Source organism: Mesorhizobium sp. SARCC-RB16n, from assembly GCF_008520305.1.
Taxonomy (GTDB): Bacteria; Pseudomonadota; Alphaproteobacteria; order Rhizobiales; family Rhizobiaceae; genus Mesorhizobium.
Map to the genome: position 1 here is coordinate 316652 of NZ_ML703264.1, position 115343 is coordinate 431994.

The 115343-nt window shown below is 63.5% G+C and carries 106 protein-coding genes, 1 tRNA gene, 1 other RNA gene and 1 pseudogene (1 of these 109 cut by a window edge); 51 read left to right on the forward strand and 58 right to left on the reverse strand.

Features of this window, described 5'->3' with window-relative positions:
* The first annotated feature begins 58 nt into the window (after positions 1–58).
* The 3 genes from C7I87_RS12225 to C7I87_RS12235 all read left to right on the forward strand — a co-directional run bounded on the left by C7I87_RS12225 (position 59) and on the right by C7I87_RS12235 (position 1866).
* Positions 59–481, forward strand: a complete 423-nt coding sequence (locus tag C7I87_RS12225) for a pilus assembly protein N-terminal domain-containing protein (protein ID WP_149904441.1) — start codon at positions 59–61, stop codon at positions 479–481.
* A 139-nt stretch (positions 482–620) separates the two neighbouring features.
* Positions 621–1202, forward strand: a complete 582-nt coding sequence (locus tag C7I87_RS12230; protein ID WP_149904442.1) for a TadE/TadG family type IV pilus assembly protein — start codon at positions 621–623, stop codon at positions 1200–1202.
* Positions 1203–1242: 40 nt separating this feature from the next.
* On the forward strand, positions 1243–1866 hold the full coding sequence (locus C7I87_RS12235) for a TadE/TadG family type IV pilus assembly protein (RefSeq protein ID WP_149904596.1): 624 nt from the start codon (positions 1243–1245) through the stop codon (positions 1864–1866).
* A 5-nt stretch (positions 1867–1871) separates the two neighbouring features.
* On the opposite strand, the gene C7I87_RS12240 is transcribed toward C7I87_RS12235, so the two are convergent.
* Positions 1872–2795: a phosphate/phosphite/phosphonate ABC transporter substrate-binding protein gene (locus tag C7I87_RS12240; protein ID WP_149904443.1), complete on the reverse strand. Its 924-nt coding sequence runs from the start codon at positions 2793–2795 to the stop codon at positions 1872–1874.
* Between the two features lie 271 nt (positions 2796–3066).
* Here C7I87_RS12240 and C7I87_RS12245 point away from each other — a divergent pair, with 271 nt between their 5' ends.
* The 9 genes from C7I87_RS12245 to C7I87_RS12285 all read left to right on the forward strand — a co-directional run bounded on the left by C7I87_RS12245 (position 3067) and on the right by C7I87_RS12285 (position 12637).
* Positions 3067–4308, forward strand: coding sequence for a phosphopentomutase (locus tag C7I87_RS12245; protein WP_149904444.1), 1242 nt, complete (start codon positions 3067–3069; stop codon positions 4306–4308).
* Complete coding sequence (gene mutM, locus C7I87_RS12250; RefSeq protein ID WP_149904445.1) at positions 4301–5191, forward strand: bifunctional DNA-formamidopyrimidine glycosylase/DNA-(apurinic or apyrimidinic site) lyase; 891 nt, start codon at positions 4301–4303, stop codon at positions 5189–5191. Before C7I87_RS12245 ends, mutM begins: the two co-directional genes overlap by 8 nt.
* Positions 5192–5224: 33 nt before the next feature.
* A complete protein-coding gene (locus C7I87_RS12255; RefSeq protein WP_149904446.1) occupies positions 5225–5998 on the forward strand; it encodes an enoyl-CoA hydratase in 774 nt (257 codons plus the stop codon).
* A gap of 179 nt (positions 5999–6177) precedes the next feature.
* A complete protein-coding gene (gene rpsT / locus C7I87_RS12260; protein ID WP_056569958.1) occupies positions 6178–6444 on the forward strand; it encodes a 30S ribosomal protein S20 in 267 nt (88 codons plus the stop codon).
* 852 nt (positions 6445–7296) lie between these two features.
* Positions 7297–8841, forward strand: coding sequence for a chromosomal replication initiator protein DnaA (dnaA, locus tag C7I87_RS12265; RefSeq protein WP_149904447.1), 1545 nt, complete (start codon positions 7297–7299; stop codon positions 8839–8841).
* Between the two features lie 199 nt (positions 8842–9040).
* The gene (gene dnaN / locus C7I87_RS12270) at positions 9041–10159 is read left to right on the forward strand and encodes a DNA polymerase III subunit beta (protein WP_127276856.1); all 1119 of its coding nucleotides are present in this window, start codon (positions 9041–9043) and stop codon (positions 10157–10159) included.
* A 62-nt stretch (positions 10160–10221) separates the two neighbouring features.
* Positions 10222–11361 (forward strand): DNA replication/repair protein RecF, encoded by a 1140-nt coding sequence (gene recF, locus C7I87_RS12275; protein ID WP_149904448.1) that lies wholly within the window; start codon positions 10222–10224, stop codon positions 11359–11361.
* Positions 11362–11393: 32 nt separating this feature from the next.
* On the forward strand, positions 11394–12149 hold the full coding sequence (locus C7I87_RS12280) for a molybdopterin-synthase adenylyltransferase MoeB (protein ID WP_149904449.1): 756 nt from the start codon (positions 11394–11396) through the stop codon (positions 12147–12149).
* Positions 12150–12151: 2 nt separating this feature from the next.
* A complete protein-coding gene (locus C7I87_RS12285; protein ID WP_149904450.1) occupies positions 12152–12637 on the forward strand; it encodes a GNAT family N-acetyltransferase in 486 nt (161 codons plus the stop codon).
* A 41-nt stretch (positions 12638–12678) separates the two neighbouring features.
* On the opposite strand, the gene C7I87_RS12290 is transcribed toward C7I87_RS12285, so the two are convergent.
* Entirely contained in the window at positions 12679–13680 is a 1002-nt protein-coding gene (locus tag C7I87_RS12290; RefSeq protein WP_140757869.1) for a 2-hydroxyacid dehydrogenase, read from the reverse strand.
* A 148-nt stretch (positions 13681–13828) separates the two neighbouring features.
* Between C7I87_RS12290 and C7I87_RS12295 the strand changes: the two genes are divergently transcribed.
* Positions 13829–14389: an SH3 domain-containing protein gene (locus C7I87_RS12295; RefSeq protein ID WP_149904451.1), complete on the forward strand. Its 561-nt coding sequence runs from the start codon at positions 13829–13831 to the stop codon at positions 14387–14389.
* Here C7I87_RS12295 and C7I87_RS12300 read toward each other — a convergent pair.
* Positions 14379–14760 (reverse strand): annotated as a pseudogene (locus tag C7I87_RS12300) (DUF4260 domain-containing protein). The gene C7I87_RS12295 and the pseudogene C7I87_RS12300 overlap by 11 nt on opposite strands.
* Before the next feature lie 85 nt (positions 14761–14845).
* On the reverse strand, positions 14846–15277 hold the full coding sequence (gene irrA / locus C7I87_RS12305) for an iron response transcriptional regulator IrrA (RefSeq protein ID WP_149904452.1): 432 nt from the start codon (positions 15275–15277) through the stop codon (positions 14846–14848).
* Between the two features lie 242 nt (positions 15278–15519).
* Here irrA and fabA point away from each other — a divergent pair, with 242 nt between their 5' ends.
* The 4 genes from fabA (at position 15520) to C7I87_RS12325 (ending at position 19827) form a co-directional block, all read left to right on the forward strand.
* Positions 15520–16038 carry a 3-hydroxyacyl-[acyl-carrier-protein] dehydratase FabA gene (fabA, locus tag C7I87_RS12310; RefSeq protein ID WP_149904453.1) on the forward strand — a complete coding sequence of 173 codons (519 nt, stop codon included), beginning with the start codon at positions 15520–15522 and terminating at the stop codon, positions 16036–16038.
* Between the two features lie 49 nt (positions 16039–16087).
* Complete coding sequence (gene fabB, locus C7I87_RS12315) at positions 16088–17308, forward strand: beta-ketoacyl-ACP synthase I (RefSeq protein ID WP_149904454.1); 1221 nt, start codon at positions 16088–16090, stop codon at positions 17306–17308.
* 31 nt (positions 17309–17339) lie between these two features.
* Positions 17340–18152: an enoyl-ACP reductase FabI gene (gene fabI, locus C7I87_RS12320; protein ID WP_149904455.1), complete on the forward strand. Its 813-nt coding sequence runs from the start codon at positions 17340–17342 to the stop codon at positions 18150–18152.
* Positions 18153–18282: 130 nt separating this feature from the next.
* Positions 18283–19827, forward strand: coding sequence for a putative bifunctional diguanylate cyclase/phosphodiesterase (locus tag C7I87_RS12325; RefSeq protein WP_149904456.1), 1545 nt, complete (start codon positions 18283–18285; stop codon positions 19825–19827).
* Between the two features lie 17 nt (positions 19828–19844).
* Here C7I87_RS12325 and C7I87_RS12330 read toward each other — a convergent pair whose 3' ends face one another.
* The 28 genes from C7I87_RS12330 to C7I87_RS12465 all read right to left on the reverse strand — a co-directional run bounded on the left by C7I87_RS12330 (position 19845) and on the right by C7I87_RS12465 (position 49639).
* A complete protein-coding gene (locus C7I87_RS12330; RefSeq protein ID WP_149904457.1) occupies positions 19845–20852 on the reverse strand; it encodes a class I SAM-dependent methyltransferase in 1008 nt (335 codons plus the stop codon).
* Between the two features lie 68 nt (positions 20853–20920).
* Positions 20921–23068, reverse strand: coding sequence for a polyribonucleotide nucleotidyltransferase (gene pnp, locus C7I87_RS12335; RefSeq protein ID WP_149904458.1), 2148 nt, complete (start codon positions 23066–23068; stop codon positions 20921–20923).
* Between the two features lie 279 nt (positions 23069–23347).
* The gene (gene rpsO / locus C7I87_RS12340; protein WP_281040214.1) at positions 23348–23689 is read right to left on the reverse strand and encodes a 30S ribosomal protein S15; all 342 of its coding nucleotides are present in this window, start codon (positions 23687–23689) and stop codon (positions 23348–23350) included.
* A gap of 109 nt (positions 23690–23798) precedes the next feature.
* Complete coding sequence (gene corA, locus C7I87_RS12345; protein ID WP_149904459.1) at positions 23799–24893, reverse strand: magnesium/cobalt transporter CorA; 1095 nt, start codon at positions 24891–24893, stop codon at positions 23799–23801.
* 44 nt (positions 24894–24937) lie between these two features.
* Entirely contained in the window at positions 24938–25918 is a 981-nt protein-coding gene (gene truB / locus C7I87_RS12350; protein WP_149904460.1) for a tRNA pseudouridine(55) synthase TruB, read from the reverse strand.
* Positions 25918–26328, reverse strand: a complete 411-nt coding sequence (gene rbfA / locus C7I87_RS12355) for a 30S ribosome-binding factor RbfA (protein WP_027142034.1) — start codon at positions 26326–26328, stop codon at positions 25918–25920. The genes truB and rbfA overlap by 1 nt, the downstream gene beginning before the upstream one ends.
* A 125-nt stretch (positions 26329–26453) precedes the next feature.
* Positions 26454–29030, reverse strand: coding sequence for a translation initiation factor IF-2 (gene infB, locus C7I87_RS12360; RefSeq protein ID WP_149904461.1), 2577 nt, complete (start codon positions 29028–29030; stop codon positions 26454–26456).
* On the reverse strand, positions 29027–29677 hold the full coding sequence (locus C7I87_RS12365; protein WP_149904462.1) for an RNA-binding protein: 651 nt from the start codon (positions 29675–29677) through the stop codon (positions 29027–29029). The genes infB and C7I87_RS12365 overlap by 4 nt, the downstream gene beginning before the upstream one ends.
* A gap of 38 nt (positions 29678–29715) precedes the next feature.
* The gene (nusA, locus tag C7I87_RS12370) at positions 29716–31311 is read right to left on the reverse strand and encodes a transcription termination factor NusA (protein ID WP_149904463.1); all 1596 of its coding nucleotides are present in this window, start codon (positions 31309–31311) and stop codon (positions 29716–29718) included.
* Between the two features lie 49 nt (positions 31312–31360).
* Positions 31361–32008, reverse strand: coding sequence for a ribosome maturation factor RimP (gene rimP, locus C7I87_RS12375; RefSeq protein ID WP_149904464.1), 648 nt, complete (start codon positions 32006–32008; stop codon positions 31361–31363).
* Positions 32009–32365: 357 nt separating this feature from the next.
* A complete protein-coding gene (locus C7I87_RS12380; RefSeq protein WP_149904465.1) occupies positions 32366–33067 on the reverse strand; it encodes a tRNA (guanine(46)-N(7))-methyltransferase TrmB in 702 nt (233 codons plus the stop codon).
* 27 nt (positions 33068–33094) lie between these two features.
* Complete coding sequence (metK, locus tag C7I87_RS12385) at positions 33095–34360, reverse strand: methionine adenosyltransferase (RefSeq protein ID WP_149904466.1); 1266 nt, start codon at positions 34358–34360, stop codon at positions 33095–33097.
* Between the two features lie 167 nt (positions 34361–34527).
* Positions 34528–34947 (reverse strand): helix-turn-helix domain-containing protein, encoded by a 420-nt coding sequence (locus C7I87_RS12390; protein WP_149904467.1) that lies wholly within the window; start codon positions 34945–34947, stop codon positions 34528–34530.
* A gap of 138 nt (positions 34948–35085) precedes the next feature.
* Positions 35086–36678: an apolipoprotein N-acyltransferase gene (gene lnt, locus C7I87_RS12395; RefSeq protein WP_149904468.1), complete on the reverse strand. Its 1593-nt coding sequence runs from the start codon at positions 36676–36678 to the stop codon at positions 35086–35088.
* Positions 36679–36767: 89 nt separating this feature from the next.
* Positions 36768–37238 (reverse strand): VOC family protein, encoded by a 471-nt coding sequence (locus tag C7I87_RS12400; protein WP_149904469.1) that lies wholly within the window; start codon positions 37236–37238, stop codon positions 36768–36770.
* A gap of 14 nt (positions 37239–37252) precedes the next feature.
* Positions 37253–38347 (reverse strand): hemolysin family protein, encoded by a 1095-nt coding sequence (locus C7I87_RS12405; RefSeq protein WP_149904470.1) that lies wholly within the window; start codon positions 38345–38347, stop codon positions 37253–37255.
* Positions 38348–38374: 27 nt separating this feature from the next.
* Positions 38375–38881 carry an rRNA maturation RNase YbeY gene (ybeY, locus tag C7I87_RS12410; protein WP_149904471.1) on the reverse strand — a complete coding sequence of 169 codons (507 nt, stop codon included), beginning with the start codon at positions 38879–38881 and terminating at the stop codon, positions 38375–38377.
* A gap of 17 nt (positions 38882–38898) precedes the next feature.
* The gene (locus C7I87_RS12415; RefSeq protein ID WP_224536181.1) at positions 38899–39891 is read right to left on the reverse strand and encodes a PhoH family protein; all 993 of its coding nucleotides are present in this window, start codon (positions 39889–39891) and stop codon (positions 38899–38901) included.
* An 83-nt stretch (positions 39892–39974) separates the two neighbouring features.
* Positions 39975–41384, reverse strand: a complete 1410-nt coding sequence (gene miaB, locus C7I87_RS12420; protein WP_149904472.1) for a tRNA (N6-isopentenyl adenosine(37)-C2)-methylthiotransferase MiaB — start codon at positions 41382–41384, stop codon at positions 39975–39977.
* A 75-nt stretch (positions 41385–41459) separates the two neighbouring features.
* On the reverse strand, positions 41460–42260 hold the full coding sequence (locus C7I87_RS12425; RefSeq protein WP_149904473.1) for a lyso-ornithine lipid O-acyltransferase: 801 nt from the start codon (positions 42258–42260) through the stop codon (positions 41460–41462).
* A 27-nt stretch (positions 42261–42287) separates the two neighbouring features.
* Positions 42288–42782, reverse strand: a complete 495-nt coding sequence (gene rimI / locus C7I87_RS12430; RefSeq protein WP_149904474.1) for a ribosomal protein S18-alanine N-acetyltransferase — start codon at positions 42780–42782, stop codon at positions 42288–42290.
* Positions 42783–42885: 103 nt separating this feature from the next.
* Positions 42886–43563, reverse strand: a complete 678-nt coding sequence (gene tsaB, locus C7I87_RS12435; protein ID WP_149904475.1) for a tRNA (adenosine(37)-N6)-threonylcarbamoyltransferase complex dimerization subunit type 1 TsaB — start codon at positions 43561–43563, stop codon at positions 42886–42888.
* Positions 43564–43670: 107 nt separating this feature from the next.
* Positions 43671–44777, reverse strand: a complete 1107-nt coding sequence (locus C7I87_RS12440) for a DUF1513 domain-containing protein (RefSeq protein WP_149904476.1) — start codon at positions 44775–44777, stop codon at positions 43671–43673.
* A 61-nt stretch (positions 44778–44838) separates the two neighbouring features.
* Positions 44839–45918: an imelysin family protein gene (locus C7I87_RS12445; protein ID WP_149904477.1), complete on the reverse strand. Its 1080-nt coding sequence runs from the start codon at positions 45916–45918 to the stop codon at positions 44839–44841.
* Positions 45918–47519, reverse strand: a complete 1602-nt coding sequence (locus tag C7I87_RS12450; RefSeq protein ID WP_149904478.1) for a di-heme oxidoreductase family protein — start codon at positions 47517–47519, stop codon at positions 45918–45920. Before C7I87_RS12450 ends, C7I87_RS12445 begins: the two co-directional genes overlap by 1 nt.
* Before the next feature lie 12 nt (positions 47520–47531).
* Entirely contained in the window at positions 47532–48065 is a 534-nt protein-coding gene (gene bfr, locus C7I87_RS12455) for a bacterioferritin (RefSeq protein ID WP_246696263.1), read from the reverse strand.
* Positions 47983–48294 (reverse strand): (2Fe-2S)-binding protein, encoded by a 312-nt coding sequence (locus C7I87_RS12460; protein WP_149904479.1) that lies wholly within the window; start codon positions 48292–48294, stop codon positions 47983–47985. The genes bfr and C7I87_RS12460 overlap by 83 nt, the downstream gene beginning before the upstream one ends.
* 55 nt (positions 48295–48349) lie before the next feature.
* The gene (locus tag C7I87_RS12465) at positions 48350–49639 is read right to left on the reverse strand and encodes an imelysin family protein (RefSeq protein ID WP_149904480.1); all 1290 of its coding nucleotides are present in this window, start codon (positions 49637–49639) and stop codon (positions 48350–48352) included.
* Positions 49640–50070: 431 nt separating this feature from the next.
* Here C7I87_RS12465 and C7I87_RS12470 point away from each other — a divergent pair, with 431 nt between their 5' ends.
* Positions 50071–51324 (forward strand): NAD(P)/FAD-dependent oxidoreductase, encoded by a 1254-nt coding sequence (locus C7I87_RS12470; RefSeq protein ID WP_149904481.1) that lies wholly within the window; start codon positions 50071–50073, stop codon positions 51322–51324.
* A 25-nt stretch (positions 51325–51349) separates the two neighbouring features.
* Here C7I87_RS12470 and C7I87_RS12475 read toward each other — a convergent pair whose 3' ends face one another.
* A complete protein-coding gene (locus C7I87_RS12475; RefSeq protein ID WP_127870729.1) occupies positions 51350–52627 on the reverse strand; it encodes a 4-aminobutyrate--2-oxoglutarate transaminase in 1278 nt (425 codons plus the stop codon).
* Positions 52628–52897: 270 nt separating this feature from the next.
* Here C7I87_RS12475 and C7I87_RS12480 point away from each other — a divergent pair, with 270 nt between their 5' ends.
* Genes C7I87_RS12480 through C7I87_RS12490 form a run of 3 tightly spaced genes read left to right on the forward strand, consistent with a single transcriptional unit; the run spans position 52898 to position 58208 of the window.
* On the forward strand, positions 52898–54034 hold the full coding sequence (locus C7I87_RS12480) for an efflux RND transporter periplasmic adaptor subunit (protein WP_149904482.1): 1137 nt from the start codon (positions 52898–52900) through the stop codon (positions 54032–54034).
* Positions 54031–55110 (forward strand): efflux RND transporter periplasmic adaptor subunit, encoded by a 1080-nt coding sequence (locus tag C7I87_RS12485; RefSeq protein ID WP_149904483.1) that lies wholly within the window; start codon positions 54031–54033, stop codon positions 55108–55110. The genes C7I87_RS12480 and C7I87_RS12485 overlap by 4 nt, the downstream gene beginning before the upstream one ends.
* Complete coding sequence (locus C7I87_RS12490; RefSeq protein ID WP_149904484.1) at positions 55107–58208, forward strand: efflux RND transporter permease subunit; 3102 nt, start codon at positions 55107–55109, stop codon at positions 58206–58208. Before C7I87_RS12485 ends, C7I87_RS12490 begins: the two co-directional genes overlap by 4 nt.
* 15 nt (positions 58209–58223) lie before the next feature.
* Here C7I87_RS12490 and C7I87_RS12495 read toward each other — a convergent pair whose 3' ends face one another.
* From C7I87_RS12495 to ffs, 12 genes are all read right to left on the reverse strand, one after another.
* Complete coding sequence (locus C7I87_RS12495; RefSeq protein ID WP_149904485.1) at positions 58224–58991, reverse strand: ABC transporter ATP-binding protein; 768 nt, start codon at positions 58989–58991, stop codon at positions 58224–58226.
* A complete protein-coding gene (locus C7I87_RS12500; protein ID WP_149904486.1) occupies positions 58988–59833 on the reverse strand; it encodes an ABC transporter ATP-binding protein in 846 nt (281 codons plus the stop codon). The genes C7I87_RS12495 and C7I87_RS12500 overlap by 4 nt, the downstream gene beginning before the upstream one ends.
* A complete protein-coding gene (gene nikC / locus C7I87_RS12505) occupies positions 59830–60750 on the reverse strand; it encodes a nickel transporter permease (protein WP_149904487.1) in 921 nt (306 codons plus the stop codon). Before nikC ends, C7I87_RS12500 begins: the two co-directional genes overlap by 4 nt.
* Entirely contained in the window at positions 60747–61808 is a 1062-nt protein-coding gene (locus C7I87_RS12510) for an ABC transporter permease (protein WP_149904488.1), read from the reverse strand. The genes nikC and C7I87_RS12510 overlap by 4 nt, the downstream gene beginning before the upstream one ends.
* 18 nt (positions 61809–61826) lie before the next feature.
* Positions 61827–63470, reverse strand: a complete 1644-nt coding sequence (locus C7I87_RS12515; protein WP_149904489.1) for an ABC transporter substrate-binding protein — start codon at positions 63468–63470, stop codon at positions 61827–61829.
* Positions 63471–63734: 264 nt separating this feature from the next.
* Entirely contained in the window at positions 63735–65021 is a 1287-nt protein-coding gene (locus C7I87_RS12520; protein ID WP_149904490.1) for a lytic murein transglycosylase, read from the reverse strand.
* A 26-nt stretch (positions 65022–65047) separates the two neighbouring features.
* Entirely contained in the window at positions 65048–65653 is a 606-nt protein-coding gene (recR, locus tag C7I87_RS12525) for a recombination mediator RecR (RefSeq protein ID WP_149904491.1), read from the reverse strand.
* Positions 65654–65743: 90 nt separating this feature from the next.
* Positions 65744–66883: a cell wall hydrolase gene (locus tag C7I87_RS12530; protein WP_149904492.1), complete on the reverse strand. Its 1140-nt coding sequence runs from the start codon at positions 66881–66883 to the stop codon at positions 65744–65746.
* Between the two features lie 251 nt (positions 66884–67134).
* Positions 67135–67542, reverse strand: coding sequence for a hypothetical protein (locus C7I87_RS12535; protein ID WP_149904493.1), 408 nt, complete (start codon positions 67540–67542; stop codon positions 67135–67137).
* Positions 67543–67556: 14 nt separating this feature from the next.
* Positions 67557–67880 (reverse strand): YbaB/EbfC family nucleoid-associated protein, encoded by a 324-nt coding sequence (locus C7I87_RS12540; protein ID WP_149904494.1) that lies wholly within the window; start codon positions 67878–67880, stop codon positions 67557–67559.
* 31 nt (positions 67881–67911) lie between these two features.
* Positions 67912–69741 carry a DNA polymerase III subunit gamma/tau gene (locus tag C7I87_RS12545; RefSeq protein ID WP_149904495.1) on the reverse strand — a complete coding sequence of 610 codons (1830 nt, stop codon included), beginning with the start codon at positions 69739–69741 and terminating at the stop codon, positions 67912–67914.
* A 104-nt stretch (positions 69742–69845) separates the two neighbouring features.
* Positions 69846–69942: signal recognition particle sRNA small type (gene ffs / locus C7I87_RS12550), an RNA gene on the reverse strand.
* A 144-nt stretch (positions 69943–70086) separates the two neighbouring features.
* Between ffs and C7I87_RS12555 the strand changes: the two genes are divergently transcribed.
* From C7I87_RS12555 to C7I87_RS12565, 3 genes are read left to right on the forward strand one after another with little or no spacing between them, the layout of a single operon-like run.
* Positions 70087–70506, forward strand: coding sequence for an HIT family protein (locus C7I87_RS12555; protein WP_149904496.1), 420 nt, complete (start codon positions 70087–70089; stop codon positions 70504–70506).
* 51 nt (positions 70507–70557) lie between these two features.
* On the forward strand, positions 70558–71499 hold the full coding sequence (gene nudC / locus C7I87_RS12560) for an NAD(+) diphosphatase (protein ID WP_149904497.1): 942 nt from the start codon (positions 70558–70560) through the stop codon (positions 71497–71499).
* Between the two features lie 30 nt (positions 71500–71529).
* Entirely contained in the window at positions 71530–71829 is a 300-nt protein-coding gene (locus C7I87_RS12565) for a Dabb family protein (protein WP_140757914.1), read from the forward strand.
* A gap of 1 nt (position 71830) precedes the next feature.
* Here the strand turns inward: C7I87_RS12565 and C7I87_RS12570 are convergent, their stop codons facing one another.
* The gene (locus tag C7I87_RS12570; protein ID WP_149904498.1) at positions 71831–72694 is read right to left on the reverse strand and encodes a prephenate dehydratase; all 864 of its coding nucleotides are present in this window, start codon (positions 72692–72694) and stop codon (positions 71831–71833) included.
* Between the two features lie 9 nt (positions 72695–72703).
* Positions 72704–73432, reverse strand: coding sequence for a 3-deoxy-manno-octulosonate cytidylyltransferase (locus tag C7I87_RS12575; RefSeq protein WP_149904499.1), 729 nt, complete (start codon positions 73430–73432; stop codon positions 72704–72706).
* Between the two features lie 193 nt (positions 73433–73625).
* On the opposite strand from C7I87_RS12575, the gene C7I87_RS12580 reads away from it, so the two are divergent.
* The 7 genes from C7I87_RS12580 (at position 73626) to C7I87_RS12610 (ending at position 83098) form a co-directional block, all read left to right on the forward strand.
* Positions 73626–74315, forward strand: coding sequence for a c-type cytochrome (locus C7I87_RS12580; protein ID WP_149904500.1), 690 nt, complete (start codon positions 73626–73628; stop codon positions 74313–74315).
* A gap of 167 nt (positions 74316–74482) precedes the next feature.
* Positions 74483–76360 (forward strand): extracellular solute-binding protein, encoded by a 1878-nt coding sequence (locus C7I87_RS12585; RefSeq protein ID WP_149904501.1) that lies wholly within the window; start codon positions 74483–74485, stop codon positions 76358–76360.
* On the forward strand, positions 76360–78228 hold the full coding sequence (locus tag C7I87_RS12590) for an extracellular solute-binding protein (RefSeq protein WP_149904502.1): 1869 nt from the start codon (positions 76360–76362) through the stop codon (positions 78226–78228). Before C7I87_RS12585 ends, C7I87_RS12590 begins: the two co-directional genes overlap by 1 nt.
* Positions 78229–78258: 30 nt before the next feature.
* Positions 78259–79353, forward strand: coding sequence for a microcin C ABC transporter permease YejB (locus tag C7I87_RS12595; RefSeq protein WP_149904503.1), 1095 nt, complete (start codon positions 78259–78261; stop codon positions 79351–79353).
* Positions 79353–80498, forward strand: a complete 1146-nt coding sequence (locus C7I87_RS12600; RefSeq protein WP_149904504.1) for an ABC transporter permease — start codon at positions 79353–79355, stop codon at positions 80496–80498. Before C7I87_RS12595 ends, C7I87_RS12600 begins: the two co-directional genes overlap by 1 nt.
* Positions 80495–82126: an ABC transporter ATP-binding protein gene (locus tag C7I87_RS12605; RefSeq protein WP_149904505.1), complete on the forward strand. Its 1632-nt coding sequence runs from the start codon at positions 80495–80497 to the stop codon at positions 82124–82126. Before C7I87_RS12600 ends, C7I87_RS12605 begins: the two co-directional genes overlap by 4 nt.
* 30 nt (positions 82127–82156) lie before the next feature.
* Complete coding sequence (locus C7I87_RS12610; protein WP_149904506.1) at positions 82157–83098, forward strand: 2-hydroxyacid dehydrogenase; 942 nt, start codon at positions 82157–82159, stop codon at positions 83096–83098.
* 13 nt (positions 83099–83111) lie between these two features.
* Here the strand turns inward: C7I87_RS12610 and C7I87_RS12615 are convergent, their stop codons facing one another.
* From C7I87_RS12615 to C7I87_RS12625, 3 genes are all read right to left on the reverse strand, one after another.
* The gene (locus C7I87_RS12615) at positions 83112–83639 is read right to left on the reverse strand and encodes a P-loop NTPase family protein (protein ID WP_149904507.1); all 528 of its coding nucleotides are present in this window, start codon (positions 83637–83639) and stop codon (positions 83112–83114) included.
* A 112-nt stretch (positions 83640–83751) separates the two neighbouring features.
* A complete protein-coding gene (locus tag C7I87_RS12620) occupies positions 83752–84108 on the reverse strand; it encodes a hypothetical protein (protein ID WP_149904508.1) in 357 nt (118 codons plus the stop codon).
* Positions 84109–84214: 106 nt separating this feature from the next.
* Positions 84215–85132 carry a class I SAM-dependent methyltransferase gene (locus tag C7I87_RS12625; protein WP_149904509.1) on the reverse strand — a complete coding sequence of 306 codons (918 nt, stop codon included), beginning with the start codon at positions 85130–85132 and terminating at the stop codon, positions 84215–84217.
* A gap of 151 nt (positions 85133–85283) precedes the next feature.
* Between C7I87_RS12625 and C7I87_RS12630 the strand changes: the two genes are divergently transcribed.
* The 3 genes from C7I87_RS12630 (at position 85284) to C7I87_RS12640 (ending at position 88250) form a co-directional block, all read left to right on the forward strand.
* Entirely contained in the window at positions 85284–86294 is a 1011-nt protein-coding gene (locus tag C7I87_RS12630; protein WP_149904510.1) for a ligase-associated DNA damage response exonuclease, read from the forward strand.
* Between the two features lie 4 nt (positions 86295–86298).
* Positions 86299–87900 (forward strand): cisplatin damage response ATP-dependent DNA ligase, encoded by a 1602-nt coding sequence (locus C7I87_RS12635; protein ID WP_149904511.1) that lies wholly within the window; start codon positions 86299–86301, stop codon positions 87898–87900.
* A gap of 95 nt (positions 87901–87995) precedes the next feature.
* Complete coding sequence (locus C7I87_RS12640; protein ID WP_149904512.1) at positions 87996–88250, forward strand: hypothetical protein; 255 nt, start codon at positions 87996–87998, stop codon at positions 88248–88250.
* A 37-nt stretch (positions 88251–88287) separates the two neighbouring features.
* Here C7I87_RS12640 and C7I87_RS12645 read toward each other — a convergent pair whose 3' ends face one another.
* Complete coding sequence (locus tag C7I87_RS12645; RefSeq protein ID WP_149904513.1) at positions 88288–89433, reverse strand: hypothetical protein; 1146 nt, start codon at positions 89431–89433, stop codon at positions 88288–88290.
* Between the two features lie 288 nt (positions 89434–89721).
* Between C7I87_RS12645 and C7I87_RS12650 the strand changes: the two genes are divergently transcribed.
* Positions 89722–89797: transfer RNA gene (locus C7I87_RS12650), tRNA-Thr, on the forward strand.
* Positions 89798–90186: 389 nt separating this feature from the next.
* Here C7I87_RS12650 and C7I87_RS12655 read toward each other — a convergent pair.
* Positions 90187–91080, reverse strand: a complete 894-nt coding sequence (locus C7I87_RS12655; protein WP_149904514.1) for an NAD(P)/FAD-dependent oxidoreductase — start codon at positions 91078–91080, stop codon at positions 90187–90189.
* A gap of 174 nt (positions 91081–91254) precedes the next feature.
* Between C7I87_RS12655 and C7I87_RS12660 the strand changes: the two genes are divergently transcribed.
* The 10 genes from C7I87_RS12660 to C7I87_RS12705 all read left to right on the forward strand — a co-directional run bounded on the left by C7I87_RS12660 (position 91255) and on the right by C7I87_RS12705 (position 98354).
* The gene (locus C7I87_RS12660) at positions 91255–91920 is read left to right on the forward strand and encodes a TetR/AcrR family transcriptional regulator (RefSeq protein ID WP_149904515.1); all 666 of its coding nucleotides are present in this window, start codon (positions 91255–91257) and stop codon (positions 91918–91920) included.
* Between the two features lie 210 nt (positions 91921–92130).
* Positions 92131–92529, forward strand: a complete 399-nt coding sequence (locus C7I87_RS12665; RefSeq protein WP_149904516.1) for a hypothetical protein — start codon at positions 92131–92133, stop codon at positions 92527–92529.
* A 130-nt stretch (positions 92530–92659) separates the two neighbouring features.
* On the forward strand, positions 92660–92848 hold the full coding sequence (locus tag C7I87_RS12670; protein WP_149904517.1) for a YodC family protein: 189 nt from the start codon (positions 92660–92662) through the stop codon (positions 92846–92848).
* 196 nt (positions 92849–93044) lie between these two features.
* Entirely contained in the window at positions 93045–93482 is a 438-nt protein-coding gene (locus C7I87_RS12675; RefSeq protein WP_149904518.1) for an EF-hand domain-containing protein, read from the forward strand.
* Between the two features lie 45 nt (positions 93483–93527).
* Positions 93528–94070, forward strand: coding sequence for an RNA polymerase sigma factor (locus tag C7I87_RS12680; RefSeq protein WP_149904519.1), 543 nt, complete (start codon positions 93528–93530; stop codon positions 94068–94070).
* A gap of 113 nt (positions 94071–94183) precedes the next feature.
* Positions 94184–94636 carry a hypothetical protein gene (locus C7I87_RS12685; protein WP_149904520.1) on the forward strand — a complete coding sequence of 151 codons (453 nt, stop codon included), beginning with the start codon at positions 94184–94186 and terminating at the stop codon, positions 94634–94636.
* On the forward strand, positions 94633–95094 hold the full coding sequence (locus tag C7I87_RS12690; protein WP_149904521.1) for a periplasmic heavy metal sensor: 462 nt from the start codon (positions 94633–94635) through the stop codon (positions 95092–95094). The genes C7I87_RS12685 and C7I87_RS12690 overlap by 4 nt, the downstream gene beginning before the upstream one ends.
* Positions 95095–95207: 113 nt before the next feature.
* Positions 95208–95486, forward strand: a complete 279-nt coding sequence (locus C7I87_RS12695; protein ID WP_149904522.1) for a GCG_CRPN prefix-to-repeats domain-containing protein — start codon at positions 95208–95210, stop codon at positions 95484–95486.
* A gap of 109 nt (positions 95487–95595) precedes the next feature.
* Positions 95596–97086 carry a DUF1800 domain-containing protein gene (locus tag C7I87_RS12700; protein WP_149904523.1) on the forward strand — a complete coding sequence of 497 codons (1491 nt, stop codon included), beginning with the start codon at positions 95596–95598 and terminating at the stop codon, positions 97084–97086.
* Between the two features lie 29 nt (positions 97087–97115).
* A complete protein-coding gene (locus C7I87_RS12705; RefSeq protein WP_149904524.1) occupies positions 97116–98354 on the forward strand; it encodes a DUF1501 domain-containing protein in 1239 nt (412 codons plus the stop codon).
* Positions 98355–98406: 52 nt separating this feature from the next.
* On the opposite strand, the gene C7I87_RS12710 is transcribed toward C7I87_RS12705, so the two are convergent.
* The 6 genes from C7I87_RS12710 to C7I87_RS12740 all read right to left on the reverse strand — a co-directional run bounded on the left by C7I87_RS12710 (position 98407) and on the right by C7I87_RS12740 (position 109187).
* Entirely contained in the window at positions 98407–101817 is a 3411-nt protein-coding gene (locus C7I87_RS12710) for an acyl-[ACP]--phospholipid O-acyltransferase (RefSeq protein WP_149904525.1), read from the reverse strand.
* A 400-nt stretch (positions 101818–102217) separates the two neighbouring features.
* Positions 102218–103798 carry an indolepyruvate oxidoreductase subunit beta family protein gene (locus C7I87_RS12715; protein WP_149904526.1) on the reverse strand — a complete coding sequence of 527 codons (1581 nt, stop codon included), beginning with the start codon at positions 103796–103798 and terminating at the stop codon, positions 102218–102220.
* Positions 103791–105944 carry a thiamine pyrophosphate-dependent enzyme gene (locus C7I87_RS12720; protein ID WP_149904527.1) on the reverse strand — a complete coding sequence of 718 codons (2154 nt, stop codon included), beginning with the start codon at positions 105942–105944 and terminating at the stop codon, positions 103791–103793. The genes C7I87_RS12715 and C7I87_RS12720 overlap by 8 nt, the downstream gene beginning before the upstream one ends.
* A 107-nt stretch (positions 105945–106051) precedes the next feature.
* Positions 106052–106534, reverse strand: coding sequence for a MarR family winged helix-turn-helix transcriptional regulator (locus C7I87_RS12725; RefSeq protein WP_149904528.1), 483 nt, complete (start codon positions 106532–106534; stop codon positions 106052–106054).
* Complete coding sequence (locus C7I87_RS12730; protein ID WP_149904529.1) at positions 106534–108105, reverse strand: phytoene desaturase family protein; 1572 nt, start codon at positions 108103–108105, stop codon at positions 106534–106536. Before C7I87_RS12730 ends, C7I87_RS12725 begins: the two co-directional genes overlap by 1 nt.
* Before the next feature lie 290 nt (positions 108106–108395).
* Complete coding sequence (locus C7I87_RS12740; RefSeq protein ID WP_149904530.1) at positions 108396–109187, reverse strand: cyclase family protein; 792 nt, start codon at positions 109185–109187, stop codon at positions 108396–108398.
* Positions 109188–109305: 118 nt separating this feature from the next.
* On the opposite strand from C7I87_RS12740, the gene C7I87_RS12745 reads away from it, so the two are divergent.
* The 6 genes from C7I87_RS12745 to C7I87_RS12770 form a co-directional block, all read left to right on the forward strand.
* Positions 109306–110880, forward strand: a complete 1575-nt coding sequence (locus tag C7I87_RS12745; protein ID WP_149904531.1) for a phytoene desaturase family protein — start codon at positions 109306–109308, stop codon at positions 110878–110880.
* A gap of 109 nt (positions 110881–110989) precedes the next feature.
* A complete protein-coding gene (locus C7I87_RS12750; RefSeq protein WP_149904532.1) occupies positions 110990–112519 on the forward strand; it encodes an ABC transporter substrate-binding protein in 1530 nt (509 codons plus the stop codon).
* A gap of 88 nt (positions 112520–112607) precedes the next feature.
* A complete protein-coding gene (locus C7I87_RS12755) occupies positions 112608–113615 on the forward strand; it encodes an ABC transporter permease (RefSeq protein WP_149904533.1) in 1008 nt (335 codons plus the stop codon).
* A complete protein-coding gene (locus C7I87_RS12760) occupies positions 113608–114456 on the forward strand; it encodes an ABC transporter permease (RefSeq protein WP_149904534.1) in 849 nt (282 codons plus the stop codon). The genes C7I87_RS12755 and C7I87_RS12760 overlap by 8 nt, the downstream gene beginning before the upstream one ends.
* Positions 114453–115331 (forward strand): ABC transporter ATP-binding protein, encoded by an 879-nt coding sequence (locus tag C7I87_RS12765; RefSeq protein ID WP_149904535.1) that lies wholly within the window; start codon positions 114453–114455, stop codon positions 115329–115331. Before C7I87_RS12760 ends, C7I87_RS12765 begins: the two co-directional genes overlap by 4 nt.
* A protein-coding gene (locus tag C7I87_RS12770) for an ATP-binding cassette domain-containing protein (RefSeq protein WP_149904536.1) crosses the window boundary here: on the forward strand, positions 115324–115343 show its 5' end (the start). It continues 799 nt past the right edge of the window; only the first 20 of its 819 coding nucleotides appear in the window; it begins with the start codon at positions 115324–115326; its stop codon lies beyond the right edge, outside the window. Before C7I87_RS12765 ends, C7I87_RS12770 begins: the two co-directional genes overlap by 8 nt.

Genomic DNA, 115343 nt, shown 5'->3' on the forward strand with positions numbered 1-115343 from the left:
TTGGTTCACCAATCTCGTTCATGTTCCGTTGAACAGTCCGCTTGCGTGGAGCGCCTTGATGGCCGTGCCGAGATCCTCAATCCTGATTGCCGCGCTTCTTGCCGCCGCCAGCTTGATTACGCCCGCCAAGGCTGGTGCCGATATCGAGGTCACCATGAATCAGGCCAAGATCGTGAAACTGTCACGCCCTGCCGACACGATCGTCGTGGGCAACCCGGCAATTGCCGATGCTTCCGTCCAGGATGCCTCGACGGTCGTGCTCACCGGCAAAGGCTTCGGTGTCACCAATCTCGTCGTTCTCGACCAGGACGGCAGCCCGATCGTCGACGCACAGGTTACCGTGGTCCGCCAGGCAGCCTCGTCGGTTCGCATTTACCGGCGCGCGGAGGTCCAGACCATGTCGTGCACGCCCTATTGCGAAAGCTCCTACAAGAGCGAGGCGGAGAAATCGTCCGAAGCCGAGATGAGCCTCAGCAAATAGGCTGCACGAACCGCGCCATGGTCCAGGTTACCGCCTGGTTAAAACGCCCGTGCCGACTTTAACGATCATTCAAACCGGACCTCAATTGGTTTGCGCTAACACATCTGTCAGCACCGTCCAGGGATGGCAGGAACATCGCATGAGCATGGAATTCGGCTCGACAGGGCAGCACAAGGTGGAGCGCGCCAGGTTTTTCCAACGCTTCGTGCGCGACCGGCGCGGCAGTACGGCGCTGGAGTTCGCGCTGCTTGCCATGCCGTTCGCACTCCTCGTGTTCGCCATCCTCGAAAGCTGCATCTCGTTTGCCAGCCAGGAGGTGATGGCCAACATCACCGACGACGTCGCGCGCCGGCTGCGCACCGGCCAGTTGAGGGCCGCCGACGTCGCCGGAGACAATTTGAAGAACATGATCTGCGACAAGCTGGAAATCATCGTTTCCCAGGATTGTCCCAATCAGCTGAGCGTCGATCTTCGCCAGTACACGACCTTCGCCGACGCGGCTGCCGCGGGATTCAAGATCCAGAATGGCGATGTCGTGCTTACGAACGGCGCCGCCACACAGAGTTTTACTGTTGCGCCGGGCCCGGCCGAATCAAGGAACATGCTGCGGGTCTTTTACAAATGGCCCATCATGACCGACCTGATGGCGCAGTCGATGGGAGGTAACAAAACCCTGCATTTCGCTTCGGTGACCTGGCAGAACGAGCCGTTCGACAATTGAGACCATCACGGAAGCACCAACAAGAAAAAAGGCAATGAGTATGATGCGTGCGGGGGCACATCTGGGAATTGCAGGGCTCTGGGGCAACTCAGTCCGGTTCTGGTCCAATCGCCGTGGCGTCGCGGCGGTCGAGTTCGCGCTTATCGCGCCTGTCCTGCTGATCATGTATTTCATGACCATGGAGGCCTCGCAGGCCATAGAGGCGAGCAAGAAGGTCAGCCGCGTCGGCAGCATGGTCGCCGATCTCGTTACGCAACAGCCGACCATCGTCAAGGCGGACCTCGATGCCATCATGAAGATCGGCACCGTAACCCTTCTACCCTACAACCGCTCGGTCCCGGACATCACCATCACGGCCATACAGGTCACCACCGATACGCCGCCAAAGGTGCAGGTGGTGTGGTCGCGCAAGGTGACCAGCGGTGTGTACGGCGTCGGTGCAGCAGCGGGCTCGACCACAACGGTGCCGACAGCGCTCAACGTTGCCGGAACCTTCCTCGTCCGCGTCGACAGCACCCTGGCCTACAAGCCGATCGTCGGCTGGACGACCGACACCCAACAGAAGCTTGGGTTTATCGAGACTCTCGCCAAAGGCATGACGATGAGCGAAACCTATTATCTGCGCCCCCGCAGAAGCGTCACGATTCCTTGCAGCGACTGCTGAAAACCTTATCGCCGCCCGCCATCGATCGACACCAGGCGCACGATGGCCCCTGCCGCAGCATAATCCTTTGACACCACGGGCATGAAACCGCCGGTATGCTTCGATTCCAGAAGATCGTAGACGTCCGGCGTCGTCGATTTGAGGTTGGTGAGGAACACGGCCAGCCGACGCTTGGCTTCCGGATCGAGATCGCTGCGCACTGCATGGGGACCGTATCTCAGCAGACCCGACATCCACACCACTTGAAGGGCCGAGGCCGAAAGGCCTGATGCCTCGAGCCTTGCCTGCGTGCCTCCGGCCAGTCGCGGCTGGCCGTCGGCCGCTGCCTTCACCCAGCCGAACATGGCGTCGGCTCGGCCGTCGACGAGCATGGTTTCGGCCGCCGACGCCGAGGGGGCATGGACAAGAAACGGGGCATCTTCGGCGATCTCGACGTGTTCGGCGGCTAACCCCGCCAAGGGCAGAAGCCAACCGCCGACGCTGCCCGGCGGCGGAATGGCGATCCGGTGGGTCGCCATATCAGCCAGCCCGGGCAGTTTGCCATCCCTGGTCAGCAGCACCGACCGGATGCCGGCCGCACCGTCAGAATCGACCGGAGCCACGAGCGGCTGGATGCATCCGCAGCGTTGTAGCGCCGTGGCGTAGGCGGTCGCCGAATAGATGGCGTATTCGATCCGTGCATTGGCCTGTCCCTCGATCAGTGCCGCATAATCGCGGGCAACGACAAATTCGACCTTCATGCCGAGCGCATTGGTAAAGGCTTGCGTCAACACCGCCAGCCCGGGAACGGTGTCGCCCGCGCCGGGCTCGGCGACGATGCCGATGCGAAATGTGCCGATATCATCGCGCCAGTCTGCCCACGCCGGTCCGCACGAGAATGCGCCGTTTACAGCCATGAGGGCGATCCATCCCTTGAGCGCAGCCTTCATGACAGGACCGCCTTGCCCTTTGTTCCGTCCATGGACATGCCCAATTCGTCGCGACACTTGATCTTTATGCCTGTATCTCATTGCCAAAACCGCTGTGCATTTTTGGGCGACATGGCTCCCAGCTTGTCCAAGTCGTTGTCCCAAAACCGCTGCGCACTTTTGGGCGACATGGACTGACTATCGCGCCAAGCCGTTGCCGTTTGGTTTCCGAATTGCCAAGGCCGCCGTGGAACCCTATGTCTGGGCGTCCACACTGGCAACAAATGACCCGATGGCGCGTGCTTTCCTCTTTGTCCTGGATTCCTTCGGCATCGGCGGCGCGGCCGACGCCGAAAGCTATGGCGACGCCGGCGCCAACACGCTGGCGCACATCGCCGAAGCTTGCGCGGAAGGGCGCGCGGATCGCGAAGGGCTTCGTCAAGGACCATTGTTCGTCCCCCATATGGCATCGCTGGGACTTGGCAAGGCGGCCGAGACGGCGACAGGACTTGGTTTTACGCATTTCGGAACGGACCTGCTCGCCAATGCCTTCCATGGCGCGGCGCAGGAGATTTCGACCGGCAAGGACACGCCCTCCGGCCACTGGGAGATCGCAGGCCTGCCGGTGCGCTTCGACTGGGGCTATTTCCCGGACACGGTTCCCGCCTTTCCGGCCGACCTGACCGAGGCGATCATCCGCGAGGGCAAGGTTCCCGGCATCCTCGGCAATTGCCATGCGCCAGGCACCGAGATCATCGAGCGGTTCGGCGAGGAACATATCCGCACCGGCAAGCCGATTTGCTACACGTCGGTCGATTCCGTCCTGCAGATCGCCGCGCATGAGATCCATTTCGGCCTGGAGCGGCTCTATGAGTTCTGCCAGGTGGTGCGCCGGCTGGTCGACCCGCTGAGGATCGGACGGGTGATCGCGCGTCCGTTCGTCGGCGAGACATCAGCCGCCTTCGAGCGGACCTACAACCGCCGCGACTACGCCGTGCCCCCACCCGAGCCGACATTGCTCGACCGGCTGACTGCGCGTGGCAGCCGCGTCATTGCCGTTGGCAAGATCGGCGACATCTTCGCCCATCGAGGGATTTCGCAAGTCCGCAAGGCGGCGGGCAACATGGCCATGTTCGACCAGGCGCTGGTCGCGATGGACGAGGCCACCGACGGCGACCTCGTCTTCGCCAATTTCGTCGATTTCGACACCGAATTCGGTCATCGCCGCGATGTCGCCGGCTATGCCGCCGCGCTGGAGGCCTTCGACCGGAGGCTTCCGGAGGCATTTGCGAAGCTGAAGCGGGGCGACCTTCTCATCATGACTGCAGATCACGGCAACGATCCGACCTGGCGCGGCACCGATCATACGCGTGAACGCATTCCGGTCATCGGCACTGGACCTGGTCTCAAGGGCGGCGACATAGGGTTGAGGGCGACATTCGCCGATATCGGCGAGACGGTTGCCGAACATCTCGCGCTGGCGCGCGGCCGCAACGGCATATCCTTCCATGCCTCGATTGGCGGCCATGCCTGAATTACCCGAAGTCGAAACGGTCCGGCGCGGTCTGCAGCCGATCCTGGAAGGTGCCCATCTGGCCAAGGTCGAGATGAGACGGCCCGACCTGCGGTTCCCCTTCCCCGAACGGTTTTCGGAGCGGCTGACCGGCGCGACGATCACGGCGCTTGGGCGGCGGGCCAAATACCTGACTATGCATATGCAGGGCGGTCCGGTGCTGATCTGTCATCTCGGCATGTCCGGCTCTTTTCGCATCGAGACCGGCGACGACGGCGAGACACCGGGCGTGTTCCACCATGAACGCTCGAAGAGCGCGGCGCACGATCATGTCGTGTTCCATGTCGTTTCCGCAGCCGGCGGGCGGTCACGTGTGATCTTCAACGACCCGCGCCGCTTCGGTTTCATGCTGTTTGCGCAAGAGCCGCCGGAGACACATCCGATGCTTGCCGGGCTGGGCGTCGAACCCACCGGCAATGCGCTGGACGGCGTTCTGCTTGCCTCGTTGCTGAAAGGCCGCAGATCGCCGCTCAAAGCAGCGCTTCTCGACCAGAGGCTGATCGCCGGCCTAGGCAATATATATGTCTCGGAGGCTCTCTGGCGCGCCGGCCTGTCACCACTGCGCGAGGCGGGCACCATCGCCAGGCCAGGCAAGAAGGCCAGGGAGCAAAGCGAACGCCTCGCCGAGGCGATCCGCTCGGTCATATCAGATGCCATCGCGGCCGGCGGGTCTTCGCTGCGCGACTATATGCATACCGATGGATCGCTGGGTTATTTCCAGCATTCGTTCGCCGTGTACGACCGCGAGGGCGAGCCTTGCCCGAAGCCCGGCTGCGGCGGCCATGTCGAACGTATCATGCAGAGCGGGCGCTCGACCTTCTATTGCCGGACGTGTCAGACGTGAGCTAGACCGGTGCCGAGCAAGGAGGAACAGCCAATGGCCTATGAGACGATCATCACCGAGACGCGCGGCAAGGTCGGGCTGATCACGCTGAACCGGCCAAAGGCGCTCAACGCGTTGAATTCCCAGATTCTGGCTGAACTCGTCGCAGCCGTGAACGTTTTTTGCGCCGATCCAGGCATCGGCGCCATGGTTGTTACCGGTTCCGACAAGGCCTTTGCCGCCGGTGCCGACATCAAGGAAATGCAGGCAATCTCCTATGCGGATGCCTACAGCCAAGACTTCTTCGTTGGCTGGGAAGAGTTCACGCGGGCGCGAAAGCCGATCATTGCGGCGGTGGCCGGTTATGCGCTCGGTGGCGGGTGCGAACTGGCAATGATGTGCGATTTCATCATTGCCGCCGACACGGCCAAATTCGGCCAGCCGGAGATCACGCTCGGTGTCATTCCCGGCATGGGCGGGTCGCAACGCCTGACACGGTTCGTCGGCAAATCGAAAGCGATGGACATGTGCCTGACCGGACGGATGATGGATGCCGCGGAGGCCGAACGTTCGGGCCTCGTGTCGCGCGTCGTTCCGGCCGGCGAGTTGGTCGAGGAGGCCGTCAAGGCGGCGGCCAAAATCGCCGATTTCTCGCTGCCGTCGGTGATGATGGCCAAGGAAGCGGTCAACCGCGCCTATGAGACGACGCTTGCCGAGGGATTGCGCTTCGAACGCCGCCTGTTCCATTCGCTTTTCGCGCTCGAAGACCAGAAGGAAGGCATGGCGGCGTTCGCCGAAAAACGGAAGCCGAATTTCACCAACCGGTAGGGCATTGCGGGCCAGTGACCGAAACCGTGGTATCGGCCAAAAAGAACATCAAGCGGCGTTGACGCGCCGGAAAAGCTGAACTATAAGCCGCACCAACCGAGGCGGCCCCGTGGCTGCCCGTTTGTTTTTTGCGCCCTGCGGCACGCCGCATGCGCCGACCAGATCAGAAGAGAGGCATCATGGCCAACACATCCTCGGCCAAAAAGGCAACGCGCAAGATCGTCCGCCGCGCAGCGATCAACAAGAACCGCCGCTCGCGCGTCCGCACCTACGTCCGCCAGGTCGAGGAGGCACTCGCCTCGGGCGACAAGGCGGCTGCACAGGCCGCCTTTAAGGCAGCCGAGCCGGAATTGATGCGCGCCGCGACCAAGGGCGTGATCCACAAGAACACGGCATCGCGCAAGGTGTCGCGTCTCGCCCAGCGCCTCAAGGTGCTGTCGGCCTGAACCGCCTTCTCAGGACAATCTTCTTCGAACCCGGCCGATCGCGCCGGGTTTTTTCGTTTGCCGGCAAGTACTTAAAAAGAATAGCCGCAAACAGCTGCAAATGCAGAGTCCAGTGTTCGAAATGCTTTGCCGGCACATACATGCCCGCCGATGACCGGCACGCTTGAAAAGCGTCGCCCAAAAAAACTTCGCCCCGCAGAAATAGCCGATGTTTTTCAAATAGTTAACGATGGTCGTCCACAGCTTGTCCACAACGCGCCGAAGGGACGGGAGGACAACTGGCTGTCAAGCGAATTATTTCAGAAAATTTCGCGCCGGCCCGGCTTTTTCATATTCGTCGGAAAAGGGTTTGAATCACAATGGCTTTGTCAAAAGCTGCCGCCGCGGCATGGCGCTCCAACGCGCCCGAGGTAACCAGATTCCTTAAAAATCCGTTAGACGTGGCCTTGCCCTATCCACAGCGATTTCGGTAATGTCGATCTATCGAAAGGGACGGGCCTCTGGCCCTTAACCCAGCCTGACGCGGCCAGCTTAAATTGGCGGGATTTGCGACGCGGATCAAGTCCGCGGACGGGTATGGTTTGCTCTTTTTCGATACGGTAGGGGACTGGCGTAACTAGACATGGCAGGTAGGACGGCGCGCCGGCGCTCTTTCGCCGGACGGTGCTGTATTGCCCTGACATACCCAACGCGGACTGGCTCCATGGGCCGGCACCGGTTCCCTTGGATGGTGGGCGACGTTCATTGCCGGCGGCGGCAATGGGCATCGTAGCGAAGACACGGTCGCTGGAAAAGGATGCAGGAGGCGCATCTCCGGCGAAAAACAGGTACAGAAAGGCAAGGAACTCGATCATGCAGAGCGGCATCGAAAGGGAGCTTACGGGCGACCTCCCATTTCCTGGAACTTTGGTCGGAGCAAACGAGATGGCGGTCTCCAGCGACGCGGAACAGAAATTCGACCGGGTCAAGGCCCAGTTGAAGGCGCGCCTGGGCACCGAAGTCTATTCAAGCTGGTTCGGCCGCATGAAGGTCGCGGAAGCTTCCAAGGGCATTGTCCGCATCTCCGTGCCCACCGCGTTCCTGCGCTCGTGGATCAACGGCCACTATCACGATCTCATTTCCGAGCTGTGGAAGCACGAGGATCCCGAGCTTCTCAAGATCGAGATCGTCGTGCGCACCGCGACCCGTCAGGGGCGCAGCCAGCCCGAACCGGAATTGGCTCCGGCGCGCAAGATGACGCGGCAGACGCAGACGGCGCTGGCCGCCGGCACCGTCAGCCCAGGCAGGGTGGAGCGGTCTCCCGTGCCGCGCCCGGGTGTGCCGGTCGAGAGCGAGTTCCGCCACAATGTGCTGGGATCACCGCTTGATCCACGTTACACGTTCGGTTCCTTCATCGAAGGGCCCTCGAACCGCGTGGCCTTCGCCGCCGCCAAGGCCGTGGCGGAATCTCAGTCGAGCGCGGTGCGCTTCAATCCGCTTTTCCTGCATGCCACCGTCGGGCTCGGCAAGACTCACCTCTTGCAGGCCATCGCCGCGGAATCGCTGAAGCAGAATCCGAAGTCACGCGTCGTCTATCTCACCGCCGAGTATTTCATGTGGCGCTTCGCCACCGCGATCCGCGATAACAACGCATTGACGCTCAAGGAGCAGCTGCGCGACATCGACCTGTTGATCATCGACGACATGCAGTTCCTGCAGGGTAAGTCGATCCAGCATGAATTCTGCCATTTGATCAACATGTTGCTCGACAGCGCCAAGCAGGTGGTCGTCGCCGCCGACCGGCCACCGTCGGAGTTGGAATCGCTCGAACCGCGGGTCCGCTCGCGCCTCAATGGCGGCGTCGCGCTCGAAATGTCGGCTCCCGATTTCGCCATGCGGCTCGGCATGCTCAAACTGCGCCTGGCCACAGCCAGGATCGACGATGCATCGCTCGACATTTCCGAAGAGATCCTCAACCACGTTGCCCGCACCGTGACCGGCAGCGGACGCGAACTGGAAGGCGCCTTCAACCAGCTCCTGTTTCGCCAGTCGTTCGAACCGCAGATCACCATCGACCGCATCGACGAGATTCTCGGCCACATCTATCGCACAGGCGAACCGAAGCGGGTCCGCATCGAGGACATCCAGCGCATCGTGGCGCGCCACTACAACGTCTCGAAGACGGAACTTTTGTCCAACCGGCGCACGCGCACCATCGTCAAGCCGCGGCAGGTCGCCATGTACCTGTCGAAGGTGATGACGCCGCGCTCGCTGCCGGAAATCGGACGGCGCTTCGGCGGCCGCGACCACACGACGGTGCTGCACGCCGTGCGCAAGATCGAGGACCTTTCCGGCAATGACAACACGCTGGCGCAGGAACTGGAATTGCTGAGAAGGCTGATCAACGACCAGGCCTGACGGCCAGAAACGGGCCGCTTGCAGAGTTGGCCAGCTTTATCCCCAGAAAGCCCGCGTAACCGGCCCGAACCGGTGGCGCGGGCTTGCGTTCACTGGTTTTTTCCTGTCAGTTTGCGTAGATTCTGAAGCCTGTTCAGACCTTTCGCGGGGCGCCGCAAGCCGGAGACCCGTTCATTCATTCAAGCGAGCCTGTTTCGTCATGCGTGTTATCCTGGAACGGTCAAATCTCCTGAAGTCGCTCAACCACGTCCACCGCGTGGTCGAACGGCGCAACACCATACCGATCCTATCCAACGTGCTGCTCAGCGCCGAGGGCGCCAGCCTCGAAATGAAGGCCACCGACCTCGACCTGGAGGTGACGGAAGCGACGCCCGCCAAGGTCGAGCGCGGCGGCGCGACGACCGTCCCCGCGCACTTGCTCTACGATATCGTGCGCAAGCTTTCCGACGGCGCCGAGGTGATGCTGAAGACGGATGAGGACGGCAACGCCATGACGGTGACGTCGGGCCGCTCCAGCTTCCGCCTGCAGTGCCTGCCGCAATCCGACTTTCCCGAGCTTTCGGCCGGATCCTTTTCGCATATCTTCCGTCTCGACTCGGTGGCGCTGAAGGGTCTGATCGAGAAGACGCAGTTCGCCATCTCCACCGAGGAGACGCGCTATTATCTCAACGGCATCTACCTGCACACGCATGAAGTCGGCGGCAAGCTGAAGCTGCGCTCGGTGGCAACCGACGGCCATCGCCTGGCGCGCGCCGAGATCGACGCACCGGCTGGCTCCGAAGGCATGCCTGGCATCATCATCCCGCGCAAGACGGTGAGCGAACTGCAGAAGCTGGTCGACGATCCTGATGTCGCTGTGACCACCGAACTGTCCGACACCAAGATCCGCTTCACCATCGGCAGCGTCGTCCTGACCTCGAAGCTGATCGACGGCACCTTTCCGGACTATCAGCGGGTCATTCCGACCGGCAACGACAAGAAGCTGATCCTCGACCGCCAGAGCTTCGCCGCCGCGGTCGACCGTGTCTCGACCATCTCTTCCGAACGCGGCCGCGCGGTGAAGCTCTCGATCAGCGAAGGCCAGGTGACGCTCGCCGTCAACAATCCGGATTCGGGCAGCGCCACGGAAGAACTGGCGGCAGACTATTCGGCCGACCCGATCGAGATTGGCTTCAACGCCAAATACCTGCTCGATGTCGCGGCGCAACTGACCGGAACGGAAGCCAAATTCATGCTGGCCGATGCCGGTTCGCCGACGCTGATCCACGACATGGCCGATGAGACCGCGCTTTACGTGCTGATGCCGATGCGGGTATAGCGGCGCGGCGTCGCCTGGCAGCTAGCGTTGCAGTTGCGGTGACTTCTACAGGCGGATAGCGGTTGCCGGCACAAACCCACATAAGTAAGCTTACGCTTACTAATTTTCGCAATTACGCAACCCTGGCGATAGATGTTGCTCCGGGCGCGGTGGTCTTTTCCGGCGACAATGGTGCCGGCAAGACCAATCTCCTCGAAGCGATCTCCTTTTTGACGCCGGGGCGCGGCTTGCGTCGCGCGCCTTACGGGGATGTGGCACGTGAGGGCGGCGATGGCGGTTTCGCCCTGCATGCCCGGCTCGACGGACCTGACGGCGAGGTCGAGATCGGTACGGGCATTCCCGGGGGCGACTCTGCGGAAAGCGGCAGGCGGGTGCGTATAAACGGAGCCGCTGCGCGGACCGAGGACATGCTGGAATGGCTGCGGGTCGTGTGGCTGACACCGGCGATGGATTCGCTGTTCACCGGACCGGCCGCGGATCGCCGGCGCTTTCTCGACCGGCTGGTGCTGGCGATCGATCCCGGACATGGCCAGCGTGCGCTCGACTACGAGAAGGCGATGCGTGGCCGTAACCGTCTGCTGACGGAAGGCTCACGCGATGCCGGCTGGTTCGAGGCGATAGAGACGCAGATGGCGGAGACCGGCGTGGCGATCGCGGCGGCGCGCGCCGAAATGGTGCGGCTGCTGGCCGCCATGATCGGCAGGCTGCCCGACACCGGACCGTTTCCGCAGGCCGATATCGGCCTTTCGGGTGACCTGGAGGCCGAGATTGCCGGCGCGCCGGCGGTCGATGTCGAGGAGCGGTTCCGGCGGGCACTTGCAGATGGCCGAGACCGTGACCGTGCCGCCGGACGCACCCTCGAAGGCCCGCACCGTTCAGACCTCGTGGTCCGGCACCGGCCCAAGGCAATGCCGGCCGAACTCTGCTCGACCGGCGAACAGAAGGCACTGCTGGTCGGCATCGTGCTGTCGCATGCCCGTCTGACCGGCGAAATGTCCGGCCTGACGCCGATCCTGCTGCTCGACGAGATCGCGGCGCACCTCGATGGCGGCCGGCGCGCGGCACTGTTCTCGATCCTGGAGGAACTGAACTGCCAGGCTTTCATGACGGGAACCGATGCGGCGCTGTTTTCCAGCCTGCATGGCCGCGCGCAGTTCCTGACGGTCGACCACGGCACGGTTGGGCCAACCGAAGACCCCTGACAAGGTTTTTCGACCGCTATATGGTCCCTGACATGACCGCTGCCGCCCTCACCGCCGACGAGATCGAACGCTATGCTCGCCACATCGTGCTGCCGGAGATCGGCGGCGCGGGCCAGCAGAAGCTCAAGCAGGCGCGGGTCCTGGTGATCGGCGCCGGAGGACTCGGTGCGCCGGTGCTTGAGTATCTCGCCGCGGCCGGCGTCGGGACGCTCGGCGTGATCGACGACGACACCGTTTCGCTCTCCAACCTGCAACGCCAGGTCATTCACGGCACTGATACGGTTGGCATGCTGAAGACCCAGAGCGCCGAGGCGGCGATCACCCGCATCAATCCCAACATATCAGTCGAGGCGCACACATTTCGGCTCAATGCCGAAAACGCCCCTGCTCTCGTCGCCCGCTACGACGTCGTCGTCGACGGGTCCGACAATTTCGAGACGCGTTATGTGGTGGCCGATGCCTGCGCGGCCGAAGGGAAGCCGCTGGTGCATGCGGCCGTCGGACGTTTCGATGGCTCGGTGACCGTGCTGAAGCCTTTCGAAAGCGGCAGCGACGGCAAGCCAAACCCGAGCTATCGGGATCTGTTTCCCGAAGCCCCGCCGCCGGGCCTCGTGCCGTCCTGTGCCGAGGCCGGGGTGCTCGGCGCGCTGACCGGCGTCATCGGCACGCTGCAGGCAATGGAGGCGATCAAGCTGGTCACCGGCATAGGCGAGCCGCTGATCGGCCGGCTGCTGCTCTATGATGCGCTGGCCGCGCGCTTCGAGACGATCCGCTACAAGAGACGCTGATCTTGGAACGATCCCATGTTTCGATCACGCAGATCCCGGCCGATTTCGGCCGCTGGGGTGATGTGCTTGCCCTCATCACGCGTGCCTTCGCCTTCATGGACGGCATCATCGACCCGCCGTCGTCGGCTCACCTGCTCACAGTCGATGCGTTGCGCGCCAAGGCCCTGCGGGAGACGGGCTTTCTGGCACTCGACGGCGACACGATCGTCGGTTGCGTTTTTGCTCTCGAGGGAGCTGACGGTTTTTATGTCGGCAAGCTCGCCGTCGCCCCGGGCCGCCAGGGGCAAGGCATTGGCCGGCGGCTGGTGCAAGCGGCCGAAGATCTGGCCCGCAGCCGCGGCAAGGCCGCCATCGAACTCGAGACGAGGATCGAGCTCATCGCCAACCATGCAGCCTTTGTCCGGCTCGGCTTTCACGAAACCGAACGGACGGCGCATGACGGCTATGACAGGCCGACGTCCATCACCATGCGCAAAACGATTTCGTAAAGCTTCGCGTTACATTGAACGGCGAGCGGCGCCTGGAGGTTTCAGGTTCTGAGCGGCAGCACGCGGTCCGGCGGGCGATGGCCATCGACGAAGGCGCGAATATTGATGATGACCTTCTCGCCCATGTCGATACGGCCCTCGAGCGTGGCCGACCCCATATGCGGCAGCAGCACGACCTTGTTCCTGGCGGCGAGCTTCAAGAGCTTGCCGTTCAGGGCCGGCTCGTGCTCGTAGACATCGAGGCCGGCACCGGCGATCTTGCCGTCCTGGATCAGCTTGACCAGCGCTTCTTCGTCGATGATGTCGCCGCGGGCAGTGTTGACGATATAGGCGGTGGGCTGCAGCAGCGCCAGCCGCCGTGCCGACAGGAGATGGAAGGTCGCGGGCGTCGACGGACAGTTGACCGAGATGATGTCCATGCGGGCCAGCATCTGATCGAGGCTCTCCCAATAGGTCGCCTCCAGCCCATCCTCGACCGCCGGCAGCACGCGATGCCGGTTGTGATAGTGGATGGACAGGCCGAAAGCCTTGGCCCGCCTGGCAACGGCGGTGCCGATGCGGCCCATGCCGACAATGCCGAGCCGCTTGCCCCAGATGCGCCGGCCAAGCATCCAGGTCGGCGACCAACCGGCCCATTTCTTGTCGCCCGTAAGCACGCTGGCGCCTTCCGCCAGCCGGCGTGGCACGGCCAGCATCAGCGCCATGGTCATGTCGGCGGTATCTTCGGTGAGCACGTTGGGCGTGTTGGTAACGGTAATGCCTCTCTTGGCCGCCGCCGTCACGTCGATCTTGTCGACGCCGTTGCCGAAATTGGCGATCAGCTTGAGGTTGTCGCCGGCCTGCGCGATCAATGCGGCATCGATCTGGTCGGTCACGGTCGGCACCAATACGTCGGCTTCCTTGACCGCGGCGACCAGTTCCGGCTGCGTCATCGGCCTGTCCTCGACATTCAACCTTGCGTCGAACAGTTCGCGCATGCGGGTCTCGACCGGGTCGGGCAGCTTTCGCGTGATGACCACGAGAGGCTTCTTTTTGCCTGGCATTGTTTCCCTCGTTGAGACCTCTTTAACCAAGACCGGCGAAACTGAAAGCTGGTCGCGGCAGCTGATTTACCCATGTAACAAGCGGTGCCGCCGAAGACAAAGAAAAAGGGGTGCCGCAGCCGTCGGGCCGGCGCCGAAAGGAACGAAAGTGTCTGGTTTCGCGTCGCTTCGCCTGGCCCTCAGCGCAGCATTTCTCGGCGCTCTCCTCTATTCTCCGCTTGCCGTCGCGCAGAGCGCGGCCGCCCCTGCCCAGAGCGCCATCACGCTCGGACCGAGCGGCCTGCCGCTGCCGCGATTCGTCAGCCTGAAGTCCGGCCGCGTCAACTCGCGCGTCGGCCCCGGCGCCAATTATTCGGTCGACTGGATGTATATGAAGGCCGGTCTGCCGATGGAGATCATCCAGGAGTTCGATACGTGGCGGCGCGTGCGCGACGCCGACGGCTCGGAAGGATGGATCAACCAGTCGCTGCTTTCGGGCCGGCGCACAGCGATCATCGCGCCCTGGCAGCGCGGCAAGGGCGGCCAGGTCAACCTTCTGAAGGGGCCCGACAAGGATGCCAGGGTGGTGGCGATCGTCGAACCCGGCGTGATGGGCACGATCAAGTCTTGCGACGGCCAGTGGTGCGAAATGACGCTCGACGGCCACACAGGCTGGCTTGCCCAGTCGGTCGTCTGGGGGGCTTATCCCGGCGAGCGGGTCAAGGACTGAATGTCTCGCGTTTGCGCCCGATTGGGCCAAGATGGGTGTCCTGAAACCCTGTCGACAGCTTCAAGCCGTAGCCCAGTGCACGGTCGAGCGCGATATGGGCGATCCAGACCAGTGCGATGGCGCTGCCGACCGCATTGCCGGCGAGATGCCCGGCAAGCAACAGAAGCACCGGTACGATTCAGGGCGTGCAAGGCGTTGTAGGCAATGGCGCCGATGCGCGGGCCACCGAGATAGCCCAGCATCGACAGGTCCGGCGCCAGGATGAGCAACGCGAAGAGCCACCAGGAAATGCCTGTCGCGCCATAGAAGACGATTGCGGCAACCGCCACGACGGCCCATTCGACCCGGACTATCCAATCGAGGGGTCTCATCCCCGACCGATTATTCGGGCCAGACCGATTATTCGGGGCTTACGGATCACTCCGGCCAGACCGAATATTATTCCGGCCTCGCCGGTCATTCCGAACGCTTGGGACGCAGCCTCACCACGATATCGACATTGGCGATCTCCATGCCTTCGGGCGGCTCCGGCAGATTGGTGACCGTGACCGGACCGTTGGCGATGTCGAAAATCCTGTTTTCGCCTTCGATATAGAAATGGTGGTGGTCGGAGGTGTTGGTGTCGAAATAGGTCTTGGAACCTTCGACGGCGAGGATGCGCAGCAGCCCCGCCTGGGTAAACTGGTGAAGCGCGTTGTAGACGGTGGCCAGCGACACCGGCACGCCGGCGGCCTGCGCCTCCTCGTGCAGTTCCTCAGCCGACAAATGGCGGTCGCCCTTGGCGAAAAGCAGGTCGGCCAGCGCAATGCGCTGGCGCGTCGGCCTCAGGCCGGCCTCACGTACCCGCTTGTCCACAGCGACATTTTCCTTCCGGCAGCCCCGGTCCATCTGGTCTTCCAAGCTCGCAGTCCCGCTTCAAGACACGCCCAGAATGGCAAAAAAATGAATGTCTGCCGAAACCGGACCCCTGTTGACATATATTCTGTCGCCCGAATGCGATCAATAGCGCGCATTGACCCGGGCAGACTGGCGGGTTAAGCGCAAACGCCGGTTTCCGGCCTGAAACAGATTGTGTTAGGACACCAACGACAAGGGCGCGCTACCGCCCGGACGATATGGGGACGAAATTGATGGCGGGTTCGAAATCCAGCTACGACTACGAAGAATTGCTGGCCTGCGCCCGCGGCGAGCTGTTCGGAGAAGGCAATGCCCAATTGCCCTACCCACCGATGCTGATGTTCGACCGTATCAGCGAGGTCAGCGAGACCGGCGGCGCCTTCGACAAGGGTTTCATTCGCGCGGAATTCGATATCAAGCCCGACCTGTGGTTCTTTGCCTGCCATTTCATCGGCAATCCGATCATGCCGGGGTGCCTCGGCCTGGACGCCCTGTGGCAATTGACCGGCTTTTATCTCGGCTGGCTAGGCGAACCCGGCAAGGGAATGGCCCTGTCGACCGGAGAGGTCAAGTTCAAGGGCATGGTCACGCCGTCGGTCAAGAAGGTCGAGTATGGCGTGGATTTCAAGCGTGTGATGCGGGGCCGGCTGGTGCTCGGCATCGCTGATGGCTGGATGAAGGCGGATGGCGAGCCCATATATGCGGCGACAGACCTGAAGGTCGGCCTGTCGAAGCAGTCGGCGGTCGCTTGACCGCAGCCCTGGCCAGCCCATTGGCCAGCATCCCTGGAAGGAGTTGCGAATGAGACGTGTCGTAGTCACAGGCCTCGGCATCGTGTCGTCGATCGGCAACAATGCCAACGAGGTGCAGACCTCGCTGCACGACGCCAGATCCGGCATCAGCTTTTCCGATTCCTTTGCCGAGCATGGCTTCCGCTGCCAGGTCTGGGGCGCGCCGACGCTCGACCCTTCCGCCATGATCGACCGCCGCGCGATGCGCTTCCTGAGCCAGGGCGCGGCCTGGAATCACGTCGCCATGGACCAGGCGATCGCCGATGCCGGCCTCGGCGAGAGCGACATCACCAACGAGCGCACCGGCATCGTCATGGGTTCGGGCGGCCCCTCCACCCGCACCATCGTCGAGGCGGCCGAAACCACGCTCAAGAACGGCAGCCCCAAGCGCATCGGACCCTTCGCGGTGCCGAAGGCGATGTCGTCGACGGCATCGGCGACGCTGGCCACCTGGTTCAAGATCCATGGCGTCAACTATTCGATCTCGTCGGCCTGCTCGACCTCGGCGCATTGCATCGGCAATGGTTACGAGCTGATCCAGTGGGGCAAGCAGGACATGGTCTTTGCCGGCGGCCACGAGGATCTCGACTGGACGATGTCTGACCTGTTCGACGCCATGGGCGCCATGTCGTCGAAGTTCAACGACAGGGCCTCGACCGCATCGCGCGCCTATGATGCCAATCGCGACGGCTTCGTCATTGCCGGCGGCGCCGGCGTGCTGGTGCTGGAAGAGCTGGAGCATGCCAAGGCGCGCGGCGCCAAGATCTACGCCGAGATCGTCGGTTATGGCGCGACCTCGGACGGCTACGACATGGTGGCGCCCTCGGGCGAAGGCGCGGTCCGCTGCATGCGCCAGGCACTGGCGACGGTCTCCACGCCGGTCAACTACATCAACACCCACGGCACCTCGACGCCGGTCGGGGATTCCAAGGAAATGGGCGCGATCCGTGAAGTGTTCGGCGAGAAGATGCCGTTCATCACGTCGACGAAGTCGCTGACCGGCCATTCGCTGGGCGCGGCAGGCGTGCAGGAATCCATCTATTCGATCCTGATGATGCAAGGCGGCTTCATCGGCGAAAGCGCCCATATCGAGACGCTCGACCCGGAATTCGAGGGCATGCCGATCGTACGCAAGCGCATCGACAACGCAGAGATCGACACCGTCCTTTCGAATTCCTTCGGTTTCGGCGGCACCAACGCAACGCTCGTTTTCCAGCGCTATTCCGCATAGGGCCAAGTTTTTTATATAAGGATTGCCGGCCATGGACGGATTGATGAAGGGCAAGCGCGGGCTTGTCATGGGTGTCGCCAACGATCATTCGATCGCCTGGGGCATCGCCCGGAAATTATCCGAACATGGCGCGGAACTCGCCTTCACCTACCAGGGCGAGGCTTTCGGTCGCCGGGTCAAGCCGCTCGCCGACAAGCTCGGCGCTTCGCTGGTCGTTCCCTGCGACGTCGAGGACAGCGCTTCGGTCGCCGCCACGTTCGAGACGCTTGGCAAGGCGTGGGGCGGACTGGACTTCGTCGTCCATGCCATCGGCTTTTCCGACAAGAACGAGTTGAAGGGCCTCTACGCCGACACCAGCCGGGACAATTTCGTCCGCACCATGGTGATCTCCTGCTACTCCTTCACCGAGGTGGCTCGCAATGCCGCGCCGCTGATGACCAACGGCGGTTCGATGATCACGCTGACCTATGCCGGCTCGGTTCGCGTCATGCCGAACTACAATGTCATGGGCGTCGCCAAGGCTGGGCTCGAGGCCAGCGTGCGCTACCTCGCCAACGACTACGGCCCGCGCGGCATTCGCGTCAACGGCATCTCGGCTGGTCCGGTGCGCACACTGGCCGGCGCCGGCATTTCGGACGCCCGCCACATGTTCTCCTACCAGCAGCGCAATTCGCCGTTGCGCCGGACCGTGACGATCGACGAGGTCGGCGGCTCCGCACTCTATCTCCTGTCCGACCTTGCTTCCGGTGTCACCGGCGAGATCCACTATGTCGATTCCGGCTACCATATCGTCTCGATGCCGACGCTCGATGAGTTGAAGCAGACGGATGGCGGGCGCGACTGAAGAGCGGTCCCGTCAAATGGGTCCTCTCCCAGTAAAGAAAATAATCCTCTCCAGTAAAATTGGATGCATTGACGGAAACTCATTTTAAGGGGATTTCCGATATAGGATCCCCCGACCTGGGGACCTATTCATGGCTGCCGTCAGCAACCCGAAGCGAACGCCTGTGTTCCGACTGCTCACGATAGCAAGTTCGGGCATTGGCAGTTTCGTCCTCGGCATCTGGGGTCTGAAGCACGGGCTTGGTGCCGGGTTTGCCGGCATATCGGCTGACATGATGGTATCGATCATGGCCGCACTTTGCGCGCTGGCGGCATCGGTAGCGGCAATGTCCTTCTTCGCCGGCATCGATGAATCGGCGGATTTTGTCTTCAACGAAACCCATTTCGACAAGCTGACCGGACTGCTGGCGCGCCCGGCTATGGTCGGCAAGGTCGCCGAGGCGGCATGCGCAACAAGCCGCACCGGGGAGCCGGTGTTCCTGATCGACATCGACATCGACCGGTTCAAGCAGATCAACGACGCGATCGGCTACACCCAGGGCGACGAGCTGATCCGCGCCTTCACCCAGCGGCTGCACAGCTGCGTGCCCGCGCGCGCCGTGATCGGCCGTATCGGGGCCGGCGAGTTCGCGGTGCTGCTCCCGGACCATCTGATCCAGGGAACCCTGGAAAGCATGGTCGAGAGGCTCATCGACGAGATGATGGAGCCGTATGAGCTCAGCAGCCACCAGCAATCGGTGAGCCTGTCGGTCGGCATCGTGGCGATGCCCAAGGATGGTATCGATCCGGTCCTTATCCTGCGGCGCTCCAACCTGGCGCTGCAGAATGCGCGTGCCACTGGAGTTGGCAACTGGGCGGTCTTCGACAGCGAGATGGGACGCGTGGCCGACCATCGCCAATGGGTCGAATCCGAGCTGCATAGCGCCTTTGAACGCGGTGATTTCGACCTCCACTATCAGCCGCAGCTCGACCTCCCGACCGGCCGCATCGTCGGCTACGAGGCATTGATCCGCTGGAAGCATCCCGAACGCGGCATGATCCCGCCGATGGAGTTCATCCAGATCGCCGAGGAGACCGGCATGATCAACCCGATCGGCGAATGGGTGCTGCGCAAGGCCTGCAGCGACGCCCGCCATCTGCCGGAGGACTGTTTTGTCGCCGTCAACATCTCGCCGGTCCAGTTCATGACCAAGGACTTCGTCGGCATTGTGCGCGACACGATGCGGACAACCGGCATCAAGCCGTCACGGCTGGAACTGGAAGTCACCGAGACGGCGATGATGCAGGACCGCGACCGCGCGGCCGCGATCCTGAAGGAACTTGCCGAGATGGGCATCTCGGTCGCCGTCGATGATTTCGGCACCGGCTATTCCAACCTCAGCTATCTGATCGACTTCTCGTTCGGCAAGCTGAAGATCGACCGCTCCTTCGTCAGCCGCATCGATACCGATGCCAGCTCCGGCGCGGTCGTGTCGACCATTGTCGGGCTCTCGCGGGCGCTCGGCGTCAGCATCATTGCCGAAGGCGTCGAGACCGAAAGCCAGGCGACGCTGCTGCGGGCCGCCGGCTGCGAGGTGGTGCAGGGCTACCTGTTCGGCCGGCCGGCGCCGCTCAAGATCAGCGTTGGCGACGGGCATGTCGCCGACGGCATGAGGCGCGTCGCCAACCTGCATTGACAACCCGCCGCACCGTATTACCGGCGCGCGACAAACACCTTGAACATGCCGTCGCGTGCAAGCTCCACATGATTGGCAAAGACCGCCGACAGCACCGGCTCGTAGGGAAGCTGGCGGTTGGCGACCATGAACAGGCGTCCACCAGGCCTCAGGGCCTTGGCGGCCGCACGGATCATGCCAGCACCAATCTCCGGCTCCGCCGCACGGCTGCGATGGAAGGGCGGGTTCATGGCGATGACATCGTAACGGCGCTCGACAGGCTCGGCGAGCAAATCCATCCAGAAGAAGCCCTGCGCCACGGCATTGCCGAGATTGCCCCTGGCCGCCCCGAGCGCATCGAAATCGGCCTCGTAGAGATCAAGAGCGGACAAGCCCGGGCAGCGCGCAGCCATCTCGGCCGCCACATAGCCCCAGCCGGCGCAGAAATCGGCCGCGCTGCCGCGCAGATCACCGGGCAGGTTGTCGACCAGCAGTTTCGAACCGGCATCGACGCGATCGAAGGAGAACATGCCGGGCGCAGTGTGGAACCGGTCCCCAACCAGCAAAGCGGGATTGGCGGCGCGAAGCGCGGCTGCTTGCATATCGGCCGGGCGGCGCAGCCAGAAGGCAATGCCGTGATATTTCGGCATGTGGCCATCAAGCGGTACGAGATCGCCGACGCGCTTGCGCAGGCTGGCGATGCCATCCTCCTTGCCACCGGCAATGACGATCAATCCGCCTTCGGCCACGCGTTCGAGAGCCTCGGCGATGCGCAGTTCGTTCTGACCGCGATGGCGGCCGGCGAGCACGAGCGCGGCATCAAAACCATCGCCGGTCGATTGCGGCGTGACCGTGAAGCCCGCCGCCTGCAACGCACGGAAATGTGGCCGGAAGCCCTGCACGAGATTGAGCGTAGCCTCGAAACCCGGCGGCAAGCGCAGGCCGGGTTCGGCGCCAAGGAAGAGAACGCGCTCGCCCTTCCGCGGCGGGGAAAGAGCCTCGGCCTCGAACGGGTGAAAAAGCGTCTTCAGCGCTTCAGCGGACATAGCCGTGCTCCATAAACAAAAACGGGCGCGACCTAAGCCGCGCCCGCCTCGTTTTTTTGCCAGATCGCTCAGGCGGCGTTTTCTTCGCCTTCGGTCTTCTTGTCGCGGGCGATTTCCTTGCCGGTGGCCTGGTCGACGACCTTCATCGACAGACGAACCTTGCCGCGCTCGTCGAAGCCCATCAGCTTGACCCAGACCTTGTCGCCTTCCTTGACGACGTCCGAGGTCTTGGCGACCCGGTCGTTGGCGAGCTGCGAGATGTGGACGAGGCCGTCACGCGGACCGAAGAAGTTGACGAAGGCGCCGAAGTCGGCGGTCTTCACGACCGTGCCTTCGTAGATTTCGCCGACTTCCGGCTCGGCGACGATGGTGTGGATCCACTTCTTCGCCACCTCGATCTCCTTGGCGTTCGAGGAAGCGATCTTGACCGTGCCGTCGTCCTCGATGTTGATCTTGGCGCCTGTCTTCTCGACGATCTCGCGGATGACCTTGCCGCCCGAACCGATGACGTCGCGGATCTTGTCGGTCGGGATGTGCATGACCTCGATACGCGGTGCGAACTCGCCGAGTTCCGAACGCGCGCCGGAGAGCGCGTGGCCCATTTCGCCGAGGATATGCAGGCGGCCGTCCTTGGCCTGTCCGAGGGCGATCTTCATGATCTCCTCGGTGATGCCATCGATCTTGATGTCCATCTGCAGCGAGGTGATGCCGCCTTCGGTGCCGGCGACCTTGAAGTCCATGTCGCCGAGGTGATCCTCGTCGCCCAGGATGTCGGAGAGCACGGCGAAGCGCTCACCTTCCTTGATCAGACCCATGGCGATGCCGGCAACCGGCTTTGCCAGCGGCACGCCGGCGTCCATCAGCGCCAGCGATGTACCGCAGACGGTGGCCATCGACGACGAGCCGTTGGACTCGGTGATCTCCGAGACGACGCGCAGCGTGTAGGGGAACTGGTCGGAGGTCGGCAGCATCGGACGGATAGCGCGCCAGGCGAGCTTGCCGTGGCCGATTTCGCGGCGGCCCGGCGAACCCATGCGGCCGGTCTCACCGACGGAGTAGGGAGGGAAGTTGTAGTGAAGGAGGAACTTCTCCTTGTACATGCCGGTCAAGGAGTCGACATACTGCTCGTCCTCGCCGGTGCCGAGCGTGGCAACGACCAGCGCCTGGGTCTCGCCGCGGGTGAACAGCGCCGAACCGTGGGTACGCGGCAGGACGCCGACTTCCGACACGATCTTGCGCACGGTCTTGAGATCGCGGCCATCGATGCGCGAGCCGGTGTCGAGAATGTTCCAGCGCACGACCTTGGCCTGGAGCTCCTTGAACACCGAACCGATCTGTTCGGAGGTGTACTTTGCGTCCTCGCCTTCGGCAGGGGCAAACGCTGCCTTGACCTTCGCCTTGACGGCGTCGACGGCGGCGTAACGCTTCTGCTTGTCGACGTTCTTGTAGGCATCGCTGAGCTCGTCGCCGACGATCTTCAGCATCTCGGCCTCAAGCGCGGAATAATCCGGCGCGGTGAAGTCGCGCGGCTCCTTGGCGGCAACTTCGGCCAGCTTGATGATGGCGTCGATGACCGGCTGGAAACCCTTGTGGCCAAACATGACGGCGCCGAGCATCAGCTCTTCGCCAAGTTCCTTGGCTTCCGACTCGACCATCAGCACGGCGTCGGCGGTGCCGGCGACAACGAGGTCGAGCTTGGATTCCTGCATTTCGTCGACATGCGGGTTCAGCACATATTCGCCGTTGATGTAGCCGACGCGGGCGCCGCCGACCGGGCCCATGAACGGAACGCCGGAGAGCGTCAGGGCAGCCGAGGTGGCAACGATCGACAAGATGTCCGGATCGTTTTCGAGGTCATGCTGGACGACGGTGACGACGATCTGGGTGTCGTTCTTGTAGCCGGCGGCGAAGAGCGGGCGGATCGGGCGATCGATGAGGCGGGAAACCAGCGTTTCCTTTTCGCTCGGACGGCCTTCACGCTTGAAATAGCCACCCGGGATCTTGCCGGCGGCATAGGTCTTTTCCTGGTAGTTGACGGTCAGCGGAAAGAAATCGAGGCCGGGCTTGGGCTCCTTCATCGAAACGACGGTAGCGAGAACCTTGGTCTCGCCGTAGGTGGCGAGAACCGCGCCGTCAGCCTGACGGGCGATCTTGCCGGTTTCGAGGATGAGCGGACGGCCGCCCCATTCGATTTCCACTTTGTGGTGATTGAACATGTCTTGTCCTTAATAAGCGGAAAGGGGCGCGCCGTTTCACGGTGCGCGGATGCCCTTTCCCTGGCTTCCTTTCTCGGGCAGCCACGGGCAAGACAACGGGAAGCTCGGGTGATTTAGGCGCGACGAGCGCGCACGAGCGTCCTGCAATCCTGCCCCATGACCGTCCATGGGCGGTTTCGAGTGGCCCTCTGCACGCTCGAAACCGGGTCTGGCCAGCCGATACGACTGGCAGAATGCGTGACCGGCGGACTTTCCTGGGAAAATCCGCCGGTCAATTCGTCAACGGCGCAGACCGAGCTTCTCGATCAGTGTCTGATAGCGCGCGTCGTCCTTGCGCTTGAGATAATCAAGCAGGCTGCGGCGCTGGGACACGAGAGCGAGCAGACCACGGCGGGAATGGTTATCCTTCTTGTGGTCCTTGAAATGGTCGGTCAAGTTCTTGATGCGCTCGGAAAGGATGGCCACCTGGACTTCCGGAGACCCGGTATCGCCCTTGGCGGTTGCGAATTCACCCATCAATTCCTGTTTGCGCTCGGCAGTAATCGACATCGTGTTTTTCCTTATCTGTTTGAGGAAACGGGTCGCCCACAGCCGGGATGTCGTCCAGCAGGGGCCGTGCATGCAAAGCGACGAGGCGCTTTGCTGCGGCGCATATAGTGCAATTCCCCGAAAAACACCAGCCCAATTCACAAGCCGGCTTTTGACGCTCAAATGACGGGTTTAATCCCTGTCAAAGCCATTTCTTCCATTTGAAGAATGCAATCAGCCCGACAGCGATGGCAGCCATGAACAGCAGCGACAAGGGATAGCCGTAGTACGCCTTCAGCTCCGGCATATTCCATGGCGAGGTCGCGGGGTCGAAGTTCATGCCCCAGATGCCGACCAGGAAGGTGAGCGGCATGAAGATGACCGAGACGATGGTGAGATAGGAGATGACGTCGTTGGTGCGGGCCTGGCTCAGCGACAGGTGCATCTCGATCAGGCCGGTCAGCATGTCGCGCTGGGTCTCGACCAGTTCGATCAGCCTGAGCGAATGGTCGAGCGTGTCGTTGAGGAAGACCTTGGTCTCGGCTCTGACATAGGACGCGTCATTGCGGATCAGCGTTGCCAGCGCATCGCGCATCGGCCACAGCACGCCTTTCAGGACATTGGCATCGCGCCGCAATTCGTGCAGCTGCCGCATCTGGTGCTTGTGCGTCGAATGCAGCATCTGGTCCTCGATGCTGTCGACCAGGTCGCCGGCAGCCTCGATCGGCGGAAAATAGCTGTCGACGACGGCGTCGATCAGCGCATAGGCAAGATAGTCGGCGCCGCGCGTGCGCAACCGGTTGGGCGCTGAACTCTCGATGCGCTTGCGCACGGGATCGAACGGATCGCCCTCGCGCTCCTGGAAGGTGACGACGAAGTTCTCGCCCAGGAAGAGAGCGATCTGCTCGTAGCGATGCGACGTGACGTCGTCGATCATGCGCACGACGACGAAGGCGTGATCCTCGAAGAAGTCGACTTTCGGCCGCTGGCCGGTGTTGACGACATCCTCCAGCGCCAGCGGATGCAGGCTGAAGATGCGGCCGATCTCCTCGATCAATTGGATGTTGGCGAGGCCGGTGCAGTCGAGCCAGATGACGGGCCATTTCCGGCAATTGGCCTCGACATCGTCGATGCTGGCATTCTCGATCGTCTTGAACTTCTGTTGCGAGATCAAGGTCAGCCGTAATTCGGAGCGCCGCGCCGCCGGATCGGCGATCAGCGTGCCTGGCGGGGCGCCGACCGGCGGCCGCCTCGTCTTCACCGGCGCACGCTTCTTGACCGTGCCAGCCTTTGCCATGGAGCCCTCTGCCGCGATGTCGCACCGACATTAGATGAGTGGCATCAGCCGGCAAAGACCCGCTTGGGCTTGAACATGCCTTGCTCGACCGCGCCGATGGCGACCAGCCTGCCACGTGATGTCGCGCAAGCCTCTTCGGCCTCCACCGGTGCGTCGCGGCCACGAATGATGACCGGATTGCCGAGGCGAATCTTTGTCGCCGCATCATCGCTGATGGCGATCTGCGGCAGGCAGTCGAGAGCAGCCGAGGTGTCGACAAGAAGCGCATCGATCGCGCCGAAGTCGATCGGAACTGCCAACGCGTCGGCAGCGTCTGCCTCCGGGTCCGATTTGTCCTCGTCTTGCGCGCCGAAGCGGGCGGCCTCGAGTTCGGCGATGGTGACGAAATCCTCTGGCGTGAACGGCTCGACCTCGACCCGGCGCAGTTCGCCGATATGGCCGAAGCAGCCGAGGTCGCGGCCCATGTCGCGGGCCAGCGAACGCACATAGGTGCCCTTGCCGCATTCGACCTCGAAAATCGTCTGGTCCGGCTTGTGCTCGACAATATCGAGCCGGCCGATCTCGATCTCACGTGCGGGTATGTCGACCGTCTCGCCTTCGCGGGCGAGGTCATAGGCGCGCTCACCCGCAATCTTGATGGCCGAGAATTGCGGCGGCGTCTGCATGATGACGCCGGTGTATTTCGGCAGCAGCGCCCGCACTTCGGCTTCCGCCGGACGCAGGTCGGAGCTCTTCGTCACCGGCCCTTCGAGATCGTCGGTGGAGCGCTCATCGCCCCAGGCAACGGTGAAACGATAGACCTTAGCGCCGTCCTGCACGTAGGGCACGGTCTTGGTGGCCTCGCCGAGCGCGATCGGCAGCATGCCGGAAGCCAGCGGGTCGAGCGTGCCGGCATGCCCGGCCTTTTCGGCCTGGAACAGCCATTTGATCTTGGACACGGCCTCGGTCGAACCCATGCCGACCGGCTTGTCCAGCACCACCCACCCGGAGACGGGCCGGCCTTTCTTCTTGCCGCGACGCGCCATTATTCTTCTTCCTTATTGTCGTCGCTATCCAGGTCGCGCGCCACTTCGGGCGACTTCAAGAGATCGTTGATCCTGGCGAAATTGTCGAAGGAGGTATCGAGCCGGAAGCGGAACTCCGGCATGTATTTCATCTGCCTGAGCGCGCCGGAGACGCGGCCGCGCACGAACTTGGCATGCTTGTTGAGCGCCTCGATCACCGCGTCGGCGTCCTTGGCGCCGAGCGGAGAAACAAAGGCGGTGGCGATCTTGAGATCGGGCGACATGCGCACTTCCGAGACCGAAACGACCGAGTTTTCAATCAACGGGTCGATGATCTCGCCGCGCTGCAAGGTCTCCGAGAGCGCATGGCGCACCTGCTCGCCGACGCGCAGCATGCGCTGGGATGGGCTTGATGTCGTGGAACGGGGCATTTTTCTCAATCCTGAAAGCGTGAGGCGCGGGATGGGACCGTGCCGCATGTCTCAAACGGTCATTCTCAATAGCACCGAGGCGGCGGTCTTTCGACCACCGCCCGGTATCGACAGGCCACTCGAACTCAGAGTGTGCGGGTCACCATCTCGACGCGGAAGCATTCGATGACGTCGCCGACGCGCATGTCCTCGTAGTTCTGGAAGGCCATGCCGCACTCCTGGCCGCCGGGGACTTCCGAAACCTCGTCCTTGAAGCGCTTCAGTGTCTTCAGCGTGCCTTCGTGGATGACGACGTTGTCGCGGATCAGGCGTACGCCCGCGCCACGCTCGACCTTGCCTTCGGTGACACGGCAGCCGGCGATCTTGCCGACCTTGGTGATGTCGAAGATCTCGAGGATCTCGGCATTGCCGATGAAGGTTTCGCGACGCTCCGGCGACAGCAGGCCCGAGAGAGCCGCCTTCACATCATCCACCAGGTTGTAGATGATCGAGTAGTAGCGGATCTCGATGCCCGCGGCCGCGGCCGCGGCACGCGCCTGCACATTGGCGCGCACGTTGAAGCCGATGATCGCCGCGCCGGACGTTTCGGCCAGCGAGACGTCGCTTTCGGTGATGGCGCCGGCGCCGGAATGAACGATGCGCGCACGCACTTCGTCGGTGCCGAGTTTGTCCAGAGCAGCGTTGATCGCCTCGATCGAACCCTGAACGTCGCCCTTGATGACCAGCGGGAATTCCTTCAGCCCGCTCGTCTGCAACTGCGACATCATCTGTTCGAGCGAGCCGCGCTGGCCGGCATGCCTGGCCACCGCCTTCTCGCGTGCCAGACGCTGGCGATATTCGGTGATCTCGCGGGCACGGGCCTCGTTGTTGACCACGGCGAAGCGGTCGCCGGCCTGCGGCGTTCCCTGAAGGCCAAGCACCTCGACCGGCATCGCCGGCGGCGCTTCCTTGATCTGCTCGCCGCGGTCGTTGACCAGCGCGCGCACCCGGCCCCATTCGTTGCCGGCGACAAGGATGTCGCCCGGCATCAAGGTGCCGGTCTGGACCAGCACAGTGGCGACGGGGCCACGGCCCTTGTCGAGCTGCGCTTCGATGACGACACCCTCGGCGGTGCGGTCGGGGTTGGCCTTGAGGTCGAGGATTTCGGCCTGCAGCAGGATCGCCTCGAGCAATTTGTCGAGATTGGTGCCCTTGGTCGCCGACACTTCGACGTCCAGCACTTCACCGCCCATCGATTCGACGAAGACCTCGTGGCGCAAGAGTTCCGAGCGCACTTTCTGCGGATCGGCGTCATGCTTGTCGATCTTGTTGATCGCCACGATGATCGGAACGCCGGCCGCCTTGGCATGGCTGATCGATTCGATCGTCTGCGGCATGACGCTGTCATCGGCCGCCACCACCAGGATGGCGATGTCGGTCGCCTGGGCGCCACGGGCGCGCATCGCCGTGAAGGCGGCGTGGCCGGGCGTGTCGATGAAGGTGATCTTCTGACCGTTCTTCTCGACCTGATAGGCGCCGATATGCTGGGTGATGCCGCCGGCCTCGCCGGAAACGACATTGGCGTTGCGGATCGCATCGAGCAGCGACGTCTTGCCGTGGTCGACGTGGCCCATGATGGTGACGACCGGCGGACGCGACACGAGGTCTTCCGGACGGTCGGCGATGTTGAACAGGCCTTCCTCGATATCGGACTCGGCGACGCGACGGACCGTGTGGCCGAATTCGGTGGCCACCAGTTCGGCCGTGTCGGCGTCGATGACGTCGCCCGGCTTCAGGATTTGGCCCTGCTTCATGAAGTACTTGACCAGGTCGACAGCACGCTCGGACATGCGCTGCGCCAGTTCCTGGATGGTGATGGTCTCGGGCAGGATCACTTCACGCATGACCTTCTCGCGCGGCTCGTTGTGCATCGCGCGCTTGAATTTTTCCTGGCGGCGACGCATCGACGACAGCGAACGGGCTCGCGCGTCCTCGTCGGACAACGCGGAATTCAGTGTCAGCTTGCCACGGCGGCGGTCTTCCTCGCTCTTGGTGGGCTTTGCCGGACGCGCCACTTCGGGCGTGACCAGGCGGCGCACCGGCGCACCGGCGGTCGCCCGCTTCGGCTTGACCTCTTCTTCCTCGTCGGCGGTTGCCAGTTCAGCTGCTTGCGGCGCGCGGCGACGCGCCTCTTCCTCGGCGCGACGGCGCGATTCGGCCTCGGTCTGCAGCCGAGCCTCTTCCTCGGCCTGGCGGCGCGCAGAGTCCTCGCGTTCGCGCTTGCGGCGCTCTTCGTCCTCGGCGCGGCGCTTGGCCTCTTCGGCTGCGCGCTGACGGTCTTCGACCTCGCGGACTTTCGAGCCCTCGAGCGCCCTGCGGCGCGCTTCCATTTCGCTGCGCGATAATTCGTTCAGCACCATGCCGCTGCGCTCGACCGGGGGCGGCGGCGGGGGCGGCGCCTTGGGCGCTTCCTGCACGACAGGTGCAGCCACGACCGCCGGCTTCGGCGTGAAGACGGGCGCAGGCGGAGCGGCAACCGGCTCCGGCTTGTCGCCGGGCAGCGAGAACTTGCGCTTCTTGGTCTCGACCACGACCGACTTGGTACGGCCGTGCGAGAAGTTCTGGCGCACAGTGCCCTGTTCCATGCCGGGGCGCTTCAGCGTCAAGGTCTTCTTCGGTGTAACACTCAACGTCTTGTCGTCGCCCGATTTCGTATCGTTCATTCCATATCCTCTGCAGCATCATCTTCGTCAGCAACGGCCGCAAGCATTGCAAGATCGTCCGGGGTTCCGCCCCGATATCGGTCGAGCGCAACCATGCGCTTCTGGACCGCCTTACCCGCGTCTCCCGCGAGGACGGCAGCATGTATCACATTTGTACCCCCCAATGCCAAGCTCAACTCGGCCTCGGAGAAAAGTTTGTAGGCAAGGATGGAAGGGCCGCCGATATGGACGGTCGCCCGCCGCGCCTGGCTGATCTTGCGCACGCCATCGTCGGATGCTTCGGTCGCGTGGAGCACGAAAAGCGCCAGCCCGCCGCGCACCGCGCTCTCCACCTTGGTGGCTCCCAGCGAAATCGCGCCTGCCTTGCGGGCAAGGCCCAGCATGCCCAGAGCTGATTTGGAGAGCAATCCGTCAACCATGCCACCCAGGTCGGGCGGCACAATCACCTGTGCCTTGAAGGCGCGGGCAAAAAGGTTCTTGGCCGCCGCCTTTTCGATATGTAGGCGGTCGGCACTCACCCAGCAACCGCGGCCGGGCAGATTTCTCTTGAGATCGGGAACGACGGCCGAATCCGGACCGACAACGAACCGGATCAGTTCATCCGGTTCGGCCTGTTTTCGGGTGACGATGCAGGTGCGATCGTTCATCTCGTCCAAGGGCGGGTTGTGTGCGATGCGGCTTCACCTCACGCACCAACGGCTTCGTCGGCCGTTTCTTCTTCGGCCGCAAGCTCGTCTTCTGTGATCCAGCCGGCCTTGAGGCGAGCGGCCAGAACCATCTGCTCGGCATCGGCGCGCGAAACGCCGTGATTGGCCAGCACGCCCGGATAGACCTTGGTCTCGCCGTCCTTGCGTTCCTTCCAGCCGGTGAGGTCGTCGGCGGCATAGCCGGCGAAATCCTCGATCGTCTTCACGCCGTCCTCGCCGAGCGTCACCATCATGGCGGTGGTGACGCCGGGAATTTCGCGCAGGTCATCCGAAACGCCCAGCGCCTTGCGCTTCTCGTCGTGTTCGGCCTCGATCTTCTCCAGATACTCGCGGGCGCGGGTCTGGATTTCAGAGGCGGTATCGTCATCGAAGCCGTCGATCGAGGCGATTTCGCCGGCATCGACATAGGCGACTTCCTCGACGCTGGTGAAGCCTTCGGAGGCCAGCACCTGGCCGACCATCTCGTCGACATCGAGCGCTTCCATGAACAGCGCCGAGCGCTCGACGAATTCCTTCTGGCGGCGCTCGGATTCCTCGGCCTCGGTCAGGATGTCGATGTCCCAGCCGGTGAGCTGCGAGGCAAGGCGCACGTTCTGGCCGCGGCGGCCGATGGCCAGCGACAGCTGATCGTCGGGAACCACCACTTCGATGCGCTCCGCATCCTCGTCGAGCACGACCTTGGCGACTTCCGCCGGCTGCAGTGCATTGACAATGAAGGAGGCGGCCGAAGGCGACCACGGAATGATGTCGATCTTCTCGCCCTGCAATTCGCCGACGACGGCCTGGACGCGGCTGCCGCGCATACCGACGCAGGCGCCGACCGGATCGATCGAGCTATCACGCGAGATGACGGCGATCTTGGCGCGCGAGCCCGGGTCGCGGGCGACCGACTTGATCTCGATGATGCCGTCATAGATCTCCGGCACTTCCATGGTGAAGAGCTTGGCCATGAACTGCGGATGGGTGCGCGACAGGAAAATCTGCGGGCCGCGCTGCTCGCGGCGCACGTCGTAGACATAAGCTCGGACACGATCGCCGTATTTGTAGTTTTCGCGCGGGATCAGCTCGTCGCGGCGGATGATCGCCTCGCCACGGCCGAGATCGACGATGACGTTGCCATATTCGACGCGCTTGACGGTGCCGTTGACGATTTCGCCGATGCGGTCCTTGTATTCGTCATACTGGCGGTCACGCTCGGCCTCGCGCACCTTCTGCACGATGACCTGCTTGGCCGACTGGGCGGCGATGCGGCCGAAATCCATCGGCGGCAGCTGTTCGGCGATGAAATCGCCAAGCTGGGCGTCGGGATTGCGCTCGCGGGCGGAGGAAATAGCGATCTGGGTGGCGTAATCGTCGACCTTTTCGACCACTTCCATCAGCCGCTGCAGCTTCATCTCGCCGGTGTTCGGGTTGATGTCGGCGCGGATGTTTGTCTCCTGGCCATAACGCGAACGCGCCGCCTTCTGGATCGCATCGGCCATGGCGGCGATGACGATCGACTTGTCGATCGACTTTTCACGCGCGACCGCATCGGCAATCTGCAGCAGTTCAAGTCTGTTGGCGCTTACAACCATGTTCTTTCTCCCGAGCCTGTTCGCCGGACCTTTGCGCCCGGCAGCTCAATCAAATGTCCTGTTCGTGTTCTTCCGCGGCGTCCGGTTCCGTACCGTCGGACACATCGTCGTCCGGCCCACCGCGGCGTTTCTTGGCTTCCTTGCGCGCCCTGTTGTCCTTGGACAACGCATCGCGAATGAGGTCGTCAGTCAGGATCAGCCGGACATCGGCAATGGCATCGTAGGGCACGCGCACCGTCGGCTCCTCGCCATAGGCCGCCTTGTCGCGCTCGATCAGCACGTCATTGTCGCCGGCCTCGGCGATCTTGCCCTTGAAACGCTTGCGATCCGCAACGACGACCGATGTCTCCATCTTCACCAAGTGACCGGTCCAGGTCACGAAATCCGATTTGCGGACCAGCGGCCGGTCGATGCCGGGAGAGGAGACTTCAAGATGATACGCCTTCTCGATCGGATCGTCGACGTCGAGTGCCGGCGATACGGCTCGGCTGACCTCTTCGCAATCCTCGACGGTCATGGTGCCGTCGTCGCGCTCGGCCATGATCTGCAGCGTCAGCCCGTTCTGGCCGGACAGATGCACGCGCACGAGGCGGAAGCCGATGCCGCGCAGCACCGGCTGGACGATCAGCGCAATGCGCGCATCGATGCCGCTTTCGCGGATGATGCGGTCGTCACCTTCGCTTGCCGTTGCAGTCATCAATTGCCTGTCGTTCGTTTCGAACCTATCGGCAGGTAATAAAAAAGAGCGGGACCGGGTGGACCCACTCTTCGTCATACCGACCAAGAATTTGAGGCTGATATAAACGATCCGGGCTGGTGTTTCAAGTCCGCAGTCCCGGCCTGTCGTAAGCACATGAGTTGTCCGGATTAGGTAGCCCATGAGTTGTCCGGTTTTTATCGCCAGCCAATGGAGGCTGGGGATGACACGGACAGCATGGCTACAGGGCCGGAGAATGCAGAAGTTTCGGGATGTATTGAGCCGCTGGGATCACGGCGATTTGTCGATGGTCCCGGCTTCCGGCAGCTTGCCGGAGCCGTTGCCGGTTGGGCGCGCTTACGTCCTGACGAAGGTAAGATAGGCCGGCCGCCGGCCCTCGCGGATGGCCTTGGCCTCATAGCGCGTACCCGGCCAGCCCTCATAGGAGCGATGCCAATCCGCCGCTTCCGCAGCCTGCCATAGGAAGGCGCCGTGCACCCGGCAATGCAGCAAGGTCCAGTTCACATAAGTGTCGATGTCGGACGCGAAGCGGAACTTTGCGCCCCGCTTCAGGACACGCGCGAAGCGGTCGAGATTGACCGGGCTGACGAAACGCCGCTTCCAGTGCTTTTTCTTCGGCCAAGGGTCGGGATAGAGAAGATCGATGCCGTCGAGCGAGGACGACGGCAGCCAGTCGAGCAACTGGGTGGCGTCGTCGTCGTAAACCCTGAGATTGGCCAGCGGCGCTGCCCGCACCGCCATCATCATCTTGGCCATGCCGTTGACGAAGGGTTCTACGCCGATGAAGCCGATCGTCGGCGCCTCGATCGCGCGGTGCAGAAGATGTTCGCCGCCGCCAAAGCCGATCTCGAGCCGAACCGCCGAAACCTCGGTTTTGAACAAGGTCCGCAGATCCGACGGCGCTTCAGCCGTCAGATCGAGCCGGTAGGCGCCAAGCCCGCTTTCCAGCGCCGCCGCCTGCTGCGGGCGAACGGGTTTGCCGCGCCGACGGCCGAAGAAGGCTTCGGTCGTGCGGCTTGGCCTGTCCCCGTCACGCATCGATTGGCGCAAGTCCTGCCGCCGCCGTCAGGCCGCGACAGCATCCTTGAGCGCCTTGGCCAGATCGGTCTTTTCCCAGGAGAAGGACCCGTCACGGCCGGCCTTGCGGCCAAAATGACCGTAGGAAGACGTCTTGGCGTAAATCGGCTTGTTGAGATCGAGATGACGGCGGATGCCGGACGGCGACAGGTCCATCACGGTGCGCAGCGCATCCTCGAGCCTGGCCTCGTCAACCTTGCCGGTGCCGTGCAGATCGACATAGACCGACAGCGGCTGGGCGACACCGATGGCGTAGGAAAGCTGGATGGTGCAACGGTCGGCAAGCTTCGCCGCCACGACGTTCTTGGCCAGATAGCGCGCCGCATAGGCAGCCGAGCGGTCGACCTTGGTGGTGTCCTTGCCGGAGAAGGCGCCGCCGCCATGGGGGGCCGCGCCGCCATAGGTGTCGACGATGATCTTGCGACCGGTCAGGCCGGCATCGCCGTCGGGACCGCCGATGACGAACTTGCCGGTCGGGTTGATGTACCACATGCAGTCGTCAGCGATCTTGAGGTCGCCCAATGCCTCGCGGATATAAGGCTCCACGACCTTGCGGACCTTCTTGGAATCCCAGCTTGAATCGAGATGCTGGGTCGACAGCACGATCTGCGTCGCCTCGGCGGCCTTGCCGTCGATGTAGCGGACGGTGACCTGGCTCTTGGCGTCCGGTCCGAGCTTGCCGGCCTCGCCGTTGTTTTCGTGGCGCGCGGCGGCCAGGAGTTCGAGGATCTTGTGGCTGTAATAGATCGGCGCCGGCATCAGGTCCGGCGTCTCGCGGCAGGCATAGCCGAACATGATGCCCTGGTCGCCGGCACCTTCCTCGCCCTGACGGTCGGCGGCGTTGTCGACGCCCTGGCCGATATCAGGCGACTGGCCATGCAACAGAACCTCGATCTTGGCCGTCTTCCAGTGGAAGCCGGCCTGCTCGTAGCCGATCTCGCGGATCGCCTTACGGGCGACGGATTTGAACTTCGCGGGGTTGACGACAGGGTGGCCCGCGGCGTCCTTGAGGATGTTGCCGGCCTTGTCCTTCTTCAGGAGCGTCTCGGGAACGCGCACCTCGCCGGCGATGACGACGCGGTTGGTGGTCGCCAGCGTCTCGCAGGCGACACGGACTTTCCACGGGTCCATGCCGGTCTTCTTGGCTTCACGATAGACCAGATCGACAATTTCGTCGGAGATCCGGTCACAGACTTTGTCGGGATGGCCCTCGGCAACGGATTCCGAGGTAAAGAAGTAGTTCTGCCGCGTCACGGGTGTCCCCTCTTGAAAAACGATCGGCAGGCTGCCGATTTTGGCGCGCCACGTGTTAGCGGGGCAAAGCGCTGCTCGTCAAGCGTTGCCGCGGATCTGGCCTGAATGTCGGAGACGATATCTTGTGCCACCGGCGGCGCACGCCGCCGGTGCAAAGCGCATTGCGATCAGTCGAGATCGTCCTCGGCGAGCGATTTCACCAGGTCTATGATCCTGCGGCGCACCTTGACGTCGGCGATCTTGACAAAGGCCCGGTTGAGCTGCAGCCCTTCGGGACTGCCGCAGAATTCGACGGCGAAAGCCATCGAGCTATCCTCGGCAAAGCCACGGTTTGCCGTCAGTTCCTGGCCTGGCGCATCCTCGAAAAAGAAGGCGACGGGCACGCCGAGTATCGAGGCTATCGCCTGCAGACGGCTGGCACCGACGCGATTGGTGCCCTTTTCATATTTCTGGATCTGTTGAAACGTGATGCCGAGATTCTCGCCCAGTTTTTCCTGGCTCATTCCAAGCATATTGCGGCGAAGCCGGATCCGACTTCCAACGTGAATGTCGATGGGATTCGGTTTCTTCTTGTTTTCTTCTGTCATTTTTTCCTCGCCGAATTTTTTCGGCTTTGTGATTTTTTCCTGCCCAAACAAAGCCGGAGGCGACTGCCCCAACAGAACGATCCACCAGCTTCGAGAAATTTTCAGGCGGTACAGTATGAGTTTCTAATGTGCCAACTGTCAATTCACCCGTAGCCTTTGCCTTACGTTCAACAAGGCCCCTACCAGCGCAAACAGCAACATGATCAGCATTCCGTTAATGCGCCGCTGACTGGGCGAAATGACCATCTGTTCGGAGACAGGCACCCTCACATCGATGGCCCCGCGCGCGTCGATCGCCAGCGCATCGACGACGCGGCCACGTGAGTCGACAACGGCCGAGATGCCGTTGTTAGCAGCACGCAACAAGGGCAATCCGTTCTCCACAGCGCGAATCTGGGCCTGCCTGAAATGCTGATACGGTCCCGGCGTGTCGCCGAACCACGCATCATTGGTAACGTTCACAATAAGCTGCGCTGACGTAGCGTCAACTGCCACCAGATCGGGAAAGATCACCTCATAACAGATAAATGGCAGGGCACGAATGCCGCCCGGCAGCGTGATGGGATGACGCTCGTTGCCGGCTGTGAAAGTCATCGGCCCCGCGACGAGTTGTTCGATGCCGAAACGGCCGAGCAGGTCGGCAAAAGGCAGGTACTCGCCGAACGGCACCAGATGGACCTTGTCCACGGCATCGGTGATCTCGCCCTCGTCGTTGATCGCCACGACGGAGTTGTAGTAGCGGCTGTCGGCGCTTGCCGCCGAGCCGCCCTCTTCGCGCACGACGCCGGCGATCAGCATCTGGCCATCGCCCAGCATGTCGCCCAGCGCCGTCAAGGCATCGGGGCGCTCGGTGAAAAGGAACGGCACCGAGGTCTCCGGCCAGAGAATCAATTGCGGTTTTTCGTGACCCGGATCCGGCGCCTTGGCGGACAGGCCCAGCAAGGTGGCGAAGATGCGGTCGCGCACCGAGGCATCCCACTTTTCCGACAGGTCGACGGCCGGCTGGACGATGCGGACATCGAGACTGCGCGTCGCCGGCTTTTCGGGGGCGGTGAGCCTGACATAGCCAAAGCCGGCATGGGCGGCAGCCAGCACGACAAACAGCACAGCGCCCAGCCGAAGATGCCGGCGCGCCGCCAGCAGCGCCGGCAGTGCGAAAAGGAAGACCGCGAGCGCGTTCATGCCGATCATGCCGGTCACCGAGACGCTCTGCATCAAAAGGGGTACCGGCATCGCCGCGTAGCCGATGGCATTCCAGGGAAAACCGGTGAACAGAAAGCCGCGCAGCCACTCCGCCAGCGCAAAACCGAAGGCAAGGGCCGCGATGCGGCCAATATCGCTGCTCCACAGGAGCCGGGCGACCATCGTTGCAAAGCCATAGAAAAATGCGAGCACGAAAGGAATGCCGACCACAGCGAAGGGAAGCGCCCAGGCAAAGTCGTCGGCCTCGACCAGCAGCGCCGAGCCGATCCACCAGAGGCCGGCGAGGAAATAGCCGAAGCCGAACCACCAACCGACGGCGAAAGCCGGCCGCAGGCGCCGTAACAGGCTGCTGGAGGCCTCGCCGGTCGCGCCGTCGAGCAGCCAGACCAGCAACGGAAACGAAATGAAACAGGCGGCGAAGAAATCGTAAGGCGCCTGGCCCAGCACCGCCAGCGCTCCGGCGAGAAAGGCCACCAGCGCGCGGCGCCAGCCCCAGAGCAGAATTATCCGGCCGGCAAGGCGCACCATGAATACTTCCGAGTCGCGCGAATCAGGAGCCAAGATTTATCAGGCCGCGGCCTGCACTCCAAACGCCGGCGCGATCACCGGCTGCCGCTCTACCGGTGCCAGCCTTCGATGCGCAAGCCGCCCAACCGTTCGGCCTCTTCACGGGAGACGGAACGCAAGGTCTGGGAAAACGTCCAGACATGGCCTTCGGGATCGCGGGCCCGATACTGACGTTCGCCGTAGAACTGGTCCGCCGGCTCCTGGATTACGGCAGCGCCGGCGGCCCGCGCCTGCTCGCAATGCGCATCCAGGCCGTCTTTCAGCCTGACATAGACCGACTGCGTGTTCTTACCCGAGACCGATGCAGGGCTTGCGACATGGTCGGTCCATTCGGAATCGACGATGATGCAGCCATCCCCGAACCGCATCTCGGCATGGACCAGTTTCCCGTCGGTATCGCTGACCACCATGCTGCGCTCGAAGCCGAAGGCCGCCTCGAGCCAATCCAGCGCCGCACGCGGGTCCCGGTAGAACACGCCAGAGCCGAGGACCGGATGCTTGAACGGATCCTCGACGGTCACGGCGCGGCAGCTTTTCAGGCCTGTTCGGTGCGCGCCGTGGCGCGCCGGCGGCGCTCGCCCTTCTGGCTCTGCACGATGCGCACGCGCTTGACGCGGCGCGGGTCGGCGTCCAGCACATGGAACTCGAAGCCGGGAATGGCCTGCACCACCTCGCCACGCGCCGGCACGCGGCCGAGCGTGTTGAAGATCATGCCGCCGATGGTGTCGACATATTCGCCATGTTCACCGGCGGCGAAATCCTCGCCGATCATCTTGGCGACCTCGTCGATCTCGGCCTTGCCGTCGACGATGAACACGCCGTCGCCGGTCTGGGTGATCATCGGCTCATCGTCGTCGTGCTCGTCCTCGATGTCGCCGACCACCATCTCGACAATATCCTCGAGCGAGACGAGGCCGTCGGTGCCGCCATATTCATCGATGACCAGCGCCATTTGCGTGCGCGTCGTCTGCATGCGGCCCATCAAGTCCGAGGCAAGCATCGACGGCGGCACGAACAGGACCTGGCGAATCAGATTGAGCTCTCCGATGGTGCGCGCGAGGTCGACCTGGGCGAGATCGAGAACCGTGGCGACGGGCGTTTTGCGGGTTGCGCGGCCCTTCCGGACGCGCGCAATCTTGGTGATATGGGCCAGAACGTCGCGGATATGAACCATGCCGCGCGGGTCGTCGAGCGTCTCGGAATAGACCGGCATGCGGGAATGGCCGGATTGTTCGAACATGCCAAGCAGATCGCCGAGCGTCGTGGCGATCTCGACCGCCTCGATATCGGCGCGCGGCACCATCACGTCCTCGACGCGCACTTCGCGCAAGCGCAGGATGTTGTTGAGCATGGCCCGCTCGCCAGGCGAGAAGGATTCGACATCGCTCGTCGTCTCGGCGAGCGCGCCGGCGATCTCCTCGCGCAGGCTGGTGCCGTTGCGTTGCCGGAAAAGGCCCAGCACGCGGTTGAACAGGGAGGGACCGGCAGGCGACGGCTCGAAGGCGGCGCTGCCGGTGTTGGCAACACCAGGGGTAACGGTACTCGGACTTGATCCCTCTTCCGACGTATCGGAAGCCTCGATCGCACTGCCGGCATCGGGGCGGGCGGCAGTCTCTGGTTTGTCGTTCATCGTCGTCCGGTCAATTGATCTTTTTAGTTACGCGTAGGGATCGGGAATGGCAAGCCTTGCAAGCGCGGCGCGCTCGATGGCCTCCATCTCCTCGGCCTCCGCGTCGGTCTCGTGATCATGACCCATCAGATGCAGCAGGCCATGGATCACGAGATGGCAGATATGGTTCTCCAGCGGCTTGTCTTCCAGTGCCGCTTCGCGCGCCACGGTTTCGGCGGCAAGCACGATGTCGCCGAGCATCGGCGGCAGCGGACCATCTTTCACATGCGGAAAAGCCGGGAAAGACAAGACGTTGGTGGGCTTGTCCTTGCCGCGCCAGCCGGCATTCAAGGTACGGATATGGGCGTCGTCGGAAAAAACAATGCTGAGTTCGGAACGACCCGTCACACCGGTCTCGGCAAAGGCTGCGTCAACCGCTCTATCGACCAGCCGCGCCAGGCTTGCTTCCCCGGGCCAGTCGCCTGCTTCAACCGAGATATCGATCTCGACGGGAACCGAAAGACTCCCGCCGCCGGATGTGTTGTCCTCAGGCATCAGGCCGCATCGTCACATCAATTCTCGGCACCGAGGCCACGCGCCAGCTTGGCGTCCCGGTCATAAGCCCTGACGATTTCAGCCACCAGCGGATGGCGAACGACATCGACATCGTTGAAGCGCACCGTTACCGCACCTGCCACACCGTCGAGGACACGCAGGGCTTCGACCAAGCCCGATTTGGTGCTCGGGGGAAGATCGATCTGGGTCGGATCGCCGGTGACGATCATGCGCGAGTTCTCGCCGAGACGGGTGAGAAACATTTTCATCTGCATCGGCGTGGTGTTCTGCGCCTCGTCGAGAATGACGGCGGCGTGCGCCAGCGTGCGGCCGCGCATGAAGGCAAGCGGCGCGATTTCTATCACCTCGGCGGCAATCGCACGCTCGACCTTGTCGGCCGGCATCATGTCGTAGAGCGCGTCATAGAGCGGGCGCAGATACGGATCGACCTTCTCCTTCATGTCGCCCGGCAGGAAGCCCAGCCGTTCGCCGGCCTCGACAGCCGGTCGCGACAAAATGATGCGCTCGACCATGCCGCGTTCGAGCAGCATCGCCGCATGCGCCACCGCCAGATAGGTCTTGCCGGTGCCGGCCGGACCGATGCCGAACACCAGTTCCGACCGCTCCAGCGCCCGCATATAGGCGTCCTGGTTCAGCGAGCGGGCATAGATGGTCTTCTTGCGGGTGGCGATCTGGGCGGCCGAGACCTTGCCCTTCCGCTCCAGCGTCGGCAGCGTCAGCTGATCGTCGGCGGCAATCGCCATGCGCACGGCGCCATCGACATCGGACTGGCCAATATCGACGCCCTTCTGCAGGATACCATAGAGATTGTCCAAGGCACGGCGCGCCTGTTCGGCAGCCGAAGCGGACCCTTTTATGGTCAGCTGGTTGCCGCGCGAGCGGATGTCGACGCCGAGCTTCTGCTCGAGCCGGGCCAGGTTTTCATCGAATTGGCCGTAAAGGGCGCTGGCAAGCTTGTTGTTGTCGAAAGTCAGAACGATGTGCGCCATGTCAGAAGCCCCGGATGCTGGTACCGGGGGCAGATTCTTCAGCTCCGCTGCGCTCAACCGTCTCTCCTCATCTGCCGAGACCATCAGGCCAATTCGGCGAACAGGCTGTTGTAGCCCGTCTTCGTGATTCGCACCTTGATAATGTCACCGATTTCGCCGGCCTTTTCATCAACAATAACCGGCTGCAGCCAAGGCGAGCGGCCGACCTTCTGGCCGGCCTGACGGCCAGGTTTCTCGATCAGCGTATCTATGGTGCTGCCGACCAAACTCAAGCCGAAATCCTGCTGTTGTTTCAACAGCAGTGCCTGCAGGCGCTGCAAGCGCTCGTCCTTGACCGTTTCCGGCATGTGATCGGTCATGTCGGCGCCCGGTGTGCCGGGCCGCGGCGAATATTTGAACGAAAACGCCGAGGCGTAATTCACCTGGCGCACCAGTTCCATGGTCGCTTCGAAATCGGTTTCCGTCTCGCCGGGAAAGCCGACGATGAAGTCGCCCGACAGCGCGATGTCGGGGCGGGCGGCCCGTATGCGATCGAGCAGCGCCAGATAATCCCTCGCCGTATGCCTGCGGTTCATCGCCTTCAGAATGCGATCCGACCCTGATTGCACCGGCAGATGCAGATAGGGCATCAGCGACGGCAGGTCGCGGTGCGCGGCGATCAGTTCGTCGTCCATGTCGCGCGGATGGCTGGTGGTATAGCGCAGCCGCGCCAGGCCGGGGATTTCAGACAACCTGAACAGCAGGCGGCCGAGACCCCATTCCTGACCGTTCTCGCCCTCGCCATGCCAGGCGTTGACGTTCTGACCGAGCAGTGTCACCTCGCGCACCCCGGCTTCGGCCAGGCGCTCGGCCTCCGCGACGATCTGCGCCACCGGCCGCGACACTTCCGAGCCTCTCGTATAGGGCACGACGCAGAAGGTGCAGAATTTGTCGCAGCCTTCCTGGACGGTGAGGAAGGCGGTGACGCCGCGCTTGATCACCTCGGCACGCTTCGGCTGCGGCAGGTGTTCGAACTTGTCCTCGATGGCGTATTCGGTCTCGACGATCTTCTCGCCACCGCGCACTCTCGCCAGGACGTCGGGCAGACGGTGATAGGTCTGAGGCCCGATGACCAGATCGACGGCCGGCGAACGGCGGATGATCTCGGCGCCCTCGGCCTGCGCCACGCAGCCGGCGACGCCGATCAGCATCTCTCGGCCGGCATTGGCGCGTTCCGCCTTCATGTCGCGGATGCGGCCGAGTTCGGAATAGACCTTTTCGGCGGCTTTTTCCCTGATGTGGCAGGTGTTGAGCAGCACCAGATCGGCCTCGCCGATGGCAGCGGTCGCGGTGTAACCGTCGGCGGCCAGCGCGTCGGTCATGCGCTGTGAATCATAGACGTTCATCTGGCAGCCATAGGTCTTGATGAAGACCTTCCTCGCTGCCGTGGCACGCAACGCCGGCTGTCCGGCCACCGTGCCGATCTCGTCGCTTTCAATCGTGTTCAAGTCCATCCGGCGGCTTCTAACGCCTTTCCGTGACAAAAAACAGACGATTCTCGGCATGCGTCAGCTGGCGCATGCGGACGACTAACGGCTCGGGAGCGGATCGGCGAGGGCGGCCTGCATCATCTCGCGTACTCGGCTTTCCATCAGCCTCGACGTTTCCTTGCGGTTGGAGCCCTTGGAGAAGGCGATCGGTTCGCCGAAATGCACCTCGACGTCGAGCGCGCCCTCGGCCATCAGCACCTTGAGATGCGGCATCAGGTCCTCGTCGCCGATCCAGGCGGCGATCGGGCGGTGGCGGCGGCCAAGCGGCACGCCGTGCAGGCGCGTATAGGCGATCGCAACCGGCTGGATGAACACTTCCTGCGCGGCACCTTCCGAGATCGCCATCGAGGCAGCGCCGAACAGCGTGCTCTTGAAGGGCAGCACGACATTGCCGTCGCCGGTCGACCCCTCGGCGAACAGCACCATGGCGTCGCCCTTGGCCATACGATTGGCGATCTCGCTGACCTGGTCGCCCGAGGAGCGCTTGCGCTCGCGCTCGATGAAGACGGTGCGCTGCAGCTTCGACAGCATGCCGATCAGCGGCCAGCCTTCCATGTCGGCTCGGGCGATGAACTTCACATCGGCAAAAGAGCCCAGCACCATGATATCGGTCCAGGAGATGTGGTTCGAGGCCACCAGCAAGGGACGTTTGGTCGACAGCGTTCCCCTGACATGAATGCGCATGCCGAGCGCCCGGATGATCAACCTGTGCCAGATCTTGAGGATGACGGTTTCCGGCCACCAGCCGGTTTTCATCGACAGGATCTGCAGCGGCGCGAAAACCAGCGACCCAGCGACGACAAGGCCCAGCGCCAGGAAAATCCTGATTTTTCCGATCATATGTCCTGACCCTAGCCCGGCATCTCGCTAGCGAAGATCGCGGCGCATGACAAGCGCGCCGGTCGGCCCGCGATCGGGCGACTTGTAGTAATCCGGGCGCTTGCCGACTTCCCGAAAACCCAGCCGACGATAGAGGGCGATGGCGGCGGTATTGGTCTCATCGACCTCGAGGAACAAGGCTTCGGCACGCTGCGAATGCAGTTCGCGCAGCACTGCATCCATCAACTGCCAGCCCAACCCCTGGCGGCGATGCGACCGTGTCACCGCGATGGTCAGGATTTCCCCCTCGCCCGCGGCCAGCCGGGCGAGCACGAAGCCAACAGGCGGCTTGGCGCCCTGCCCGGTTTCGCGCGCGGCATAACCGAACACGGTGTCCTGTTCGAGCAAGGCTGCGAACTCACCGTCGGTCCATGGGCGGACAAAATCCTCGCGGTGTAGCACCGACACCGCGGGGCTGTCGGTCACCTTGAGTGGCTCGAGCGCGTAGTCCCGGCGACGCGATTGGAGAAAAGGTATGCGCATTAATTCTCGTTTTCTCGCCTGACCATGATCTGTGGACAAACGGGACCGTTTGTCCGCGAAAACCGGCTTCCACTTTTCGCTAACGCGGTCCTTCGGTTCGGGGTCATGGTCTTTGCCTCGAAAGTATAAACCCGGCCTGCGGCTTGGCATCCGCGCCGCGCAGATAGAGCGGCTTCGGCCTTTCGCCCTGACCTTTTGCGGCAGCCAGCCAGGCGTAGGTCAGAATGTCGGCGGTGGCCGTCCGAGGCCCGATGTCGAAGATGCGGCCGGCGGCTTCGGCGATCAGCGTCGCTGCCGTACCGGCGAGCACCGCTGAACGCCCCGACGCCATGGCCACTGCGTTCGCAAGTGTGGTCACCGCCGGACCGTAAGTCAAACCTGACGTTTCATCATAAAGTGCGGCATGGATTTCCTCGCGTCCGGCATCGAGCGCCGCCAGCACGGGACGGCCCGGAAAGGCGATAGCCGCCTCGGCCGCCAGCGCCTCGAGGGTCGTCACCCCGATTGCCGGTACCTTGAGCGCCAGCGCCAGGCCGCGCGCGGTCGACACACCGACGCGCAGGCCGGTGAAGGAGCCGGGGCCGACGGAGACGGCAATGGCGCCAAGGCCGACGTAGCCGGTCGCGCCGGCCTTCAGCGCATCGGCGATGACGGCCATCAGGTGTTCTGCATGGCCTTTGCCCAGATCGAGCACCGAACGGCCGAGCTCCCGCCCCACCGCCGCGTCGTAGACGCAGGCGGCGCAGAGGCTGGCGGCACAGTCGATGGCGAGAACTTTCATGAAACGACCGGTTCGAGAAACAATTCCCTGTGCCCGCCATGGCGCGCAACCGCAAGGGTATAGTGCATAATTTGTTAAGCGGCTTCGGTTTGGCCTGGCAGAAGAGCTTATGCCACCTGCTCTATGCGCAGCATGTGATTGTCCCAGACATAGTCCGGCTCCGACCGCGTTGCACCGCCGCCCTCGATGATCTCGCCGGCGCCCGTTGTGGCCATGAAACCGGCCCCGTCGGGCGCCACGCCGCAGACCTCGACCAGCGCGCTGGAGGAGACGACCCCGCCGCTGCCCGCATCGATCACGACCAGCGAATTGCCTTCCGGCGAGGAGACTGCAACGGTACCGGCAACAGGATTGGCGGCGACCGAGCCGATATAGTTGCGGAAACCGGACAGCACATCCCGCGGCATGTCGAGCAAAGCCAGTTCCTTGCCCCGCGCGGCACGGCCGACCAGCAGCGGACGATCGGTGCCGGGACCCCGGTACTGGCAACCGAACCAGACGGCGCCGGTCTGGTCGGCATCCATGTGGCGGATCGACAGCTGGTGCAATGCAGCCGGCAATTCGTGCTTTTCGATCAGGTCGCCAGAGACACGGTCGACAAGCACATAGGAGGGTTTCATGGTGGCAATGTTGAGCTCGGCGCGGCCATAATCGGGATGGGTCTCGATGCCGCCATTGGCGACCGCGATCGTCCTGCCGTCACCCAGCAGCAGAAGTTCGTGCGGACCCATGCCGTAGGTCGGGAATTCGCCGATGCGATTGAATTTTGCCCGCGCATCGTAGACGCCGACGACGCCGGCCGCGTTGTCGAAATCGTTCTCGGTGGCGTAGAGCAACGCGCCGTCAGGCGAGAACACCCCGTGGCCGAAGAAATGCCGGCCGGTGATGCTGGCAATGGTCTGCGGGGCATTGCGCCCGGTATGACCGAAAACGACGGCGAATGTGCCGGGCTGGCGGGCGAAGACCACCGAACGCTTCGATATGGGATCGAAGGTGACATCATGGCCGCGATCGGGCAGGTCGATGGCATGCAGAAGCTTGCCGGCCTCGGACAAGATGGCAGCGCCAAAGCTACCGTCGCGCTTGACGAATGCGGTGGCGAACACGGCATCGGCCGCGAGCGTGTTCGCCCAAGCTGACGGCGTCATGGCAGCGGCAAAGCTTGCACCTGCCGCTTTAAGGAAATCGCGGCGGTCGATGAGCGGCGTTTTCAAGGTCAGTTCTCCTTTCGAGCATGATCTTTCCCAAAAAGTCTGTAACTTTTCGGGATCATGCTCAGTCCCCATCCAGCGACGAGAAGCCGGCGGTCAGGCCGAATTCGGCGGTCAGCCTGGTGCCGATCAGGGTCGACAGGCTGGAGGTGATCAGGGCGAAATGCTCGAGTTTTTCGCGCAGCGCCGGATCGGCGAGCGCCTTGTCGATCGGGCCATGGACGGCCTTGGCGGTCGCGACGCCGTTGACCAGCTGGATGTGGATCGATTCCGCCATCCAGCGCGCATCCGGCGACAGCGCATCGCCAAGCTTCGACACCTGGAACAGCGCATCGATGCCGGCCAGATTTCCAGCCAGCGCATTGGCGGTGTTTTGCGAGCGCCAGTAGATCGCCTGTTTTGGCTTGTCGGCGTCGGGCTTGGCGCCCAGAAAACCCTTCAGGCGCACATCGCGGACCATTTCCAGCTCGTTGATGAAGACACCGACCAGTTCGGTGACCGCCTCGTTGCCATCACGATAGAGCGCATTTTGCGGCCCCGGATTGGCCCACAGTGCCGCGAAGCCGTCCGGTTTGTTCCAGGCGGCGCTGACGTCCGCGGCGATGGTTTCGATGTTGCCGGCAACGGATGCGCCATAAGCGCAGCGATAGGATTCGTCCTTGCCCGTCAAGGCATCGGCGCCGTCGCCGTAAAGCACGAATTCCAGTGCGCCGAGTCCCTGCATGGCAACGCTCTTGCCGGCAAGCTGAACAGAATCGGTGGCGGCTGGATCTTTCTCCGACAGCGCCGCCTGCACCTGTTTCAGACCGATGCTCTTGCGGTCCGGCCAGAACAGCATGCGCTCCAGCCTGTTGTTCTCCTTGATCGGCCCGAAACCGATGATCTCGGCCGATGACCAGGCATAGACGGTAGCCGAAAACGCAGCCCGCGCGGCTTCGAGGTTCGCTTGCGAGGGTGCCTCGCAGAGCTTGTGCATCGCCTTCGCTAGGGCTTCCGCATGCTGGTGCAGGCCGTTATATGCCGGGCGGACAAAGCCGTCGATAGCGCGCTGGATGACGTCAGAGGCTTTCACCGCGGCCGATGCGGGCAAGGCGCCCAGCAGAGCCAGCGGAAGAATGAGGACCAGCGCGAAACGCTTCGGCATCAAAGTGACTCCAGTAATTTGACCAATGCATCGCGCTCGGTGGCGCTGGTGGCGGCAAAGCGGTCGCGCGCCTTCTGCGCCTCGCCACCATGCCACAGGATAGCCTCGACCAAAGAGCGCGCTCGGCCATCGTGCAGATAGAAGGAATTGCCGTTGACCGTTTCGGTGAGGCCGATGCCCCATAGCGGCGGGGTGCGCCACTCATTGCCAGTCGCCTCGCCCACGGCCTGGCCGTCGGCAAGATCCGGTCCCATGTCGTGCAGCAGGAAGTCGGAATAAGGCCAGATCAACTGGAACGCCTGCGCCTTGTCAGGCGCATCGCGACGGGTGACGAATTTCGGCGTATGACAGGCAACGCAGCCGATTTCGTAAAAGACCTTCTTGCCGGCGAGCACATCAGGCGAGGCGAGGTCGCGCCGCGCTGGCACCGCCAGGTTCTGCGCATAAAAGGTGACGAGATCCATCACCGGCGCCGGTGCCTCGACGGGGCCGAGACGTTCCTGCACGCCGTTGGGCATGGCGAGGCATTTTTCCTGCGCTGCGGTGCAATCACCCCAGTGTTTCGGCTCCTCGGGCGTCGAGATGCCGATGTCGCCGGCAAAGGCATCCGCCGCCTGCTGGCGGATCGACACCGTCTGCGCTTTCCAGCCGAAACGGCCAAGCGCCAGCCCACCGCTCGGGCCATCACGCACGATGTTCGGCTTGCCGGAGATGCCATCGCCGTCCCTGTCGTCCGGATCGGCATGAGCCAGGATGTCCGCCGGCGCGATCTGCTCGATCAGGCCAAGGCCGATCATGGGCGGTGTCAGGCGCGGTGACAAGGTTGTGCGCAGATCGAGCGCTCCGTAGGCGAGATCGGTGACGGAATAGCTGGGCTTGCGCAGGGAAATGACAGTGCCGTCCGTCAGTTCCACCTTACGTTCCTGATAGTCGACACGCATCCTGCCCTCGCCCCTGAGGCCGGGGACGGCCAGTTCCTGCAACTGCGTGCCGTAGACCGGGTCTGGGAGATTGAGCAGCCTGTGGTCGGCGAGCGCCGCCTTCTCTTCCGCGCTGCTTGCGTCGCGCGCCAGCCGCAGGAACATCGAGGTGGTGCCGGCATCGCCTTGCGGCGGCCGGCCACGGCCATCCTTCAGATGGCAGTTCTGGCAGGCGCGTTCGTTGAACAGGGGCCCAAGTCCATCGGAGGCCTGCGTCGAGGATGGCGACGACACCCAGTTCTTGCGGAAAAGTGCGTTGCCGAGCTTGAAGGTACCTTCTTCCTCGAAGGTGATGTTGGCCGAGGGTTGCGAGAAGGAATCACGGCTGACGTCCTTCCGCGAGGTGCCCGCGCCACCTTGCATCGGTTCGAAGGGCTCGGGTTTGGAGAAATCCACGGTCGGCCCGGTGACGGCGGTGACGCGCGCCTGATCCTTGGCATCGAGGTCGGTGCGGATGGTGGCGAGGCCTTCAGGTTGAAGGCCTCCGGCGATCGCGGAGGATGTCAGCGCCAGCATGAAAATGATACCGCGCCGACCAGCCGATATGGCTGGTGTTTTCCGGAGGGGCAGCGGGGCTTTTGCCTGCCGCAAGCGGCGCAGGAAGTCTAAGAGGCGCCGCATTCCCGCATATCCTTAGTCCGCCTCGTCCGCCGATGCGGCGTTGAGCTGGCCGTATTTTTCCTCGCCGATCGAGGCCAGCAGGTCGAGCTGCGTCTCGAGGAAGTCGATATGGCTTTCCTCATCGGTCAGCAGTTCCTCGAACAGTTTCATCGTCACGTAATCGCCCGCTTCCTCGCAGATTTCGCGCGAGCGCTTGTAGGCTGTACGCGCGTCATATTCGCCGGCAAGGTCGGATTCGAGCACTTCCTTGACGTTCTGGCCGATGCGCAGCGGCGCCACGGACTGAAGGTTCGGATGGCCTTCAAGGAAGATGATGCGGGCCACCAACCTGTCGGCGTGGTGCATCTCCTCGATCGATTCCGCCCGCTCCTTCTTGGCCAGCTTGACGTATCCCCAATCCTCGAGCAGACGGAAATGCACCCAATACTGATTGACGGCGCCGAGCTCCAGAAAAAGAGCTTCGTTAAGCCGCTCGATGACCTGTGGTTCGCCTTTCGTGGGTTCTGCTCCCGTATTGGACGCGCAGGCCTCTGACGCGATCCAGATGCGAAACGATGTCCACGCCGATCGCCTGCGAGCGGCCATGGTAGTTCTCGGTGACCCGAATGATCGTTTCGACCACATTTGGGAAACAGCCGCAACAGCGACCCCGTTTGTGCATGGCGTGATAGACCTTTGCCGGCACGATGAGCTGCCAGGGATCCTGATCCAGCAGGCCGATGATCGTCTGCTCGATCTCCTTTTCGGTGATGATGTTGCAATGGCAGATCAGCATTTCGTCGCTCTGGCTGACGGCGCCGGTGCGCTGCCGTTTGGCTGGGATGGTAGGCTTACTTGAACACCTTGTCGGGTGCGTCGAGGCTATCGGAGCCTTCGAAGGCGATGGTGTTCAACTTCAACGAACCGACCGCACGCTCGATCGACTTGGTCTGGTCGATCAGCGCATCGATCGCCGCCTGAACAGTGGCATTGCCCGCGGTATTGCCTTCGGCGATCTGCTGGTCATAGGCCTCGCCGGCCTCGGCCCGCGCCTTGATCGCCTCCATCTTGGCGACGGTGACATCGAGCTTGTCAGACAGTTCCCTGTCGATCGCCGGATCGGCCGCCTTCACCATGTCCGACACCGATGGCCCCGAAACGACGGTGCCGTCCAGCCTGGTGTAGCTGGCGTGGTAGGCGGCGCGGATGCCGACGGCGTCATAGAGATGCGAGTTGTAGGTGTTGTCCGAGAAGCAGTCCTGCTCCTCTTCGGGATCGTGCAGCAACAGCCCGAGTTTCATGCGTTCGCCTGCCAGTTCGCCATAGGACAGCGAGCCCATGCCGGTGAAGATAATCGAGATGGCGGTATTCGGTTCGCCATCGACGAGGTTCTTGCGCGCGGCGCCGTCTTCCTTCCAGTCGTTGACCATCTTCTGCAGGTCCGAGACCAGAAGGCCAGTCGCCGACTTCAGGTACTCTGCGCGACGGTCGCAATTGCCTCCGGTGCAGTTCTTCAGGTCGTAATCCGTATAGGGACGCTCGCCGGCGCCCGGACCGGTGCCGTGCAGGTCCTGGCCCCAGAGCAGGAATTCGATGGCGTGATAGCCGGTGGCGACGTTGGCTTCGATGCCGCCAGCCTGCTGCAGCGTGCCGGACAGGAATTCCGGCGAAAGCTTCGACGCATCGACCTTCTTGCCGTTGATCTCGATCTCCTTGTTGGCGATCACATCGGCGGTATAGAGCGAATTCGCGTCGGACTCGGTGCCGTAGCTCTTGGCGACATAATCGATCAGGCCTTCGTCCAGCGGCCAGGAATTCACCTCACCTTCCCAGTCATCGACGATCTTGTTGCCGAAGCGGTAGACCTCAGTCTGCTGGTAGGGCGCCCGCGATGCCTTCCAAGCGTCGCGGGCGGCATTGAGCGTTTCCGCCGACGGGTTGGCAAGCAGGGCATCGACCGCCTTGTCGAGTGCCTGCACCGTGGTCAGCGAATCCTCATATTTGGCAAGCCCGATGTCGGCATAGGTCTTGATGACCGCCTTCGCATCGGTTTCTGCCTTGGCGGGCAGCACGAACACCGCTGCCGTCAGCAGCGCCGTGGCGCCGATCGCCGCAAGCCTGCCGCCATACCGTGCAGTCATCATCACTCTCCAGTTTCTCGGGAATTCTGCGAACTGCGCGCGCGGCAGCCAGCACCAGGCCGTGTGCACGCCACCGGCCGCAAGGTATGCCGCGCTATCGCGCGGCTCAGGGAAGAAAGACACCAAAAATGCCTCCAATCGAACGGGTTCAAGGCCCAGACATCAAAGGGATGCGCCAATGCGCGAGCTTCCTTAAAGCTTCGAGTCCGATGGAAGTCAATCCAAATTACCGGAAAAGCCAATTGAAACAATAGTTTAGAATTATTCTAAACTACGACGGTCAACTTTACGCGTCGCTGCACCGGCTTTGCGGCCAAACTGTACGATTGACAGTCGCCATCCCGGGTGCGACCCGCAAACCCTCTCTTGCGGCGGCGCCAGACAATTGCCACTTGGCGGGACGTCCTAGGATCGAACGGGATCGGAATGCGATGAAAAACGGCGTGGTCATTGTCGGTGCGGGTCATGCGGGCGTGCAGGCGGCCGCAAGTCTGCGCGAGGATGGCTATGATGGGCCGGTGATCCTGGTCGGCGACGAGAACGAACTGCCCTACCACAAGCCACCGCTGTCGAAGACCTTCATCAAGGATGCCGAGGCCAAGCCGCAACCGCTTCGGGGCGAGGCCTTCTACACCGGCAGCGCCATCGACTACCGGCCGGATATCCGGATCGAGCGCATCGATGCCGGCCGCAACAGTCTCGACATTGCCGGCGGCGGCGCACTTGCCTTCGACCATCTGATCCTGGCGACCGGATCGCGCCCGCGCCTATTGCCACTGCCCGGTGCGGAGCTTTCCGGCGTACTGTCGCTGCGCTCGCTGGCCGATGCGCGGCGGATCCGGGAGCTGAGCGCGCAGAGCGAAGATGTCGTCATCCTCGGCGGCGGCTTCATCGGGCTAGAGATCGCAGCGACGCTGCGGGCTGCCGGCCGCACAGTGACGGTCGTCGAAGCGGTCGACCGGCTGCTCGGCCGCGCCGTGGCGCCGGTCGTGGCGAGTCATGTCCGGCAAAGGCTGGAAGCGACAGGCGTGCGCATCCTCACCGGCACCTCGATTTCAAGGCTCGACGGCGAAAACGGCCATGTCACGGCCGCGATCACCTCATCAGGCGAAAGGCTGCCGGCGCGCATGGTCGTCGTCGGCATCGGCGCCGTGCCGAATGTCGAACTGGCGCAAGCCGCCGGCCTTGCCGTCGCCAACGGCATCCGCGTCGATCACCAGATGCGCAGCTCGGTGCCGGAGATTCTAGCAATCGGCGACGCCGCCTCGTACCGGCATTGGTTCACCGGCGGCGACGTGCGACTGGAATCGGTGCAGAACGCCACCGACCAGGCGCGCCTCGCAGCACGGACCATCACCGGCCACACCGATGCCTATTCGGCGGTGCCATGGTTCTGGTCCGACATCGGCGACATGAAATTGCAGATGGTCGGCCTGACCGCCGGCGGCGACAGCCATGTCGTGCTCGGCGATCTCGCTGACAACAAGTTCTCGATCTACCACTACGCCGGCGACAGCCTGCTCGGCATCGAATCCGTCAACCGCCCCGGGGACCACATGCTTGGCCGCAAGATGCTCGGCGCCGGTTTCTCGCCGACGCCGCAGGCGGTTGCGACAGGGCCAGATGAGTTGAAGGCGGCGCTTGCAGCGTTCCAGCAGGCCGCGCCGACCCGCGCTGCGGAGTGATGCGACGCACCGCGGACCCCGAGCATCAGGCGGCGCAGACTTCGCGGATCGAGCTTTCCAGGATGTCGAGCGCCTCGTTCATGACCTCGTCCTGGATGGTAATTGGCGCCAGGAAGCGGATGACGTTGCCGTAGACGCCGCAGGTCAAGAGGATCAGGCCCTTGTCGAGCGCCTTCAGGCGGATCGCGTTGGCGATCTCGGCCGACGGCAGGCCCTTCTTGACGTCGTTGAACTCGACCGCGTTCATGAAGCCCAAACCCCTGATGTCGACAATCTCGGGCACGTCGTCACGGATCGACTGCAGACGCTGCTTAAGCCTCGCACCCAGCGTGTTGGCGCGGTCGCAGAGCTTTTCGTCCTCGATGACATCCAGAACCGCATGTGCCGCGGCAACGCCGATCGGGCTGCCGCCATAGGTGCCGCCGAGGCCGCCGGGGCTGGGCGCATCCATGATCTCGGCGCGGCCGGTGACCGCCGACAGCGGGAAGCCGCCGGCCAGGCTCTTGGCCATTGTGGTGATGTCGGCCGCCACCTCATGATGGTCCATGGCGAACATCTTGCCGGTACGGGCAAAGCCGGTCTGCACCTCATCGGCAATGAGCAGCATGCCGTGCTGGTCGCAGAGCTTGCGCAGCGCCGTCAGGAGTTCGCGCGGCGCGTCGTAGAAGCCGCCCTCGCCCTGAACCGGCTCGATGATGATCGCGGCGACCCGGGCCGGATCGACATCCGCCTTGAACAGCTTGTCGAGTGCGGCCAGCGAATCGGCCACCGAGACACCATGCAGTTGCACGGGGAACGGCACGTGGTAGACGTCGCCCGGCATGGCTCCGAAGCCAACCTTGTAGGGCACGACCTTGCCGGTCAGCGCCATGCCCATGAAGGTGCGGCCGTGGAAGCCGCCGCCAAAGGCGATGACGGCCTGGCGGCCGGTGGCATTGCGAGCGATCTTGATGGCGTTCTCGACCGCCTCGGCGCCGGTGGTGACGAAGATCGTCTTCTTCTCGAACTTGCCGGGCAGCATTGCGTTCAACCGTTCGGCCAGCCTGACATAGCTTTCATAAGGAACCACCTGGTGGCAGGTGTGGGTAAAACGGTCGAGCTGCGCCTTGACCGCCTCGATCACCCTGGGGTGGCGGTGGCCGGTGTTGACGACGGCGATGCCCGAGGAGAAGTCGATATAGCGGCGGCCCTCGACATCCCAGATCTCCGAGTTCTCGGCCCGGTCGGCGTAGATCTGCGTGGTCATGCCGACACCGCGCGAGATCGACTGGTTCTTGCGTTCGGAAATGGCGGAGTTCTTCATGATATCCCTCACCGGGCCGTCGCCCGTTCTGTTTGATGCCGTCTGCAAGTCTTCTGGCCTTATTTCATGTTTTCCTCAAGTCGGCACCGTCGACTGGCAATTGGGCCTGTGGCGGTGCCTTGCGACGTCCTGCCACACTTTCAACTGGCCGATCCGTACATGTACGGATGTCCGGCCGGCTCCTTGCATGTTCCTTTTTTCCGGGGATCGACTATCTTGGCTGCCTGCGACGCGGCACCGTGAGCTGCGCTTTGCGCGGATGAGGGAACCATGAGCAGGAACGTGACGTCGTCCGCCCCGCCGCCATCGGTCAGCACCTTCAACCTTTTGCCATTTCGCAGTGTCCCAACCATTCTGACCTGCACGGCAGCAATGCTGCTGGCCGGCTGCCAGAAGCAGGAGGCGGCGAACAAACTGCCGGTAATGGTGCGCACCGAGACGGTGGCGATCGCCGACTATGCGCCGAGAACGTCGCTGACCGGGGTGATCGCGGCGCGCACGCTGAACAATCTTTCGTTCCGGGTCGGTGGCCGCGTCGCCGAACGGCTTGTCGATGTCGGCCAACACGTAGACCAGGGCGCGGTGCTTGCCCGCATTGACCCGCAGGAGCAGGAATCCGATTTGCGTTCGGCGCAGGCCGATCTCGATGCCGCGCAGGCGCAATTGACGCAGGCCGCGGCCACGTTCGAGCGGCAAAAGACGCTGCTTGCCCAGGGCTTCACCACCAGGCGCGACTATGACACCGCCGACCAGGCGCTGAAGGTGGCGAAAGGCAGCGTCGATGCCGCGCAGAGCGCGCTCGCCAATGCCCAGCAGAACCTGTCCTTCACCGAACTCAAGGCCGGTGCGGCCGGCGTGATCACCGCCCGGCAGGTCGAGGCTGGCCAGGTGGTGCAGGCGGCGCAAACCGTCTTCACCGTCGCCGAGGACGGCGACCGCGACGCGGTGTTCAATGTGCAGGAGACGCTGGTCGCCAGGACGCCGACCTCTCCGGCGGTGACGATCACGCTGTTGTCCGATCCGCAGGTCAGGGCAACAGGCAAGGTGCGCGAAATCTCGCCGGCGGTCGACCCGACCTCGGGCTCGATAAGGGTCAAGGTCGCCATTCCCGACACGCCCGCCGGTATGCCGCTGGGGGCGGCCGTCATCGGCTCGGTCGGCGCCAAGCCGGCGAAGGCGATCCTTTTGCCTTGGCAGGCCCTGACATCCAGCGCCGGCAAGCCGGCGGTCTGGCTCGTCGATCCCGCGACCAAGGCGGTGACGACGACTCCTGTCGAGGTGCTGGCCTACGATTCGGGACCCGTCGTCATCGCCAAAGGGCTGGTCGCGGGCCAGAGCGTGGTGACTGCGGGCGGGCAGTTGCTCAGCCCCGGCCAAACGGTCGAGATATCGGGAGCGGCGCAATGAAGCGGCTGCTACCCGTCCTGCTTGGCCTTGCCGTGCTTGGCGCGCTCGCAGCCTGCTCGAAATCGGACGAAAAGCCTCCGGAGATCATCCGGCCGGTGCAGTCCGTGGTGATCGAGCCGCGCACCACCCAGACTTTCGGCTTCGCCGGCTCGGTCGAGCCGCAGGTCAGTGCCGATCTTGCCTTCCGGCTGCTCGGGCGCGTCGTCTCGCGCGACGTCAAGGTCGGCGACATCGTCACCAAAGGCACGACGATCGCGGCACTCGACCCGACCGCGCTGGAGCTGGCCGTCCAGGCGGCCAAGGCCGAACTCTCCAATGCCGAGGCGCAATTCGCCAATGCCGCCGCCAGCGAGGAGCGCCAGCGCCAGTTGCTCACCTCGGCCAATACGTCGCAGTCGGTCTTCGACGCAGCGCAGCAGGCACGCAAAGCCGCGGAAGCCAGTGTCGAGCGGGCCAAGGCTTCGCTGGCCAAATCGCAGGAGCAGCTAGGCTATGCGAGGCTGTTCTCTGATTTCGACGGCGTCGTCACCGCCGTCGGCGCCGAGGTAGGCCAGACGGTCTCGGCCGGGCAGACGGTCGTCACAGTGGCGCGCTCGGACCCGCGCGAGGCTGTTGTCGACATTCCCGACCAGTTGACCGGCGACCTGACGGCCGGCACGCCGTTCCAGGTCATCTTGCAGTCGCTGCCGACGATCCAGATTGAGGCCAAGTTGCGCGAGATCGCGCCCCAGGCCGAGGGCTCGACCCGAACACGCCGCGTCAAGCTGACGCTGATCGATCCACCACAGGCCTTCAGGCTCGGCTCGACGGTAACGGCGACCCGGATGACCAAGGTCGTACCAACGATCGAGCTGCCCATGTCGGCGCTGCTTGAAAAGGACGGCTCCGACAAGGTCTGGATCGTCGACCCGCAGACCTCGAGCGTGAGCATGCACGTGGTCAAGATCGCATCGAAGAATGGCGGAACCTTCACCGTGGCCGAAGGGCTTGAAGCCGGCATGCGGGTCGTCACGGCGGGCGTCCACAGCCTGAGTGAAGGCCAGAAGGTCAAAGTGCCCGAGGGAGGGGCCTCATGAAGGGCTTCAACCTCTCCGACTGGGCGCTCAACCACCGCTCGATGGTCTGGTACTTCATGCTGGTCTTCGTGGTGGCCGGCGTGTTTTCCTATCTCAATCTCGGCCGCGAGGAAGATCCGGCCTTCACCATCAAGACCATGATCGTCCAGGCCAACTGGCCGGGCGCCTCGGTCAATGAAACGGTGCGGCAGGTGACCGACCGCATCGAGAAGAAGCTTGAGGAACTCGACAGCCTCGACTACACCAAATCGGTTACGACAGCCGGCCAGACTGTCATCTTCGTCAACCTGAAGGACACCACCAAGGCGCGCGATGTCGTGCCGAATTGGATTCAGGTCCGCAACATGGTCAACGACATCAAGGCGCAGTTTCCGCAAGGCGTGCAGGGACCGTTCTTCAACGACCGCTTCGGCGATGTCTACGGCAACATCTATGCCTTCACCGCCGACGGGCTGACGCCACGCCAATTGCGCGATTATGTGGAGGATGTCAGGACCAAGATCCTGACCGTGCCCAATGCCGGCAAGGTCGACCTGGTCGGCGCGCAGGACGAGGCCATCTATCTCGAATTCTCGACGCGCCAGATAGCGGCGCTTGGCCTCAACCAGCAGCAAATCGTGGCCAGCCTGCAGGCGCAGAATGCGATCACGCCGTCCGGCGTCATCCAGTCCGGGCCGGAGCGCATCAGCGTCCGCGTCGGCGGCCAGTTCACCTCCGAGGAGAGCCTGCGCGCCATCAATCTGCGCGTCAACGACCGGTTCTTTCGGCTGAGCGACGTGGCGACAATCACGCGCGGTTACGTCGACCCGCCTACGGCCTTGTTCCGCTTCAACGGCCAAAACGCGATCGGGCTTGCCATCGGCATGAAGCCCAACGCCAACCTGCTCAAATTCGGCGAGGCACTGCACGAGGAGATGAACAAGGTGTTGGCCGACCTGCCGGTCGGCGTCGGCGTGCACCTGGTCGCCGACCAGCCCGTCATCGTCGAGGAAGCGGTTTCGGGTTTCACGCGCGCGCTGTTCGAGGCGGTGGCCATCGTGCTCGCGGTGTCGTTCATCAGCCTCGGCATGCGCGCCGGCTTCGTGGTGGCCCTGTCGATCCCACTGGTGCTGGCCATCACCTTCACTGTCATGGAATATCTCGGCATATCGCTGCAGCGCATTTCACTCGGCGCGCTGATCATCGCGCTCGGACTGCTGGTCGACGACGCGATGATCGCGGTCGAAATGATGGTGGCTCGGCTGGAGGTTGGCGATAGCCTGCGCAAGGCGGCTACCTATGTCTACACCTCGACCGCCTTCCCCATGCTGACCGGCACGCTGGTGACGGTCGCCGGCTTCATCCCGATCGGCCTCAACTCGAGTGCTGCCGGCGAATACACCTTCACTCTGTTCGTCGTCATCGCCGTATCGCTGCTGGTGTCCTGGATCGTGGCGGTACTGTTCGCGCCGCTGCTCGGCGTCACCATCCTGCCGGCGACGATGAAGGCCAAGCATCACGACCAGCCGGGTCGCTTCGCTTCGCTGTTCCGGCGCGTGCTTGTCGGCTCGGTGCGCCATCACTGGCTGACCGTCATCGCCACGGTATTGTTGTTTGCCGCTTCGATCGCCGGCTTCGGACTGGTACAGCAGCAGTTCTTCCCACCTTCCGACCGGCCGGAGCTGATCGTCGATTGGAACCTGCCACAGAACTCCTCGATTGCCGAAACGCGCGACCAGATGGAGCGCTTCGAACAGCGGGCGCTGGTCGGCAATCCCGACATCGACCACTTTTCCTCCTATATCGGTCAGGGTGCCGTGCGCTTCGTGCTGACCTATGACGTGCAGCCGGCCAATCCCTATTTCGGCCAGACCGTGATCGTCACCAAGAGCATCGAGGCGCGCAACCGGGTGAAGCCGGCGCTGGAGAAGCTGCTACGCGCGGAGTTTGTCGGCACCGACGCCTTCGTCAAGCCGCTTGAGCTTGGACCCCCAGTCGGGCGCCCGGTGCAGTACCGCGTCGGCGGTCCCGACATCCAGACGGTGCGAGAACTGGCGCAGCAGTTCGCCGGCGTGGTCTCGGCCAATTCGAAACTTGCAGCGCCGACCTTCGACTGGAACGAACCGCAGCGGGTGCTGAGGGTCGACGTGCTGCAGGACAAGGCGCGGCAGCTCGGCATCACCTCCTCCGACATCGCCAGCGCGCTGAACAGCACGGTCGGCGGCGCCACCATCACCCAGGTGCGCGATGCCACCTATCTGATCGATGTCGTGGCCCGCTCACGGGAAGCCGAGCGTGGCTCGATCGAGACGTTGCAGAACATGCAACTGCCGACCAGCACCGGCGAGGCCATTCCGCTCGCGGCGGTGGCAAATTTCCACTACGACCTGGAGCAGCCGACGGTTTGGCGGCGCGACCGCATCCCGACCATCACCGTGCGCGCGGGCCTGGTCGGCGACGTGCTGCCGGCAACCGTCGTCAACGAGTTGAAACCGTCGGTCGACGCCTTCATCACCAAGCTGCCGCCTGGCTATTCAGTCGCGACCGCCGGCTCCGTCGAGGAAAGCGCCAAGAGCCAGGGGCCAATCGCGGCCGTGGTGCCACTGATGCTGTTCGTCATGGCGACCATCCTGATGGTGCAGTTGCAGAGCTTCCAGCGCCTGTTCCTGGTGGTGGCGGTGGCGCCGCTGGGCCTGATCGGCGTGGTGGCGGCCCTGGTGCCGAGCGGCGCGCCGCTCGGCTTCGTCGCCATCCTCGGCGTGCTGGCGCTGATCGGCATCCTGATCCGCAACTCTGTCATTCTGATCGTGCAGATCGAGGATCTCGTCGCCGAGGGCAAGCATCGCTGGGCGGCCGTCATCGAAGCGACAGAGCACCGCATGCGGCCGATCGCGCTGACGGCCGCCGCCGCCAGCCTGGCGCTCATCCCGATCGCGCGCGAAGTGTTCTGGGGTCCGATGGCCTACGCCATGATGGGCGGCATCATCGCGGGCACCGCGATCACACTGCTGTTCCTGCCGTCGCTTTATGTGACGTGGTTCCGGATCAAGGAGCCGAAAGACGCAGGGGAAGGCGATGCGCAACAGGGAGAGATCCTGCCGGAAAGCGGAGCTGCCTGACGCGGCGTCGGACAGCTATCGTGAAATTTGCTCGGGAGCGGTTCTCACAAACCCTTCGCTGGCCCTGAGCAAATTGCGTGTATAATCCTTCGTCACGCGGCGCTCGACGAGGTCATTTGCAATCAGATTCTCCACCGCCTCGCCGCCCTGCATCACCATCAGCCGCTCGCACATATGGGTGATGATGGCGAGATCGTGGCTGACCATCAGGAAGGTCAGCTTGCGCCGGCGGCGGATTTCCTCCAGCAGGTTGAGCACTTCCGCCTGCACCGAGGCATCAAGGGCCGAGGTCGGCTCGTCGAGCAGCAGGATCGAGGGTTCGAGAATGAGTGCACGCGCGATCGCCACGCGTTGGCGCTGGCCGCCCGAGAGCTGGTGTGCGTAGCGGAAGCGGAAGCCGTTGCCGAGACCGACCTCGTCTAGTGCGCGTTCGATGCGCTTTTCGCCATCGGCAAAGCCGTGGATGGCAAGCGGCTCCTGCAGCAGGCGGTCGACGGTCTGGCGCGGGTGCAGCGAACCATACGGGTCCTGGAAGACCATCTGCACTTCGCGGTAAAAGGCCTTGTCGCGGCGCGCGCCGAGCGTCTTGCCGTTGACGGTGATGTTGCCCGAGGCGACCGGCGCGAGGCCGGCGATGGCCCGCAGCAATGTCGATTTGCCGGAGCCGGATTCGCCGACAAGGCCGAAGGATTCACCCGGCTGCACGTCGAGGCTGACGCCCTTCAGCGCGCGGAAGCGGTCGAAGATCACCTCCAGCCTGTCGACGGCAATCGCTGATGTCATGCCGCCCACTCCGGCTTGCGGTCGAGCACCGGCAGCGGATGACGGTCGGCGCCGATCTTTGGCATGCAGTTGAGCAGCCCGCGCGTGTAGGGATGCTGGGCCTGGCTGAGCTCCGAGGCCTTGAGCTGCTCGACCACCTTGCCGGCATACATGACGATGACGCGGTCGCAGAAAGAGGAAACCAGGCGCAGATCGTGCGAGATGAAGATCAGCCCCATGCCGCGCTCGCTGACCAGCCGGTCGAGGATACCGAGCACGTCGAGTTGCACCGTGACGTCGAGCGCCGAGGTCGGCTCGTCGGCGATCATCATTTCCGGCCCGGCGATCAGCATCATGGCGATCATGGCGCGCTGGCCCATGCCGCCCGACACTTCGTGCGGATGCAGGTCGAAGACGCGTTTGGGATCGCGGATCTGCACCGCCTCCAGCATGGCCAGCGCGCGATCGCGCGCCTCGGCCTTGCCGACCTTCTCATGGGTGCGCAGCGTCTCGACGATCTGGCGGCCAATGCTCATCACCGGGTCGAGCGAATATTTCGGATCCTGCAGGATCATGGCGATGCGGTTGCCCCGCAACGCCCGGCGTTGGCGTGGCGAGACGCCGAGCAGGTCGATGCCGTCGAAGATCAATTTGTTGGCCGATATCCGCGCCTGCGGCGGTGTCAGGCCCATGATGGCGCGGCCCGTCTGCGACTTGCCCGAGCCGGACTCGCCGACGATGCCGAGGCGTTCGCGGCCAAGCGAAAAGGAAACGCCGCGCACCGCCTCGACCAGACCGGTGCGGGTCGGAAAGGTGACGCGCAGATCATCTACCTCAAGGAGTGTCACCGTCTGGCCGCTCATTGGTCACCGCTGCGGGGATCGAGTGCGTCGCGCAGGCCGTCGCCGAGCAGGTTGAACCCAAGGCTGACGATGAGGATGGCGAAGCCAGGCGCGCCGGCCACCCACCATTGGTCGAGGATGAAGCGGCGGCCCGAAGCGATCATGGTGCCCCATTCCGGCAGCGGCGGCTGCGCGCCAAGGCCGAGGAAGCCGAGGCCCGCGGCCGTCAGGATGATGCCGGCCATGTCGAGCGTCACGCGGACGATCAGCGAGGAGATGCACAACGGCATGATGTGGCGCAGCACGATGCGGAAAGGCGAGGCGCCCATCAATTGCACTGCCTTGATGTAGTCCGAGTTGCGCACTGTGAGCGTCTCGGCCCGAGCGATGCGCGCATAGGGCGGCCAGGAGGTGATGGCGATCGCCAGCACGGCGTTCTCGATGCCGGGGCCAAGGGCGGCGACGAAGGCCAGTGCCAGCACCAGCTTGGGGAAGGCAAGGAAGATGTCGGTGATGCGCATCAAGATGGCATCGGTCCAACCGCCGGCATAGCCGGCGACGGTACCGACCAGCAGGCCGATGGGTGCGGCGATGATTGCGACCAGGACAACGACATAAAGCGTCCAGCGGGAGCCGTAGAGAATGCGCGAATAGATGTCGCGGCCAAGGTCGTCGGTGCCGAACCAGTGCTGCGCACTCGGCGCCAGCAGCCGCGCGTTCTTCAGGTCGCCGAAGGTCGGCGAATATGGCGCCAGCACACCGGCAAGGGCGGCGACGGCCAACAGGGCGATGATGATCAGCAGCCCGACAAAGGCCAGACGATTGGCGGAAAAGCGCCGCCAAGCGACATAGGCGCGGCCGAGCCTTGCCTGCATGCGCGATGCCGGCCGCTCGCTGAGCAGCCAGTCGCGACGGCTTTGGGTCGCCTCGGCGCTCATGCGGATTTCGTCCTCGGATCGAGCAGCCGGTAAAGCAAGTCGGACAGAAGGTTGATGGCTATGAACACCGAGCCGATGACGATGGTGCCGCCGAGTACGGCGTTCATGTCGGCGTTCTGCAGCGAATTGGTGATGTAGAGGCCAATGCCGGGCCAGGAGAAGACGGTCTCGGTCAGCACCGAGCCCTCGAGCAGCCCGGCATAGGACAACGCGATCACTGTCACCATCGGCACGGCGGCATTGCGCAGCGCGTGGCCCCAGATGATGCGGGTTTCCGACAGGCCCTTGGCGCGCGCCGCGACGACATATTCCTGGGCGAGCTCATTGAGCATGAACGAGCGCGTCATGCGGCTGATGTAGGCGAGCGAGAAATAGCCGAGCAACGAGGCCGGCAAGATGATGTGCCGGAAGGCATCGTAGAAGACGTCCCACTGTCCCTGCATCGCGGAGTCGAGCAGATAGAAACCGGTGATCGGCGTGAAGGTGTATTCGTAGACGACGTCAAGCCGTGCAGGGAAGGCCACCCATTGCAGCTTGGCATAGAACAGGACGAGCCCAAGCAGACCGAGCCAGAAGATCGGGACGGAATAACCGATCAGGCCGATGACGCGCACGATCTGGTCGATGAGGCTGCCCCGCTTCACCGCGGCCAGCACGCCAAGCGGTACGCCAAACAGCGCGCCGATCAGTGTCCCCAGTGTCGCCAGTTCCGTCGTTGCCGGAAGCGCGCGGCGGATGTCGGTCATGACCGGATTGGTGGTCAGCACCGAGGTGCCGAAATCGCCGTTCAGGGCGTTTTTCACATAGATGTAGAACTGCTCGATCAGCGGCAGGTCGAGGCCCATCTCGCGGCGCGTGCGCTCGACGACATTGAGAGGTGCCCGGTCGCCGAGCACCGCCAGCACCGGGTCGATCGGGATGACCCGGCCAATGAAGAAAGTGACCGCGAGCAGACCAAGATAGGTCGTTACCGCGATGACCAGAAAGCGGCCGAGCGATGATGCAAGGGCGATGGCGCGGGCGCTGCCGCGCCCGCTCTCGTTTTCAATCGCGCTCATGCGGCGCGTCCGTCGGCGTTACTCTTTCGAGACCGGCCCGACGAAGTTGGTGTCGAAGCTCGGACCGAGCGCAAAGCTCTTGAGGTTCTTGCGCAGCCCGGCTACTTCCAATTGCTGATGGATGATGACGAAGGGGCTGGTGTCGAGGACCTTCTGCTGCAGATCCTTGTACATATCAGCGCGCTTGCCCGCGTCCTTCTCCAGGAGTGCTGCTTCCGTTTCCTTGGTCAGGTCCGGAATGTCCCAGGAATTGCGCCAGGCGAGTGTATGCGACTTGCCGGCATCCGAATTGTCAGGGTTCGAGGCAAAGGTCTGGGCGTTGGAGTTCGGATCGAAATAGTCCTGGCCCCAATTGCCGATATAGATGTCGTGGTTGCGGGCGCGGTATTTGGTCAGCGTCTGCTTGCCGTCGCCCGGAATGATCTCCAGCTTGATGCCGGCCTGGCCGAGCGTCTGCTGGATCGATTCCGCCATCCCGGTGGTCGGCTGGCCGGTGCGTACGTCCATGGTGACGCTGAAGCCATCCGGCAGGCCGGCCTTGGCCAGCAATTCCTTGGCCTTGGCGACATCAAGCTTGAAGGGATTGTCATCCACGGCGCCGAGGTCGCCCTTGGGCAGGAAGGACTGGTGGATTTCGCCGATGCCCTTGAGGATGGTCGAGCTCAGCGCATCGTAATCGACAAGGTATTTGAAGGCCTGGCGGACCTCGGGCTTGGCGAGGTTCGGGTTCTTCTGGTTGAGGCTGATATAGTAGACCGTGCCTTTCGGCGCGCTGGTGGTGGTGAGCTTGTCGTTCTTGGCGATGGCGTCGAGATCATTCGGCTCGAGATTGCGGGCAACGTCGATGTCGCCGGCTTCGAGTGCCAGGCGCTGCGCCGAGCTCTCCTTCATGTTGCGGTAGATGACGCGGGCGAGCTTGGCCTTTTCACCGTGATAATTGTCGTTGCGCTCCATGACGACGGCTTCGTTGGCACGCCACTCACGCAGCTTGTAGGCGCCGGAACCGGCATAGCCGGTCTTCAGCCAGGCGTTGCCGAAGTCATTGTCCCATTTGTAGTCGGCGGTGGGCGCTGCCTTGACGACGTGCTCCTTGACCAGCTTGCCGTCGACGACCGAGGCGACCGTCGCCGACAGGCAGTTCAGGACGAAACTTGGCGCGTAGGCCTTGTCGACAGTGAACTGGAAGGTGGTGTCGTCGACCGCCTTGGCCTTTTCGGTGACGTTGTCGCCGCTGATGCCGAACTGGTCGATGATGAAGGCGGGGCTCTTGTCCAGCTTGACGGCGCGCTCGAACGAGTAGGCAACATCGGCCGCTGTGATCGGGTTCCCGGAGGCGAATTTCAGGCCCGGCTTGAGCTTGAACGTATAGGTCAGGCCGTCGTCGGAGACGGTCCAGCTTTCGGCGAGATCGGGCTTGACCTTGGAGGTGTCGCTGAGATCGAGGCGGACAAGAAGGTCATAGGTGTTGCCGGTGACTTCGGCGGTCGACAGCTCGAACGCCTCGCCCGGATCCATCGAGATGATGTCGTCGATGGCAAAGCCTTCGACAAGTGTGTCGGCGGGGGTGACCGCGCCAGCCGGAGCTCCGGCCAGAAGCAGTGCCGACATGGCTGCGCCCGCAAGCAGGATGCGGGATCGTAGAGCAAACTTTTCCATCATCATGATGATTGTTCCCTGTTTTGTTGACCTGAGTTCCCGGCTCAGGATTGTGGTGTTCTTTTCGGGGCCGGCAACGGCCCTCGACCACTTACCGTCGTGGTTTTTGTCCAATTGGTCAACAGCATATCCGGCGGCCTTGTGGCGGGCAACGAGCATTTATGCGACGGCCCGGTGAACCAGCGCGATAAACCAGAATGGCGGGCTGAGTGCCAAGGCGCGCGCACGCCAATCAAGGCTTGCGAACAGGGAGAATCCCCCCGTTCTGAATTATTTCAGCGCGGTGACCAGGCCGGCGTCGGGAAAGCAGGTTGCGGGCTGGCCATTCTTGGTCTGCCACGTGCCGATCGAGCGGCGCGTCTTGAAGCCGGGCAGGCCGTCGGCGCTGCCGACATCATACCCCTTGGCTTCCAGAGCCCGTTGCAGGGCGGCGATGTCGGAGCGGTGAAGATCGCCGACCGGGCCCCAGCTACCGGAAAAATTCTGATCGCCGTTGGCGATTCGGTCGGCGCCATGGCCAATGAACAGCGCGTAGAGGTCGCTGGTGTTGTATTCTTTCAGCACGTAGAAATTGGGGGTGGCGATAAAGGCCGGGCCGCTGCGGCCGGCCGGCATCAGCAGGAAACCTTCCGCCTTCAGCTCGCTGACCGGGAACGCTTTGCCGCCGACGCGCTTAATGCCCATGGCGGCCCATTGCGAAATCTTCTTTCCCTGGTCCGGGCCCTCCAACGAACAGGAGACGCTCTCGGGCACGGTCACCTCGAAACCCCAGCCGCGTCCCCTCACCCAGCCATAATGGACAAGGTAATTGGCGATCGAGGCCAGCACGTCAGGGGTCGAATTCCAGATGTCGGCGCGGCCGTCGCCGTCGAAATCGACGGCATGCTTGAGAAAAGAGGTCGGCATGAATTGCGGCTGGCCGAGCGCACCAGCCCAGGACGATTTCATCGCGCCGACCGGGGCCAGCCCGCGCTCGACGATCTCCAGCGCCGCCAGCAGCTCGATGCGGAAGAAATCCTTTTTCGTCGACATGAACGCCTTGGTGCCCAGCACCTCGAAGGCGTCGTAGGGCATCTTCGCCGCGCCGAAGCCGGTCTCGCGACCCCAGATCGCCAGGAGTATTTCGCCCGGCACGCCATAGCGCTTCTCGATCGCGGCAAGCGTGCGGGCATTGGCGGCTTCGCGGGTGCGTCCGCCCGATGTCACCGCACGAACCGTCTTCTCGGCAAAATAGGTGCCGGGCGAGCCGAACTCGGCCTGGTGCTGCTTCTGCGGCGTCTTCGGCTTCTCGCCCGGCACGACAAGGTCGGGGAGATTGACATTGGGCTTGATGCCTTTGAACGCGGCGTCGAACGTGTTTTTGGAAATGCCTTTCGCCTTGGCGTCGGGCCAGAGATCGGTTTGGAGCCAGGCGCGGAACTGATCGTCGATCTTGGCGGCGGATGCGGGGATGGTGAGGAAGACGGCGAGGAGTGTGGCCAGAAAGAATGCACAGCTAAATTTGCGAACGTCGCGCTCTGTGGCGCGCACCACCAGCTTCGATGGAGGCGTAGTCATCGTGCGCATCCTCCCCGCCAACCTTGTCAAAACACCGTCCGCGAGCGCAGCGCGGCGGCCAGCGTGCCTTCGTCGAGATAGTCGAGTTCGCCGCCGACCGGCACACCGTGCGCCAGCCGCGTTATCTTGACCTCGAAGCCGGAGAGCTGATCGGTGAGATAGTGCGCCGTGGTCTGCCCCTCGACCGTCGCGTTGACGGCGAGAATGACTTCCTTCACCTCTCCGCCGGCGATACGGTCGATCAGCGAGCGGATGTTGAGCTGATCGGGGCCGATGCCGTCGAGTGGCGACAGCGTGCCGCCGAGCACGTGGTAGCGTACATTCATCGCTGCTGCCCGCTCCAGCGCCCAGAGATCCGAGACGTCCTCGACGATGATCAGGGTGGCGGCATCGCGGCGTGGGTCCGTGCAGATCATGCAGGGGTCCGAGGTGTCGACATTGCCGCAGGTCGAGCAGATGCGCACCTTGTCGGCGGCTTCGCCCATGGCGGCGGCGAGCGGCGACAGCAATTGTTCCTTCTTCTTGATCAGGTGCAATGCCGCGCGCCTGGCCGAACGGGGGCCAAGCCCCGGCACCTTGGCCAGGAGCTGGATCAGGCGTTCGATCTCGGGACCGGCGATTCGCTTGGACATCGCCCTGATCTAGGATTTTTCAGCGCGCTTTGAAACATCCCGCATCCGCGCATAGCCCGCCATCCTGCCATTGCGGGTTTGCGACACGCATCAATTGGTTTCGAGCGGCCTGCCCTGGCTGACGATCATGGCGCCGATGGCGTCGGTGTTCTCAGGCGTCGACTGGAAGCCCATCGCCGCCTCTTGCGGCTCACCCTGGACCGAGGAGATGACCCTCGTGTTCAAGGCTCCGCCAAAACGGGCGGCATCGGGCTCTTCCATGGGCTCCTGCATCGCAACTTCCATCGGCTTCGCCGAAACCCTTGCGGACTTTGTCGTCGGCGTGGCGGATGCCGTCAGATAGGTCTGCTGAGCGGGGGCGGTGCGGGCGGGCGAAGGCTTCGTCGCCGGTTCCGCCGCGGCGGCCATGTAGACCTGCTGTGCCGGAGCGGTGCGAGCGGTTGCCGTCTTGCTGAGGCGTGACGGTTCCGCCGCAGCGGTCATGTAAACCTGCTGTGCCGGCGCGGTGCGAGCGGTTGCCGTCTTGCTGGGGCGTGACGGTTCCGCCGCTGCGGTCATGTAGACCTGCTGTGGCGGAGCATTGCGAGCGGTCGCCTTGGCGGGGCGCGTCTCGACGGACGCAACACGCGTCGCGGGCACTCCCGGCAAGGTGGCCGGCGGCTCGGCGGAGGCTACCATCGGTTCGTCGGGCAGCGGCTGCCAGTTGCGGCCGCGCTTTTCGTAGAAGGCATTGCCGCCGGCAACCATGGTGTAATGCATGTTCTTGTAGGGGAAGCGCAGACCGGCGGTGTGGAAATACATCGTGTTCTTGAGCTTGGCCTTGCGTTCGCCCTTGAGCACGGCATCGGCCGCCTCCTCGACATCGGGCATTGCGCGCGAATTCATCGGCCTGGTCATGACGCCCGGCGCGAACTGTCCGGGTTCACCGACCACTTCGCAGATGGTGCTGCCATGATTTCCCGAGCGCAGCCGGTTCATCACCACCGTGCCGACGGCGATCATGCCGTCGCGGCTTGACCGGTTGGATTCGAAGAACATCGCCCGTTCCAGGCATTCCCTGTCCTTCGGCGTATGGCTGTAGGCGCGCGAACTCAGGAAGCTCGGCGTGATGGCGTCGGTCAGGCTGGCTACGGACATGCCGTGCGAGGTGGTCTGGCTGCAAGCGGCCAAGAAAAGGGGAGACGTGATGACGCCGAGCAACAGCGGCGCCTTCCATCGCGTAGCAATCAACAGGTAACCCTCTCACTTCAATGCCCGCCCCCAGGCTGCGGCAAGAATGAGACACTTTCGGGCAAAATGATGGCCAAAACGTTATTAACGACGGACTGTTGCCGAATTGACACAAATTGAGGCTTTCCAGATAGATCGAGCCGTCGTTTCACACAGACGATGACCGCTCTCTCTTCGTTTCGCCGCAATTCCCTTGGGTAAACGCGATGCGCTTTTCCCCGGAAAACCGAGCGAAGCTTTGCCGGAACAGGCTATCGCCCGGCGGCGATTGCGGCCGGCTGGCCGGGTTCGACCTCTTCGATCTTCTCCGAAAACAGGCCTCGCCTGAGAAACAGCGCCCGCGCCTCCCTGGCGGTCGGCGCGATCTTGCCCGGCCAGTCGCTGTCGATGAACTCGGCCTTGGTAAAATCAGGATTCGTTTCGGAGGCCGCCTCCAGGAACTCGGCGATTTCCAGCACGATCGCGCGTTCGTCCTTCGAAAGCGCCGACGTGCCGGCCTCGATCGAAGGGCGGTGCACGAAATCCTCGAAGAGATTGAAGTAGCCCTTGATGCCGACGAGATCGACACCCGCATCGCAATCGGCGAGAATTTCCAAAATCTCGTAGATCCTGTTGCGGATACGCTGCTCGATCAGTCTTTCGGATGGCTCGTCGATCATGAGCACACCGAACGCTAGAAGGGCAGTTTCATTCCCGGCGGGATGGGCAGGCCGGCGGTCAGCGCCTTGGTCTTTTCCTGCATGATCTGCTCGACCTTGGCCTTGGCGTCATTGTGCGCGGCGAGAATCAAATCTTCCAGGATTTCGACCTCGTCTTCCTTGAACAAAGACGAGTCGATCTTCAGCGACTTCATGTCGAACTTTCCGCTCAGCGTGACGCTGACCAGGCCGCCGCCGGCCTGGCCGCCAGCTTCGACCGTGGCGATTTCGTCCTGCATGGCCTGGAACTTGGCCTGCATTTCCTTCGCCTTGCCCATCAGGCCGAGAAGATCTTTCATGGTTCCGATCCTTTGCGGATTGTGCTGGATATCAGGGTTCGTCGTCATCTGCCGGCGGCTCGACCGGCATTTCGGCCTCGCTTGCGTCGGCGTCCGGCGTGTCGGGAATGCGCACATCGATGATCTTGGCGCCGGGAAAGCGAGCCAGGATGGCAGCCACGGTCGGGTCGTTCCTGGCATCGAGGAAGGCGTTTTCACGCTTCGTCGATTCCATTTCGGCCAGCGTCTGGCCGCCCTCTTCCTTCGACAGCGACACCAGCCAGCTGCGGCCGGTCCAGGCGCGCAGTTTCGTCGTCAGCTCGTTGAGCAACATCTTGGGCGCATCATCGGTCAGGCTGACGTCGATGCGGCCAGGCTCGATGCGCACGAGGCGGATGCAGCGCTTGACCAGTACCTTGAAGGCGATGTCGCGCTGCGCGTCGGCAAGGGCAACGATGTCGGCCAGCGATTTCAGTGGCGCGGCTTGCGTCTCCGGCGCCGGCTGCGGGGGCGCGACGAAGGCGGCCGGAGCGGGCGTGGCCTCGACCAGCCGCATGGTCTGCGCGCCGCCCGACCCGCCAGGCATGCGCGTCTGCGCTACGGCGCTGGCGCCACTGCCGCCAGCACCGCCATTGCCGGGGTTCACGGGCGCACCGTTCGGGCGCGGCGCGGCGCCAGTTGCCGAGGCGCCGCTCTCCAGCGATCTCAGCGCCTCGTCCAATGTCGGCAGGTCGGCAGCGTGCGCCAGCCGGATCAGCACCATTTCGGCGGCACTGACCGGCCGGTTGGACGACTGCACCTCGGGAATGCCCTTGAGCAACATCTGCCAGGTCCGCGACAGCACGCGCACCGACAGCGCCCTGGCGAAATCGGCGCCGCGCTGGCGCTCGTCCTGCGACAGGGAGGCATCGTCCATTGCGGTCGGCACGAAGCGCAGCCGGGTGACGAGGTGGTTGAACTCGGCCAGATCGGTGAGCACGGCGGCTGGATCGGCGCCGGTGTCGTATTGCGCGCGGAACTCGCCGAGTGCCGCCGCCACATCGCCCTTCATCACATATTCGAACAGATCGACGATGCGGGCGCGGTCGGCAAGGCCCAGCATGGCGCGCACGGCCTCGGCGCTGACCGAGCCGGCGCCATGGGCGATCGCCTGGTCGAGAATGGAGAGCGAATCGCGGGCGGAACCTTCCGCCGCGCGCGCGATCATGGCCAGCGCGTCGTCGTCGACCGAAATGCCTTCCTTGCCGGCGATCGAGGAGAGATGCGCGACCAGCGCGCCGGCGTCGATGCGCCTGAGGTCGAAACGCTGGCAGCGCGACAAGACGGTGATCGGAACCTTGCGGATCTCGGTGGTGGCGAAGATGAATTTGACGTGCGGTGGCGGTTCTTCCAGCGTCTTCAACAGGCCATTGAAGGCCTGCGTCGACAGCATGTGCACTTCGTCGATGATATAGACCTTGTAGCGGGCTGAAACCGGCGCATAGCGCACGCGCTCGATGATGTCCCTGATGTCGTCGATACCGGTGTGCGAGGCGGCGTCCATCTCGATGACGTCGACATGGCGGCCTTCCATGATCGCCTGGCAATGCTCGCCAAGCACGGCGAGGTCGACCGACGGCTGGTCAATGGTGGCGGTTTTATAATTCAGGGCCCGCGCCAAGATGCGCGCGGTCGTGGTCTTGCCGACGCCGCGCACACCGGTCAGCATCCAGGCCTGGGCGATGCGGCCGGTGGCAAAAGCGTTGGTGAGGGTGCGCACCATCGGCTCCTGGCCGACCACCTCGGAGAAATTCGACGGACGGTATTTGCGCGCCAGCACGCGGTAGGCAGCGGCCTTGCCCGTCGCCAGACTATCCGTCCCCGAATTTCCGGCTTCGCTCATTCGCCCGTTAAGCTCCAAAAGGCCGCGCCCGAAGGCGCCGATTCCTGCGCATAGTCTCGCCCGCGCTGCAATGCGTCGTCAATGTCGCGAGGAGGGTCGATGAGGTGGGAGGCTGGAACAATGACCCGTTCCGGGCTCGTTAGGGCTGCTTCCTTCCGGACCTGACCCGGTTGGCGAGTGGATCGTCCACCACCAACCTCCCGCTGTCCATATCGGCAATTGCGCGACGAAATGCAAGTGCGCAGGCAAATCGGCACCACGAACCACGAGATTCGCTTGCAGCCCCGATGCAGCCGTTTTAGCGTTCAGGGTTTGATGAAGCCAAGAAAAGCAAGGGAAACGCCGATGCTGCCGGGCCTGAAGGCCGGATTCACGCTGGATGCCCGGCTGGAGGCCGACAGCGAGCAGTTGATGTGGCTTGGGCTGTGCGAATTGCGGGTGATGAACGACCGCCGCTGGCCATGGCTGCTCCTGGTGCCGCAGCGGCCGGGCGCGGAGGAGATCCACGACATGACGCCGCTCGACCAGGCGATGCTGACCTTCGAGACCAATATGGTGGCGCAGGCGCTGAAGAAGGTGAGCGGCTGCACCAAGATCAATACCGGCGCGCTCGGCAACGTCGTGCGCCAACTGCATGTCCACATCGTCGGACGATCCGAGGGCGATCCCGGCTGGCCCGGCCCGGTGTGGGGGCATGGCCTGCGCGAGCCCTATGAGCGTTCCGACCTGCGCCGGTTTGCCGAAACGATAAGGGCGGCGCTATAAGCCTTCCCGTGACTATCCCAAGCAAGTCCATCCCAAAGCACCAGAGTCCACATGAGCTTCCGCCTGTTTGACGCGCCCTTGCGCGAGCCGAGCCAGTTCGTCGGCTTCGCCGGCAACACGATCGACCGGCAATCGGAGAACCGCGCCGACGATTCGGTCGACAAGGCGCTGGCTGATCCGACGACACGGCTGCTTTTGATGAATGGCGGCCGGCTCCACCTGAAACTGGCGGATGGCGGTTTCGACCCCTGGTACCGCGTCGCCGAGAGCGAGCCCTTCAGCCCTTCCTTCGACCAAGGCGTACTGCTCGGCTTTTCCGAACAGGGGCCGGTGCTGGCGGTGCTGGCGGGCATCGGTGCCGAACAGCTTCCCGAAACCGTCAAGGCGATCGATTACCGCTCGGTCTACATGCAAGGGCTGATCGACGACGCCGCCGCCGGCGCGATGGCGCAAGGGGCGGCCCTGCTCGCCTGGCACGCAAGCCACCGCTTCTGCAGCAAATGCGGCGCCGAATCGCAGATGCGGGCGGGCGGCTACAAACGGCATTGCCCGAATTGCGGCACCGAGCATTTTCCGCGCACCGACCCGGTGGCGATCATGCTGACCGCGACGCGGGAGAAATGCCTGCTCGGGCGCGGCCGGCATTTTGGGCCAGGCATGTATTCGGCGCTTGCCGGCTTCATCGAGCCCGGCGAGACGATTGAGGCGGCGGTCCGCCGCGAAACGCTGGAGGAGGCGGGCATCCGGCTCGGCCGCGTCGTCTACCATGCGAGCCAGCCCTGGCCGTTCCCCTATTCGCTGATGATCGGATGCTTCGGCGAGCCGCTCAATGAAGACATCCAGGCCGATCTCAATGAATTGGAGGACTGCCGCTGGTTTTTGCGCGACGAGGTGCGCCTGATGCTGGAGCGTACGCACCCCGACAACCTGGTCACGCCGCCGAAAGGCGCCATCGCGCACCACCTCATCCGCGCCTGGGTCGACAGCGAATAGCGAATATCGAAGTCATTGCAGGAGAGACAAATGATCCGTCACACCGTCGTCTTCACGCTGAAGCACCCGCCCCACTCGCTGGAGGAAAAGCGGTTCCTCGTCGACGCCAGGAAAATCCTCTCGGCGATCCGGGGCGTCACGCATTTCGAGCAATTGCGGCAGATCAGCCCCAAGAACGACTATCAGTTCGGCTTCTCGATGGAGTTCGCCGACCAGGCCGCTTACACTAGGTACAACGACCATCCCGACCACGTCGCCTTCGTGCGCGACCGCTGGGTGCCGGAGGTCGAAACCTTCATGGAAATCGACTATGTGCCGTTGGGCTGGTAGCTCAATCCGCCACCTTCCACTGCTCGCGTGACTGGCTGGCCGGATAGACGCCGAGTATCCGCACTTCGCGCGAAAAGAAGCGGAGCTCATCCAGCGCCAGCTTGACCAGCGGATCGTCGGGATGGCCTTCGATGTCGGCGTAGAACAGCGTCGCCGTGAAGGCACCCAATTGGTAGCTCTCGAGCTTGGTCATGTTGATGCCGTTGGTGGCGAAGCCGCCCATGGCCTTGTAGAGCGCGGCCGGCACGTTGCGGACGCGGAAGATGAAGGTCGTCATCATCTTGACGTCCGGTGCCGGGCGCTCTGCCCATTGTTTACTCTTGGTCAGGACGACGAAGCGGGTGACGTTGCTGTCGGTGTCCTCGACATTCTCCTCGATAATGTCGAGCCCGTAGAGCGTCGCGGCCAGCGCCGGGGCTAGCGCGGCCATGGTGCGATCCTTGACCTCGGAGACCATTTTGGCGGCGCCCGCCGTGTCCCCCGCGACTACTCCCTTCCACCCATTCTTGCGGATGTATTTGCGGCACTGGCCGAGCGCGTGGATGTGAGTGTGCACGGTCTTGATTTCGTCGCGCTTGACGCCCGGCAGCACCATCAGCTGAAAATGGATCGGCAGGAAATACTCGCCGACGATGTGCATCCTCGATTCCGGCAGGAGATGGTGGATGTCTGCGACGCGTCCGGCGATGGTGTTTTCGATCGGGATCATGGCGAGATCGGCCTTGCCGGTCTCGACGGCATTGAATGCGTCCTCGAAGGTCGGGCACGGCAACGGCTCCATCGAGGGATAGACGTTGCGGCAGGCGGTGTCGGAATTGGCGCCCGGCTCGCCCTGGAAGGATATTCTGTTGGTCTTTTCAGGCATGCTGATATCTCAATTTGAAAGGATTTCCCTGGCACGGTCCAGGTCTTCAGGCGTGTCGACGCCAAGCGGCAGCGACCGGACGATCTCGGCGTCGATGCGCATGCCGGCTTCCAGCGCCCGGAGCTGCTCCAGCCGTTCGCGGCGCTCCAGCGGCGACGGTTTCAGCGCGACGAAACGCTCGAGCGCGGCGCGGCGATAGGCGTAGAGACCGACATGGTGATAAAGCGGCCCCTCGCCCCAAGGTGCCGTGCCCCGGGTGAAATAAAGCGCCCGCAGCCGTGTGCCGGAGAGCGGTGAACCGATAATCTTGACGACGTTGGGATTGGTCTTTTCCTCCTCGCGGACGATCTCGACGCCGAGCGTGGCGATGTCCACCGCCTTGTCTTCGAACGGCCTGAGCGAGGCGGCGATGATGGCGGGATCGATGGTCGGCAGGTCGCCCTGCACATTGACGATCGTTTCGACCTTGCCCCCGGGATCAAGCGCCAACAGAGCTTCATGGATACGGTCGGAGCCGGATTCGTGGTCGACGCGCGTCATGACGGCCTCGAAACCGTGCGCGCGCACAGCTTCGGCCACGCTTTGCGTGTCGGTCGCCACCACCACCCGGCCAAGCCCGGCTTCGGCCGCGCGGCGGGCGACGTGAACGATCATCGGCGCGCCCGATATGTCGGCCAGCGGCTTGCCCGGCAGGCGCGTCGAGGCCATGCGGGCCGGTATCAGGATCAGGGTGGACATCAGTCTGGCAAGGCGTTCAAAAAGAGGAGGGGAAAAGTGGCAAAAGGTCTCACTGGCAGCGCCCTTATAGGTGTTGCAACGCCCGAGCAAAAGACCTAGTTTCCGCCCGATTTGACCGGCTCTGGAGGGCAGGTCTCGATACCGACGGACGGAGTGGACGGATCAGTCCGCCGGAAAAGGGAGCAAGGGGCGAATGGATTCCAACGAAGTCAACAAACTGCTCGCCGGATTGCTCGGAACCGTTTTCGTCGTTTTCTCGGTCGGGCTGGTGTCGGACGCGCTGTTTGCCTCGCCGGCCCCGGAAAAGCCTGGCTTCGCCATCGAGGCAGCGGAACCCGCCGAAGGTGGCGCCGCCGCACCGGCAGCAGCCGAAAAGCCGATCGCCGACCTCTTGGCCAGCGCCAGCGTCGACCAAGGCGCTGCCATCTTCAAGAAGTGCCAAGCGTGCCATTCCGGCGAAAAGGGCGGTCCCAACAAGGTCGGCCCGGATCTCTGGGATCTCGTCGACCGCCCGGTCGCAGAGCATGAAGGCTTCGCCTATTCGGCCGGCATGAAGGAATTCTCCAAGGGCGGCAGCGAGAAGTGGACCTACGACAACATCAACCACTTCATCACCTCGCCGAAGAAATTCGTGAAGGGCACGGCGATGGGCTTCGCCGGCCTGCCGAAGGAAGAAGACCGCGCCAACGTCATCGCCTATCTGCGCACGCTGTCGGACAATCCCAAGCCGCTGCCGGCGCCGGGCGCCGCTGCGGACGCCTCGGCGCCCGCCAAGCCGGCCGGTGGAGCCGCCCCGGCGAAGCCCGCTGACGGCGCCGCACCGGCCAAGCCTGCGGCACCAGCCGCTCCGGCAGCACCAGCTCCCGCTGCACCGGCCAAATAACCAGATTTTATCTCGACGATCTTGAAAAAGCCGGGTTCAGCCCGGCTTTTTTGTTGAGAAAATGCCTGGTGCGGCGACAAAGCCGGGCCATTGCGGTTTTCACGAGCGCCAAATCATCTAGGATTGCCCTTCTGGATGATCTGGCACGCATCGCGAAGGGATAGTGCATGACGGTTGGCCGAACGCTTCTCAGGTCGTTGCTGGCGGTGGCCCTGCTGGCGGCGGGGCTGCAGGCGAGCCGGGCCGACGAGTGGCGCACCACCTCATCGCTGATCGGCGAGTCCAAATATGGCGACAATTTCCAGCACTACGACTACGTCAACCCGAACGCGCCCAAGGGCGGAACCCTCAACTCAGTGGTGCTCGGCACCTTCGATAGTTTCAACCCCTACATCGTCCAGGGAACGCCGGCAGCGGGCCTGTTCGGGTTCGGCGGCGGCCTGCTCTACGACACGCTGATGGAGCAGGCAACCGACGAAGGCAGCACCAGTCATCCGCTGATTGCCGACGCCTATAAATATCCGGCCGACTACTCCTCGGCGACCTACCGGCTCGATCCGCGTGCCAAATGGCATGACGGCCAGCCGATCACCGTCGACGACGTGATCTGGTCATTCCAGGTGCTGAAGGCGAACAGCCCGCAATACAACCGCTATTTCGAGAACGTGACCGATGCCGTGGCGGTCTCCGACCGCGAGGTCGAATTCCACTTCAACCAGAAGGGCAACCGCGAACTGCCCAAGATCATGGGCGACCTTGCCGTGCTGCCGAAGCACTGGTGGGAGGGTACCGATGACAACGGCAAGAAGCGCGACATCACCAAGTCGACGCTGGAAATTCCGCTCGGCTCGGCGGCCTATAAGATCGCCAGCTTCAAGCCTGGCTCCGAAATCATCTGGCAGCGCGTGCCGGACTATTGGGCCGCCAAACTACCGGTGAAGATCGGCCGCGAGAATTTCGATACGCGCCGATACACCTACATCCTCGACGACAATGCCGCCTGGCTGGCCTTCACCAAGGGCGGGCTGGAAGACATCCACCGCGAAAACAGCTCGCGCAAATGGGCGACGGCCTACAATTTTCCGGCTGTCCAAGCCGGTGATGTCATCAAGAAGGACTTCCAGACCCAGTCGCCGCAGCCGATGCAGGGCTTCGTTCTCAACCAGCGGCGGCCGCAGTTTCAGGACCGGCTGGTGCGTGAGGCACTGACCATGCCGTTCGATTTCGAAAGCATGAATCGTACGCTGTTCTTCGGCTTTAATACCCGCACATCAAGCTATTTCCAGGGAACCGAACTGGCGTCCAGCGGATTGCCGCAGGGCAAGGAACTGGAGATCCTGGAAAAATACCGCGACAAACTGCCGCCCGAACTCTTCACCCAGGAGTTCAAGTTGCCCGTCTACGACTCGCCGCAAGCCGAGCGAAAGTATCTGAAGCAGGCCGTCGACCTCTTCGCCAAGGCTGGATGGGTCATCAAGGGCGGCAAGATGGTCAACGCCAAGACAGGCGCACTGTTCAAGTTCGAGATCCTCGGCTGGAACGACACGGACCAGGTGATTGCCAGCCCCTACATTGCCAACCTACGCAAGATCGGCGTCGACGCTACTCTGCGCATCATCGATCAGACGCAGTACATCAACCGCGTGAACAATTTCGATTTCGACGTCGTGACGGGTCTGTTCGGCCAGTCGGATTCGCCCGGCAACGAGCAGCGCGATTTCTGGAGCTCGAAGGCCGCCGATGCGCCTGGTTCGCGCAACCTTATGGGCATCAAGGATCCAGTCGTCGACGCGCTGGTCGATCGCATCATCTTTGCCACCGATCGCGATGATCTCGTCGCCGCCACGCACGCGCTCGACCGTGTTCTGCTGTGGAACTTCTACGTCGTGCCGCAATATTACCGTTCCGCGGTCTGGCTGGCCTATTGGAACAAGTTCAAGTTCCCCGACAAGCAGCCTGCCTATATCGGCGCCGACATCGATTCCTGGTGGATCGACCTCGACAAGGAAAAGGCGCTGGCGGCCAAATACAAGGGCGGCAATTGATGGCGGCTCTTTCCCGCCGCGATTTCCTGACGCTCGGCACGACTAGCTTTGCCGCAGCACTGTTGCCGGGTCGCGTCTTCGCCGATATCGCTACCGGCACCAAACTGCACGGCCTCTCGGCCTTCGGCGACCTCAAGTACAAGGCTGACTTCACGCATTTCGACTACGTCAATGTCGACGCGCCCAAGGGCGGCATCTTCAATTTCTCGCCGCCGAATTGGGGCTACAACCAGGACACGCAGACCTTCAACACGCTGAACTCCTTCGCCAACAAGGGCGACGCGCCGCCACGCATGGAGATGTGTTTCGACGCGCTGATGGTGCGGGCGCTCGACGAGCCCGACGCGGTCTATGGCCAGATCGCGGATGGCGTGACGCTCTCCGGCGACCGCAATGGCTTCACCTTCTCGCTTCGACCCGAGGCGCGTTTCCATGACGGCACGCCGCTGACGGCGCAGGACGCAGCCTTTACCTTCAAGCTCTACAAGGAGAAGGGGCACCCCGACCTATCGCTGTCGCTAACGCATATGGTCGACGCCATAGCCGTCGACGACCGCACGTTGCGGCTTACTTTTTCCGGCAAGCAATCCGCCCGCACCGTGCTCAACGTGGTGGAATTCCCGATCCTGTCCAAGGCCTTCTACACGGCAAATCCATTCGATTCCTCGCAATTGAACCCGCCGCTCGGCTCGGGCGCCTATAAGGTCGGGCGCCTCTCGGCCGGGGCGTGGATCGAGTACGACCGGGTTGAGAACTATTGGGGCCGTGACCTCCCGGTCAATCGCGGCCAGAACAATTTCGATCGCGTCCGCATCGAGTTCTACCAGAACCGCAATGCCGGATTCGAAGCCTTCAAGAAGGGTGAGATCACCTATCGCGAGGAATTCGTTTCGCGTGTCTGGGCCACCGCCTATGATTTCCCTGCAATGACCGAAGGCAAAGTGGCCAAGCATGAATTCCCGGCCGAAAAGCGACCCTCCATGCAGGCGACCGCGGTCAATCAGCGGCGAGAGCAGTTTCGCGACCCCAGGGTGAGGCGGGCGCTCGCACTATGTTTCGATTTCGAGTGGACGCGCCGCAACTTCTTCTACGGCTCGTACGAGCGTTCGCAATCTTGCTTCGAGAAATCGGACTTTCGCGCCGAGGGGGCACCGTCGCCGCAAGAACTGGCTCTGCTGGGGCCGCTGCGAAGCCAGCTTCCGGCAGAGGTCTTCGGCGAGGCAGTGACCCAGCCCGCGTCCGATGGCTCCGGCCGCGACCGCAAGCTGCTTGGCCAGGCGACAAAGCTCCTATCCGCCGCCGGTTGGAAGCGGTCGGGCGACTTCGTCGTCGACGACAAGGGCGGTCGGCTTTCAGCCGAGTTCATGGTCGATGACGACACGTTCGTCCAGGTCTATTCGCCTTGGGTCGCCAACATGAAAGCGATCGGCATCGACGCCACGATCCGGTTGGTGGATTCCGCGCAATACCAGTCCAGGCAGGCGAGTTTCGACTTCGATCTCTTATCTGCGGCTTTTTCGTTCGGTGCGACGCCGACGCGCGACGACCTCGAAGTTTTCTTCCATTCGAGCACCGCCGGCGTCTCCGGTTCCCGTAACCTGCCGGGCATCTCCGATCCCGCGGTCGACGCACTGATCAATGCCGTTGGCGCGGCAAAAGACCGTGAAAACCTGACTGTGGCGATGCGGGCGCTCGACCGGGTCTTGCGCGCGCGGTGCGATTGGATTCCAAGTTGGTTCCTGGCGAATCACCGAAGCGCCTATTGGGACATGTTCGGCTTTCCAGAACAGAAACCCGATTTCGGCTTTCCGGTCGAGGCGCTGTGGTGGTTCGATAAGGGCAAGGCGGCAAAAATTGGCAAAGGCTGAGATTTTCGCTCGAGCAGGACGCAAGGCCTGATGGGCGCCTATATACTGCGCCGCATCCTTTTGATGATCCCGACCCTGTTCGGCATCATGGCGATCTCCTTCGCCGTCATCCAGTTCGCGCCCGGCGGACCGGTCGAGCAGGTCATCGCCAAGCTGACCAACCAGGGCGGCAGCGACCGCCTCGGCGGTGGCGGCGGTGACGCGGGCGGTTCCAATTTCGATGTCGCCGGCGACGTCAGTTCGAAATATCGCGGCGCCCAGGGTCTCGACCCGGAATTCATCAAGAAGCTGGAGAAGCAATTCGGCTTCGACAAGCCGCCTCTCGAGCGCTTCGGCATGATGCTGTGGAATTATGCCAGGTTCGATTTCGGCAACAGCTACTTCCGCGATATTTCGGTGCTGGACCTGATCCTCGAAAAGATGCCCGTTTCGATTTCGATCGGGCTCTGGATCACGCTGCTGTCCTATCTGATCTCGATCCCGCTCGGCATTCGCAAGGCGGTGAAGGACGGCACCCCCTTCGATGTCTGGACCAGCGGCGTCGTCATCGTCGGCTATGCCATTCCGGGCTTCCTGTTCGGCATCCTTTTGATGGTGCTGTTTGCCGGCGGCTCGTTCTGGGACTGGTTCCCGTTGCGCGGCATCGTTTCCGACAATTGGGACCAGTTGTCGTGGCCGGCCAAGATCGCCGATTATTTCTGGCACATGACCCTGCCGCTGACGGCGCTGGTGCTATCGGCCTTCGCCACGACGACGCTTTTGACCAAGAACTCGTTCCTGGAGGAGATCCGCAAACAGTATGTGGTGACGGCGCGCGCCAAGGGCCTGTCGGAACGGCAGGTGCTTTACGGCCACGTCTTCCGCAACGCCATGCTGATCGTCATCGCCGGCTTCCCGGGCGCCTTCATCTCGGCCTTCTTCACCGGCTCGCTGCTGATCGAGAACATTTTTTCCCTGGACGGGCTCGGCCTGCTCGGCTTCCGGTCCGTCGTCGAGCGCGACTATCCCGTGGTGTTCGCCAATCTCTACATCTTCTCGCTTCTCGGCCTGTTCATCGGGCTGTTGTCCGACCTGATGTACACTTGGGTCGATCCGCGCATCGATTTCGAGCGGAGAGACGTCTGATGTCGGAGGCAACCGTCACCGCCGGTGTCTTGCCGGAGCGGCTTCCACGGCCGTTCCTGTCGCCGCTCAACAAGCGCCGCCTGCAGAATTTCAAGGCCAATAAACGCGGTTTCTGGTCTTTGTGGATTTTCCTCGTCTTGTTCGTTTTGTCGCTGTTTGCCGAATTCATCGCCAACGACAAGCCGATCATCGCGTCGTACAAGGGCGAAATCCTTTTCCCGGTGCTCGTCGCCTATCCGGAAGAAAAGTTCGGCGGCTTTTATGCTGTCACGGATTATCGCGACCCGGTGATCCAGGACGAGATCAACGCCCATGGCTGGATGATCTGGCCGCCGATCCGCTACTCCTACCAGACCGTCAACAATGCCATTCCGGAAGCGGCACCCGCCAAGCCATCGTGGGAATATGACGCCAAGACGCGCTGCAACCAATATCCGCAAGGAGCGGCCGATCCGGCCTGCAATGTCGGCAACTGGAACTGGCTCGGCACCGATGACCAGGCACGCGACGTGCTGGCACGCGTCATCTACGGTTTCCGCATTTCGGTGCTGTTCGGCCTGATCCTGACCGCCGGCTCGGCGCTGATCGGCGTCGGCGCCGGTGCCGTGCAGGGCTATTTCGGCGGCTGGACGGATCTGCTGTTCCAGCGCTTCATCGAGATCTGGTCGGCCATTCCCGTGCTCTATCTCTTGCTCATCGTCGCCGCCATCCTGCCGCCTGGTTTCTTCATCCTGCTCGGCCTGATGCTGTTGTTCTCCTGGGTGGCGCTGGTCGGCGTGGTGCGGGCGGAATTCCTGCGCGCCCGCAACTTCGAATATGTCAACGCGGCCCGCGCGCTCGGTGTGCCCAACCGCACCATCATGTTCCGGCATTTGCTGCCCAACGCCATGGTGGCGACGTTGACCTTCCTGCCCTTTTTGCTGAGCGGGTCGATCTCGACGCTGACCTCGCTCGATTATCTCGGCTTCGGCCTGCCTCCGGGTTCGGCCTCGCTTGGCGAACTGCTCAAGCAGGCGCAGCGCAACCTCAACGCGCCGTGGCTCGGCATCTCCGGCTTCGTCGTCATCTCGCTGATGCTGTCGCTGCTGGTCTTTGTCGGCGAGGCAACGCGCGACGCCTTCGACCCGCGCAAGACGTTCAAATGAGCCAAGCCCCCTTGCTCAGCGTCCAGGACCTCAGTGTCGCCTTCAGCCAGGGAGGCGGCCAGTCTATCGCCGTCGACCATATCTCGTTCGACATCGCCAAGGGCGAAACGGTGGCGCTGGTCGGCGAATCCGGTTCCGGCAAATCGGTCTCGGCGCTGTCGGTGCTGAAGCTGCTGCCCTATCCCAGCGCCAGCCATCCCTCGGGCAAGATCCTGTTCCAGGGCGCCGACCTCCTGGCCATGACCGAGAAGCTGTTGCGGCGGGTGCGTGGCAACAAGATCACCATGATCTTCCAGGAGCCGATGACCTCGCTCAATCCGTTGCACACGATCGAGCACCAGATCGTCGAAATCCTGAAGCTGCATCAAGGCATGGGCGACCGCCCAGCCAAGGCGCGCACGCTGGCGCTGCTGAAGGAGGTCGGCATCCGCGATCCGGAAAAGCGGCTCGACGCCTATCCACACCAGCTTTCGGGGGGCCAACGCCAACGCGTCATGATCGCCATGGCGCTCGCCAACGAGCCGGAACTGTTGATCGCCGACGAGCCGACGACGGCGCTCGACGTCACCGTGCAGGCGCAGATCCTCGAACTGCTCGCGGGCCTCAAAAGCCGCAAGGGCATGTCGATGCTGTTCATCACCCACGACCTCGGCATCGTGCGCAAGATCGCCGACCGGGTCTGCGTGATGACCAAGGGCAAGATCGTCGAGACCGGCCCGACCACGGACATCTTCGCCAATCCGCAGCACCCCTATACGCGCCACCTCCTGGCCGCCGAGCCGAAAGGCAAGCCGCCGGCCGCCAATGCCGGCGCCAAGCCTGTCATGACCGGCAGGGACATCAAGGTCTGGTTTCCGATCAAGCAGGGCTTCTTCCGGCGTGTCGTCGATCATGTGAAGGCGGTCGACGGCATCGATGTCACGGTGCGCGCCGGCCAGACGCTGGGCGTGGTCGGGGAATCCGGTTCGGGCAAGACGACGCTTGGCCTAGCGCTGGCGCGCATGATCTCGTCGACCGGAACCATCCAGTTCAACGGCCGCGACATCAACCAGCTCACCTTCAATGCCATGCGGCCGCTGAGAAAAGAATTGCAGATCGTCTTCCAGGATCCGTTCGGCTCGCTCAGCCCGCGCATGTCGATCGCCGAGATCATCGAGGAAGGCCTGAAGATCCACGAGCCGAAACTGTCGCCCGACGAGCGCGACGACAAGGTGGCCGCCGTGCTGAAAGAGGTCGGGCTCGACCCGGCGACCCGCAATCGCTATCCGCACGAGTTTTCCGGCGGCCAGCGCCAGCGTGTCGCCATCGCGCGCGCCATGGTGCTCAACCCGCGCTTCGTCATGCTGGACGAGCCGACATCGGCGCTCGACATGAGCGTGCAAGCGCAGGTCGTAGACCTCCTGCGCAATCTGCAGGCCAAGCACGACCTCGCCTATCTCTTCATCAGCCATGATCTCAAGGTCATCCGGGCGCTGGCCAACGACGTCATCGTCATGCGCAATGGCCAGATCGTCGAAGCCGGCCCTTCCGAACAGATTTTTGGAAATCCGCAAACCGACTATACTCGGGCGCTGATCTCGGCCGCCTTCAAGATCGAGACGGCACCGACAGGCGTGGTCAGCGAGTGATCCGCACACGGAAGGACTGAACGAATCGCGATGGAAAAAGGCCGTATCCTGCTTGCCGTCACCGGCTTTCATCCGCAGCGCTGGCGCGAGCTGTTGTCGGCCGAGCGCGAGGTGGTGCTGGAGCCGGACGGCGCCAAGGATCCGTCGATCACCTATGCGGTGGTGTGGAAGCAGAAGCCCAATTTGTTGTCGTCGCTGCCTAATTTGCGCGCCATCTTCTCGATCGGCGCCGGCGTCGACCACGTCTTCGCCGACCCCGGCCTGCCCGATGTGCCGATCGTCAGGGTCGTCGCCGACAATCTCACGCAGTACATGACCGAGTACGTCGTCTGGCGGGTGCTCGATCACCATCGCCAGGGCCTGCTCTACCGGTCGCAGCAGCTGAAGAAAATCTGGCACGAGCCGCAACAGCGGCCGGCCGGCGACATTTCCGTCGGCATCATGGGGCTGGGCAATCTCGGCCGCGCCGCGGCCTCGGTGCTTCTGTCGCTCGGCTTCGCGGTCAACGGCTGGTCGCGCACCGACCGGCCGATGAAGGGGGTGGCGACCTATTCCGGCGAGGCTGGCCTGATCCCGTTCCTCAACGCCACCGACATTCTCGTGGTGCTTCTGCCGCTGACGCCGGACACGCAAGGCATCATCAACTACGGCGTGCTGAAGGAGTTGCGCAAGCGCAATGGCCTTGGCGGCTCGGTGCTGATCAATGCCGGGCGTGGGCGCCTGCAGAAGGACGCCGACATCGTGCGGGCATTGGACGACGGCACGCTGAAGGAAGCGAGCCTCGACGTGTTCGAGGTCGAACCGCTGCCGAAGACCAGTCCGCTGTGGCGCCATCCGAAAGTGTTCGTGACGCCGCATGCCGCGGCGACCTCCGATCCCGTCCACCTGGCGCCGATCATGCTGCGCCAGATGGACGCTTTCGAACGCGGTGAGAAGCTCGACAATCTGGTGGACCGCAAGGCGGGATATTAGCCGGGCGCTGTTCTCATCTGGCCAAGTCCCAGTCCCGGAAGCATTCCTTGATTGCCCCGACGGATGACAACTGCAGCTTCGGCAGATCGATCTGCTCGAACATCGCCCGGTATCTCGAGCGATTTTTCGGCGTGACCACGGCGATGTGGCGGATCATGTCCCATTTGATGCTGTCGCGCCCGCCTTCCAAGCCACCGCGCCTCTCCCTCTCGAACAGGGTCCGCCTGAAATAGCGCAGCAGACTTGCAGAGGTGGAGATGTCCAGCAGGATCAATCCTGTCGCACGATGGAAGCGTTGCGGCATGCAAATCGAGTAGTTGCCGTCCATCACCCATCGCTCGCCGGCGATCGCGGCGTCATGCAAGGCAATGAACTCGTCCCTCGGACGCTGCCCCCAATCCGTGTTGGGCAGATGAAAGAGCAGATCGAGATGAACGGGCGTCAGGCCACGCTTGCGCGCGATAGCGTCGGCAAGCGTCGACTTGCCGCTGTTGGACGGCCCCAGGATACAGATGCGGTCGCCGAGGTCCGAGAGGTTCATCGGATGGGAGCCTTGCAAGATGGACGATAGGAACTCGACCGAAAACGGCTTTGCCTGAGGCCACATGCATGTCGTGGTCCCAAGACCGGGGCCACTTTTTTAACAACATGCATCAGCCTGGCAGAGCGAACTTCTTCTTGTCCGGCTTGCCGCAGTCGCGGCGGTCGATGGACCGGTTCATGGCATCGATCTCGCCTGACGCCTTGTCGCTGTCACGCTGGGCCTTGGAGCGCATGTCGGGCGTGAACGGGCCGAAGCCCATGGCGGGATTGGAGAAGGTCGGCTTGGCGGTCGTCGGGAGATTATATTGCTGCGCCAACCCGTTGCGCTGCGCCAGTAACTGATCGCATGGCACGCTGTCATATTGCAGCGAGGACTCGATGTTGGCGTCCTGCCGCTCGGACGCTGAATTGCCCACGCAGCCGGTGGTCGCCAGGCAGGACGCCAAGATCATCATGTTCCAGCGCATCGAAGTGCTTCTCCTGATATCCCGCTCTGATGCGACCCAGATCGCAAATATCAGTCGCGCATGCAAATCGGACTTTTTCGCAGCAGGTCGGAGCAGTCCTCGCACTTCACTCGGCATGAGCTTTCCGTGCCACGACGGCCAAGCCGTTGACGGGCTCGCGGCGATCCTGGCGGATGGTCGTTGGCTCCAGCGCGACGATCGAGAAGCCGTTGGCCTCGAGGGTCCGCGTGACATAGCCGACCGAATGGGCGTAGCGCCGCGACGGCTGCAGCGCGAAGTCGCCGCCATCCGCCAGGCTCTCGACGGAGAACGCAAACAGGCCGCCCTCGGCGAGCAGGCCGGCAACCGCTGCCACCAAACCTTCGAGCCGGCCGATGTAAATCAGCACGTCGGCTGACGTCACCAGATCGAGCTTGTCGCCCGAATAGGAAAAATCCTGCAAATCCGCTTTTGTCAGCGCGTCATAGATATTTTTTGCCCGCGCCTTCCTCAGCATCCTTGCCGAGATATCCACCCCCTCCAGCCGGTCGACGATCGGCCTCAGCCTCTCGCCCATCAGTCCGGTGCCGCAACCCAAGTCGAGCGCCAGGCGGAAGCGGCCCGGCCTTGCCTTGCGGATGGCAGCATCGAGCACCTCGGGCAGCCGGTAGTGGAGCTTGCCGACCAGCATTTCCTCGAATGTCTCGGCATAGTGGTCGAACAGCGTTTCGACAAAGGCACTGGGCGGCGCCATGGAGGCCGGACCTTTGCCGATCAGCTGCAGTTTGAGGGCCGCGCCCTGGCGATCGGCCGGATCGAGTTTCAGCGACGTCGTCCAGGCTTGCGCCGCGAGGTCAAGCCTGCCTGATGCCTCCTGCATCTCGCCGAGCCGAAACCAGCCCATTGCCCATTGCGGCGCCAGTTCCAGCGCGCCGCGCAGCAGCTCGGCCGCTGCGGCACGATCGTCTGAGGCAAAAAGCATCTCGGCATAGTCGGCACGACGATCGGCATTCGGGTCGCCCGACGAGGTCTGAAGCGGTTTCATGATGATGGTTCCACCGGCAGGGTAGCCGGCCGCGCATCTCTGTAGAGCAAAGCATGCCGAAGCTGAACCGAATTGAGCAGGCTTTGCCTGGCGAGTCAGCAGTCTTGGGCAACAGGCTTCCCGCAGCGGAATTATATCCTATCTTGGGACCATGCGCGCCAGCGACCTGCTTCATCCCCGGCCCGAAGGCCTCTACTGTCCGCCGGGCGATTTCTTCATCGACCCGGTGCGACCGGTGAACCGGGCGCTGATCACGCACGGCCATTCCGACCATGCGCGTTCCGGCCACGGCTCGGTGCTTGCTACGCAGCAGACGCTCGACATCATGGGACTTCGCTATGGTGAGGATTTTGCCGGGACGACACAGGCAGCTGCGCTCGGCGAGAGGATTGCCCTCGACGGCGTCGATGTCAGCTTCCATCCGGCCGGCCATGTGCTGGGTTCGGCGCAGATATCGGTCGAGCACCAAGGCCGGCGCATCGTCGCGTCCGGCGACTACAAGCGGCAGAAGGATGCGACCTGCCTGCCGTTCGAGCCGATCCGCTGCGACGTCTTCATCACCGAGGCGACCTTCGGCCTGCCGGTGTTTCGCCATCCGCCCGACACGGAAGAGATCGCGCGCCTCTTGAAATCAGCGGCGCAGTTTCCCGAGCGGTCGCATCTGGTCGGGGCCTACGCGCTGGGGAAGGCGCAGCGCGTGATGCGACTGCTGCGCGACGCCGGTTACGACAGGCCGCTCTACATCCATGGCGCGCTGGCCAAGCTCAGCGCGTATTACCAGAGCCAGGGCATCGATCTCGGCGAACTCGAGCCGGCGACGGTGGAAGACGGCGGCAAGCAGGATTTCGCCGGCGCCATCGTGGTCGGCCCGCCATCGGCCTTCGCCGACCGCTGGGCGCGGCGCTTTCCCGATCCGATCTCGTGCTTCGCGTCCGGCTGGATGCGCATCCGCCAGCGCGCCAAGCAAGGCGGCGTCGAACTGCCGCTGATCATCTCGGACCATGCCGACTGGGACGAACTCACCGCCACCATCAAGGAGACCGGCGCCGCCGAAATCTGGGTCACGCACGGCCGCGAGGAAGCACTGGTGCGCTGGTGCGAACTGGAAGGCATCGCCGCCCGTCCGCTGCATCTGGTGGGCTATGAGGACGAGGGCGATTGAGGTCATGAACCGCTTCGCCGAACTTCTCGACCGCCTGGTGCTGACGCCGTCGCGCAACGGCAAGCTGACGCTTTTGACCGACTATTTCCGCAGCGTCGAGGATCCCGATCGCGGCCTGGCGCTGGCCGCCATCACCGGCGATCTCAAGATAGCCGCGGTCAAGCCGGCGATGCTGCGCATGCTGGTCACCGAACGCATGGACCCGGTGCTGTTCGGCTATTCCTACGACTATGTCGGCGACCTCGCCGAGACGGTGTCGCTGGTCTGGCCGCAAACGCCTGGCAGGATCGCGAACCGCGAGCCGACGCTTGGCGAGGTGGTGGCGAAGCTGCAGGCGGCAAGCCGCTCCGACGGACCGAAGGTGCTGACGGGGCTGCTCGACAGCGCCGGAATCTCGGCACGCTTTGCCATCATCAAGCTGGTCACCGGCGGCCTGCGCATCGGCGTCTCGGCGCGGCTGGCCAAACAGGCGCTGGCCGATTTCGGCAAGGTCGACGTCGCCGAGATCGAGGAGCTCTGGCACGGGCTCTCGCCGCCCTACACGGTGCTGTTCGCCTGGCTGGAAGGCAAGGCCGAAAAACCGCGCAACACGGCTATGGCGCTGTTTCGCCCGGTCATGCTGTCGAACCCGGTTGGCGACGGCGATCTCGAAAAACTCGATCCGGCGGATTACGCCGCCGAATGGAAATGGGACGGGATCCGCGTCCAGGCGGTGGCCGAAGGCGGCATCCGCCGGCTCTATTCGCGCACCGGCGACGATGTCTCAGGCGCTTTTCCAGATCTCGCCGACGCCATGCACTTTTCCGCGGCGCTCGACGGCGAATTGCTGGTCGGCGATCCGCGTGAAGCGACGGGAACCTTCTCGGACCTGCAGCAGCGGCTGAACCGCAAGACGGTGACGCCGAAGATGCAGCAGCAGTATCCGGCCTTCATGCGCTGCTATGATGTGCTGCAGATCGGCGCGGAGGATCTGCGCCCGCTGTCCTTCCGCGAGCGGCGCGGCCGCCTCGAAGCCTTCATCGGCACGCTTGACCCCAGCCGCTTCGATCTCTCTCCCTTCGTCGACTTCGCGGACTGGCAGGCGCTCGAGGACCTACGCCGCGCACCGCCGCACCCGATCATCGAGGGCGTGATGCTGAAGCGCTGGGATTCGCCCTATGTCGCCGGCCGGCCGAAAGGTCCATGGTTCAAATGGAAGCGCGATCCGCACACGGTGGACGCCGTGCTGATGTATGCCCAGCGTGGCCACGGCAAGCGCTCGAGCTTCTATTCCGACTACACGTTCGGCGTCTGGTCCGGGGTCGAGGGCGCGGAGGAACTCGTCCCGGTCGGCAAGGCCTATTTCGGCTTCACCGACGAAGAACTGAAACAGATCGACAAATATGTCCGCGACAACACGGTCGAGCGCTTTGGACCGGTGCGCTCGGTGCGCGCCGACCGCGACAACGGCCTGGTGCTGGAAGTTGCCTTCGAGGGGCTCAACCGCTCGACCCGGCACAAATCGGGCGTGGCCATGCGCTTCCCCAGGATTTCACGGTTGCGCTGGGACAAGCCGGCCAACGAGGCCGACCGCATAGAAACCCTGCAGGCGCTGCTCGACCGCTAATCAGTAAACGAATCCGAGCTTGCGCGGTCATGAGGACACACGGCATTATAAGCTGATCGCAGTATGCAGCTTCATGAAGGGAATGAGGTAGTCGGGTGCAATACGCAACGGGACAGACGATCAAGATCGGCGACGAGGTTATCGCCGATGGCATGAAAGGAGTGGTCGTTTGCGACTTCGATAATCGTAAGTTCGCAGAAGGCTATGAGACTTTGGACATGCCCACGATTGAAATGCTTGGCGGCGGCACTCTGTCCTCAGGCGTCATGATTGAGACCGTTGAGGCAGGCATGATCCACTACGTGGATGGAATTGGCGTGATCGATTTCGTCCAACCCGCCAGCCGATAGCCGGAAAAACCGTTTCAAATTTTTTCGTGGCATTGATTTAAGGCTCGATCGAGACGCGGATCTCGTAGACGTTGACCGCCTTGCCCTGCTTGTCGAAATCGGAATTGACGGCGATGGTTCCAGCCGAGCCCGGATGCTTGTCGGGAAACTTCACGTCGAACAGATATTCGTTTTTCTGCTGGCCGACCGCGTAACGCTTGCGGCCGCAGTCGCCGAGTTCGCCGAAATTGCAGTCGACGGAGATCTGCGTGTCCTTGCCGTCCTCGGCGCGGGCGATGATGTCGAACATGGCGTGCTTGCCGGCGAGCTTTTCCAGCACGCCCTGCCCGACATCGAAGGCGATCGCCGAGCCGGAGGCGCCGGACTGGATGCGCAGGAACGGCCCGCTGTCGTCCTTCATCACCTCGGCCTTGGCGTCCGACGGGGCGGCGACATGGGTCGGGTCGGTCGGCGAAAACACGTTGATCCAGTTACGCGACTGGTCCGCAGCGCCGGGCTTTGCCGGCGCGTTGGCGCCGTCAGCGGGGGTGAAATCGTCGCCCTCGACGGTCGGCGGTGCTTCCGGCGGCGCGGTATTAAGCTGCGCCGCCGACTTGAACACCCCGGTCTGCATGGCAAAAAACAGGCCGATGCCAATCGCCGCGAGCAGCGTCACCGTGAAGAAAATGGCGGTCAGCGGCAAGCGGCGTCCGCGAATGCGTCGCTCATCGCGGTCCGGCGCCACTTCCGTCGCGGCTCCCGGCGCGGCGGGAGCCGACATGTCGATGGACGGTGCAGCCGAGAGGGTGGCGTCCGGCATGATGTCGGGAACGACCGGCAGCACGCGCGAGCGCGGAGCGTCGGATCCGGGCTGCCCGGGCCCGTCGACGGTGACAGCGGGCGATGGCGCCCTCGGGCCGGCCTCGACCGCAGGCGCTGCGCCGGCCGCGGCCTCTCCCGCCGGCGCGTCGATCTGCGGCGCAACATCGGGCACCGCCGGCAGGTACTCGGATTCGATCTCGGTGATTTTCGCCTGAATGGCCTTGCGTCGCTTGATGGCGACTTCCACCGTCACGCCGGGATTGGCCTGGAGCGCACGGTCGAGCGCGGCGAAGGCCGACCGATAGACCTTCTCGCGGAACGCGCGGTCCTCGGCGTTGCCCTTTTCCAAGGCGTTCCGGATCGCTTTTTCGATCGCGTCCAAGCGAGGTCCCTCTGCAAATTGCCACAAGCTTTCATGATGGTTAGCGGCAGGCGACCAATCAATCAACGGGCGGGCAGCCGCATTCTGCCTCGACGGGCCGTCCAAAGTCCATCTTCGCCATGTTCCGGCAAACAAAATCGAAATATGTCGGTGATTCCAGCATGCAGGACGCCCGAACCCCGGTTTCGATCGTGGCGGGGCTCTTCGCATGATTTGCCAAGTCGCATCTTGAATTCGCGGCCGGTTGAGTCTATCACCCTGCCCATCTTGGAGGCCTTGGCCTCCCGGGCCGCTTTAGCTCAGTTGGTAGAGCACATCATTCGTAATGATGGGGTCAGGTGTTCGAGTCACCTAAGCGGCACCAATATTTCCCAAGGCTTTGCGGGCTTTCGAGGTGTAGAGCGGAAAACGCCCTGCCAACAGCCTGCCAACATTCCCCCGCGCCGCTTTTTGCCCGTTTGTTCTCATCAGGCAAAGGCCTTCGGCGAGGTGTCCGCGCTGATATAGAGCGGGTGCCCCGGAAAACCTTCGGCTGTAACCTTGAGCGCGAGAGGTTCGGCGCCGGCCTCGCAAGCACCGCCAGGGCGAAGCGGCCTCGGTCGTTCAATGCGCCGTGGGTGCCCCATCCGCAAACCGGCGTGCCGTCGCTCGGGCCGCTTGCAAAATAAGAAAGTGCCGTTGCGTGAACTGTGGAAAGTGTTCTCTGTAACTTGAACCGGCGAGATCGGCGACGCTCCTCTCCAATCTCTGCTCTCAAACCAGCATCGACTGCTGGGCGAAGATACCCGCCGTCGCGCCCTGCGATATTGCCGTGGTGACCGAGGCCATGGCTGGATTTGCAAGATCGCCGGCGGCGTAGATGCCGGGCATGCTGGTTTCGCGTCGCTCGTCGACCTTGAGGGCGGTGCCGAGCGGCGTATTGACCGTGGCGAGGCCCAGTGATTCATGCAGGCTTGCGGAAGGCTTGTTGCGCGGATGAGCGAACAGGATGTCGACCGCGGCATTGAGGCCGCTATCGAGATTAACGGTGGTGATATGGCCCCGGTGATGGGCGATTTCGGCGATCTGGCCATCAACGACGGGTATGTTGCGGCGCGCCAGATCGGCCCGGATATCGGGTGAAATGTCGTGACTATCGGCGAAGACCGTCAACGTTTCGGTCCAGTCGTGGTAAAGCCTGACATAATTATGCGACGACGGACCGGACCAGACGAGGCCCCAATGCTGGTCGGCGACTTCAAAGCCATCGCAGTAGGGGCAGGGCACGATGGATGTGCCCCAGCTTTCGGTAAAGCCCGGAACATCAGGCATCTGGTCGGCAACGCCATAACTCAGGATCAGGCGGCGCGCCCCAAGGCTTTCGTCATCGCCAGTGAGGACGGAGAAATTATCGATGGTGCCGGAGATGCTGTCGGCCCGGGCATCGACCAGCTTGACTGTGGGATAACGCGCCAGTTGCCGCCGCGCCTCGGCCAGGATGTCCAGCGGTGGCTTGTGATCGTGGCCGAGCACACCATGCGAGTGGCCGGCGAAGCGATTGCGCGGCAGGCCGGTATCGAGAACGGTGACCTTGCGGCGGGCACGGCCCAGCTGCAGGGCGCCGGCGAGGCCGGCAAAGCTACCGCCGATAATGATGACGTCATCCATGGTGATGGGCTCCGTGTTGTGGATGGAGGGGGTTCGGCTGAGCCTTGCGCGATGGCGGCCCAGAGAAACTCGAGTTGAAGGACAGGGTAAAATCCAATCTTTGGCTTGCATATTTCCGATACTACGTGGTATCGTAATTCGATAATTAGGATACTGTCAAGGACTGGAATTGTCGTGACTGAAAATAGCCAGGGCCGGCGCGGCCGGCCCGCCAACGAGGCGCTTGGCCAAACCATAGTCGACGCCGCGGGCGAACTCTTTGCGGAACTGGGTTTTCAAGCGACGACATTGGACATGGTCGCTCAGCGGGCGAAGATATCCAAGCTCAGCATCTACAGGCACTTCGAGAACAAGGAGGCCCTGTTCAGCGCGGCCTTTGCGGCCCGCTGCCATCAGTTAATACCACAGGCCCTTTTTGAAGACGTTGACGGTTCGGCCGAAGATCAGCTCATGGCGGTGGGATCATCCCTGCTTCGCACGCTGTTGCGCCCGGGCGTCCGCAGCGTCGAAGCCATGGTCATGACCGACAGCACGAATCAACAAGCGTTGAGCAAGCTCCATTACGAAGCCGGCCCCGCCCACGTCATCGCTCAAATCGAGGCCTTGCTGCGTCAGTTGCACGCGAAGGCGGTTCTGAACGTGCCCGATCCTCTCCGGTCCGCCCGCTTGTTTGCCGCGCTTTTCAAAGGATGCGATCTCCTGATTATCGCACGTTTCGATGAGGCGAGAGCAGAGAACGACAGCGAAATCGAATCCTATTGCCGGTCGGCCGTCGACATGTTCATCGCCGCGCACGGTGCTGAAAGCGGTCTTCGGCCCCCTGCCCCACTGGCGTTCTAAACGATATCGGGGAAGGTCAAAAGAGCGGCGCCAGCCACCGGCAGGCCGCTTGAAGGCCGATCAGCACAAGCGAGTCGCTTGTGCAGGCCAGGTGTTCGAGTCACCTAAGCGGCACCAGTTTTTCAAACCGATGATCGAAGCAGCTTGGATGTGCGGAACATGGCCTGAATCCCGGCCGCTTGCTTCTGCCAGGCCGGGTAGTCGTGCGACTTGCAGATATCGGCACAGGTGCGAGGTCCTCCGGGCCCGGAAATTCGCTGGCAAGCGAGCGATCCTGCATTTCAACAACAAATGATGGAGATCGCATTTCTATTTTTTTGGAACAGACGCCTGTTTTTTGGAACAGACGCTTGGGTCGCACATTTCCTGCCGACGGTTCTAGAGACAGGAGGTTTTGAAGTGCCGAGGCGTGTCGACAAGGAAAGGCTTGAAAGAGCGGACCGCGAGGCGAAGCTGGTGCTGGATGCCGAGCGTCACGCAAGGGACGCCAAGACAACCCGCCTGAGGGAGCAGAGACTGCGGCAGGAGGCATCGGCGGACAAGTCTCCGCCTGCGCGCCGACGCGAGCCGGTCAGGAAGCCGGTCCGGCGTGTGATCGAGGTGGACTGATCTGCGGAGGCCCCGAGGGCGCAATCCGCCTCCGCATCGCCGCATGGGACAGCAACCCAGACGACCCATATGCCATTGTCGGGACCCCGGTTTTGGTATGAAATAACCGGTGTCAGCATGGGAGGTCCAAATGCCCAACACTTTCAAGACCGGAGACGTCGTCAAGCTGAGGTCGGGAGGCCCGAAGATGACGGTCAGCGACGGCGCCGCTTCCGGCATGTATCTGTGCCACTGGTTCAACAAAGAGGGCGATGTTTGGACCCCGCAGCACGCCGGCTTCAAATCGGATCAGCTGGTAGCCGCCGACCAATCGGCGTAATCCCCGCTTTCGCCAAGGGCCAACGCGAATCCAGACGCGGCGGACTGCTGCTTAGCTGGGTCGCCAAGGTCCGTCATCGCCGGCACGCAGCGTGATCGGCATCGACGACCGACGGATTTCTCCGATCGCGACGTTTAACGGTTGAAGCCTGACATGGCATTGGGCCATGGCAACGCGCCAACCGGAGACGTGAAGCATGATACGCCGTTCGATCCTTGCCGCTGCCTTGAGCCTGCTGACCACCGCGGCTCTGGCCCAGACAGCGACACAGCCACCGGCCGCCACGCCGCCCGCTGCCACGCCACCTGCCGCCACGTCGTCGGCTGCCAAGTCCGACATCACACTGGCCAAGTTCCAGAAACGGCGGGAGAAGGCGATCATGGCCGCCGACACGGACGGCGACGGCAAGATCAGCCTGGTGGAGTGGGAGGCCTTTCAGGCCAAGCGCAACGTCAAGGGCGACCCCGCCAAATCCTTCGCGCGCATCGATTCCAATCATGACGGCTTCATCGACCGGGCCGAGCTCGATGCGTTCTTCGCCAAGCGCTTTGCCAGGCTGGACAAGAATGGCGACGGCATTCTGACGGCCGATGAGATGCCGGGCCACAAATCCGCTCCCAAGCCGGAGCAGTGACCAAGAGGCTATGACGTGTGATGGATATCGGGAGTACGCCAGCCGATGAGCGCCGATCCGGACGAGGAGCTGGTTCGTCGGGTCGGTGCTGGCGACCCCGCGGCGGTGCAGGCGCTCGTCGCGCGCAAGCTGCCGCGCATCCTTTCGCTTGCCGTGCGCATGCTGGGCGATGCGGCGGAGGCCGAGGATGTCGCGCAGGAAACCTTCGTGCGCATCTGGCGCCATGCCTCGAAGTGGCGGCGAGGCAATGCACGCTTCGACACCTGGATCCACCGGGTGACGCTAAACCTTTGCTACGACCGGTTGCGCCGGCGCCGCGAATGGGTGACCGACGAGATGCCGGACATTGTCGACCCTGCCCCGCTTCCCGATTCCCATCCCGGCGAAGAGGCGCATCGGGTCGAGCGGGCCTTGCAGGCAATCGCGCCACGCCAGCGCGAGGCGATCATCCTGGTCTACTACCAGGAGATGTCCAACATCGAGGCGGCCGCGACCTTGGAGATCAGTGTCGATGCGCTGGAGAGCCTGCTGTCGCGCGGCCGGCGGGCGCTGCAGACGATGCTGGCCAGGGATGGCGGCCATGATTGAGAAAGGCGCGAATGGTGGACATTCATCGCGCCTTGCGCGCGTCCGGTGGGAACCGGCCTGCGTCGTTTTCAACCCGTGCGGGCACGCGGCACCAAGAGGCCAGGGGAAAACAGATGGCTAGAGACATCGAAGACAACACGGCAATGGATGCCAAGCGTTTCGCGGCGCTCGCGGAAGCCTATGGTGGCGATTTGCGCCGCTGGCCGGAAGCGGAACGCGAAGCCGCAACGGCCTTTGCTTCGAGCGAAGCAGGCCAGGCCATTTCGCGGCACGCCGGCACGCTTGACGCCCTGCTCGACGGCTATAGCGTCCAGCATCCCGGCAAGGCGCTGCACGACAGCATCCTGCGCGCGGCCGACCGGCACCTCGTCCGGCGCCGGCGCCAGCGGGTCTGGTGGCTGGGTCTGGGACTAGCCGGCATTGGTCTGGCCGGCGCCGTCGCCGGGCTGGCCCTGGTAAGCATTGTCACGCCGGAAGCCGGATCGGATCACTATGTGCTGGATGCAAACGCGACGGCGTTTGGCGATGCCAACCCCGATGCCGAAAATGGTGAGGAGAGCCTATGAGCACACGCTGGATTCGTGTTCTGGTCATCGCCTCGGTCGTGCTGAACGTCTTTCTTGCCGGGGCATTCGTCAGCGGGGCCGTCTGGCTGAGAAATGCCAGGGCGGGCGCCGGGTATTCGTTGGAGTCGGCCGGGGGACAGCTTCCCGAAAAAGACCGCAAGTCCTTTCGCAAGGCGCTGCGGCAAGTACGCATGGAGGCCCGCCAGACTATTCTTGACGGCCAGCAGGCAAGGCAGGAGGCGGCGGACCTGTTGCGCCAACCGGTTGTGGACACCGCGGCTTTGTCCGCCGCCCTGGAGCGGGCGCGCAACGCTGACGTGACCGTGCGCACTCGGCTTGAACAGGCCATTGTCGAGTTCGCGGCGAACACATCGCCGCAGAACCGGAGCGCGCTGGCTGCGGCACTGATGCGCCATGTGGAACGCCGCGCGGCCGTAGTACCAAAAAAATCGCCGTGACGACCGACGGAAAATCCCGGCGACGCCGTTCAACGAAAGGAAGGGACAAGCCGATCCAATCTCGTGATGCGGGCCGGTTATCTTCAAACTCGAAAAGCACTCGGAGTTCGACCATGAACCGTCTGACAAAGTATGCAGCAGCCGCTACCCTGGCCGTTAGTGGAACGGTCGCGACTGCCGCGACGTCCAATGCAATGCCGATCGTGTCCGTCGCCCAACCGGCGGCTCCAGCGGTGGTGGAGCATGTCCGCTGGGGCTGCGGGATCGGCTGGCATCCGAACCGCTGGGGGCGCTGCGTGCCGAACCGCGTTGTCGTGCGCCCTTACATTGTCGGCCCTGCCTTCTATGTCGGGCATCCGCACCGTCACTGGCACCGCTGGCATCGCTGGTAAAGGCCTCGGGGCCGACAACGTCGTCGGCCCCACGGCTCCGTTCGAACTGGCATGATATAGAACGGCTTCATGCGCGTCGCGCAGGAAGCCCAAGACGTGGAGAGCTGACTTGGCTATCCCGACCCCCAATTCCCCGCCCGATCCAACCCTCGTCGCCTTCAACCGATTCGGGCTTGGAGCCCGCCCCGGCGACCGCGACAGACTGGGCGCCGATCCGCGCGGCTATCTCAAGGCGGAACTGCGGCGGCCCGACATCGCCATGATATCGCTTGACGATCCGGCCTACGCCGACCTCCTGGGGAGCACAGCAGCCATCCAGGCCAGCATGGCGGCACGCTTCCAGCGCAGGCTCGACAGGAGTCTGATGAAAGCGGCCGCCGAGCAGCCGGCAAATGGCCCGGCCGCGACAAACGCGCCGGCCATGGCGAGCGCTCCCGTCAAAGTGGACGCTCCAGCCGCAGCACCCCCCAAGCCCACGCCTGCCACCCCTCCGGTCGAAGCCACCTTGTACCGGGCTGAAGCCCAGGCCCGCTTCGACAAGGCCTTGCGAGCAGAAGCCGGCTTCGTCGAGCGTCTGGTCTATTTCTGGTCGAACCATTTCTGCGTCTCCGTGGCCAAGGGCAACATCGTGCGCGCCAGCGCCGGGGCCTTCGAACGGGAAGCCATCCGGCCCTTCGTGCTCGGGCGCTTCGCCGACATGCTGATGGCGGTGGAGCGGCATCCGGCCATGCTGTTCTATCTCGACAACCAGCAGTCGATCGGCCCGGACTCCCGCGCCGGCAGGAACCGCCAGCGCGGCCTCAACGAGAACCTCGCCCGCGAGATCCTGGAACTGCACACGCTGGGTGTCGGCGGCTACAGCCAGGCCGACGTCACCAGCTTCGCGCGCATCCTGACCGGCTGGACGATGGCCGGACGGGAAGGACGGTTGGGCGAACCCGGCAGTTTCGTCTTCAACGCCAATGCGCATGAGCCGGGCGAAGCGGTGCTGCTCGGCAAAATCTATCCGGCCGGCGGCATGGGCCAGGCCGAGGCCGCGCTCAACGACATCGCCCATCATCCCGCGACCGCGCAACACATCGCCACACAACTTGCCCGCCATTTCATAGCGGACGAACCGCCGCCGGCGGCGGTCGCCCGTCTGGCCAAAGTGTTCATCAAGAACGACGGCAATCTCAGGGCATTGGCGGCGGCGCTCATCGACATGCCGGAGGCGTGGTCGACGCCATTGGCCAAGATGCGCTCGCCATTCGACTATGTCGCAGCCATCAGGCGGGCGGCCGGCCCGGGACCGAACGACCCCGGCCAGTCGCTAAACTGGCTCAACGCGCTGGGCGAGCCGCTCTGGCGGCCGCCCGGACCGAACGGCTTTCCCGACCAGGCGGACAGCTGGGCATCGGCCGAAGGCATGAAGACACGCCTCGACATCGCCTGGCAGGCCGCCAGGCAAGTGAAGGATATCGGCAATCCCAACGACATGCTCGACGCGGTCATCGGTCCCTCCGTCTCGCCGGAGACGCGCCAGGCGGTCGCCCGCGCCGAATCCAAGCAGCAAGGCCTGGCGCTGCTGCTGATGGCGCCCGAGTTCCAGAGACGATAGCGCCAGCGCCGACGGATGGAGACCAAGTCATGAGCCTGCTGTGTGAAACCCCTCACCCTTCCCGCCGCGCCGTGCTGATGACCGGCGGCGCGCTGTTCGCCTGGGCCTATCTGCCGCGGCTTGCGCGTGCCGCCGACAATCGCGACCCTCGCCTGATCGTCATCGTGCTACGCGGCGCGCTGGACGGCCTGTCGGCAGTCGGTCCGGTCGGCGATCCCGACTATGCCGGCTTGCATGGCGACATCGCCTTGTCACTTTCCGGCCCGCATGCGGCGCTGCCGCTCGACGGTTTCTTCGCGGTCAATCCGGCAATGCCGGTGTTTGCGCGCCTGTTCAAGGCAAACCAGGCGGCTGTCGTGCACGCGGCGGCGACAGGCTACCGCGAGCGCTCGCATTTCGATGGCCAGGATGTGCTGGAAAGCGGCTTTGCCGGCCCCGGCCATGTCGCCACCGGCTGGCTCAACCGGGCGCTGGAAAGCCTGCCGGCAGGCGACCGCGTGGCAACGCTTGGCGGCCTGGCCGTAGGACCGTCGACGCCACTGGTGATCCGCGGAGCGGCACCGGTGCTAGGCTGGGCGCCGCAATCGCTGCCGGCGCCGGCAGGTGATCTCGCGACGCGCGTTCTCGATCTCTACCAGCACCGCGATCCGGTGCTGGCGGCGGCGCTGAAAAAAGGCCTCGACGCCGACCGCATGGCGCTCGACGACCAGATGAGCGCCATGCCGATGAAACCGAAAGGCGGCCTCGACAGCGCCGCCGGCATGCGGCAGGCCGCGCAAGGCGCGGCCAAGCTGATCGCGGCCGATGACGGGCCGCGCGTCGCGGCACTCGCCTTCGACGGCTGGGATACCCATGTCAACGAAGGGGGCGCGACCGGCCGGCTCGCGACCTTGCTCGGCGGCCTCGACGGCGCCTTCGAGGAATTCGAAAAGGGCCTCGGCGAGCGCTGGAAGGATACAGCGATCGTCGCCATCACCGAATTCGGCCGCACGGCGCAGATCAACGGCACGGTCGGTACCGATCACGGCACCGGCACCGTGGTGCTGCTCGCCGGCGGCGCGATCAAGGGCGGCCGGGTCATCGCCGACTGGCCGGGGCTGAAGCCGGCGCAACTTTATCAGCAACGCGACCTTGCGCCGACCAGCGATGTCAGGGCGGTGCTGAAGGGCCTGCTCGCCGACCAGTTCGGCCTTTCGGCCGCGGTGCTTGGCGAGAAGGTGTTTCCGGACTCGAACGCAGTGAAGTCGATGCCGAACCTGATCGCCTGAGACTCTGGCAACGCCGCGTTTCCTGACGCGGCGTTGCCACGCTCTTGCCGGATCAGGCGGCCTCGACCTTGGCGGCCGCGAAGTCTTCGCCGCGCACCAGCCGGGTCACGCCGACGAAGTCGATCTTGCCCGAGCCAAGCACCGGCACATGCGCCACGATACGCACTTCGGCCGGCACCATCAGGTCCATCGCGCCGTTGGTCTTGGCAAAGGCCAGAAACTCGGCGCGCGTCGCCTTTTCGGCCTCGGTGATGAGCACCAGCTTTTCGCCCTTGCGCGGATCCGGCACGGTCGCGACCGCCGACAGCGAACCCTTCCACAGCTCGCCCGCCAACGCCTCGACGGCCGCCAGCGAAATCATCTCGCCGCCGATCTTGGCGAAGCGCTTGGCGCGGCCGCGAATGCTGACGAAGCCGGCATCGTCAATGCTGACGATGTCGCCGGTGTCGTGCCAGCCGTCTTGCAGCGGTTCGAGCACGCCCGGCTTTTCGGCCCTGAGATAGCCCGCCATGACGTTCGGGCCACGCACGAACAACCGCCCGCCACCTTCGACGCCGATCACCGGTTCCAGGCGGTATTCCATGCCGGGCATGATTTTTCCGACCGTGCCTGATTTGTTGTACATGGGCGTGTTGATGGAGATCACCGGCGCCGTCTCGGTAACGCCGTAGCCTTCGAGAATGCGCAGGCCGAATTTCTCCATATAGGTTTCGCGCGTCGAGGCCTTGACCGGCTCGGCGCCGGAAAAGCAGTAGCGCACCGAGCGGAAATCATAGGGATGCGCGGTACGCGCATAGCCGCTGAGGAAGGTGTCGGTGCCGAAGATGATCGTCGCGTTCGAGGCATAAACCAGCTCCGGCACGATACGGTAGTGCAGCGGCGAAGGGTAGAAATAGACGGGAACGCCGGACACCAGCGGCAGCACCGTGCCCGCCGTCAGGCCGAACGAATGGAAGATCGGCAGTACGTTGAACACCTTGTCGCCCGAATGGAAATCGATGCGCGAGGCGGCCTGCGCGGCATTCGCCAGGATGTTGCGGTGGGTGAGCACCACGCCCTTCGGCGTGCCTTCCGAGCCCGAGGTGAACAGGATCACCGCCGGATCGGTGGCTTTGCGGGCAACCCTGGGCGTGCTCTTGCGCAGCAGGCCAAGCAGCTTGTCCTTGAGGCCGATGGTGGCGCGCAGATCGTCGAGCCAGACGATGTTCACCGACCGGCCGATCTCCTCGACCACCGCGCCGAGCTTGGCCTGCTCGACAAAGGCCCGGGAGGTCAGAATGGTGGTTACCCGCGCCGCCTTGCAAGCGGACAGGATGTTGGCGGCGCCGGCGGTGAAGTTGATCATCGCGGGAACCTTGCCGGCGGACATGACGCCGAGCAGCGCGGCACAGGCGCCATTGGCGTTGGGCAGCATGATGCCGAGCGTGTCCTGTCCGGCATAGAGCGTCTCGAACTTCTCGCCGAGCACCGCGACACCAGTGAGCAGCTTGCCGTAGCTCAGCGAACCGGTAACCGGATCCTGCACGGCAAGTTGCTTCATGCCGCGCTCGGTCGCCGTCTCGATAATCCTTTCGAGCACGGTCTTGTCGATATGCTGGGTGCGGAAGACGAGATCGGACATCACCTGATAAAGGGCAGCGCCGGCGGCGGCCCGGCGCTTGCGGCCTTTCAGTTCATCGGCGACCTTGAGCTTCACCGGCGGCAGGATGGTAACCTTGACCTTGGGGAACAGGCGGCGGCGCACGTGCTGCGCCGTCAGCCGCGAGAAGGGGCTTTTCTCCAGCCCCTCGATACGGATCGGCACCACCATCGAGCCGGTCTTGTCGGCCACCATGGCGGCGCCGTCATAGACCTTCATCAGCCCGCCGGTGACGGTGATGCGGCCCTCGGGGAAGATGACCAGCGGATCGCCGTTCTGGACGATCTTGATCAGCGTGCGCGTCGACATCGGCTTGGCCGGATTGAGCGGCAGGGCGCGGGTCAATTTGAGGAACGGCTTCATCCACCAGGCCTGCGCGATCGTATAGTCGATGGCGAAGACCGGCTCTTCGTCGGTCAGCGTCAGAGCCAGCGGACCGTCGAGGAAGCTGACATGGTTGAGCGCCAGGATCGGCGCCGGGCCCGCGGCCTTGAGGTTCTCCAGGCCCTCCACTTCCAGACGATGGAAGGCGCGGAAGAGGATGGAGACGAAATCGCGGAAGGCGTTGGTCGGCAAGTATTTCAGCATCAGCCAGGCGGCCACGGCATTGAAGGCGGCAAGCCCGAACAGCACGCTGGCAATAGAGACGCCCGCGGCCTGAATGGCGGCGACGAGGATGCCGCCGATCGTCATGAAGCCGGCGTTGACGATGCTGACGGCGGCGACGACGCGGGCGCGGCGCGCCTCGGGCGACCAGGCCTGCACGGCAGCGAAGGTCGGCACCACCAGGAAGGCACTGGAAATGGCCATGCCGGCAAGGTCGATCGCAACACGGATGGTGTTCGACCCGGCGAAGAAGAGGCCAAGGGTTTCCGCCTTGGGCGAGGGCTGCATGCTCCAGATCGTCCAGGCAAGGTGCAAGCCGAACAGCGCCAGCAGCGCCGTGCCGACCGGCGCCGGAAGGAGCACCATGCGGCCCTGCGACATCCAGGCGGCGATCGCCGAGCCGATGGCGATGGAGACGGCGAACACCGCGAGATAGGCGGTGACCGCGATCTCGTTGCCGCCGAGCTGATCCTTGATCAGCGTGGGCAGGATCGAAAGCACGATGGCGCCGATCAGCCAGAACCACGAGGTCATCAATCCGGCGCGCCAGATGCGCGTGTCGGTGCGCAATTCACTGACCTGCCGCCATGTCGAGCGGAAGATGTTCCAGTCGATGACAAGGTTCGGCGCGGCGGAGCCGGTCGAAGGAATGGAGCGGCTGACGACCCAGCAGCCGACCGCCAGGATCATCATCATCGGGCCGAAGATGGCGACACCAATGCCGTCGGCGGAGACCACGCCGCCCACGATCGTGCCGCCAAGGATGGCGGCGAAGGTCGCCGACTCGATCCAGGCGTTGGCGCGGGGCAATTCCTTGCGCTCGAGATGATCGGGCAGGATGCCGTACTTGATCGGCCCGAACAGTGCCGAGATGACGCCGAACATCAACAGCGCCGTCATCAGCACGGGAATGGAGGACAGCGCGATGCCGACGACCGCGACGGCGGCGGCACCGATCTCGGCAAATTTCAGCCGGCGCGCGATGAGCGCCTTGTCGAAGCGGTCGGCAATCTCGCCGCCCAGCGCCGACAGGAGCAGGAACGGAGCCATGAACACGGCGCCGGCCAAAGTGACCAGCGAGGCCGCCTGATCGGCAGCCAGTGTGAAGAGGATCAGGAACACCAGTGTGTTCTTGAGGAAATTGTCGTTGAAGGCGGACAGGAACTGCGTCCAGAAAAGCGGCGCGAAGCGCCGCGAAAGCATGAGATGCGTGTTCATGGCGATTTCCCATTTGGCGGAACCACGCGGCGATGCTCCGGTGATCCCGCGGGTTCATGCGCGTTTCGATCGTTGTGATAAGGTGAGCTGGTTAAACTTCTTACCGCGTTTGATTCTCCCGGGGATCGCAGGTCCAGGCTCGTTCCGGCCAGCGGCCCCGCGCCGCGTCTATGTGGAGTGTTTCAACATTTCCGCTTCTCTCTATGAACAATGTTCATAAGGCCAATCTATCACAACGTGAACAATGTTCAAGTACAAAAATGAACGACGTTCACAAAGGCGACGAAGCTAAGAAGCGATGAGCAAGAAGATGCACTCGGGTGGCGACCGGCCGCGTTCCACCTCCGGCTTCAATACCAGAGAGCGCCTGGCGACCGGCAATCGGCGGAGCGCTGGAATCTCAAGAGGCCGGAGATGATCCCAGTGTTGCCACGGTCTTCAGCGCACCGTCGAGCATGTCGCCCTTCTCGTCCTTGAGCGCCGCCTCGCGCAGGCGGCGGATCCAGTCGGAGGCGTCGTCGCGGTCCTTGAGCAAGTCGAGAGCTGAGAGTACCCGGTCGAACTTCGACTGGGCGCGGACATGGGTGTCGCTGTAGCCCTTGATCAGCCGGCGGCAGTTGAGGATTTCGACGGCCAGCGCATAGTCTGAGGGTACGTAGCCAAGCGCCAGCGTATACCAACGTTCCAGATGCTCCGTCTCGACCTTGTGACGCAGCAGGCCGCGGCGCCAGCGGCGCAGACCGCCGATGAACCAGAGGGCGGCAAAGCCGGCAAAGCTGTCGGTGCGGATGCGGCGGCCACGGTTGATGCGGCGGTCGAGGAAGGCTGCGAGCTTGGGCCGGTTCTCGACGTAGCTGCCGAGCCCCGCCGGCAGCGTGCCGCAGAACTCCTCGATGCGCGGATGGAAATATTCGGTCACTTGCAGGACCGAATCGTCATTGACGCCAACCTCCTTGCGCACACGCCTGTCACGCGTCGAACGCGTTTTCAGGTCGGCGACGCGGATCATGTCGTCGTAGCACATGGCATTGGCCAGATGCTTGGCGGCAGCGATGGACAGCGCATGGACATGGTCGACGCCATCCAGTGCGACGGCCTTGTCCAGCCGGTCGAGATAGTCGCGCCCATAGGCGATGTCCTGATAGTCGACGACCTTTCTCAGGCCGCGAAGCGCCATGTCGCGCACGGCTCCGGGCATCAGGTCGATGCGAGCGGCCTGGGCCTGCCATCCTTGCAGCAGATTTTGCGGACCGCTGACGCGCCCGGTATCCAGGGTGGATTCGACAATCGCTGGCTCCCCCGGCTTCGAAGAAGGTGCTGCCGCCACGCCGCGCGCGCGATCGAACGCAGCGCCGAAAGCGGCGAGGCTGGCCTTGACGCCACGGCCGCCAGTGCCGATCGCCTGCTCATAACTTTCACGGGTAAACGGCAGTGCGTCGGAGCCGGCCAGCGCGCCAAGCAGGCTGGCCGAGATCATCGAGCCGTTGTCGGCGGCGATCTTCTCCATGTCGAAAGCGATGAAGCGCTTCGATGCGGCTTCCGTCGTCGCGTGGACCTTGGACGACGAGGCGCGGCCGTCACCCGGTTCGATCTTTTCCGACACGGCGGCGATGCGATGCGATGAAGCGATCAGAGTGGTGCGCTCGGGCGTGACGAAGCCCCTGATGATCGCACGGCCGGCTTCCATCAACTCGGCGGCGATTAATATGTCGACGTCGCCTTGCGAAGGTGACAGGGCGAAGACTGGCAGCCGGCCGGTGTCGCGGGCCATTTCGATATAATAGATCGTGGCGCCGGTGCGCTGGGCGACGCCGGCGACCGAGGTCGACTGGGCGACATAGCCATTGCGCTCGGCGACATCGGTGATCCAGTCGGCCAGCACGCCGCCGCCCTGGCCGCCAACCGCCAGCACGGCGAGTTTGATCACCGGCTCATCGGCAGCGCCGGACTTGGGACGCAGGGAAGGAACGGGCTCAAGCATCGGCGAATGTCAAGCGGCGGCTTTCGCGCCGCCTCTGCAGGAAGCCGATCGTCGCGCGACGCGTGGCTTCGAGGAAACGATCCCAGCGGCTCGGATTGTGCACGACGTCGGCGCGATAGAAGGAAGGGCACAGCACCGCCGCATCGGCGACCTCGCCGCAATTGCCGCAGCCGACGCAGTTCTGGTCGATGCTCGCCACCGGATCGTCGCGCAGCGGATCGTCGAGCGACTTGACCGACAGCGACGGGCAGCCGGACAGCCGCATGCAGGCATGGTCGCCGGTGCAGATGTCTTCGTCGACGCCGAACTTCGGCTTGACCACGCGCTCGCCGCCTTTGATCGCCTTGTCGACCAGCGGCTTTTCGCGGCGCTGCCGGTTGAGCATGCACTCGGACGAGGCGACGATGACTTTCGGACCCTTCTCGTCCGTCGTCAGTGCCTCGCGCAAGGTGTCCTGCATCTTGCCGACATCATAGGTGCGGTCGACATGGCGCAGCCATTTGACGCCCATGCCTTTCACCGCCTCGGTGATCGGATGCTTGGTCGACTTGGTCTTGTTGCCCGCACGCGAAGACAGAATGTCCTGCCCGCCGGTCGCGGCCGAGTAGAAATTATCGACGATGACGATGACGCCGTCGTTCTTGTTGAACACCGCATTGCCGATCGAGGAGGTGAGGCCGTTGTGCCAGAAGCCGCCGTCGCCAACGAAAGAGATCGAGCGGCGCTTGGCGTCGGGCGAATTGAAGGCGGAGGCCGAGGCCGGCCCCAGCCCATAGCCCATCGTGGTGGCGCCGAGTTCGAACGGCGGCATGATCGAGAACAGATGACAGCCGATGTCGGAGGCGATGTGGTGCTTGCCGAGCTCCTGCTCGACCAGTTTTGTCGCTGCAAAGATCGGCCGTTCCGGACAGCCTATGCAGAAGCCGGGCGGGCGGCCTGGCACAACGTTGATCAGATCAGCCGTGTCGACGCCGTCGCCGACCTTGTTGGGCGCGCGCACCTCGCCCGGCAAAAGATGCGGCGTTTCAGCGCGCAGGAAGGAGCCGATGCCGTCGAGCATGACCTGGCCGGTGTACTCGCCGGCCATCGGCAGATGCTCCTTGCCGACCAGGCGGGTGCCGCGCCCGGCCTTGTGCAGCATGGCGGCAAAGGCCTGCTCGATATAGTTGGGCTGGCCTTCCTCGACCACCAGCACCGCCTGCTTGCCCTCGCAGAAGGCGAGGAACTCGTCGTCGATCAGCGGATAGACGGCGTTGAGCACGTAGAGCGGCACATCCGTGTCGCCATAGGTGTCGGCAAGGCCAAGCCGCTGCAGCGCACGGATGACCGAATTGTACATGCCGCCCTGCATAACGATGCCGACCGAGCCGTGATCCGAGCCGAAAAACTCGTTGATCTTGTTCTTGGCGATGAACTCCACCGCCGCGGGCCAGCGCTTCGTGACCTTCTCCTTCTCGTGCAGGAAAGAGGCGGGCGGCAGCACGATGCGTCCGGTATCGCGGCGGGGCGCTTCGAGCGCATCGGCCACCGTCATCGGCGGACGCTTGTTGTCCTTGGCGATGAAATGGCCATGCACATGGCAGCAGCGAATGCGCACCTGCAGCATGACCGGCGTGTTGGAGATTTCCGACAGCTCGAAACCGTCCTCCACCGCCTTGACGATCGACGGCAGGTTCGGACGCGGATCGAGCAGCCAGACCTGACTCTTCATGGCGAAGGCATGGCTGCGCTCCTGCATGATCGAGGAGCCTTCGCCATAATCCTCGCCGACGATGATCAACGCGCCGCCGGTGACACCGCCCGAAGCGAGATTGGCCAGCGCGTCTGAAGCGACATTAGTGCCGACGGTCGACTTGAAGGTCGCGGCACCACGGATCGGGTAATGCACAGAGGCGGCCAGCATGGCGGTGGCGGTGGCTTCCGAGGCGCTGGCCTCGAAATGCACGCCGAGCTCGCCCAGAATGTCCTGCGCGTCGGCCAGCACGTCCATCAGATGGCTGATCGGCGCGCCCTGATAGCCGCCGACATAGCCGACGCCGCATTGCAGCAGCGCCTTGGTGATGGCGAGGATGCCCTCGCCGGCGAATTCCTCGCCGGCACCGAGCCTGAGTTTTTCGACTTCCTTGGCAAAAGACCGTTCGGCCATCTCTGCCTCCCTCCGTTGCCGCCGACATCCGGCGGCGCGTGCGTTCTAGAATCCTTGTTTATGCATGTCGTTTCCCCAAAACCGGGTCCACTTTTGGGCGACATGCATTAGATGTCGTGCTTGCGAATGTTCTTCAGCATCTTCAAAAGCGTCGCGATGAGCGCTGCATATTCGGCATCGTCGATGTCGTCGAACATGGCCTCGAACGCGTCATGCATGGCCGGCCAGGCGCGGGTGAACTCGGCGCGGCCCTCGTCGGTCAGGAACACATGGCGGATGCGGCTGTCGGTGACGCCCTGCTCGCGCCGCACGAACCCTTGTCCTTCCAGCGTGTCCAGCGTGCGACTCAAGGTCGACTGCTCGATCACCGTATAGACCGAGAGGTCGTTGACGGTGACGCCGTCGGTGACCGACAGCACGGCCAGCGTGCGCACCTGCGAAATGCTCAGGCCCTGCTTGCGGAAATCGTCACGCAAGGTGGCATTGTAGCGGCCCATGATGCGGTTCATCAGATAGGGCGCGAATTGCTGCAGGCCGATCTGACCGAGGGTCGAAATGCGCTGGCATTTTTCGGCGACCTTCTGTTCCATCACAGCTTCCCCGCCAGCAGGAAACCGGAGCCGCCGCCGAGGCCAGCACCGGGATGGGTCGAGGCACCGATATGATGGAGGCTCTTGATGCCGGTCTGGTGGTTGCGGCTGGTCTTGAACGGCCGCCACAGGAACGACTGGTCGATAACAGACGAACCACCATAGGGGTCGCCGCCGACCAGATTGATGTTCATCGCCTCGAGATCGGCAGGCGAATAGGCGCGGCGCGCGATCACGCTGTCCCGGAAGCCGTCGATATGGCTGGCGAGGATGGCTTCGGCGCGATCGGCATAGGCCTCGCGCAGCGCCTCGGTCCATTGTCCATCAGCCGGCGCCTGCAATTTGCCGGCGGCGTCGCCCTTGATGTGGCGCGGCGCCTCGGGCAGTTGCAGCCAGAGAATCGCCTTGCCTTCCGGGCAGCGCGATGGATCGAGCGCGTGCGGCTGGCCGACACAGAGGGTCGGCACCTCAGGCAGCATGCCACGCGCCGCCTCGTTGCAGGCCTTTGAGACACCATCAAGTCCCGGCGTCAGATGCAACAGCGCCACCTTGTCGAGGCCCTCGCCACGCCAGGCCGGTGGCTTGTCGAGGGCGTAGTGGATCTGGAAGTTGCCTTTGCCATAGCGGTATTTCCGCGTCGCTTCGACGTCGTCCTTCGGAGCGTCCTTGCCGAGCAGACGACCGTAAAGCTGCGTCGGCGTGACCGAGCAGATGACGCTCTTGGTGGCGTGAACCATTTCGCCCGAGGCCAGCTGTACGCCTGTGGCGCGACCTCCGTCCAGGAGGATGGAGGCAACGTCCGCTTCGGTGGAAATGACGCCGCCGCGCTCCTTGATGAGCGCCTCGAAAGCCGACAGCAGGTTCTGCGCTCCGCCCTTGACGATCGGCGCGCCGGCCGCCTCCAGCGCGAAGGCGATCACCTTGGCGATCTGGCCGGAAAAGGCATCTTCCGGGCCAAGCCCGGCATGCAGCACCCACGGCGCCCAGAGCGCGCGAACGGTCTCGGACTGATACGTGCTTTCCAGCCAGCCGCGCGCAGGCATCAGCGCGTCGCCGAGAAAGTTGGCAAGCCCGCGCGGGCCACGCCGCCATGCATCGCCGGCCAGCAGCTTTGCGGTCGGATAGGACCAAAGCGCGCCGCCGAGCAAGCCGAACAGCAGGCCGGCATTGCGTTCGATGCCGCCGACATCTTCCGCGTGGCGGTCACCGTCTCCGGCCGCGATCCTGTTGAGCGCGGCGATGTTGGCGGCGCGGTCGGTGGCGAGCACCGCGTGGCTGCCGTCCGGCCGCAGCACGCCGGTCGGTGTGCTGGTATGGCAGAATTCCAGCCCGTGGCGAGCGAGGTCGGCGCCCAGCGCGGCAAAGGCCGGCGAGGTGATGAACAGCACGAAGGTCGTCGCCATCACGTCGTGGATGAAGCCGGGCGCGGTGATCTCCTCGGTGCGCATGCAGCCGCCGATGCGGTCGTTGCGTTCGAGAACGAGCACTTTCGCGCCCTTGCCGCCGAGCATCGCCGCGCAGACCAGTGCATTGATGCCGCTTCCGACGATGATGTGATCGGGGGTGTTCATTGATGATCCCACGGGGCCAGCAGGTAGGCATGCGAGGTCAGCCCTCTACGGCGCCCCCCTCTGTCCTGCCGGACATCTCCCCCACGAGGGGGGAGATCGATTGCCACGCCGGCTTTCGCCAATCGGCGACGTTGCAAGAATGAGCGAGGCGTCAAAGCTGCCAATCTCCCCCCTCGTGGGGGAGATGTCCGGTAGGACAGAGGGGGGCGCCGTAGTGCGCTAGTAGCGCCAACCTGCCTCTCTATCGCCTCGCCAACCCGCATGATCTTCTCCCGAAGACCGCCCTCGCCCTATTTCCCCGGCACCAATGCCAGTGCGCGGATCGGGCTGCCGGTGCCGTGCTCGATCTTGAGCGGTGCGGCGATCAGGATCGCGCCCTTCGGCGGCAGCTGGTCGAGATTGCACAGACTGGCCAGGCCGTAGCGGTTGGCTTTGTGCATCAGCGTGTGCGCCGGGAAGGGCGGCTCCATGCCGCCGGCCTTGCCGGCATCGGTGCCGATCGTCTCCGAGCCCCAGCCCTTGATGTCCTTGCTGATCAGGAACTGGATGGCTTCGGCCGTCGGGCCGGGCGTGTGCGGGCCGGTTTCGTTGGCATTGAGGAACTCGGCTTCCGAGCCGTTGCGCTTGTACCAGTCGGTGCGCATCACCACCCATTCGCCGGCATTGATGGCGCCATGCTTGGCTTCCCAGGCCTTGATGTGGTCGACGGTGAGCAGGAAATCGTGATCGGCGGCGGCTTCCGTCGAACAGTCGATGACATTGACCGGGCCAATGAAGTTCTGCGCCGGAATGGTGTCCGTGGCGCCGTCCGGATAGTCCTTGCCGGAGATCCAATGCTGCGGCGCGTCGAAATGCGTGCCGGAATGCTCGCCGAGCTTCAGCCAGTTCCACGCCCACCACGGACCGTTCTTGTCATAGCGGGAGATCGAGTGAATCTCGACTTTCGGCGTGTCGACGGCAAGCTCCGGCGGCAGCTTGATCAGCGGTGTGTCCGGTCCGAGCGGCGCCGTCAGGTCGACCACCTTGATGGCGCCGGAAAGGAGTTGGCCGGCGACTTCGCCGAGGAGTTTTTGGGTGTCCATGGTCTCTGTTCCCTCTTGTCTGACATGATCAAGGCTCGTCTCGGCCCTTAATATCCTACTAGACGAAAACATATGCATCTGCAATTATCTTTAAGCATAAAGGAAATGGGAACGGGGCGTGAGCGAGTTCGACGCCATCTTTGTCGGGGCGGGCCACAACACTCTGGCATGCGCCGCGCATCTGGCGCTCAAGGGCTGGAAAACCGGGGTTTTCGAGCGCAGCGCAACAATCGGCGGCGCCGTCCAGACCCGAGAATTCACCCTCCCCGGCTTCCGCCACGACTTCGGCGCGATGAATCTGAGCCTGTTCGCCGGCTCCGCCTTTCACCGGAAATATGCAAATGAATTGAAAGCGCAGGGGCTGGAGTTCGCGCCGGTCGCCGACTGTTTCGCCAGCGCCTTTCCGGATGGACACTGGTTCGGCGTCAGCAACGATCTGGAAAAGACCGCCGGCCGCATGGCTGCCTTTTCAGCCGCCGATGCCGCGACATGGCGCAGGCTGGTCGCCGCCTTCCCGGCCGAGGCCGAGCATTTGTTCAAGCTGCTGGGCTTGCCGATGAGCGCCCGTGCGCTTGCCGGCACAGCCTGGAACCTGTGGCGCAAGAAGGGTGTTTCCGGCGCGCTCGACAGCGGCCGGCTGCTGTTGTCGTCGCCGCGCGCGTGGCTGGAGGAAAACTTCGAGTCTCCACACATCAGGGCGACGCTCGCCACTTGGGGAATGCATCTCGACTTCGCCCCCGACATCGCCGGTGGCGCCGTGTTTCCCTATCTGGAATCGATGGCCAACCAGAGTTTCGGCATGGTGCTGGGCAAGGGCGGCGCCGATACCATCATCCGGGCGCTGGCCGGCATGGTGACGTCGGCAGGCGGCAAGATCGTCACCGGCGCCGATGTCGCCGAGATCAAGGTCTCCGGCGGCAAGGCGACCGGTGTGCGGCTCGCTTCCGGCGAAACGCATACGGCCACCAGGGCGATCATCGCAGGCGTCGCGCCCAAGGCGCTGACCGGCAAGCTGCTGCCCGGCGGTTCCGGCAACGCCGGCTTCGACATGGCGATGCAAAAATTCCGGCATGCGCCGGGCACAATGATGATCCATCTGGCGCAGGACGACCTGCCGGACTGGCGCGCCGGGGCCGAGCTTCGGCAGTTTGCCTATGTGCATCTGGCGCCATCGCTCGACCAGATGGCCCGCACCTATCAGCAGGCGATGGCAGGCATGTTGCCGGACGAACCGGTGCTGGTCGTCGGCCAGCCGACGGCGGTCGATCCGTCGCGCGCGCCTGCGGGCAAACATGTTCTGTGGGTGCAGGTGCGCATGCTGCCCGCCGAAATCGTGGGCGACGCCTCGGCCAAGATCGCGCCAGCGCATTGGGACGAGGTCAAGGAGGCCTATGCCGACCGGGTGCTCGACATCATCGAGACCTACGCGCCAGGCCTGCGAAGCAAGATCCTCGGCCGTGCGGTGTTTTCGCCCATCGATCTCCAGCGCGAGAACCCGAACCTGGTCGGTGGCGACCAGGTCTGCGGCAGTCATCATCTGTCCCAGAACTTTTTGTTTCGCCCGGCGCGCGGCTATGCCGGCTGGAACACGCCGATCGGCAATCTGCACCTCACCGGCGCCGCGACATGGCCCGGTGCCGGCACGGGTGCCGCCTCGGGCTTCATGCTCGCGCAACAGCTTGGCGGGAGGTAGATCCGACGATTCATAGAGGCGACGAGAGCAAGGCGCTGCTGCCTACGAAGCCCGAACCAATGACCGGACGAAGCCGCGCAAAGACAATAAACCAACAAGGGGAACGACCATGACAATCAACAGACGCGAATTGCTCGGATACAGTGCCGCGGCACTTGGCGTGGCCGCCGTCGGCCTGCCGAAGATCGCCAAGGCTGCCGCCGGCGAACTGACCATCGCCTACAATGTGAACCTGCCGTCCTGGGATCCGACCACCGGACCGTCGGCCGTCAACCCGACCATCCAGGGCCTCTACCAGTCGGTGTTCGATCAGTTTATCCCGCAGAAGCCGGACCTGTCTTTCGCGCCAGGCCTGCTCACCGAATGGGGTTGGAACGACGACCGCACCAAGGTGATGATGACGGTGCGCGAGGGCGTGAAATGGCATGACGGTTCGCCGTTCACGCCGGAAGACGTTGTCTGGTCGCTGCAACGGGCGGGCGACGAAAAGACCGGCAACCCGATCCAGTTCGTCTGGAAGAACGTCAACAATTTCAAGATCGACGGCTACAAGATCACTGGCGACGTGGTGCAGTTCGACCCGGTCTATTTCAAATGGATGTCGTTCCTGACCGGCTACATCATGCCTAAGGCCTATTACGAGAAGGTCGGCGCCGAAGGCTTCGAGAAGGCGCCGATCGGCACCGGCCCCTACATGGTCGAAAAATTCGAGCGCAACGCCTTCCTGCGGCTGAAGGCCAACCCGAACTACTGGGGCGGCAAGCCGGCCTTCGAGAATGTGACGATCAAGTTCGTCACCGACGCCGCGAGCCGCGTCGCCGAGGTCGAATCCGGCTCCTCTCAGGTAACGCTTGAAATCCCTTATGAGGAGTATGACCGGCTGATCGCCAAGGACGGGCTTGCCGGCTCGATTAAGAACGTTTCCGACATCGGCATGATCTTCTTCAACAACAAGGATGCCATGCTCGACAAGAACGTCCGCCAGGCGGCCGTGATGGCTGTCGACAAGGACCTTCTGGTCAAGCGGCTGCTGCGCGGCTACGGCCAGCCGATCGACACGCTGGAGACGCCGGAATACGCCGCCTACGACGCCTCGATCAAGGTCGAGCACAATCCTGAGAAGGCCAAGGAACTGCTCGCCGCTTCAGGCTATTCACAGGAGAAGCCGGCCAAGATCACCATCCAGACGACCAAGGGCTTCAAGCCCAAGGATTACGAAATGGTACAGGCGATCGTCGGCATGTGGCGCAAGGTCGGCATCGAGGCAACGATCGAAGTCTACGAGATCGCCAAGCACTACGAGCTGCGCGCCGCGCACAAGCTGGCGCCGGCGGCCTTCTACAACTGGGGCAACGCCATCGGCGATCCGACCACCTCGACGGGCTTCGCCATGTTCGGGCCATCGCCGCACTCGTCATGGAAGACCGACGATCTCGACGCCAAGATCGGCCCGCTCTGGGGCGAAAAGGACGAGGCCAAGCGCATCGCCGGCTGGAAGGCGGTCGACAAATACATCGCCGAGCAGGCCTATGTGCTGCCGCTGCTGCAGTTCGCGCAGCCGATCGTGCATGCCAAGGGCGTCAACGTGGTGCAGCATATTTCCGGCGCGCTGCTGCCGGCGCTGATGACCCCGGCCTGATCGGCCTGGAATTGCCGCGCGCCGTCGCCAATGACGGCGCGCATTTTCCATCAGGCATAAGAGCCCACGGGCTCCTGCAAAGACTTACATGCTCCTGCAACGATTCCTGATCCGTCTATTGACGATGCTGGTCACGCTGTTCGGCGTGGCCGTCGTTGTATTCGTGGTCATCCGCGTCGCGCCCGGCGATCCGATCGCCATGATGCTGCCGCCCGGTGCGACGGATGCCGATATAGCCCGTCTGCGCGCGCTCTACGGGCTGGACAAGACTATCGTCGAGCAATTCTTCATCTGGCTGTCCGGTGTCGCCAGGGGCGATTTCGGAACCTCGATCTCGCTGCGGCAAGACGTGCTCGGCCTCGTCTTCAACCGGCTGCCGGCCACGCTGGAGCTTGCCATCGTCGCGCTGGTCATGGCGGTGGCGATCGGCGGCACGACGGCGATCCTCGGCGCGCGCGAGCGCGGCACGGCGATCGAGGCCGGCATCGACATCGCCAGCGGTGCTGCCCTTTCCATTCCCGATTTCCTCTGGGGCCTGGTGCTGATCCTGCTGTTCGGCGTGCTGGTGCCGATCTTCGACATTTCCGGGCGCGTGTCGCCGCAACTCGACCTGCCCTTCGTCACCCAGTTCTATTTCTTCGAGAGCCTGCTTCGGCTGCGCTTCGACCTGACCTGGGATCTGTTGAAGCATATGTTGATGCCGGCGATTGCCTTGGCGCTGCCGCTGGCGGCAATCATCTCGCAGCTTCTCAAACAGTCGCTGAAAGAAGTGCTCGACCTCGATTATGTCGTGCTGGCGCGGGTCAAGGGTTTCTCGGAAACGCAGGTCATCCTGCGCGAGGCGCTGAAGAACGCCGCACTGCCGACACTGACCCTGATCGGCGTGCAATTCACCTTCCTCATCGGCGGCACGGTCATCGTCGAGCGGCTGTTCTCCTATGAGGGCCTCGGCAACATGGCAATCGATGCCGTCATCAACCGCGACCTGCCATTGATTCAGGGCATCGTGCTGGTCTTCGCGCTGCTGTTCGTGCTGATCAACCTTGCCGTCGACATGATGTATGCGCTGCTCAATCCGAGGCTGCGCCATGGATGAGGCACGCATTTCGCGGCGCGGATGGAGCCCGAGGCTGTGGCTGGCCGGCGGCTGGCTGCTCATCGCGTTGCTGGCGGCGATCTTCGCGCCGCTGGTGGCGCCGCAGGATCCGCTGGCACAGGATTTGATGCTGGAGCGTTTGCCGCCGTTCTGGCTCGATGGCGCAGAGCCCGGCTATTGGCTTGGCACCGACAGCCTCGGCCGCGACCTGCTCTCGCGCCTGATTTTCGGCGGCCGCATCGCCTTCATCGTTGCTTTCGCGGCGGCCAGCGCCGCCTGCCTCGTCGGTTCGACGCTGGGACTGATCGCGGGCTATTTCGGCGGCTGGGCCGATCGCATCATCTCGCGCATCGTCGACATCTGGATGGCGTTCCCGCCTGTGCTGTTCGCCATCCTGCTGGTGGCCGTGCTCGGCACCGGCCTCAGCTCCGTCATTCTCGCCATCGCGATCATCGACTGGACGCGTTTCTGCCGGGTCATCCGCGCCGAAGCCATGGGCCAGTCGCGCATGGACTATGTCGAGAATGCCCGCATTGCCGGCTACGGCCGTATCGGCATCATGCTGCGCGAGGTGCTGCCCAATGTTGTGCCTTCGATCGTGGCGCTGCTGTCGCTGGAAATGGGCATCGCCGTCATCGTCGAGGCGATCCTGTCCTTCGTCAATCTGTCGATCTCGACCGATGATCCGACCTGGGGCGGCATCATCGCCGAGGGCCGGCTGTCGATCCATCAAGCCTGGTGGGTGTTGGTGTTTCCGCTGGTCACGCTCATCCTCACCGTATTGTCATTCAGCCAGTTCGGCGAAGCGCTGAAGTCGCGTTTCGATCCGGTGCTGCGATGAGCGCCTGCCTCGACATCGCCAATCTGAGCGCCGTGCTGGCCAACGGCCAACGCGTGCTGCGCTCTGTTTCGCTCACCGTGCAACCCGGCGAGGTGCGCGCGCTGGTGGGTGAGAGCGGCGCCGGCAAGACGATGATCGGCAAGGCGGTGCTTGGCGTCCTGCCATCGAGCGTGAGCATCGTCGAGGGCGATATGCGGCTCGAGGGCGAGGACCTCGGCAAGCTTCCACCGAAGGCACGGCGCGCGCTGATCGGCGCGCGCACGGCGCTGATCCCGCAGGATCCGCTGACCGCGCTCAACCCGTCGCGCCGCATCGGCCCGCAGATGACCGACCGGCTGGTGCGCATTCTCGGCTGGAGCGGCGACGGGGCCGATCGGCGGACCCGCCAGTTGCTGGACGAGGTGCAGATCCGCGACCCCGACCGCGTGCTGAAAAGTTATCCGCACGAATTGTCCGGCGGCATGCGCCAGCGCGTGCTGATTGCGGCGGCCTTTGCCGCCGAGCCACGGCTGATCGTCGCGGACGAGCCGACCACGGCGCTCGACGTCACCGTACAGAAACAGATACTTCGGCTGATCGCCGCCTTGCAGCGCGAGCACGGCACCGCGATCCTGTTCGTCACCCATGATCTCGGCGTCGTTGCCAAGATCAGCCAGAAAGTGTCGGTGCTCTATGCCGGCAAGGTGGTGGAAGAGGCCGGGACGGCTGATCTCTTCGCCGCACCTCGGCATCCGTACACCCGGGCGCTGATGGCTGCGACGCCGCGCTACACCGATCCCTTCGCTTCGCTGAAGCCGGTGGACGAGACGGTGCTGGCCGGACTCGCCGCCGAGATCGCCGCCGCCGACCAGGCCTGGAGGCGCCCGAATGGCTGAGCCGCTGTTTTC

Coding starts and splice junctions, on each gene's coding strand:
- C7I87_RS12595 (WP_149904503.1), top strand. CDS start 78,259: ATGGGCGCCTATATACTGCGCCGCATCCTTTTGATGATCCCGACCCTG.
- C7I87_RS12670 (WP_149904517.1), top strand. CDS start 92,660: ATGCCCAACACTTTCAAGACCGGAGACGTCGTCAAGCTGAGGTCGGGA.
- C7I87_RS12585 (WP_149904501.1), top strand. CDS start 74,483: ATGACGGTTGGCCGAACGCTTCTCAGGTCGTTGCTGGCGGTGGCCCTG.
- C7I87_RS12685 (WP_149904520.1), top strand. CDS start 94,184: ATGGCTAGAGACATCGAAGACAACACGGCAATGGATGCCAAGCGTTTC.
- C7I87_RS12280 (WP_149904449.1), top strand. CDS start 11,394: ATGACCGCTGCCGCCCTCACCGCCGACGAGATCGAACGCTATGCTCGC.
- C7I87_RS12615 (WP_149904507.1), bottom strand. CDS start 83,639: ATGAACCTCTCGGACCTCGGCGACCGCATCTGTATCCTGGGGCCGTCC.
- rimI (WP_149904474.1), bottom strand. CDS start 42,782: ATGCGCATACCTTTTCTCCAATCGCGTCGCCGGGACTACGCGCTCGAG.
- C7I87_RS12510 (WP_149904488.1), bottom strand. CDS start 61,808: ATGAGCGCGATTGAAAACGAGAGCGGGCGCGGCAGCGCCCGCGCCATC.
- C7I87_RS12710 (WP_149904525.1), bottom strand. CDS start 101,817: ATGAACACGCATCTCATGCTTTCGCGGCGCTTCGCGCCGCTTTTCTGG.
- C7I87_RS12475 (WP_127870729.1), bottom strand. CDS start 52,627: ATGAAGAACTCCGCCATTTCCGAACGCAAGAACCAGTCGATCTCGCGC.
- C7I87_RS12655 (WP_149904514.1), bottom strand. CDS start 91,080: ATGGATGACGTCATCATTATCGGCGGTAGCTTTGCCGGCCTCGCCGGC.
- C7I87_RS12240 (WP_149904443.1), bottom strand. CDS start 2,795: ATGAAGGCTGCGCTCAAGGGATGGATCGCCCTCATGGCTGTAAACGGC.
- C7I87_RS12425 (WP_149904473.1), bottom strand. CDS start 42,260: ATGATCGGAAAAATCAGGATTTTCCTGGCGCTGGGCCTTGTCGTCGCT.
- C7I87_RS12760 (WP_149904534.1), top strand. CDS start 113,608: ATGGATGAGGCACGCATTTCGCGGCGCGGATGGAGCCCGAGGCTGTGG.
- C7I87_RS12415 (WP_224536181.1), bottom strand. CDS start 39,891: ATGGCGCACATCGTTCTGACTTTCGACAACAACAAGCTTGCCAGCGCC.
- C7I87_RS12715 (WP_149904526.1), bottom strand. CDS start 103,798: ATGCTTGAGCCCGTTCCTTCCCTGCGTCCCAAGTCCGGCGCTGCCGAT.
- C7I87_RS12235 (WP_149904596.1), top strand. CDS start 1,243: ATGATGCGTGCGGGGGCACATCTGGGAATTGCAGGGCTCTGGGGCAAC.
- C7I87_RS12590 (WP_149904502.1), top strand. CDS start 76,360: ATGGCGGCTCTTTCCCGCCGCGATTTCCTGACGCTCGGCACGACTAGC.
- C7I87_RS12725 (WP_149904528.1), bottom strand. CDS start 106,534: ATGGAACAGAAGGTCGCCGAAAAATGCCAGCGCATTTCGACCCTCGGT.
- C7I87_RS12765 (WP_149904535.1), top strand. CDS start 114,453: ATGAGCGCCTGCCTCGACATCGCCAATCTGAGCGCCGTGCTGGCCAAC.
- C7I87_RS12245 (WP_149904444.1), top strand. CDS start 3,067: ATGGCGCGTGCTTTCCTCTTTGTCCTGGATTCCTTCGGCATCGGCGGC.
- C7I87_RS12575 (WP_149904499.1), bottom strand. CDS start 73,432: ATGTCCACCCTGATCCTGATACCGGCCCGCATGGCCTCGACGCGCCTG.
- C7I87_RS12605 (WP_149904505.1), top strand. CDS start 80,495: ATGAGCCAAGCCCCCTTGCTCAGCGTCCAGGACCTCAGTGTCGCCTTC.
- C7I87_RS12380 (WP_149904465.1), bottom strand. CDS start 33,067: ATGCGTGACGGGGACAGGCCAAGCCGCACGACCGAAGCCTTCTTCGGC.
- infB (WP_149904461.1), bottom strand. CDS start 29,030: ATGAACGATACGAAATCGGGCGACGACAAGACGTTGAGTGTTACACCG.
- miaB (WP_149904472.1), bottom strand. CDS start 41,384: ATGGACTTGAACACGATTGAAAGCGACGAGATCGGCACGGTGGCCGGA.
- C7I87_RS12610 (WP_149904506.1), top strand. CDS start 82,157: ATGGAAAAAGGCCGTATCCTGCTTGCCGTCACCGGCTTTCATCCGCAG.
- C7I87_RS12625 (WP_149904509.1), bottom strand. CDS start 85,132: ATGAAACCGCTTCAGACCTCGTCGGGCGACCCGAATGCCGATCGTCGT.
- rpsT (WP_056569958.1), top strand. CDS start 6,178: ATGGCCAACACATCCTCGGCCAAAAAGGCAACGCGCAAGATCGTCCGC.
- dnaN (WP_127276856.1), top strand. CDS start 9,041: ATGCGTGTTATCCTGGAACGGTCAAATCTCCTGAAGTCGCTCAACCAC.
- C7I87_RS12545 (WP_149904495.1), bottom strand. CDS start 69,741: ATGAGCGAAGCCGGAAATTCGGGGACGGATAGTCTGGCGACGGGCAAG.
- irrA (WP_149904452.1), bottom strand. CDS start 15,277: ATGGACCGGGGCTGCCGGAAGGAAAATGTCGCTGTGGACAAGCGGGTA.
- rimP (WP_149904464.1), bottom strand. CDS start 32,008: ATGACTGCAACGGCAAGCGAAGGTGACGACCGCATCATCCGCGAAAGC.
- C7I87_RS12695 (WP_149904522.1), top strand. CDS start 95,208: ATGAACCGTCTGACAAAGTATGCAGCAGCCGCTACCCTGGCCGTTAGT.
- fabI (WP_149904455.1), top strand. CDS start 17,340: ATGGACGGATTGATGAAGGGCAAGCGCGGGCTTGTCATGGGTGTCGCC.
- nusA (WP_149904463.1), bottom strand. CDS start 31,311: ATGGTTGTAAGCGCCAACAGACTTGAACTGCTGCAGATTGCCGATGCG.
- C7I87_RS12365 (WP_149904462.1), bottom strand. CDS start 29,677: ATGAACGATCGCACCTGCATCGTCACCCGAAAACAGGCCGAACCGGAT.
- C7I87_RS12570 (WP_149904498.1), bottom strand. CDS start 72,694: ATGCCTGAAAAGACCAACAGAATATCCTTCCAGGGCGAGCCGGGCGCC.
- truB (WP_149904460.1), bottom strand. CDS start 25,918: ATGGCGCGTCGCGGCAAGAAGAAAGGCCGGCCCGTCTCCGGGTGGGTG.
- C7I87_RS12460 (WP_149904479.1), bottom strand. CDS start 48,294: ATGCTGATCTGCCATTGCAACATCATCACCGAAAAGGAGATCGAGCAG.
- fabB (WP_149904454.1), top strand. CDS start 16,088: ATGAGACGTGTCGTAGTCACAGGCCTCGGCATCGTGTCGTCGATCGGC.
- corA (WP_149904459.1), bottom strand. CDS start 24,893: ATGGCAAAGGCTGGCACGGTCAAGAAGCGTGCGCCGGTGAAGACGAGG.
- C7I87_RS12540 (WP_149904494.1), bottom strand. CDS start 67,880: ATGAAAGATCTTCTCGGCCTGATGGGCAAGGCGAAGGAAATGCAGGCC.
- C7I87_RS12230 (WP_149904442.1), top strand. CDS start 621: ATGAGCATGGAATTCGGCTCGACAGGGCAGCACAAGGTGGAGCGCGCC.
- C7I87_RS12490 (WP_149904484.1), top strand. CDS start 55,107: ATGAAGGGCTTCAACCTCTCCGACTGGGCGCTCAACCACCGCTCGATG.
- nudC (WP_149904497.1), top strand. CDS start 70,558: ATGAGCTTCCGCCTGTTTGACGCGCCCTTGCGCGAGCCGAGCCAGTTC.
- C7I87_RS12690 (WP_149904521.1), top strand. CDS start 94,633: ATGAGCACACGCTGGATTCGTGTTCTGGTCATCGCCTCGGTCGTGCTG.
- C7I87_RS12680 (WP_149904519.1), top strand. CDS start 93,528: ATGAGCGCCGATCCGGACGAGGAGCTGGTTCGTCGGGTCGGTGCTGGC.
- mutM (WP_149904445.1), top strand. CDS start 4,301: ATGCCTGAATTACCCGAAGTCGAAACGGTCCGGCGCGGTCTGCAGCCG.
- fabA (WP_149904453.1), top strand. CDS start 15,520: ATGGCGGGTTCGAAATCCAGCTACGACTACGAAGAATTGCTGGCCTGC.
- C7I87_RS12465 (WP_149904480.1), bottom strand. CDS start 49,639: ATGACTGCACGGTATGGCGGCAGGCTTGCGGCGATCGGCGCCACGGCG.
- C7I87_RS12705 (WP_149904524.1), top strand. CDS start 97,116: ATGAGCCTGCTGTGTGAAACCCCTCACCCTTCCCGCCGCGCCGTGCTG.
- C7I87_RS12405 (WP_149904470.1), bottom strand. CDS start 38,347: ATGAACGACAAACCAGAGACTGCCGCCCGCCCCGATGCCGGCAGTGCG.
- C7I87_RS12225 (WP_149904441.1), top strand. CDS start 59: ATGGCCGTGCCGAGATCCTCAATCCTGATTGCCGCGCTTCTTGCCGCC.
- C7I87_RS12520 (WP_149904490.1), bottom strand. CDS start 65,021: ATGACTACGCCTCCATCGAAGCTGGTGGTGCGCGCCACAGAGCGCGAC.
- pnp (WP_149904458.1), bottom strand. CDS start 23,068: ATGTTCAATCACCACAAAGTGGAAATCGAATGGGGCGGCCGTCCGCTC.
- C7I87_RS12600 (WP_149904504.1), top strand. CDS start 79,353: ATGTCGGAGGCAACCGTCACCGCCGGTGTCTTGCCGGAGCGGCTTCCA.
- C7I87_RS12470 (WP_149904481.1), top strand. CDS start 50,071: ATGAAAAACGGCGTGGTCATTGTCGGTGCGGGTCATGCGGGCGTGCAG.
- C7I87_RS12500 (WP_149904486.1), bottom strand. CDS start 59,833: ATGAGCGGCCAGACGGTGACACTCCTTGAGGTAGATGATCTGCGCGTC.
- C7I87_RS12580 (WP_149904500.1), top strand. CDS start 73,626: ATGGATTCCAACGAAGTCAACAAACTGCTCGCCGGATTGCTCGGAACC.
- C7I87_RS12555 (WP_149904496.1), top strand. CDS start 70,087: ATGCTGCCGGGCCTGAAGGCCGGATTCACGCTGGATGCCCGGCTGGAG.
- C7I87_RS12255 (WP_149904446.1), top strand. CDS start 5,225: ATGGCCTATGAGACGATCATCACCGAGACGCGCGGCAAGGTCGGGCTG.
- C7I87_RS12565 (WP_140757914.1), top strand. CDS start 71,530: ATGATCCGTCACACCGTCGTCTTCACGCTGAAGCACCCGCCCCACTCG.
- C7I87_RS12445 (WP_149904477.1), bottom strand. CDS start 45,918: ATGCCGAAGCGTTTCGCGCTGGTCCTCATTCTTCCGCTGGCTCTGCTG.
- lnt (WP_149904468.1), bottom strand. CDS start 36,678: ATGGTGCGCCTTGCCGGCCGGATAATTCTGCTCTGGGGCTGGCGCCGC.
- nikC (WP_149904487.1), bottom strand. CDS start 60,750: ATGAGCGCCGAGGCGACCCAAAGCCGTCGCGACTGGCTGCTCAGCGAG.
- tsaB (WP_149904475.1), bottom strand. CDS start 43,563: ATGAAAGTTCTCGCCATCGACTGTGCCGCCAGCCTCTGCGCCGCCTGC.
- recR (WP_149904491.1), bottom strand. CDS start 65,653: ATGTCCAAGCGAATCGCCGGTCCCGAGATCGAACGCCTGATCCAGCTC.
- C7I87_RS12325 (WP_149904456.1), top strand. CDS start 18,283: ATGGCTGCCGTCAGCAACCCGAAGCGAACGCCTGTGTTCCGACTGCTC.
- C7I87_RS12720 (WP_149904527.1), bottom strand. CDS start 105,944: ATGGCCGAACGGTCTTTTGCCAAGGAAGTCGAAAAACTCAGGCTCGGT.
- C7I87_RS12630 (WP_149904510.1), top strand. CDS start 85,284: ATGCGCGCCAGCGACCTGCTTCATCCCCGGCCCGAAGGCCTCTACTGT.
- C7I87_RS12330 (WP_149904457.1), bottom strand. CDS start 20,852: ATGTCCGCTGAAGCGCTGAAGACGCTTTTTCACCCGTTCGAGGCCGAG.
- C7I87_RS12635 (WP_149904511.1), top strand. CDS start 86,299: ATGAACCGCTTCGCCGAACTTCTCGACCGCCTGGTGCTGACGCCGTCG.
- C7I87_RS12675 (WP_149904518.1), top strand. CDS start 93,045: ATGATACGCCGTTCGATCCTTGCCGCTGCCTTGAGCCTGCTGACCACC.
- C7I87_RS12515 (WP_149904489.1), bottom strand. CDS start 63,470: ATGATGATGGAAAAGTTTGCTCTACGATCCCGCATCCTGCTTGCGGGC.
- ybeY (WP_149904471.1), bottom strand. CDS start 38,881: ATGCCTGAGGACAACACATCCGGCGGCGGGAGTCTTTCGGTTCCCGTC.
- C7I87_RS12740 (WP_149904530.1), bottom strand. CDS start 109,187: ATGGACACCCAAAAACTCCTCGGCGAAGTCGCCGGCCAACTCCTTTCC.
- C7I87_RS12480 (WP_149904482.1), top strand. CDS start 52,898: ATGAGCAGGAACGTGACGTCGTCCGCCCCGCCGCCATCGGTCAGCACC.
- rpsO (WP_281040214.1), bottom strand. CDS start 23,689: ATGCACGGCCCCTGCTGGACGACATCCCGGCTGTGGGCGACCCGTTTC.
- C7I87_RS12495 (WP_149904485.1), bottom strand. CDS start 58,991: ATGACATCAGCGATTGCCGTCGACAGGCTGGAGGTGATCTTCGACCGC.
- C7I87_RS12485 (WP_149904483.1), top strand. CDS start 54,031: ATGAAGCGGCTGCTACCCGTCCTGCTTGGCCTTGCCGTGCTTGGCGCG.
- C7I87_RS12290 (WP_140757869.1), bottom strand. CDS start 13,680: ATGCCAGGCAAAAAGAAGCCTCTCGTGGTCATCACGCGAAAGCTGCCC.
- C7I87_RS12620 (WP_149904508.1), bottom strand. CDS start 84,108: ATGCGCTGGAACATGATGATCTTGGCGTCCTGCCTGGCGACCACCGGC.
- dnaA (WP_149904447.1), top strand. CDS start 7,297: ATGCAGAGCGGCATCGAAAGGGAGCTTACGGGCGACCTCCCATTTCCT.
- rbfA (WP_027142034.1), bottom strand. CDS start 26,328: ATGCCCCGTTCCACGACATCAAGCCCATCCCAGCGCATGCTGCGCGTC.
- C7I87_RS12535 (WP_149904493.1), bottom strand. CDS start 67,542: ATGATCGACGAGCCATCCGAAAGACTGATCGAGCAGCGTATCCGCAAC.
- C7I87_RS12390 (WP_149904467.1), bottom strand. CDS start 34,947: ATGACAGAAGAAAACAAGAAGAAACCGAATCCCATCGACATTCACGTT.
- C7I87_RS12730 (WP_149904529.1), bottom strand. CDS start 108,105: ATGAACACCCCCGATCACATCATCGTCGGAAGCGGCATCAATGCACTG.
- C7I87_RS12755 (WP_149904533.1), top strand. CDS start 112,608: ATGCTCCTGCAACGATTCCTGATCCGTCTATTGACGATGCTGGTCACG.
- C7I87_RS12450 (WP_149904478.1), bottom strand. CDS start 47,519: ATGCGGCGCCTCTTAGACTTCCTGCGCCGCTTGCGGCAGGCAAAAGCC.
- C7I87_RS12750 (WP_149904532.1), top strand. CDS start 110,990: ATGACAATCAACAGACGCGAATTGCTCGGATACAGTGCCGCGGCACTT.